The sequence below is a fragment of the Nonomuraea sp. NPDC048916 genome (assembly GCF_040649575.1).
In the GTDB taxonomy this organism is placed as follows: Bacteria; Actinomycetota; Actinomycetes; order Streptosporangiales; family Streptosporangiaceae; genus Nonomuraea.
Genome location: NZ_JBEZFS010000010.1, coordinates 1 through 114052, shown reverse-complemented (window position 1 = coordinate 114052; position 114052 = coordinate 1). Strand labels below are relative to the sequence as shown.

At 69.1% G+C, this 114052-nt stretch carries 111 protein-coding genes and 1 pseudogene (1 of these 112 cut by a window edge); 36 read left to right on the top strand and 76 right to left on the bottom strand.

Annotated features, from left to right (window positions below):
- The 6 genes in view from AB0C16_RS12460 to AB0C16_RS12435 are tightly spaced (at most 45 nt apart) and all read left to right on the top strand, a layout consistent with a single transcriptional unit that may run on beyond the window.
- A protein-coding gene (locus tag AB0C16_RS12460) for an SDR family oxidoreductase (RefSeq protein WP_357681816.1) crosses the window boundary here: on the top strand, positions 1–252 show its 3' end. Its footprint begins 474 nt before the window's first position; only the last 252 of its 726 coding nucleotides appear in the window; the start codon falls outside the window, past its left edge; it ends in the stop codon at positions 250–252.
- A gap of 2 nt (positions 253–254) precedes the next feature.
- Entirely contained in the window at positions 255–1583 is a 1329-nt protein-coding gene (locus AB0C16_RS12455) for an AMP-binding protein (protein ID WP_357681815.1), read from the top strand.
- Positions 1580–2602: an acyl-protein synthetase gene (locus AB0C16_RS12450; protein WP_357681813.1), complete on the top strand. Its 1023-nt coding sequence runs from the start codon at positions 1580–1582 to the stop codon at positions 2600–2602. The genes AB0C16_RS12455 and AB0C16_RS12450 overlap by 4 nt, the downstream gene beginning before the upstream one ends.
- The gene (locus AB0C16_RS12445; protein ID WP_357681811.1) at positions 2599–3825 is read left to right on the top strand and encodes an acyl-CoA reductase; all 1227 of its coding nucleotides are present in this window, start codon (positions 2599–2601) and stop codon (positions 3823–3825) included. The genes AB0C16_RS12450 and AB0C16_RS12445 overlap by 4 nt, the downstream gene beginning before the upstream one ends.
- A gap of 40 nt (positions 3826–3865) precedes the next feature.
- Positions 3866–4543 carry a polysaccharide deacetylase family protein gene (locus tag AB0C16_RS12440; RefSeq protein WP_357681809.1) on the top strand — a complete coding sequence of 226 codons (678 nt, stop codon included), beginning with the start codon at positions 3866–3868 and terminating at the stop codon, positions 4541–4543.
- A 45-nt stretch (positions 4544–4588) separates the two neighbouring features.
- On the top strand, positions 4589–6004 hold the full coding sequence (locus tag AB0C16_RS12435; RefSeq protein WP_357681807.1) for a hypothetical protein: 1416 nt from the start codon (positions 4589–4591) through the stop codon (positions 6002–6004).
- Positions 6005–6024: 20 nt separating this feature from the next.
- Here the strand turns inward: AB0C16_RS12435 and AB0C16_RS12430 are convergent, their stop codons facing one another.
- Positions 6025–7086 (bottom strand): SDR family oxidoreductase, encoded by a 1062-nt coding sequence (locus AB0C16_RS12430; RefSeq protein ID WP_357681805.1) that lies wholly within the window; start codon positions 7084–7086, stop codon positions 6025–6027.
- Positions 7087–7377: 291 nt separating this feature from the next.
- On the opposite strand from AB0C16_RS12430, the gene AB0C16_RS12425 reads away from it, so the two are divergent.
- Positions 7378–8271 (top strand): LysR family transcriptional regulator, encoded by an 894-nt coding sequence (locus tag AB0C16_RS12425; RefSeq protein ID WP_357681803.1) that lies wholly within the window; start codon positions 7378–7380, stop codon positions 8269–8271.
- Between the two features lie 4 nt (positions 8272–8275).
- Here AB0C16_RS12425 and AB0C16_RS12420 read toward each other — a convergent pair whose 3' ends face one another.
- A complete protein-coding gene (locus tag AB0C16_RS12420; RefSeq protein WP_357681801.1) occupies positions 8276–8698 on the bottom strand; it encodes a helix-turn-helix domain-containing protein in 423 nt (140 codons plus the stop codon).
- 80 nt (positions 8699–8778) lie between these two features.
- Here AB0C16_RS12420 and AB0C16_RS12415 point away from each other — a divergent pair, with 80 nt between their 5' ends.
- The 3 genes and pseudogenes from AB0C16_RS12415 to AB0C16_RS12405 all read left to right on the top strand — a co-directional run.
- On the top strand, positions 8779–10188 hold the full coding sequence (locus tag AB0C16_RS12415; RefSeq protein WP_357681799.1) for an MFS transporter: 1410 nt from the start codon (positions 8779–8781) through the stop codon (positions 10186–10188).
- Between the two features lie 235 nt (positions 10189–10423).
- Complete coding sequence (locus AB0C16_RS12410; RefSeq protein WP_357681798.1) at positions 10424–11815, top strand: cytochrome b N-terminal domain-containing protein; 1392 nt, start codon at positions 10424–10426, stop codon at positions 11813–11815.
- A gap of 193 nt (positions 11816–12008) precedes the next feature.
- Positions 12009–12185: pseudogene (locus tag AB0C16_RS12405) on the top strand (helix-turn-helix domain-containing protein); the annotation flags it as partial.
- Between the two features lie 260 nt (positions 12186–12445).
- Here AB0C16_RS12405 and guaA read toward each other — a convergent pair.
- From guaA to AB0C16_RS12390, 3 genes are all read right to left on the bottom strand, one after another.
- Complete coding sequence (gene guaA / locus AB0C16_RS12400) at positions 12446–13993, bottom strand: glutamine-hydrolyzing GMP synthase (RefSeq protein WP_357681796.1); 1548 nt, start codon at positions 13991–13993, stop codon at positions 12446–12448.
- Positions 13994–14066: 73 nt separating this feature from the next.
- Positions 14067–14897 carry an SDR family NAD(P)-dependent oxidoreductase gene (locus AB0C16_RS12395; protein WP_357681794.1) on the bottom strand — a complete coding sequence of 277 codons (831 nt, stop codon included), beginning with the start codon at positions 14895–14897 and terminating at the stop codon, positions 14067–14069.
- A 76-nt stretch (positions 14898–14973) separates the two neighbouring features.
- Positions 14974–16356: a pyridoxal-dependent decarboxylase gene (locus AB0C16_RS12390; RefSeq protein WP_357681793.1), complete on the bottom strand. Its 1383-nt coding sequence runs from the start codon at positions 16354–16356 to the stop codon at positions 14974–14976.
- 61 nt (positions 16357–16417) lie between these two features.
- On the opposite strand from AB0C16_RS12390, the gene AB0C16_RS12385 reads away from it, so the two are divergent.
- A complete protein-coding gene (locus AB0C16_RS12385; protein WP_357681791.1) occupies positions 16418–16894 on the top strand; it encodes an Lrp/AsnC family transcriptional regulator in 477 nt (158 codons plus the stop codon).
- A gap of 11 nt (positions 16895–16905) precedes the next feature.
- The gene (locus AB0C16_RS12380; RefSeq protein ID WP_357681789.1) at positions 16906–17649 is read left to right on the top strand and encodes an N-acetyltransferase; all 744 of its coding nucleotides are present in this window, start codon (positions 16906–16908) and stop codon (positions 17647–17649) included.
- 197 nt (positions 17650–17846) lie between these two features.
- On the opposite strand, the gene AB0C16_RS12375 is transcribed toward AB0C16_RS12380, so the two are convergent.
- Entirely contained in the window at positions 17847–18857 is a 1011-nt protein-coding gene (locus AB0C16_RS12375) for a pyridoxal-phosphate dependent enzyme (RefSeq protein ID WP_357681787.1), read from the bottom strand.
- A 186-nt stretch (positions 18858–19043) separates the two neighbouring features.
- Here AB0C16_RS12375 and AB0C16_RS12370 point away from each other — a divergent pair, with 186 nt between their 5' ends.
- Together AB0C16_RS12370 and tgmC are read left to right on the top strand one after the other, a co-directional pair.
- Positions 19044–19265 (top strand): putative ATP-grasp-modified RiPP, encoded by a 222-nt coding sequence (locus AB0C16_RS12370; protein ID WP_357681785.1) that lies wholly within the window; start codon positions 19044–19046, stop codon positions 19263–19265.
- A gap of 68 nt (positions 19266–19333) precedes the next feature.
- On the top strand, positions 19334–20479 hold the full coding sequence (gene tgmC / locus AB0C16_RS12365) for an ATP-grasp peptide maturase system methyltransferase (RefSeq protein WP_357681783.1): 1146 nt from the start codon (positions 19334–19336) through the stop codon (positions 20477–20479).
- 98 nt (positions 20480–20577) lie between these two features.
- Here tgmC and AB0C16_RS12360 read toward each other — a convergent pair whose 3' ends face one another.
- Both AB0C16_RS12360 and AB0C16_RS12355 read right to left on the bottom strand, forming a co-directional pair.
- On the bottom strand, positions 20578–22257 hold the full coding sequence (locus AB0C16_RS12360; protein ID WP_357681781.1) for a GMC family oxidoreductase: 1680 nt from the start codon (positions 22255–22257) through the stop codon (positions 20578–20580).
- A complete protein-coding gene (locus AB0C16_RS12355; RefSeq protein WP_357681779.1) occupies positions 22254–23759 on the bottom strand; it encodes a succinic semialdehyde dehydrogenase in 1506 nt (501 codons plus the stop codon). Before AB0C16_RS12355 ends, AB0C16_RS12360 begins: the two co-directional genes overlap by 4 nt.
- 73 nt (positions 23760–23832) lie before the next feature.
- Here AB0C16_RS12355 and AB0C16_RS12350 point away from each other — a divergent pair, with 73 nt between their 5' ends.
- From AB0C16_RS12350 to AB0C16_RS12335, 4 genes are all read left to right on the top strand, one after another.
- Positions 23833–25974, top strand: coding sequence for a WD40 repeat domain-containing serine/threonine protein kinase (locus tag AB0C16_RS12350; RefSeq protein ID WP_357681777.1), 2142 nt, complete (start codon positions 23833–23835; stop codon positions 25972–25974).
- 11 nt (positions 25975–25985) lie between these two features.
- On the top strand, positions 25986–27929 hold the full coding sequence (locus AB0C16_RS12345) for a beta-propeller domain-containing protein (RefSeq protein ID WP_357681775.1): 1944 nt from the start codon (positions 25986–25988) through the stop codon (positions 27927–27929).
- Positions 27930–28056: 127 nt separating this feature from the next.
- Complete coding sequence (locus AB0C16_RS12340) at positions 28057–29229, top strand: AAA family ATPase (protein WP_357681773.1); 1173 nt, start codon at positions 28057–28059, stop codon at positions 29227–29229.
- A gap of 95 nt (positions 29230–29324) precedes the next feature.
- Positions 29325–31109 carry a S8 family serine peptidase gene (locus AB0C16_RS12335; RefSeq protein WP_357681771.1) on the top strand — a complete coding sequence of 595 codons (1785 nt, stop codon included), beginning with the start codon at positions 29325–29327 and terminating at the stop codon, positions 31107–31109.
- A gap of 151 nt (positions 31110–31260) precedes the next feature.
- Here the strand turns inward: AB0C16_RS12335 and AB0C16_RS12330 are convergent, their stop codons facing one another.
- The 4 genes from AB0C16_RS12330 to AB0C16_RS12315 form a co-directional block, all read right to left on the bottom strand.
- Positions 31261–31677, bottom strand: coding sequence for an Imm7 family immunity protein (locus AB0C16_RS12330; RefSeq protein ID WP_357681769.1), 417 nt, complete (start codon positions 31675–31677; stop codon positions 31261–31263).
- Between the two features lie 44 nt (positions 31678–31721).
- Positions 31722–40142: a DNRLRE domain-containing protein gene (locus AB0C16_RS12325; RefSeq protein WP_357681767.1), complete on the bottom strand. Its 8421-nt coding sequence runs from the start codon at positions 40140–40142 to the stop codon at positions 31722–31724.
- 1225 nt (positions 40143–41367) lie between these two features.
- A complete protein-coding gene (locus tag AB0C16_RS12320) occupies positions 41368–43104 on the bottom strand; it encodes a glycerol-3-phosphate dehydrogenase/oxidase (protein ID WP_357681765.1) in 1737 nt (578 codons plus the stop codon).
- A 119-nt stretch (positions 43105–43223) separates the two neighbouring features.
- A complete protein-coding gene (locus tag AB0C16_RS12315) occupies positions 43224–43994 on the bottom strand; it encodes a DeoR/GlpR family DNA-binding transcription regulator (RefSeq protein WP_357681763.1) in 771 nt (256 codons plus the stop codon).
- A 122-nt stretch (positions 43995–44116) separates the two neighbouring features.
- Here AB0C16_RS12315 and AB0C16_RS12310 point away from each other — a divergent pair, with 122 nt between their 5' ends.
- Genes AB0C16_RS12310 through AB0C16_RS12295 form a run of 4 tightly spaced genes read left to right on the top strand, consistent with a single transcriptional unit; the run spans position 44117 to position 47889 of the window.
- On the top strand, positions 44117–44998 hold the full coding sequence (locus AB0C16_RS12310) for a sugar isomerase (RefSeq protein ID WP_357681761.1): 882 nt from the start codon (positions 44117–44119) through the stop codon (positions 44996–44998).
- Positions 44995–46137 carry an N-acetylglucosamine-6-phosphate deacetylase gene (gene nagA, locus AB0C16_RS12305; RefSeq protein ID WP_357681759.1) on the top strand — a complete coding sequence of 381 codons (1143 nt, stop codon included), beginning with the start codon at positions 44995–44997 and terminating at the stop codon, positions 46135–46137. The genes AB0C16_RS12310 and nagA overlap by 4 nt, the downstream gene beginning before the upstream one ends.
- Positions 46134–47054 (top strand): 1-phosphofructokinase family hexose kinase, encoded by a 921-nt coding sequence (locus tag AB0C16_RS12300; RefSeq protein ID WP_357681757.1) that lies wholly within the window; start codon positions 46134–46136, stop codon positions 47052–47054. The genes nagA and AB0C16_RS12300 overlap by 4 nt, the downstream gene beginning before the upstream one ends.
- 10 nt (positions 47055–47064) lie before the next feature.
- Entirely contained in the window at positions 47065–47889 is an 825-nt protein-coding gene (locus tag AB0C16_RS12295) for a class II fructose-bisphosphate aldolase (RefSeq protein ID WP_357681755.1), read from the top strand.
- Positions 47890–47964: 75 nt separating this feature from the next.
- Here AB0C16_RS12295 and AB0C16_RS12290 read toward each other — a convergent pair whose 3' ends face one another.
- The 3 genes from AB0C16_RS12290 to AB0C16_RS12280 all read right to left on the bottom strand — a co-directional run bounded on the left by AB0C16_RS12290 (position 47965) and on the right by AB0C16_RS12280 (position 49412).
- Positions 47965–48399, bottom strand: a complete 435-nt coding sequence (locus AB0C16_RS12290; RefSeq protein ID WP_357681753.1) for a GNAT family N-acetyltransferase — start codon at positions 48397–48399, stop codon at positions 47965–47967.
- Positions 48396–48695, bottom strand: coding sequence for a phosphotransferase (locus tag AB0C16_RS12285; protein ID WP_357682077.1), 300 nt, complete (start codon positions 48693–48695; stop codon positions 48396–48398). Before AB0C16_RS12285 ends, AB0C16_RS12290 begins: the two co-directional genes overlap by 4 nt.
- A 144-nt stretch (positions 48696–48839) precedes the next feature.
- Complete coding sequence (locus tag AB0C16_RS12280) at positions 48840–49412, bottom strand: TetR family transcriptional regulator (RefSeq protein WP_357681751.1); 573 nt, start codon at positions 49410–49412, stop codon at positions 48840–48842.
- 74 nt (positions 49413–49486) lie between these two features.
- Here AB0C16_RS12280 and AB0C16_RS12275 point away from each other — a divergent pair, with 74 nt between their 5' ends.
- Positions 49487–50056: a dihydrofolate reductase family protein gene (locus AB0C16_RS12275; RefSeq protein ID WP_357681749.1), complete on the top strand. Its 570-nt coding sequence runs from the start codon at positions 49487–49489 to the stop codon at positions 50054–50056.
- Positions 50057–50197: 141 nt separating this feature from the next.
- Here AB0C16_RS12275 and AB0C16_RS12270 read toward each other — a convergent pair whose 3' ends face one another.
- Positions 50198–51316: a GuaB3 family IMP dehydrogenase-related protein gene (locus tag AB0C16_RS12270; protein ID WP_357681747.1), complete on the bottom strand. Its 1119-nt coding sequence runs from the start codon at positions 51314–51316 to the stop codon at positions 50198–50200.
- Positions 51317–51319: 3 nt separating this feature from the next.
- A complete protein-coding gene (gene guaB / locus AB0C16_RS12265) occupies positions 51320–52801 on the bottom strand; it encodes an IMP dehydrogenase (RefSeq protein WP_357681745.1) in 1482 nt (493 codons plus the stop codon).
- 425 nt (positions 52802–53226) lie between these two features.
- Here guaB and AB0C16_RS12260 point away from each other — a divergent pair, with 425 nt between their 5' ends.
- Together AB0C16_RS12260 and AB0C16_RS12255 are read left to right on the top strand one after the other, a co-directional pair.
- Positions 53227–54240, top strand: a complete 1014-nt coding sequence (locus tag AB0C16_RS12260; RefSeq protein WP_357681743.1) for a LuxR C-terminal-related transcriptional regulator — start codon at positions 53227–53229, stop codon at positions 54238–54240.
- Between the two features lie 36 nt (positions 54241–54276).
- Positions 54277–54654, top strand: a complete 378-nt coding sequence (locus AB0C16_RS12255) for a DUF5319 domain-containing protein (RefSeq protein WP_357681741.1) — start codon at positions 54277–54279, stop codon at positions 54652–54654.
- On the opposite strand, the gene AB0C16_RS12250 is transcribed toward AB0C16_RS12255, so the two are convergent.
- The 4 genes from AB0C16_RS12250 to groES form a co-directional block, all read right to left on the bottom strand.
- On the bottom strand, positions 54615–54785 hold the full coding sequence (locus AB0C16_RS12250; protein ID WP_357681739.1) for a hypothetical protein: 171 nt from the start codon (positions 54783–54785) through the stop codon (positions 54615–54617). The two genes, AB0C16_RS12255 and AB0C16_RS12250, sit on opposite strands and share 40 nt — an antisense overlap.
- Positions 54782–55417, bottom strand: coding sequence for a sigma-70 family RNA polymerase sigma factor (locus tag AB0C16_RS12245; protein ID WP_357681737.1), 636 nt, complete (start codon positions 55415–55417; stop codon positions 54782–54784). Before AB0C16_RS12245 ends, AB0C16_RS12250 begins: the two co-directional genes overlap by 4 nt.
- Positions 55418–56038: 621 nt before the next feature.
- Positions 56039–57658, bottom strand: a complete 1620-nt coding sequence (groL, locus tag AB0C16_RS12240) for a chaperonin GroEL (RefSeq protein ID WP_357681735.1) — start codon at positions 57656–57658, stop codon at positions 56039–56041.
- An 87-nt stretch (positions 57659–57745) separates the two neighbouring features.
- On the bottom strand, positions 57746–58060 hold the full coding sequence (gene groES / locus AB0C16_RS12235; protein ID WP_197093639.1) for a co-chaperone GroES: 315 nt from the start codon (positions 58058–58060) through the stop codon (positions 57746–57748).
- Positions 58061–58327: 267 nt separating this feature from the next.
- Here groES and AB0C16_RS12230 point away from each other — a divergent pair, with 267 nt between their 5' ends.
- Together AB0C16_RS12230 and AB0C16_RS12225 are read left to right on the top strand one after the other, a co-directional pair.
- Complete coding sequence (locus AB0C16_RS12230) at positions 58328–59599, top strand: class I SAM-dependent methyltransferase (protein ID WP_357681733.1); 1272 nt, start codon at positions 58328–58330, stop codon at positions 59597–59599.
- A gap of 191 nt (positions 59600–59790) precedes the next feature.
- The gene (locus tag AB0C16_RS12225) at positions 59791–61887 is read left to right on the top strand and encodes a hypothetical protein (protein ID WP_357681731.1); all 2097 of its coding nucleotides are present in this window, start codon (positions 59791–59793) and stop codon (positions 61885–61887) included.
- Positions 61888–61964: 77 nt separating this feature from the next.
- Here the strand turns inward: AB0C16_RS12225 and tsaD are convergent, their stop codons facing one another.
- The 12 genes from tsaD to AB0C16_RS12165 all read right to left on the bottom strand — a co-directional run bounded on the left by tsaD (position 61965) and on the right by AB0C16_RS12165 (position 72405).
- Positions 61965–62996 carry a tRNA (adenosine(37)-N6)-threonylcarbamoyltransferase complex transferase subunit TsaD gene (gene tsaD / locus AB0C16_RS12220; protein WP_357681729.1) on the bottom strand — a complete coding sequence of 344 codons (1032 nt, stop codon included), beginning with the start codon at positions 62994–62996 and terminating at the stop codon, positions 61965–61967.
- On the bottom strand, positions 62989–63420 hold the full coding sequence (gene rimI, locus AB0C16_RS12215; protein ID WP_357682075.1) for a ribosomal protein S18-alanine N-acetyltransferase: 432 nt from the start codon (positions 63418–63420) through the stop codon (positions 62989–62991). Before rimI ends, tsaD begins: the two co-directional genes overlap by 8 nt.
- An 11-nt stretch (positions 63421–63431) precedes the next feature.
- Positions 63432–64076 (bottom strand): tRNA (adenosine(37)-N6)-threonylcarbamoyltransferase complex dimerization subunit type 1 TsaB, encoded by a 645-nt coding sequence (tsaB, locus tag AB0C16_RS12210; protein WP_357681727.1) that lies wholly within the window; start codon positions 64074–64076, stop codon positions 63432–63434.
- Between the two features lie 27 nt (positions 64077–64103).
- Positions 64104–65030, bottom strand: a complete 927-nt coding sequence (locus tag AB0C16_RS12205; RefSeq protein WP_357681725.1) for an aminoglycoside phosphotransferase family protein — start codon at positions 65028–65030, stop codon at positions 64104–64106.
- Positions 65031–65063: 33 nt separating this feature from the next.
- Positions 65064–65600, bottom strand: a complete 537-nt coding sequence (locus AB0C16_RS12200; RefSeq protein ID WP_357681723.1) for a class F sortase — start codon at positions 65598–65600, stop codon at positions 65064–65066.
- A 2-nt stretch (positions 65601–65602) separates the two neighbouring features.
- On the bottom strand, positions 65603–66253 hold the full coding sequence (locus AB0C16_RS12195) for a hypothetical protein (protein ID WP_357681722.1): 651 nt from the start codon (positions 66251–66253) through the stop codon (positions 65603–65605).
- Between the two features lie 166 nt (positions 66254–66419).
- Positions 66420–66887: a tRNA (adenosine(37)-N6)-threonylcarbamoyltransferase complex ATPase subunit type 1 TsaE gene (tsaE, locus tag AB0C16_RS12190; RefSeq protein ID WP_357681720.1), complete on the bottom strand. Its 468-nt coding sequence runs from the start codon at positions 66885–66887 to the stop codon at positions 66420–66422.
- A gap of 46 nt (positions 66888–66933) precedes the next feature.
- Positions 66934–67983 carry an alpha/beta hydrolase gene (locus AB0C16_RS12185; protein ID WP_357681718.1) on the bottom strand — a complete coding sequence of 350 codons (1050 nt, stop codon included), beginning with the start codon at positions 67981–67983 and terminating at the stop codon, positions 66934–66936.
- Positions 67980–69110: an alanine racemase gene (gene alr / locus AB0C16_RS12180; RefSeq protein WP_357682073.1), complete on the bottom strand. Its 1131-nt coding sequence runs from the start codon at positions 69108–69110 to the stop codon at positions 67980–67982. Before alr ends, AB0C16_RS12185 begins: the two co-directional genes overlap by 4 nt.
- A 36-nt stretch (positions 69111–69146) precedes the next feature.
- Entirely contained in the window at positions 69147–70607 is a 1461-nt protein-coding gene (locus AB0C16_RS12175; protein WP_357681716.1) for an NAD(P)H-hydrate dehydratase, read from the bottom strand.
- Positions 70608–70616: 9 nt separating this feature from the next.
- On the bottom strand, positions 70617–70967 hold the full coding sequence (locus AB0C16_RS12170) for a holo-ACP synthase (protein ID WP_357681714.1): 351 nt from the start codon (positions 70965–70967) through the stop codon (positions 70617–70619).
- Positions 70968–70986: 19 nt separating this feature from the next.
- Complete coding sequence (locus tag AB0C16_RS12165) at positions 70987–72405, bottom strand: alkaline phosphatase PhoX (RefSeq protein WP_357681712.1); 1419 nt, start codon at positions 72403–72405, stop codon at positions 70987–70989.
- Between the two features lie 153 nt (positions 72406–72558).
- On the opposite strand from AB0C16_RS12165, the gene coaA reads away from it, so the two are divergent.
- The gene (coaA, locus tag AB0C16_RS12160; RefSeq protein WP_357681710.1) at positions 72559–73509 is read left to right on the top strand and encodes a type I pantothenate kinase; all 951 of its coding nucleotides are present in this window, start codon (positions 72559–72561) and stop codon (positions 73507–73509) included.
- Here coaA and AB0C16_RS12155 read toward each other — a convergent pair.
- A complete protein-coding gene (locus tag AB0C16_RS12155; protein WP_357681708.1) occupies positions 73481–73615 on the bottom strand; it encodes a hypothetical protein in 135 nt (44 codons plus the stop codon). The two genes, coaA and AB0C16_RS12155, sit on opposite strands and share 29 nt — an antisense overlap.
- Before the next feature lie 62 nt (positions 73616–73677).
- Between AB0C16_RS12155 and AB0C16_RS12150 the strand changes: the two genes are divergently transcribed.
- The 5 genes from AB0C16_RS12150 to AB0C16_RS12130 all read left to right on the top strand — a co-directional run bounded on the left by AB0C16_RS12150 (position 73678) and on the right by AB0C16_RS12130 (position 78127).
- Positions 73678–74604, top strand: coding sequence for a DUF389 domain-containing protein (locus tag AB0C16_RS12150; protein WP_357681706.1), 927 nt, complete (start codon positions 73678–73680; stop codon positions 74602–74604).
- 40 nt (positions 74605–74644) lie between these two features.
- A complete protein-coding gene (locus AB0C16_RS12145) occupies positions 74645–75553 on the top strand; it encodes an ABC transporter ATP-binding protein (RefSeq protein WP_357681704.1) in 909 nt (302 codons plus the stop codon).
- Entirely contained in the window at positions 75546–76400 is an 855-nt protein-coding gene (locus AB0C16_RS12140; protein ID WP_357681702.1) for an ABC transporter permease, read from the top strand. The genes AB0C16_RS12145 and AB0C16_RS12140 overlap by 8 nt, the downstream gene beginning before the upstream one ends.
- Entirely contained in the window at positions 76397–77311 is a 915-nt protein-coding gene (locus tag AB0C16_RS12135; protein ID WP_357681700.1) for an ABC transporter ATP-binding protein, read from the top strand. The genes AB0C16_RS12140 and AB0C16_RS12135 overlap by 4 nt, the downstream gene beginning before the upstream one ends.
- A gap of 99 nt (positions 77312–77410) precedes the next feature.
- The gene (locus AB0C16_RS12130; RefSeq protein ID WP_357681698.1) at positions 77411–78127 is read left to right on the top strand and encodes an ABC transporter permease subunit; all 717 of its coding nucleotides are present in this window, start codon (positions 77411–77413) and stop codon (positions 78125–78127) included.
- Positions 78128–78223: 96 nt separating this feature from the next.
- Here the strand turns inward: AB0C16_RS12130 and glmM are convergent, their stop codons facing one another.
- From glmM to rplM, 3 genes are read right to left on the bottom strand one after another with little or no spacing between them, the layout of a single operon-like run.
- Positions 78224–79570, bottom strand: a complete 1347-nt coding sequence (glmM, locus tag AB0C16_RS12125; protein WP_357681696.1) for a phosphoglucosamine mutase — start codon at positions 79568–79570, stop codon at positions 78224–78226.
- Between the two features lies 1 nt (position 79571).
- Positions 79572–80093 (bottom strand): 30S ribosomal protein S9, encoded by a 522-nt coding sequence (gene rpsI / locus AB0C16_RS12120; RefSeq protein ID WP_357681694.1) that lies wholly within the window; start codon positions 80091–80093, stop codon positions 79572–79574.
- A gap of 26 nt (positions 80094–80119) precedes the next feature.
- Positions 80120–80563 (bottom strand): 50S ribosomal protein L13, encoded by a 444-nt coding sequence (gene rplM, locus AB0C16_RS12115; RefSeq protein ID WP_189126367.1) that lies wholly within the window; start codon positions 80561–80563, stop codon positions 80120–80122.
- Between the two features lie 309 nt (positions 80564–80872).
- On the opposite strand from rplM, the gene AB0C16_RS12110 reads away from it, so the two are divergent.
- From AB0C16_RS12110 to AB0C16_RS12100, 3 genes are all read left to right on the top strand, one after another.
- Positions 80873–81616: a CAP domain-containing protein gene (locus AB0C16_RS12110; protein ID WP_357681692.1), complete on the top strand. Its 744-nt coding sequence runs from the start codon at positions 80873–80875 to the stop codon at positions 81614–81616.
- A 24-nt stretch (positions 81617–81640) separates the two neighbouring features.
- On the top strand, positions 81641–82561 hold the full coding sequence (locus AB0C16_RS12105; RefSeq protein ID WP_357681690.1) for a hypothetical protein: 921 nt from the start codon (positions 81641–81643) through the stop codon (positions 82559–82561).
- 292 nt (positions 82562–82853) lie between these two features.
- Entirely contained in the window at positions 82854–85541 is a 2688-nt protein-coding gene (locus tag AB0C16_RS12100) for a hypothetical protein (protein WP_357681688.1), read from the top strand.
- Here AB0C16_RS12100 and truA read toward each other — a convergent pair.
- The 39 genes from truA to AB0C16_RS11905 all read right to left on the bottom strand — a co-directional run bounded on the left by truA (position 85506) and on the right by AB0C16_RS11905 (position 113876).
- A complete protein-coding gene (gene truA, locus AB0C16_RS12095) occupies positions 85506–86408 on the bottom strand; it encodes a tRNA pseudouridine(38-40) synthase TruA (RefSeq protein WP_357681686.1) in 903 nt (300 codons plus the stop codon). The two genes, AB0C16_RS12100 and truA, sit on opposite strands and share 36 nt — an antisense overlap.
- 94 nt (positions 86409–86502) lie before the next feature.
- Positions 86503–87066, bottom strand: a complete 564-nt coding sequence (gene rplQ, locus AB0C16_RS12090; protein ID WP_357681684.1) for a 50S ribosomal protein L17 — start codon at positions 87064–87066, stop codon at positions 86503–86505.
- A gap of 181 nt (positions 87067–87247) precedes the next feature.
- Positions 87248–88264 carry a DNA-directed RNA polymerase subunit alpha gene (locus AB0C16_RS12085; protein ID WP_189126373.1) on the bottom strand — a complete coding sequence of 339 codons (1017 nt, stop codon included), beginning with the start codon at positions 88262–88264 and terminating at the stop codon, positions 87248–87250.
- A 106-nt stretch (positions 88265–88370) separates the two neighbouring features.
- Positions 88371–88997 carry a 30S ribosomal protein S4 gene (rpsD, locus tag AB0C16_RS12080; protein WP_189126374.1) on the bottom strand — a complete coding sequence of 209 codons (627 nt, stop codon included), beginning with the start codon at positions 88995–88997 and terminating at the stop codon, positions 88371–88373.
- 20 nt (positions 88998–89017) lie between these two features.
- Complete coding sequence (rpsK, locus tag AB0C16_RS12075; protein WP_020542285.1) at positions 89018–89422, bottom strand: 30S ribosomal protein S11; 405 nt, start codon at positions 89420–89422, stop codon at positions 89018–89020.
- Between the two features lie 126 nt (positions 89423–89548).
- On the bottom strand, positions 89549–89929 hold the full coding sequence (gene rpsM / locus AB0C16_RS12070) for a 30S ribosomal protein S13 (protein ID WP_125644650.1): 381 nt from the start codon (positions 89927–89929) through the stop codon (positions 89549–89551).
- Between the two features lie 210 nt (positions 89930–90139).
- Positions 90140–90253, bottom strand: a complete 114-nt coding sequence (gene rpmJ / locus AB0C16_RS12065) for a 50S ribosomal protein L36 (protein ID WP_003956441.1) — start codon at positions 90251–90253, stop codon at positions 90140–90142.
- 25 nt (positions 90254–90278) lie between these two features.
- Positions 90279–90500 (bottom strand): translation initiation factor IF-1, encoded by a 222-nt coding sequence (infA, locus tag AB0C16_RS12060; protein ID WP_012887858.1) that lies wholly within the window; start codon positions 90498–90500, stop codon positions 90279–90281.
- Positions 90501–90803: 303 nt separating this feature from the next.
- Positions 90804–91229, bottom strand: a complete 426-nt coding sequence (locus AB0C16_RS12055; protein ID WP_357681681.1) for a hypothetical protein — start codon at positions 91227–91229, stop codon at positions 90804–90806.
- 100 nt (positions 91230–91329) lie between these two features.
- Positions 91330–91764, bottom strand: coding sequence for a DUF1707 domain-containing protein (locus AB0C16_RS12050; RefSeq protein ID WP_357681679.1), 435 nt, complete (start codon positions 91762–91764; stop codon positions 91330–91332).
- Between the two features lie 15 nt (positions 91765–91779).
- Positions 91780–92589: a type I methionyl aminopeptidase gene (gene map, locus AB0C16_RS12045; protein WP_357682071.1), complete on the bottom strand. Its 810-nt coding sequence runs from the start codon at positions 92587–92589 to the stop codon at positions 91780–91782.
- A gap of 109 nt (positions 92590–92698) precedes the next feature.
- Positions 92699–93349: an adenylate kinase gene (locus tag AB0C16_RS12040; protein ID WP_357681677.1), complete on the bottom strand. Its 651-nt coding sequence runs from the start codon at positions 93347–93349 to the stop codon at positions 92699–92701.
- Positions 93349–94659 (bottom strand): preprotein translocase subunit SecY, encoded by a 1311-nt coding sequence (gene secY, locus AB0C16_RS12035; protein ID WP_357681675.1) that lies wholly within the window; start codon positions 94657–94659, stop codon positions 93349–93351. Before secY ends, AB0C16_RS12040 begins: the two co-directional genes overlap by 1 nt.
- Positions 94660–94825: 166 nt before the next feature.
- The gene (rplO, locus tag AB0C16_RS12030; protein WP_357681673.1) at positions 94826–95281 is read right to left on the bottom strand and encodes a 50S ribosomal protein L15; all 456 of its coding nucleotides are present in this window, start codon (positions 95279–95281) and stop codon (positions 94826–94828) included.
- Between the two features lie 2 nt (positions 95282–95283).
- Positions 95284–95466 carry a 50S ribosomal protein L30 gene (gene rpmD / locus AB0C16_RS12025; RefSeq protein WP_080043226.1) on the bottom strand — a complete coding sequence of 61 codons (183 nt, stop codon included), beginning with the start codon at positions 95464–95466 and terminating at the stop codon, positions 95284–95286.
- Positions 95467–95468: 2 nt separating this feature from the next.
- Entirely contained in the window at positions 95469–96098 is a 630-nt protein-coding gene (gene rpsE / locus AB0C16_RS12020) for a 30S ribosomal protein S5 (protein ID WP_189126381.1), read from the bottom strand.
- Positions 96099–96147: 49 nt separating this feature from the next.
- A complete protein-coding gene (gene rplR / locus AB0C16_RS12015) occupies positions 96148–96531 on the bottom strand; it encodes a 50S ribosomal protein L18 (RefSeq protein WP_357681671.1) in 384 nt (127 codons plus the stop codon).
- 2 nt (positions 96532–96533) lie between these two features.
- Positions 96534–97076 carry a 50S ribosomal protein L6 gene (gene rplF / locus AB0C16_RS12010; RefSeq protein ID WP_357681669.1) on the bottom strand — a complete coding sequence of 181 codons (543 nt, stop codon included), beginning with the start codon at positions 97074–97076 and terminating at the stop codon, positions 96534–96536.
- Positions 97077–97092: 16 nt separating this feature from the next.
- On the bottom strand, positions 97093–97491 hold the full coding sequence (rpsH, locus tag AB0C16_RS12005; RefSeq protein ID WP_106253393.1) for a 30S ribosomal protein S8: 399 nt from the start codon (positions 97489–97491) through the stop codon (positions 97093–97095).
- Positions 97492–97670: 179 nt separating this feature from the next.
- Positions 97671–97856, bottom strand: a complete 186-nt coding sequence (locus AB0C16_RS12000; protein ID WP_357681667.1) for a type Z 30S ribosomal protein S14 — start codon at positions 97854–97856, stop codon at positions 97671–97673.
- Positions 97857–97858: 2 nt separating this feature from the next.
- Positions 97859–98434 carry a 50S ribosomal protein L5 gene (rplE, locus tag AB0C16_RS11995; RefSeq protein WP_214633183.1) on the bottom strand — a complete coding sequence of 192 codons (576 nt, stop codon included), beginning with the start codon at positions 98432–98434 and terminating at the stop codon, positions 97859–97861.
- A complete protein-coding gene (gene rplX / locus AB0C16_RS11990) occupies positions 98434–98733 on the bottom strand; it encodes a 50S ribosomal protein L24 (protein ID WP_357682069.1) in 300 nt (99 codons plus the stop codon). Before rplX ends, rplE begins: the two co-directional genes overlap by 1 nt.
- 8 nt (positions 98734–98741) lie before the next feature.
- The gene (gene rplN / locus AB0C16_RS11985) at positions 98742–99113 is read right to left on the bottom strand and encodes a 50S ribosomal protein L14 (protein WP_026214151.1); all 372 of its coding nucleotides are present in this window, start codon (positions 99111–99113) and stop codon (positions 98742–98744) included.
- A gap of 190 nt (positions 99114–99303) precedes the next feature.
- Complete coding sequence (gene rpsQ, locus AB0C16_RS11980; protein ID WP_357681665.1) at positions 99304–99597, bottom strand: 30S ribosomal protein S17; 294 nt, start codon at positions 99595–99597, stop codon at positions 99304–99306.
- The gene (rpmC, locus tag AB0C16_RS11975) at positions 99590–99826 is read right to left on the bottom strand and encodes a 50S ribosomal protein L29 (RefSeq protein ID WP_189126388.1); all 237 of its coding nucleotides are present in this window, start codon (positions 99824–99826) and stop codon (positions 99590–99592) included. The genes rpsQ and rpmC overlap by 8 nt, the downstream gene beginning before the upstream one ends.
- 82 nt (positions 99827–99908) lie before the next feature.
- The gene (rplP, locus tag AB0C16_RS11970) at positions 99909–100328 is read right to left on the bottom strand and encodes a 50S ribosomal protein L16 (RefSeq protein ID WP_189126389.1); all 420 of its coding nucleotides are present in this window, start codon (positions 100326–100328) and stop codon (positions 99909–99911) included.
- A 2-nt stretch (positions 100329–100330) separates the two neighbouring features.
- Entirely contained in the window at positions 100331–101176 is an 846-nt protein-coding gene (gene rpsC, locus AB0C16_RS11965) for a 30S ribosomal protein S3 (protein ID WP_357681662.1), read from the bottom strand.
- Complete coding sequence (rplV, locus tag AB0C16_RS11960; protein WP_350803932.1) at positions 101176–101529, bottom strand: 50S ribosomal protein L22; 354 nt, start codon at positions 101527–101529, stop codon at positions 101176–101178. Before rplV ends, rpsC begins: the two co-directional genes overlap by 1 nt.
- 29 nt (positions 101530–101558) lie before the next feature.
- Positions 101559–101837 (bottom strand): 30S ribosomal protein S19, encoded by a 279-nt coding sequence (gene rpsS / locus AB0C16_RS11955; protein ID WP_357681660.1) that lies wholly within the window; start codon positions 101835–101837, stop codon positions 101559–101561.
- A gap of 11 nt (positions 101838–101848) precedes the next feature.
- Positions 101849–102685, bottom strand: a complete 837-nt coding sequence (gene rplB / locus AB0C16_RS11950; protein ID WP_357681658.1) for a 50S ribosomal protein L2 — start codon at positions 102683–102685, stop codon at positions 101849–101851.
- A gap of 104 nt (positions 102686–102789) precedes the next feature.
- Entirely contained in the window at positions 102790–103092 is a 303-nt protein-coding gene (rplW, locus tag AB0C16_RS11945; RefSeq protein ID WP_357682067.1) for a 50S ribosomal protein L23, read from the bottom strand.
- Between the two features lie 83 nt (positions 103093–103175).
- The gene (gene rplD / locus AB0C16_RS11940) at positions 103176–103835 is read right to left on the bottom strand and encodes a 50S ribosomal protein L4 (protein ID WP_357681656.1); all 660 of its coding nucleotides are present in this window, start codon (positions 103833–103835) and stop codon (positions 103176–103178) included.
- Positions 103832–104485, bottom strand: coding sequence for a 50S ribosomal protein L3 (gene rplC / locus AB0C16_RS11935; protein ID WP_357681654.1), 654 nt, complete (start codon positions 104483–104485; stop codon positions 103832–103834). Before rplC ends, rplD begins: the two co-directional genes overlap by 4 nt.
- 14 nt (positions 104486–104499) lie before the next feature.
- A complete protein-coding gene (rpsJ, locus tag AB0C16_RS11930; protein WP_012887830.1) occupies positions 104500–104808 on the bottom strand; it encodes a 30S ribosomal protein S10 in 309 nt (102 codons plus the stop codon).
- 274 nt (positions 104809–105082) lie between these two features.
- Complete coding sequence (gene tuf / locus AB0C16_RS11925) at positions 105083–106276, bottom strand: elongation factor Tu (protein ID WP_357681652.1); 1194 nt, start codon at positions 106274–106276, stop codon at positions 105083–105085.
- A gap of 165 nt (positions 106277–106441) precedes the next feature.
- Positions 106442–108541, bottom strand: a complete 2100-nt coding sequence (fusA, locus tag AB0C16_RS11920) for an elongation factor G (protein ID WP_357681650.1) — start codon at positions 108539–108541, stop codon at positions 106442–106444.
- Positions 108542–108578: 37 nt separating this feature from the next.
- Positions 108579–109049 carry a 30S ribosomal protein S7 gene (rpsG, locus tag AB0C16_RS11915; protein WP_138670613.1) on the bottom strand — a complete coding sequence of 157 codons (471 nt, stop codon included), beginning with the start codon at positions 109047–109049 and terminating at the stop codon, positions 108579–108581.
- Between the two features lie 2 nt (positions 109050–109051).
- Positions 109052–109426 (bottom strand): 30S ribosomal protein S12, encoded by a 375-nt coding sequence (rpsL, locus tag AB0C16_RS11910; RefSeq protein WP_049572713.1) that lies wholly within the window; start codon positions 109424–109426, stop codon positions 109052–109054.
- A gap of 574 nt (positions 109427–110000) precedes the next feature.
- Positions 110001–113876 (bottom strand): DNA-directed RNA polymerase subunit beta', encoded by a 3876-nt coding sequence (locus AB0C16_RS11905; protein ID WP_357681648.1) that lies wholly within the window; start codon positions 113874–113876, stop codon positions 110001–110003.
- Positions 113877–114052 lie beyond the last annotated feature (176 nt).

The window sequence follows — 114052 nt, the reverse complement described above, 5'->3', positions numbered from 1 at the left end:
CTGACCATGGCCGCCGCCAGAGAGCTGGGCCCGGCCGGCATCCGGGTCAACGCGGTGGCTCCCGGCTACATCGACACCGGCATGCTGGCCACCCTCGACGACCGGGCCCGCGCCGCGACGGTCGCCGCGACCCCGCTCGGCCGCCTGGGCAACTCCGACGACGTGGCCACCGCCGTGGCCTTCCTGCTGTCCGGTCACGCGGGCTTCATCACCGGCCAGGTCATCGGCGTGGACGGCGGGCTGGTGCTCTGAGGATGGACGATTTCCCGCATCCCCACTTCCCGCATCCCCACGCACGGCTCGTCGTCGCCGGGGAGCCCGACGCGCTCTCCGGCGACGAGGTGGCCGCGCGGATCGAGCGCACCGCCCAGGTCCTGACCCGGCTGCCACCCGGCCCGCTGTTCTGCGGGATGCGCAACGACCTGGCGTCCGTGGTGCGCTACCTCGCCGCGTGGCGCGCCGGCCGGCCGGTCGCGCTGCTCGACCCCGACCTCTCGGCCGGCGCGCTGACCGAGCTCATCGCGCGGTTCCGGCCCGCCGGGCTGACCGGTTTCGCGCACGCGGTCGAAGGCTCGCCCCGTGGCCGCCGCCCGGACGACGAGCCGCATCCCGACCTGGCCGTGCTGCTCGCCACCTCGGGCTCGACCGGCAATCCGAGGCTCGTCCGGCTGTCGCGGGCGGCCGTGCTGGCCAACGCCCGCGCCATCGCCGCCGCTCTGTCCATCGGCCCCGACGAGGTCGCGCCGACCAGCCTCCCTCTCCACTACAGCTACGGGCTGTCGGTGCTCAACAGCCACCTCGTCGCGGGCGCGACCGTGGTGCTCACCGATGCGGGCCTGCTGGAGCGCTCGTTCTGGACCCACCTCGACGCCCACCGCTGCACCTCGCTCGCGGGCGTCCCCTATCAGTACGAAATGCTGCGCAGGCTCCGGTTCGACGCGGCCGAGCACCCCAGCCTCACCACGCTCACCCAGGCGGGCGGGCGGCTTCGGCCCGAGCTCGTGACCCGGTTCGCCGCCGTCTCCGAGCGCTTCTTCGTGATGTACGGCCAGACCGAGGCCACCGCCCGCATCGCGGTCCTGCCCCCCGAGCGGCTGCCCGACAAGCCGGGCTCGGCGGGCCAGGTCCTGCCGGGCGGGCGGCTGGCCGTCGACGACGGCGAGATCGTCTACCACGGCCCCAACGTGATGATGGGCTACGCCGAGACGTCAGCCGACCTGGCCAGGGGCGACGACCTGGGCGGCGTGCTCCGCACCGGCGACCTGGGCCACCTCGACGACGAGGGTTTCCTCTTCCTCACCGGCCGGGCCAGGCGCATCGCCAAGATCTTCGGTGTCCGGGTCAACCTCGACGACGTCGAGCGGCTGCTGCGCGACTGCGGTCCGATCGCGGTGACCAGCGGCGACGACCGGGTCACGGTCTGGGCCGAGGGGCTCGACCGCGACGGGTGCGGCCGGCTCGCCCGGCGGCTGGGCATGGAGCTGCGGCTGCACTGGAGCGGCTTCGACGTGCGCGCCGTCGACCGGCTGCCGCTGCTGGCCACGGGCAAGGTCGACTACCGCGCGCTGGAGGCCCGCGCGTGACGGTCTTCACCCTGACCGAGGCCGAGCGGGAGGCGGTGTTGCTGCCCCGGCTGGCCGTGCTGACCGCACGGCACCGCCGCGCCTGCCCGCCCTACGCGAGGATCCTGGACGCGATCGGGTCGGCGCCCCCCTACTCGAGGGTGGCCGACCTGCCGTGGCTGCCGGTGCGGCTGTTCAAGACCCACGAGCTGCGCAGCGTGCCGGAGGAGCAGGTGTTCCGGGTGCTGACCTCCAGCGGCACCACCGGGCAGTCGCCCAGCCGGATCCATCTCGACCGCGAGGCGGCGGCGGCCCAGCCACGCATGCTGGCCGCGACGCTCAAGGCCGTGCTCGGCGAGCGGCGGCTGCCCATGCTGATCGTCGACAGCCGCTCGGCGATGCGCGGCCCGGCGCTCAGCGCCCGGGGGGCGGGGGTGCTCGGCATGATGAACCTCGGCAGGCACTACACGTTCGTGCTCGACGAGGGCGGCGAGCCCGACTCGGCGGCGGTGCGAAACTTCCTGGCGCGCCACGGTGACGAGCCCTACCTGATCTTCGGGTTCACCTTCATGGTCTGGCTCCACCTGCGCGAGCTGGGCCTCGATCTGTCCCGGGGCGTCCTGATCCACTCCGGCGGCTGGAAGAGGCTGACCGAGCGGGCCGTGGACGCCGCCGTGTTCCGGAGCACGCTGGGCCGCGAGTGCGGGCTGACCCGCATCCACGACTTCTACGGGATGGTCGAGCAGATCGGCACCGTGTTCCTGGAGGGGCCGGACGGTGGCGGGCTCTACTGCCCCGACTTCGCCAATGTGCTGGTCCGCGACCCGGAGACCTGGGAAGAGGCCCCGCCGGGCGTCCCCGGGCTGATCGAGGTGGTGAGCACGTTGCCCACCTCCTATCCGGGGCACGTCCTGCTGACCGAGGACCTCGGGGTCGTCCACGGGGTCGACGACGGCGCCTGGCCGGGCAAGCGCTTCTCCATCCTCGGGCGCCTGCCACGAGCCGAGGTCCGTGGCTGCAGCGACACGGCGGCCGCATGACGTCCGCCGGGGCGCCGCTCGACGTGTTGTTCCCCTCGGCCAGGGCCGTGACGGTCGAGGCGCTGCTCGGTGAGCTGTCCGCCGGTGCGCTGCGGGCCGGGGACGAGCGGGTGCGCGACTTCCTGGCGGCGTTCGGGCGGCGGCTGCTGGCCCCCGCGCTGGCGAGGCGCCATCCCGAGCTGGCCTCGCTCGGCTTCTTCCTGCGGCCCGGCGAGCTGAAGCGCACCCTCGACGGGCTGCGCGGCGAGCATCTGCGGGTGCCGCGCGGCCTGGTCCTGCACATCCCGCCCGCGAACGTCGACACCGTCTTCGTCTACTCCTGGGCGCTGTCCGCGCTGATGGGCAACCGCAACGTCGTCCGGCTCTCGCCGCGGGCCGGCGCCGTGGCCGCGACGATCGTGCGGACACTCCAGGAGTCGCTCGCCGACGCCGACCCGGTGGTGGCCGCGACGCAGCGCATCGTCTCCTACGACCGTTCCGACACGGTCACCGCGGCGCTCTCGGCGGCCTGCGACCTGCGGGTGATCTGGGGTGGCGACCGTACGGTGGCGGAGATCCGCCGGCATCCGCTCGCCCCGCACGCGCGCGACCTCACCTTCCCCGACCGGTCGTCGTTCGCGGTCGTCCGGGCGGCGGCGTGGCTGGAGGCGCCGCCGGCCACGCGTGACGCGGTGGCCGACGCATTCGCCGTCGACTCCTACTGGTTCGACCAGGCCGCCTGCTCGTCGCCGCGCACAGTGTTCTGGGTGGGTTCGCCCGCCGAGTGCGAGGCGGCCCGGACAGAGTTCACCGCCTGCCTGGCCCGGGCGGTGGCGCGACGGGGCTGGACCGTCGACACCGCGATGGCGGTCGAGAAGCGGGTCGCCACCTACGGCCTGGCCGCCGACGGCGCCGCCGACTCGATCGGCTTCCACGGCAACACCCTGGCCAGTGTGGTGCTGAGCAGGCCGGAGGCGGCTCCCCGGTGCTGGCTGGGCGCGGGCACGTTCGCGCACACCCGGCTCGACGCCCTGGCCGAGCTGGCCGGGCTGGTGAAGCGCAAGGACCAGACGCTGACACATTTCGGCTTCGCGCGGGCCGAGCTGGAGGAGCTGGCCGAGTCGCTGGCCGGGCGGGGCGTCGACCGCATGGTGCCCATCGGCGGGGCGCTCAGCTTCCACCGCGTCTGGGACGGCGTCGACCTGCCGGCCGAGTTCACCCGCCTGGTCACCGTCACCGGATGACCCGGCACGTGCGTCCGGATTTGGGCTTAAGGTGTCACACGTGGTGGTTCACGGCTTACTGGCACTGTCACTGGCAGCGGGCGTCGTTCCCGCCGCCGACGTCCAGGCGAAGATCGACTGCTCGAAGGTCAAATGCCTGGCGCTGACCTTCGACGACGGCCCGGGCAAGCACACCGGCACCCTGCTCGACCTGCTGAAGAAGGAGAAGGTCAAGGCCACCTTCTTCGTCACGGGCAAGCATGTCGAGGAGTCGCCGTCGGTCGCCAGGCGAGTCGTCCGCGAGGGGCACGCGATCGGCAACCACACCTACTCCCACCAGTCGCTGCCTCCGCTGCTCGACTACGAGATCACCGACCAGATCCAGGTCGCCTCGGCCATCATCGAGGACAAGACGGGCAGGCGGGTGCGGATGTTCCGCCCGCCGTACGGGCACACGGACGACCGTGTGCTGGGCATCGCGGGCGAGCAGGGCCTCGCGCAGGTGCTGTGGACGGGCACGACGCTCGACTGGAGCCTCCGTGACGCCAAGAAGATCAAGGCCGCGGTGCTCCGGCTGGCCAGGCGCGACGGCGTGATCCTCATGCACGACACGGTTCCGCAGACCGTCCAGGCCATGCCCGCGATCGTCAAGGAGCTGAAGAAGCGCGGCTACCACCTGGTCACGGTGCCCGCGTTAGCAGGTGGCAAGGGGCTGGAGCCCGGAGTCGGCTACCCCTAGAGCGCGCTGCGTCCGGGGGGACCCGGCGGGCCGGGGAATGGAACCATGCAGACCGAGACCGCGAAACGTCCGCGCTGGGTGCCGATCGCCACCTTTCTCGCCATCCAGGCCGTGCTCGCCTGCTGGTGGGCGGCCTTCTATCCGGGTCTGTTCAGCCGCGACTCGGTGCTCTACCTCAGCCACACGATGGCCGGCCCGTGGGTGAGCGACCATTCGGTGGCCTACGACGGGCTGCTGTGGCTCAGCATGCGCACGACCGGCGACCTCGGCCTGGTCACGCTGCTCCAGACGACGGCCATGGCCGCGGTGCTCACCTATCTCGCGGGCGCGCTCAAGGCGCTCGGCGCGCCGCGCAGGTCCACGACGGCGGTCGCGATCCTGCTGCCGTTCCTGCCGCCGGTCGGCGCGTTCGCGGTGGCGCTGTGGAAGGACGTGCCGTTCACGCTGTGCGCCGTCGCGATCGCCGCGGTGTGCGCGGGCCTGGCGGCGAACCGCACGCTCACCGGCCCGAGGCTGGCCGCGCTCGGCGGGCTGATGACCGCTCTGGGGCTGTTCAGGGCCAACGGTTTCCTCGTCGTGGCGGTCGCCGTCGTCGTGCTGGTCGTGGTGGTCAGGACCGGGAGGTCACGGCTCGCGCTCACCGGTGCCGTGGCCGCGGCCGTGCCCCTGCTGCTGAGCAACGTGGTCCTGCCGCACGCCGGCATCGCCGCCCCGTCGAGCACGTACGTCTACCACACGGCCTTCGGCGACGTCGCCGTCCTCTACCGCGACCATCCCGAGCTGTTCACCGACCAGGACCAGACGCTCATGACCGCCGTCGCGCCCCTGTCCAGGTGGCGTGAGGGCGGCACCTGCCACACGATCAACACGCTGATCTGGCGGCGCGACTTCAGCTGGCAGCAGGCCGACAAGCACGCGAGCGAGCTGCTGGGCCTGTGGAAACGGCTGCTCCTGGAACAGCCCGGCCTGGTCGTGGAGGCCAGGCTCTGCAGGGGGCAGATCGCCTGGCGGCCGGTGCAGGACGAGTGGGCCGTCGGCGGGGAGACCTACTACTTCTCGCGCCGCCCCACCGCTGAGACGTACGTCGGCCCGGGCAAGGTGCCGGACTACCCCGAGCGGTGGGTCTTCTCGCTCCGGCCGAAGTCGCCCGACCTGCACCGGATGGCCGACGCCTGGCTGGTCGGCAGCGCGGCCTACGACTGGCTGATCTGGCGGGGCGCGCTTTGGTCCTACCTGTCGTACGCGGCCGTCGCGCTGGCGGCGTGGGCGCTGCGCAACCGCCACGTGCCGGCCGTGGCCGCGGTGGTGGCCGGGCAGCAGTTGGCGATCCTGGCCAACATCTCGGCCCAGGACTTCCGCTACATGGCCACGCCCATCTACATCGGCATGCTGCTCCTGCCGCTGCTGGTTGCCGCCGCCTGGCGCCTGGTCCGCCGCAAGCGGCCACCCGGGGACGCCTGAGCGGCCCGGACGCTCGCGGCTCAGGGGATGATCCTGCGCGTGCGGAGGTCGGCGAGGATGTCGAGGAACATCCGCTCGGTGTCGACGAACTCGTGGAACCCGAAGCGGCGCGCCTTGGAGCCGTCCGCCATGAAGTCGTAATCCCAGGAGAAGACGGCGTCGCCGAAGGCCCACGACGACACCTCCTCGTAGGAGTGCGACTCGAGCCCGTACTTCTCAGTCATCTCACGCCAGAGCGGCTCCTTGTCGGCCATGACGACGCTGAGCGACATGGGCAGCGGGGTGGCCACCTCCAGGTCGAAGAAGCGGGCGATCTTCGGCCACATCTCGTTCCAGCGGAAGAGGTCGCCGTTGTTGATGTTGAACGCCTGGTTGGCGCAGCGCGGATCCGTCGCCGCCCAGACGGTCGCCTTGGCCAGCAGGCCCGCGTCGGTCATCTCCAGCAGCTTGTCGTAGGCGCCCGGCTTGCCGGGGAAGCGCATGGGCAGGCCGAGCTCCTTGGAGATGGCCCCGTAGACGGCGATCACCATGGCCAGGTTCATCGGGTTGCCCAGGGCGAAGCCGCACACCACCGAGGGGCGGAGCGCACTCCACGTCCAGGCCGCGCCCTGCTGCCGCCGTTCCAGGAACGCCTGCTGGTCGACGTTGAACTCCGGCGGCATGTGGTGGGGGTCGGACTCGCGGGCCGGCGTCTTGAAGGGACCCAAGTGCGCGCCGTACACCTTGTAGCCCTGCATGAGGCTGACGTGGGTCAGGCCGGGCGCCACCGGCTCGATCGCGTCGACCACGTTGACCAGCATGGCCAGGTTGGGCGGCACGAGCTCGGCCCAGGTCGGGCGGTCCTGGTAGGCGGCGTAGAAGATGTGGGTCACCTCGGTGAGCTCACCGAGCCTCTTGGCGCAATCATCACGGTCGAGGAGGTCGACGGACACGTGGCGCACCCGCTCAGTGGCCTCGCCGCCGCGGCGCGAGAGCCCGATCACCTCCCAGTCGCCGAGAGCGTCGAGGTGCTCGACCAGGTTGCGGCCGATCACGCCCTGGGCGCCGACGACCAGGGCGACCTTCTGCTGGATGGTGCTCATCGGTTCTCCTGTTTCGACGCATTGGTGCGATGGATTGGTGCGATGGATGCCGACGCCGCCACTGAGGGGCGACCTTGCGTCCGGCGGCGTCAGTGGGTCGTACTACGGCGGTCACCACGAACGCGGGCGGCAGGCCGCCGAGCGGGGCAGATCATCCAGAAATGTCACTGTTTCTCGCCTTTTTTCACCGTTTCCGGCAGATGTCAGCGCTTTCACCTGTTTAGTCAGTCTGGCGTCAGGGTCCGGGATAAGTCCAACTCATAGATTTCATGCTGCTGATAGATTTTGTGCATGCTCAGCCTGCGGCAGCTCGAATACCTCGTCGCAGTCGTCGAGGAGGGCTCCTTCACCCGCGCCGCCGAGATGCTGCACGTCACGCAGCCGGCCCTGTCCCACCAGGTGCAGGCGCTGGAGCGGGCGGTCGGCGCCGTCCTGCTCGAAAGGTCACCGCGCGGCGTCAACCTCACGCCGGCCGGACGCGCCATGCTTCCCCACGCCCGCGCCGCGCTGGCCGACACGGCCGGGGCGCTGGCCGCGGTGCGCCAGGCCATCGGGCTCACCGCCGGCGAGCTGCGGCTGGCGACCGTCTACTCCGTCAGCCTCGGCGTGCTGCCCGAGGCGCTGCGGGTCTGGAGCCGACGCCATCCCGACGTGGACGTGCGGCTGTTCGAGCACCGGCATTCCGACGAGCTCGCCCAGGCGATGGCGAGCGGCCAGGCCGACCTCGCCATCGGCCCCCGCCCGCCGGCCTGGGCGGGGCCGGTGCACACCCTGGGCGTCGAGGAGTTCGTCATCGCGGTCTCGCAGGACGACCCCCTGGCCACCCGGCGAGCGACCGAGGCCGGCCTGGCCACGCTGCGCGACCACCGCTGGGTCCACTACGCGCCCGACAACGGCCTGGCGGAGGTCCTCAACCGCGCCTGCGCGGCCGCCGGATTCCAGCCGAAGATCGCCGTCCGCACCGAGCAGACGGCGTCCGCGCCGATCCTGGCCGCCGCCGGCCTCGGGCCCGCGCTGATCCCGTCGAACATCGTGCCGAGAGGGTACGAGGGCTACACCCTCAAGCCGGCCCCCCGGATAACCCGCGACCTCACCGCCTACACCCGCGCCGCCCCCGACGTCCTCGGCGGCGCCTTCCTCAACCTCCTCCTCGACACCACGAGCGAGAGACTGAGCCGACCGTAGAGCACTAAGTGGCGGCGTGGCGGGCGTCGTAGGCCTCGCGGGAGGCGGCGACGCACGCGCTGTGCCTGCGTGACCAGTTGGTGAGGGTCAGCATCGCCTCGTACAGCTCCAGAGCCATGGGGGTGGCCTGGTATTCGACCCGGGGCGGCACCGTCGGGTAGACCGTGCGCTCCAGCAGGCCGTCACGCTCCAGGTTGCGCAGGGTCAGCGTGAGCATGCGCCGGCTGATGCCGTCGATCAGCCGCTCCAGCTCGGTGAACCTGATCGGCCCGTTGGACGCCGCCACCACGATCTGGATCGGCCACTTACCGCCGATCCGGTCGAGGATGTCGCGCGGCGGGATCGGGCACACGCCCTGCTCCAGCAGAGCCTGAGCGTCGTCCAGTGTCCTGAGCTGCTCGGGTACAGCGGTGTTCCTCTGGGACATGAAAGTGCCTTCTTCCGTCAGGACTCGATGGTCACACATGATGACCACTGTTACAAATCGTTTCCTAAGGAAGTTGGGCCATGAAGAGCAAATGGGCCGCGCTCGCGCTGCTGACCACCACCCAGTTCGTCCTGATCCTGGACCTGACGATCGTGGCCATCGCGATGCCTCCCATGGGCAGGGAGCTGAACCTGACCCAGCAGGACCTGTCGTGGATGACGTCGGCGTACTCACTGGTGTTCGGCGGGGTGCTGCTGCTCGGCGGGCGGCTGGCCGACCACCTGGGCCGGCGCCGGATCTTCGTCGCCGGGATGGCGCTGTTCGCCGCCGCCTCCCTCGCCGGCAGCCTGGCCTCCTCCGGCGAGCTGCTGGTGGCCGTGCGCGCGCTGCAGGGCCTCGGCGGAGCGATGATCGCGCCCGCCGCGTTGTCGCTGGTCATGACCGTCTTCAAGGACGACCCGGCACTGACCAAGGCGCTCGGGCTGTGGGGCGCGGTCGGCGGGATCGGCGCCTCGGCGGGCGTCGTGCTGGGCGGCCTGCTGACCGACTGGTTCGGCTGGCGCTCGGTGTTCTTCGTGAACGTGCCCGTCGGCGTCGTCGTCAGCCTGCTGGCGTTCGTCCTGCTCCCGGCCGCGAGGAGCACCGAGGCCAGGCGTGGGTTCGACGTGGCGGGCGCCGTCACGTCGACCGCCGGGCTGGCCCTGCTGATGTACGCGCTGGTCGACGCCTCCGAGGCCGGCTGGGCCTCCGCCCGCACGCTCGGCGTCGGCGCGCTGGCCCTCGCCCTGATCGCCGCCTTCCTGCTCATCGAGCGGCGCTCGGCCAACCCCCTGATGCCGCTCGGCGTCTTCCGCAGGCCGCTGCTCCGGGCGGGGAACGTGCTGATGTTCCTCGTCGCCTCGGCCATGCAGCCGGTGTTCTTCATCCTGACGCTCTACACCCAGCTCGTCCTCGGTTACAGCGCCACCCAGTCGGGCCTGTCGGTGGTGGCCATCTCCGTGACGATCGCCGTCACCGCGTCCACGCTCGGCGGCCGGGCCCTCGCCAGATACGGGCTGCGCGCCACCGCCGCGACCGGCATGGCGTTCATCACCGCGGGCGCCGCCCTCTACCTGCGGATCGACGTGGGCAGCGACTTCCTGACCGTGCTGCTGCCGTCCGAACTGCTCACCGGGCTCGGGTTCGGCCTGCTCGTCGTCGCCGCCACGGTCGCCGCCACCTCCGACGCCGCGCCGTCCGAATCGGGGATGGTGTCCGGGCTGTTCAACGTGACCCAGCAGGTCGGCATCGCGATGGGGATCGCGGCCCTGGTCTCGATCGCCAGCGCCGTCACCGGCGACGCGACCGCCGCCGAATCGCTGGTGTCCGGCTACCGGGTGGCGTTCCTGATCGCCACCGCGCTGTCCGCCCTCGGGCTGGTGGCCGCCCTGGTTCTCCTCCCGCGCCGCACCGCCTCCGAGGTCCGCGAGCCCGTCACCACCTCCGCCTGACGCGTGCGTCTCCGCTGGAAGAGCCCCATCCTTTACGGCACGCCAAGGGCACGCCACCCATGCCTCGCGTCGCTGGTCGTGACCCGGGCGACCGCGTAGGGGCGGGCGTGGTCACGTCAGGCCCCCCGACAACGGACCCGATGGAGTGGCGTGAATCACCGTCACCGACGCCTCATCGTTGTCACACCCCCCAGCCCGATTCCGTCTTGTGAGTAGGCAAGATTAGGGGGCCCAAATGCATTCGTTGTTGGCCAAGCGCCGCTCGTTTCAGTTCTCCCACTGGTCGTTCATGTTCGCGGAAATCGCCATCTGGTCGTTCGTCGTTCTGGCGGTGACCGGGGCAGTGCTGATGGTGTTCTACGACCCCAGCATGTCCCAGGTGACCTATGACGGCTCGTACGGCCCGCTGCGCGGACTCTTCGTCAGCAAGGCCTTCGACTCGACCATGCATCTGAGCCTGGAGGTGCGCGGCGGCCTGCTCATCCGCCAGGTCCACCACTGGGCGGCGCTCGTCTTCATGGCGGCCGTCGTGTTGCAGCTGCTGCGTATGTTCCTCACCGGCGCATTCCGCCGCCCGCGCACCAGGCAGTGGCTGATCTGGGTGACGCTGCTGGCGCTGGGCATGGCTGCGGGCGAGACCGGCAACGCCCTGCCTGACGACATGCTGTCGGGTGGGAGCCTGTGGCTGATCATGTCGGTTGTGCAGGCCATCCCCGTGGTGGGAACCTGGGCGCTGTCGCTGCTGTTCGGCCCAGACTTTCCCGGCGACAGGGTCATTCCGGTCATGTACGGGGGGCACCTGCTGATCCCGGTCGTCATGGCCGCGCTGCTGATCGCCCGTGAACTGCTGGTGCGGCGGCACGGCCACTCCCGGTTCATCGCCTCGCTGCCGGCGCGGCGGAGCGCACGCCCGACGATGGCGCTCGCGACGATCGGCATGCTGATCATTCTCGGGTTCGGGTTCCAGATTGCCCCTATATGGCTGTACGGCCCTGCCAAGCCGACGCAGATCTCGGCGGGCTCGGTTCCCGACTGGTACATGGGGTTCCTCGACGGCGCCCTCCGGATCATGCCCGGGTGGGAACTCACCATCGGGGACTACACGCTCAGCCTCGCGGTCCTCGTCCCCACACTGGTGATACCCGGGGTCTTCTTCACCGCCCTGGCCGCCTACCCGATGGCCGAGCGCTTCCTCCTCTCGCGACGCAGCCGCCACGACGCGTTGGGCCGACCCAAGACCACGAGCCGCATGGCCCGTGAGACGCTCGCGCATGACCTGCTCGATCGGCCACGCGAGACGCCGGTGAAGACGGCCATCGCGGCCGCCGGCGTCACGTTCTACGGCCTGCTGTGGGCAGCCGCGGCCAACGACCAGATCGCCCACCAGTTCCACCTCGCCGTCGATGCTGTGACGATCTTCTTCCAGTTCACCGTGATCATCGGCCCCGTCATCGCCTTCATCATCACCCGGTGGATCTGCCTCGCACTTCAGCAGACGGATCGCCACGTGGCCGAGCACGGAGTGGAGACCGGGATCATCACGCGGTCCCCGGACGGCCGATTCCACGAACGGCTGGCACCGGCGCAGCAAGAGCGCCAGGAGCCGGCGATCGCCTCAGGAAGATGACAGGCCGAACAGGCCACAGGTTGTGATCGTCGGAGCTGGGGTCGCCGGATACCAGGCGGCGTACCCTGCCGCGCAGGGTGAAAGACGGCCCGCGCGTGACCTGCCTGAACTCGGTTCGACTTGAGCGTGGTCGGGGTGTGGTCAACGATCAGGGCAGTCGTACAGGGCGATCGCCCTAGTTGGGGGGTGAATGATGGTCTCCCCAGCCGCCGAGCGCGGGCGCGCGGTTCGGGAACGGCTACTGAACGCGGCGGCGGAGCTCATCCCTGAACGCGGCTGGGCGGCGGTGAGCACCCGGATCCTCGCCGAGCGCGCCGGGGTGACGCCGAGCGTGGTGCACTACCACTTCCCATCGCTGTCGAGCGATCTCAGGTGAGGTGTCGTGGGCAGCCGTCGGACGAGGAAACCGTCCGTTCCACCGCTCGGACGGTAAAGAAGGCGGCGTATCGGCGGCGGGCCACGTGCCGGTCAGCGGGCGTATCCCTGAAGGTCCAGAGCCCCGTACGGCGCGCGGCGTGCTCTTGGCGTGCCGTACAGAATGAAGGCTTTCACCAGGGAACGCCTCGCACAGCCCGGACGGTCACGCACGCACGGCGTGCAAGAGGAGGATGAGAGCGACTCAGCCGCCCGTTACTCCCACTCGATGGTGCCCGGGGGCTTGCTGGTGATGTCGACGACGACGCGGTTGACGTCGGGGACCTCGTTGGTGATGCGGGTGGAGATGCGGGAGAGCACGTCGTAGGGGACGCGGGACCAGTCGGCCGTCATGGCGTCCTCGGAGGTCACCGGGCGCAGCACCACCGGGTGGCCGTAGGTGCGGCCGTCACCCTGGACGCCGACGGAGCGCACGTCGGCGAGGAGCACCACCGGGCACTGCCAGATCTCGCGGTCGAGCCCGGCCCGCGACAACTCCTCGCGGGCGATGGCGTCGGCCTCGCGCAGCAGGTCGAGCCGGTCGCGGGTGACCTCGCCGATGATGCGGATGCCGAGGCCGGGGCCGGGGAACGGCTGGCGCCACACCATGGCGGTCGGCAGGCCGAGCTCCTCACCGGCCCGCCGGACCTCGTCCTTGAACAGCGTGCGCAGCGGCTCGACCAGGGTGAACTGGAGGTCTTCGGGCAGGCCGCCGACGTTGTGGTGGGACTTGATGTTGGCGGTGCCCGTGCCGCCGCCCGACTCGACCACGTCGGGGTAGAGGGTGCCCTGGACGAGGAAGTCGACCGGACCGTCGGCCATGATCGCGCGCTGCTCGTCCTCGAAGACGCGGATGAACTCACGCCCGATGATCTTGCGCTTCTCCTCCGGTTCGGTCACCCCGTCGAGCGCCTTCAGGAAGCGGTCGGCGGCGTCGACGACCCGGAGCTTGACGCCCGTGGCGGCCACGAAGTCGCGTTCGACCTGCTCGGCCTCGCCCTTGCGCAGCAGCCCGTGGTCGACGAAGACGCAGGTCAGCCGGTCGCCGATGGCGCGCTGCACGATCGCGGCGGCCACGGCGGAGTCGACGCCGCCGGACAGCGCGCAGATCGCCCGGCCGTCGCCGACCTGCCGGCGCACGGCCTCGACGGACTCTTCGACGATGTTGAGCATGGTCCAGGTGGGACGGCAGCCCGCCGCGTCGAGGAAGTGCTTGAGCACCGCCTGACCGTGCTCGGAGTGGAGCACCTCGGGGTGGAACTGCACGCCGTAGAGGCCGCGCTGAGGGTGCTCGAAGGCGGCGACCGGCGTCTCGCGGGTCGAGGCGGTCACCGCGAAGCCCTCGGGGGCGGCGGCGACGCTGTCGCCGTGGGACATCCAGACCTTCTGCGCCGCGGGCAGCCCGGCGAAGATCACGCCCTCGTGGAGCACGTCGAGCTCGGTGCCGCCGTATTCGGCGACGCCGGTGCGGGCCACCTCGCCGCCCAGCGCCTGGGCCATCGCCTGGAAGCCGTAGCAGATGCCGAACGTGGGCACCCCGGTCTCGAACAGGCCGGCGGGGACGACGGGGGCGTTGTCGGCGTAGACGGAGGACGGGCCGCCGGACAGGATGATCGCCCTGGGCCGCTTGGCCAGCATCTCCTCGACCGGCATCGTCGAGGGCACGATCTCGGAGTAGACGTGGCATTCGCGCACCCGTCTGGCGATCAACTGCGCGTACTGCGCGCCGAAGTCGACCACGAGCACTGTGTCGAACTCAGACACCGAGAGATACCCCCAAAAAGGCGAATGCGGTACCTCCAGTGTATCGGCAGCACCCGTTCCACCTGGACATGTCTCATTCGAAGGCGGGCAGCGGTGGGAGCCCGCCCGTGAGCAGGACGTCGGTCTGCCTGCGCAGGCCCGTGCCGTAGTCGGGGTGGGTCAGCAGCAGGAAGCGTTCCTCGTGGATGGCCTCGACGACCAGGTCGGCGACCTGCCCCGGCTCGATGCCCCGCTCGACGGCGGTGTCGAGCCGTTCCTGCGCCTCCGGGTCGTCGGAGCCGCGTGCGATGGACAGCCCCGCCGGGCGGACCTGCTCGGAGTGGTTGATCCGGGTGCGCACCCCGCCCGGGCACAGGGCGGTGACGCGGAGTTTGGACCCGACGGCGGCGAGATCCTGGGCGAGCGACTGCGTGGCCGCGAACGCCGCGTACTTGCTGACCGTGTAGCCGCCCGCCGACGGCGCGCCGAGCAGGCCGGCCACGGACACGGTGTTGACGATGTGGCCCTCGGTGTCCTGCTCGATCATGCGCGGGACGAACGCCTGGATGCCGTGGAGCACTCCCCACAGGTTGACGCCCAGCAGCCAGGTGAAGTCCTCGGGGGTGCGGGTCCAGATGTGCCCGGCCTGGAAGACGCCCGCGTTGTTGCAGAGCACGTGGACCGCGCCGAGCTCGCCGAAGGCCCGGTCGGCCAGGTGGTGCACGGACGCCTCGTCGGAGACGTCGGTGATCTGGGTGAGCGCCTTGCCGTTGCCCGCCAGCTCGGCGGTCTCGGCCAGCCCTCCCGGATCCACGTCGGCGAGCATCAGCGACATGCCCTCGGCGGCGAGGCGCACGGCCAGTGCCCTCCCGATGCCGCTCGCCGCCCCCGTCACCACCGCGACCTTGCCGGACAGTTCTCGCACCGGAACCCTCCCTAGCGCTCGTCTCGCACGCTACAGGATCGGGCAGATCCGTCCAGAAGGTCGGCAAAATCCGGATTCAGGATGTCGCGACGGCGGCGATCTCGTCGAGGAGGGCCTCCAGCGTCTTGTCGTCCGTCGCGGGGGCCATGACCGTGACGCGGAGATGGCGGGCTCCGTGGAGCTCGGTGGAGGTGAGGTGGAAGGAGCCGTCGCGCAGGAGGCGCTCGCGGATGGCGGCCTGGTCCGCGTCGCCGTACCGGAAGCAGACGATGTTGCTCTCGGGCTCGTACGGCAGTTCGAAGCCGGGGCGGCGGGCGGCGAGCTCCCAGAAGCGGTGGGCCGTGGCGTACTGGCGGGCCACGTAGTCGCCGAGGCCGCGCTCGCCGCGCCAGGCGAGGTTCAGGAAGACCTTGAGACCGAGCTCGGCCTTCGTGCACTCGACGGTCCTGCCGATCAGGTCGAAGCCCTGGTCTCCGTAGAAGAGGTAGCTGGCCTCCTGCTTGAAGGCGGCGTCCAGGTCGCCCTCCTCGCGCACGAGCACGGCGGCGGCCAGGGAGGAGGTGCGGAGCATCTTGTGGGCGTCCCAGATGACCGAGTCGGCCAGGTCGATGCCGTCGAGCAGGTGTTCGTGCCGGTCGCTGAGGAGGGCCGAGGCGCCGTGCGCGCCGTCCACGTGGAACCAGACGCCGCGCTCGCGGCACCACTCGCCGATGGTCCGCAGGTCGTCGTAGAGCCCGGTGCCCGTGGCGCAGGCGGACGCGACCAGCGCCATCACCCTTTTCCCCGAAATTTCCTCCGAAATCCCCCCCGAAATCTCGGGCAGGCGGCTGACGTCGATCCGGCCCAGCGCGTCCGTCTCCAGCGGCACCAGCGCGCTTTGCCCCAGCCCCAGGATCGACGCCGCGCGTGACACCGAGTAGTGCGCCGAGGGCGGCGTGAGGATCACCAGGTCGCCCGGCACGCCGTGCTCCCACGCGTCGGGCACCGCCCGGGCCCGCGCGGCCAGCAGCGCCGTCAGGTTCGCCAGCGACCCGCCGTGTGTCAGCACGCCCCCGCCGGCCGGGAAGCCCACCTTGGCCAGCATCCACCTGAGCACCTCGAACTCCACCGTGGCCGCCGACGCGCCCATCTCGTAGATGGCCATCGGGTTGTTCGTGGCGCCGTGGATGAAATCGGCCAGGGCAGCCGGGAAGTCCGGCGACGCGGTCTGGTGTCCCACGTAGGCCGGATGGTGCAGCCTCGTGCCCTCCGCGAGGAACGTCCGCAGAAACTCCTGGTACGTCCCGGGGGTCATCCCGCCCTTCCGGATCAGGTCCCGCAGCCCGAGCCGCTCGGCCAGCTCCCGCGGCGGCTCGCGCCTGATCACGGGCACGGCGCCCCGCTGGCTCTCGTCCACGTACGCCGCCAGCTCACGGACCGTGATGCCGGCCGCCTCGGTGAACTCCTCGATGTTCCACATACCTCGAAATGGTGGTCACTTCCTCAAGGCACGGCTAGCGTGACCGAAGGAAAGGGTGATAATGCCGCATAACACCGAACTGGATTCGATCGACCTGGCCATTCTGGCCGAGTTGCAGAACGACGCCCGGCTGCCCAACAAGGATCTCGCCGACCGCCTCGGTGTGGCGCCCTCGACGGCCCTGGAACGCGTCCGTTCGTTGCGCCGCCGGGGCATCATCACGGGGTTCCGCGCCTGGGTCGACACGGCCAAGCTCGGCCGCCCGCTGCAGGCGCTGCTCGCCCTGCGGGTGCGCCCGCACACCAGCCAACTCGTGGACCCGCTGCGGGCGTTCGTGCTCGCCCTGCCGGAGACGATCACCCTGTTCCACGTCGCCGGGACCGAGGACTTCCTGGTGCACGTGGCCGTGGCCGACGCCGATCACCTGCACCGGCTGGCGCTGGAGAAGTTCCTGGTCCGGCCGGAGATCGTCCACCTGCAGACCACGCTGATCTTCAGGACCGAGAATCAGCCGATCCAGCGGCCATGCGAAATGTAACAATGATCCACATGTCCCTCCGGATCACGACGCTCGCCGAGCGCCCCGAACTCGCCGCCTCGCTGTGGGAGATGGACCACGCGTGGCCCGAGTTCATGCTCAACGACCCCATCGCCGACCTCTTCTACGCGATCGCCGAATCGGCCTACGCCGACTATGTCCTGGTGGCCGACGACGACGCCGAGCCGGGGCGGCTGGTGGCGCGCGCCTGCATGATCCCGTACTCGCCGAAGGGCTCCGAGCTGCCCGACGACGGCTGGGACGCGGTGATCCGCCGGGGCTGGCTGGCCCGCGAGACGGCCGCCGAGACCTCCGCCGTCTCCGCCCTGGAGATCACCGTCAGGCGCGACCTGATCGGGTCCGGGGTCTCCCCCCGGATGGTGGCCGCGATGCGCGACCACGCGGCCGCGATGGGGTTCGCCGAACTGGTGGCACCCGTCCGGCCCAACCAGAAGCACCTCGAACCACACACCCCCATGACCGAGTACGCCTTCCGCACGCGAGCGGACGGCCTGCCGTACGACGCCTGGCTGCGCGTGCATGTGCGGGCCGGCGCGAAGATCGTCAAGGTGGCGCCCCGATCGATGGTGGTCGCGGGCACGCTCGACGAGTGGCGCGCGTGGACCGGCCTGCCGTTCGATCGCACCGGCATGATCGAGGTGCCGGGAGCGCTCAGCCCGGTGCACTGCGACGTGGCCCACGACCACGCGGTCTACGTCGAGCCGAACGTCTGGGTCAGCCACCCACTGCGCTGACCGCCCGCCGGGGCACGTTAGGCCGACCGGCCTGCGGGCAAGCGCCCTGGTATGCCGGAAGAACCGAACACCGCACCGCCCGGACAGAGCCAGCCGTACCCGGGACGAAGCGGTGAGATGGCGCCCGACTACACCGGCGAGGTCCTCGCCCCCATCGGCGGCGAGACCCTTCCGGGGTGAACGCCGTATCCGGTTGATCAGCTCGTACGGCGGAACAGCTCCTGCTCGTGGGCCCGCACGTCGAGCCCTTTCGCGATGCTCCACGTGTCATCGTGATAAGTCGTGAGATGTCGTGGATGTGCGTCGCCGATCACGGACACCACGGTGCCGCCACGGCCCTCGGCGCGCATCCTCTCGACCAGCTCCAGCGCGGCCCAGAGCGCGGTGCCCGACGAGCCGCCCACGGGCAGCCCGGTGACCTCGCGGACGCGCCGGACTGCGGCGGCGGAGGCCGCGTCGGGCACGGGTATCACCAGGTCGACCAGGTCCGGACGGAAGCCGGGCTCCATGCGCGGTCTGCCGATCCCTTCGATGCGTGACGGCATGCCCGTCGCGTAGTCGGACACGTCCAGGGTCCATCCGGGGAAGTACGCGGAGTTCTCGGGATCGGCCACCGCCACCCGCGTCCGCCCCGCGCTGTCCAGGTGCGAGTTTGCGCCCCGAGGGGCGACGAGGGCGCGGGCCCGGCGGCCGAGGGTTGCCGAGGTGGCGCCGGTGCCGGCTCCTACGACCACCCAGTCCGGGCGTACCTGCGCGAACAGCTCGTCGGCGAGGTCGTGCTCGGCCGCACGCCCGAACTGGTCGAGAAAGTGCCCTTCGACCTTCCGTGCCGCGTCGTAGATCGCCAGCGGCGGGGTCACGAACCTGCACTCGCCGCCCAGCTCCTCCACCGGCCGCGCCCGCTCCTCACCGCGCGCGCCCGGCATGACCACGATGTACGGCAGGCCGAGCCGCCTGGCGAACCACGCCTGGGCCACGGCGGCGTTGCCACCGGTGGCCTCGACCACGGTCGTCCCCTCGGTGACCAGCCCGTCGAGAACGGCCCGCCGGAACAGCGCCCTGGCATGCCGGTGCCGCAGGCTCCCGGTCGGATGCGCGGACTCGTCCTTCAGCAACAGCCTGACGCCGGGCGCCGCCACGGGGAACTCGACCAGCGGCGTCGGCGCCCCCGACCGCAGCAGGTCCAGCGCGTCCACGTCCCACCCCATCCGATCACCCTTTCACGCCTCGCAAGGGCATCCACCCCGGACGTATGTGCCGCAAGCCAGACATGCCTGCGTCTTGAGATTCTCACGCGGCCACGTCACGCGGTGAGCCATCCTGTCGATCAACCAGAAGAAGGGAACACCAGGCTATGAGCAACCCGATGCTGGAACCGTGGGGAGTCACCCCGCGTGACCGCCTTCGCCCCATCCGCCCGCGTGGAAGTCCCTTACGTCGAACTGGACCCAGTGACCCAGACCAGCCGCTACTTCGCCCCGTCCGGCCAACCGATCGAGGCGGGCAGGCACGGCACCGACAAGGAGACCAACAAGAACACGACGACCAGCGGCTCTGACAGCGCGAGGCCCGCTAAGGACCACGACAACACCATCGACTACGCCGACGACTGTTGATGATGGATGCTCTGTCCTCGTGATCAACAGCGTGCGCTCTCGCCAACCTCTCTAGGGAAAGGACGTACATGACCGACCGGATGGCTGGACTGGCCGAGCGACTCGTTTCGAGCGGTTGTCTGCACGATCCGCAGTGGAGGGCCGCGGTCGAGCATGTATCCCGCGAGTTCTTTCTCGGTGACGCGGTCTTCCGGCGCGTGAACGGTTCGTACTGCACGCTGTGGGAGCCGGTGCGTCGCCACGACGTGGGCGACGAGGAGTGGCGGCGGATGGCCGACTCCGACGAGTCCTGGGTCACCCAGGTGGACGGTGTCATGGCCACGGCCGCGACCGACACGATGGGCGGGAGCCCGACGTGCTCCTCCACGATGCCCAGCCTGGTGGTGCGGATGCTGGAGGTCGCGGAGATCATGGACATCGACTCGGTGCTGGAGATCGGCACGGGGACCGGCTACTCCACCGCTCTCCTGTGCCACCGGCTCGGCGAAGCTCGCGTGACCTCGGTTGAGTACGACCGTACCGTGGCGGACGGCGCGCGGGCCGCCCTCTCGCGGCACGGCTACTCTCCCACCCTCGTGGTGGGCGACGGCCTCGGCGGCCATCCGGAGAACGCCGAGTACGACCATCTGATCGCCACCTGTTCGGTGCGTTACATCCCCGCGCCCTGGTTGTGGCAGGTGCGTGACGGCGGCACCATCACCGCTCCACTGACGGGCTGGATGCACGGGTCGGCGTTCGCGCACCTCAGGCTCGGCAACGACGGCACCGCCACCGGCAGGTTCCGCGCCGACGACCTCTCGTTCATGCCCGCCCGCCCGCATCAGCCCCCGCCGCGCTCGTCGTTCTACCGGACGGGCCTCGGGGAGCCGCGCGCGAGCCGGATCGATCCGAAGCTGCTCGACGACTCGACCGGCGTGTTCGTCGCCCAGCTCGGCGCGCCTTCGGCCGAGAGGATCGGCGGCGGAGACGAGGTGTTCCTGGTGGACGTGGCCACCGGGTCCCAGGCCACCACGAAACCGGCCCCGGACGGTGGCTGGAGTGTGCGCCAGCACGGGCCGCTCCGGCTGTGGGACGCGGTCGAGGACGCCATCCTCACGTGGCAGCGAGCGGGGTCTCCACACCAGTCGGCCTTCGGTCTCACCGTGATGCACGACGGGCGGCAGCGGGTCTGGCTCGGCGACTCTGACGGGCCGCGCTGGAATCTCCCTGTCTGACCGATCCGCGGCGGCGCCCTGCGCGAAGCCGCCCCAGCGGGCACCCGAACCCGGTCAGATCTCGACGCCGTACGTGCTCAAGACGACGCCGTACGCGGTCAGGGCGGCGTCGTACGTGGCGTGAGTGTCAGGCGGAGGGCTCCGGGAGCGGCGGCGGGGACCACCGGGGTGCGCGGGGCGACCGGCGGGAGCCGGTCGTAGGCCGAGCCGAGGGGCGGACGCGGATCCGCCTCGCCCGCGTTCGGCCAGAACGACATGGCCCGCTCGGCCTGGGCGGTGATGGTCAGCGACGGGTTGACGCCGAGGTTGGCCGAGACGGCCGAGCCGTCCACGACGTGCAGCCCGTCGTAGCCGTAGAGGCGGTGGTAGGGGTCGATCACGCCGGTGTCCGGGGAGTCGCCGATCGCGCAGCCGCCGAGGAAGTGCGCCGTCGCCGGGATGTCGAACAGGTCCAGCCACGACCCGCCCGGCATCCCGCCGATCTCCTCGGCGGCGTGCCGTACCGCCTCGTGACCGGCCGGGATCCAGGTGGGATTGGGCTCGCCGTGGCCCCGCGACGCGCGCAGCCCCCAGCGGGTGCCGCGTACCGTGATCGAGTTGTCCTTGGCCTGCATGACCAGCGCGATGACGGTCCGCTCCGACCAGCGCCGCAGGTTGAGCAGGCGCAGCGCCCGCAGCGGGTGCGCCGCCGCCTCGCGGGCGAACGCGCGCCACCGGGCCTGGCCGCCGTCGATGAGCAGGGTGCGCAGCAGGCCCATGGCGTTGGAGCCGTCGCCGTACCGGACGGGCTCGATGTGCGTGTGGGCGTCGGGGTGGATCGAGGAGGTGATGGCGACGCCGGAGTTGAGCTTCTCGCCGTCGGCCGACAGCCGTTCGAAGCCCAGCAGCGCCTCGGAGTTGGTCCTGGTCAGCATGCCCAGCCGGGCCGAGACGCGGGGCAGCGTGCCGTCGGCGCGCAGCCGGTGCAGTAACCGCTGGGTGCCGTAGGTGCCGGCGGCGAAGACGACCTGCTTCGCGGTGAACGTACGGCGCAGCCGCGCGGACCCGGTCTTGCGGACGTGCACCCGGTAGCCGCCGAAGGGCAGCGGGCGCACCGAGGTGACGGTGCACTCGGCGTAGACCCGGGCGCCCGCCCGTTCGGCGAGGTAGAGATAGTTCTTGGTGAGCATGTTCTTGGCGCCGTGGCGGCAGCCGGTCATGCACTCGCCGCACTGCGTGCACCCGCGCCGTTCGGGGCCGGCGCCGCCGAAGTAGGGATCGACGCCGTCCTCGCCGAAGTAGACGCCCACGGGCGCGAGGTGGAAGGTGGCGGCCACGCCCATCCGGTCGGCGACCTTCAGCATGATCTCGTCGGCCCGGGTGACCGTGGGGTTGGTCACCACGCCCAGCATGCGTTTGGCCTGGTCGTAGTGGGGTGCCAGCTCGGCCTTCCAGTCGGTGATCGACGCCCACTGCGGGTCCTGGAAGAAGGGGTCGAGCGGCTCGTACAGGGTGTTGGCGTAGTTGAGCGATCCGCCGCCCACGCCGGCTCCGGCCAGCACCATGACCTTGCTGCCGCGCTCGCCGCGCAGCACGTGGATGCGCTGGATGCCCTTCAGCCCGAGCCAGGGCGCCCACAGGAAGTCACGCGCCTGCCAGGAGGTGGCCGGCAGCGTGGACTCGTCGAAGCGCCGGCCCGCCTCCAGCACACCGACCTTGTAGCCCTTCTCGGTCAGCCGGAGCGCCGAGACGCTGCCGCCGAACCCGGACCCGATGACGAGCACGTCGAAGTCGCTCATTTGAGCCGGAGCCTCCGCATCGTCTTGAGCGCGGTGCTCAGGACGCCGGCCCACGTCTCGTAGGACAGGTCGAACGGCGGCTCGAACCCCATCCAGCCCGCCTGGGAGGCCACAGTCTGCGACTCGGTGTAGCGGAGCAGGCCCTCCGAGCCGTGCCTGCGGCCGAGGCCGGACGCCTTCATGCCGCCCATCGGGGCGTCGTAGGAGGCGTAGGCGGAGCCGTACCCCTCGTTGATGTTGACCGAGCCGGCCTTGACGCGGGCGGCGAGCGCGCGGCCGCGGGCGAGGTCGGAGGTCCAGACGGAGGCGTTGAGCCCGTAGATGGTGTCGTTGGCCAGCGCGACGGCCTCGTCGTCGGTGGCGAACGGGTGCAGGGCGACCACCGGGCCGAATGTCTCGTTGCGGCAGAGCTCCATGTCCTCGGTGACGCCGGTCAGGACCGTGGGCTCGTAGAACAGCGGGCCGAGGTCGGGCCTGGCCTTGCCTCCGGTCAGCAACGTGGCGCCCTTGGCCAGCGCGTCGTCCACGTGCGCGGTGACCGCGTCGAGCTGGCGGCGGGAGGTGAGCGAGCCCATCTGGACCGACCAGTCGTGGCCCGCGCCCAGCCTCAGGTTGCGCACCTGCCTGGTGAAGCGCTCGGCGAAGGCGTCGAACACGCTCGCGTGCACGTACAGCCGCTCGATCGACAGGCAGAGCTGGCCGGCGTTGGTGAAGCAGGCGCGGATCGCGCCCTGGACGGCGAGGTCGAGGTCGGCGTCGTCGAGCACCACCATCGGGTTCTTGCCGCCGAGCTCCAGGGAGCAGCCGACGAGCCGCTTGGCCGCCTCCTCGGCGATCTTCCGGCCGCCGCGGGTGGAACCGGTGAAGGCCACGTAGTCGGCGCCGTCGAGCAGCGCGTCGCCGATCTCGGCGGGCTCGCCCAGCACGACCTGCCAGATCTCGCGAGGCATGCCCAGCTCGGCCAGCAGGTCGATCGTCCACAGCGTGGACAGCGCGGTCTGCGTGTCGGGTTTGTGGACGAGCGCGTTGCCGGCCATGAGCGCGGGCACCGCGTCGGTGACGCCGAGGGAGAGCGGGTAGTTCCACGGCGAGATGAGCGCGACCACGCCCTTGGGCCGGCGCAGCTCGCTCACCCGGGTGGCCACCGGGAAGACGCCCTGGCGCCTGCGCGGGGCGAGCAGGCCGGGGGCGCGGCGGGCGTAGTAGAGACTGCAGCCGGCGACGTCCAGCACCTCCTCGAAGGCGTGCTTGCGGGCCTTGCCGGTCTCGTTCTGGACGATGTCGAGGATCTCGTCGCGCCGGTCGAGCAGCGCGTCGTGGAGCAGCAGGAACGGCCGCACCCGTTCGGCGGCCGGCAGGGCGGCCCACGCCTCCTGCGCCACCCTGGCTTTCAGGTAGGCCCCGCTGACGTCGTCGGCGGTGGAAACGGGCAGTTGGGCCAGGGGTTCGCCGGTGAACGGCGCGGTGATCTCCCGGGTTTCGCCGCTGGACGTCACGTGCATGACAGAAGGATATTCCGGACAGGCTACCCGCCGGTAGTTTTCGCCGGGCGCGGCATGGGGTGAGAATCCCCTCATGCCTTCCTTCGCGCCGCTCAGACCCGGAGATCCACCCCGCCTGGCCGGCCTGGATCTCCTCGGCAGGCTCGGCGAAGGCGGGCAGGGGGTCGTCTACCTCGCCAGAGACCCCTCCGGCGAGCACGTGGCCGTCAAGTGGCTGCGGCCCGACCTGGCGGCCGACGAGGTGAGCGTCGGGCGGTTCCTGCGTGAGGTGCAGGTGGCCCAGCAGGTTGCGCCGTTCTGCACCGCGGCCGTCCTCGGCACGGGCATCGAACACGACCGGCCCTACATCGTCAGCGAGTTCATCGACGGCCCGTCCCTGCAGCAGGTCGTGCTGCAGGAAGGTCCGCGCACCGGCTCCTCACTGCAGCGCCTGGCCGTCGGCACGGCCACCGCGCTGGCCGCGATCCACCAGGCCGGCATCGTGCACCGTGACTTCAAGCCGGCCAACGTGATCCTCGGCGCCGACGGCCCGCGAGTGATCGACTTCGGCATCGCCCGCGCGCTCGACGCCACCTCGACGATCAGCGGCATGCCGGTCGGCACACCCTCGTACATGCCGCCCGAGCAGATCATGGGGCACACCGTCGGGCCGGCGGCCGACCTGTTCTCGTGGGCCGGGACGATGGTGTTCGCCGCGTCCAGCCGGGCGCCGTTCGGCAGCGACACGATGCCCGCGGTGCTCCACCGGGTGCTCAGCCAGGATCCCGACGTGGGCGTGCTCGACGGGCCGCTGCGCGACGTGGTGCTCGCCTGCCTGGCCAAGGATCCGGCCCGGCGGCCGACGGCCGAGCAGGTGATCATGCGCTTACTCCAGCGCGCCTCGCCCAACCCGGGCATCCTCGCGCAGGCGGCCGCGGTCGCGACCCCCTCGCCGCCCCCGGCGTTCCCGCCACCCGGTGCTTCCCCGATGGACTCGCCGCCCCCGCCGGTGGCCCCGGCGTCCGCGGCATTCCCAACTTCTCAGCCGCCCTTTCCCCCGTCTCTCTCCGGCCCCCATCCCCCTGTCCCGCTCCATTCCGCCCCATACTCCTCCGGGCCGCACCAACCTGGCCCGCATCAGCCGGGTTTCCAGCCGCGACCGCCGCGCAAGGGGAAGGGGGCCGTCATCATCGGCGTGACGGTGGCCGTCGCCGTGCTCATGCTGGCGGCGGTGGCGGTGGCAGTCTCGCGGCAGCAGCCGCAGCTCGCGGCGCCGTCGGCCACACCCACCACCAGGGTGCCGCAGCGGACCACACCCACGCCCGTGCCGGCAAACCCGGTCAAGCGGAAGCTGCCCGGCGGCGCGATCACGCTCTACGAGCACCCCTCCGACGCGATCATCCTCACCTCGTACGAGATCTACGACAAGAAGTCCGACGAATGGCAGGACTACGCCAGGAAGTCGCTGCGCGGCACGTTCACCAAGTACGCCGCCAACTGGGAGTCGCTCGTCTCTCCCGACGGCCACCGGCTGGCCAGCAGGGGCCGCAACTACACCTCCGACAGCTACGACTCGGTCATCATCACCGACCGGCGCACGGGCGCCAGGTCCACGGTGAAGACCGTGCGCGACCCGCTGATCAGCAGCCTGCGCTCCTGGTCCAAGGACGGCTCGAAGCTCCTGCTCAACATCGAGCGGAAGAAGGGCGACGACTGGGTCTACCTGGGATTCGTCATCGTCGACGTGGCCGGCGCCGACGCGACCGTGGTCAACGTGGCCGACGGCTCGATCCGGGGCACCGCGTTCGGCTGGGACGGCGACGAGGAGGGCGTGGTCAACGTCTACGGCAAGGACGAGGGGCTGCGCTTCTTCGACGCCGCCGGCAAGGCCGTCCGCGACGCGCCCGGGGTCGGCACACTGGCCTCGGGCACGCAGGACATCTTCTCGCCCTCCGGCAAACTGTTCGTGACCAACTGCCCGAAGGGCGGCGACGGCGACCACTGCCTCTGGGACTCCGCCACCGGCGAGCAGGTCCGGACGTTCTCCTCCGGCTGCGACAAGATCCTCGGCTGGTACGACGAGACCCACCTGTTCTGCTGGGAGCAGGACGACGCCACCAACGACGAGATCCAGGTCGTGGACTTCGGCGGCAAGCTGGTGCGCAAGCTTCTGGAGATCCCCGGCGAGCTGGACTTCAGCCCTGTCTTCACCGTCAACCCGGCCAGGGGTTCCTGAACCACCCGGCCATGGCATCCGTCAATGTGGTCATGAAGCCGCCGATCCGTACGGCACTGGTCGCCATGGCCCTCGCGACCGCCGCCGCCTGCACCTCTTCCGCCCCGCCGCCACCGAAGCAGCGGCTGGAGGCCGTACGCCTCGTCTCCTACACCAGTTGCGACGAGTTGCTGGCCGGGCTGCGCGAGCGGGCGGCGGAGAACGTCGGCGCGTGGGGCTTCGGCGGCCCCATGGTGAAGTACCTGGCGCGCGACACCGCGATGGCCGTGCCCGAGTCCAAGATCGCCGACACCCCCGAGCACTCCACCACGAACGTGCACGAGGCGGGAGTGGACGAGCCCGACCTGGTCAAGACCGACGGAAACCGGGTCATCACGGCCACCGGAGGCGTGCTGCGGATCACCGACACGGCGACCAGGAAGGTCACCGCCTCGCTGGACCTGACCGGCGGCGACCAGCCCGGCTACCAGCCCGCCGAGTTGCTCGTCTCGGGCGACCGGGCGCTGGTGCTGATGCGGGGCGGCGGGATGGTGTTCGACGCCATCGCGCCGATGGGCGAGACCAGATATCTGCTCGTGGACCTGTCCGGGCAGCCCAGGGTGCTCAGCACGATCAAGCCGGAGGGCGAGTACGTCGACGCCAGGATGGTCGGCTCGACCGTCCGGCTGGTCACCCGCAGCCAGCCCGGCATCACGTTCCCCCGGCCCGCCGACGCCACCTCCGAGGCCGAGCGCACGAAGATCAACCAGGCCACGGTGCGGCGGGCGCCGCTGGAGGCGTGGCTGCCCGAGGTGGAGATCACCGACGCGTCGGGCGCCACCAGGAAGCACTCGGTCCCCTGCGAGCGGGTCAGCCACCCCGCCGACTACACCGGCACCTCGCTGCTCACCCTGCACACGATCGACCTGGCCCAGGGCGTCACGGCGGCCGGCACCGACCCGATCAGCCTGGCGGCCGACGGCGACATCGTCTACGGCACCGGCCAGAGCCTGTACGTGGCCAGCAACCCTCGCTGGTGGTGGCCCGTCCAGCCGCCGGCCGTGGAGGACGCCCCCCAGGCCCCGGTCACCGAGCCGACCCCGTCGGAGCCCACCCCGAAGACCCCGGCCACCGAGGAACCGCAGGAGGAGACCGAGGTGCACCGGTTCGACATCGGCAAGCCCGGCGCCCCCGCCTACGTGGCCTCAGGCAAGGTACCCGGGCGGCTGCTGAACCAGTACTCCCTGTCGGAGCACGACGGCCACCTCCGCATCGCCACCACCCTCACCTCCACCGACCAGCGGACCAGCTCCAGCAGCGTCTACGTGCTGGAGGCCGCCGGCATGCGCAAGGTGGGCGAGGTCGGCGGGCTGGGCAAGGGCGAGCGCATCTACTCGGTCCGGTTTCTCGGCCCGGTCGGCTACTGCGTGACGTTCAAGCAGGTGGACCCGCTCTACACGATCGACCTGCGCGACCCGGCCGAGCCCCGGGTGACGGGCGAGCTGAAGATCACCGGCTACTCCGCCTACCTGCACCCGGCGGGCGAGGGGCGGCTGATCGGCATCGGCCAGGAGGCCGGCCAGCAGGGACGGACACTCGGTAGCCAGGTGTCGCTGTTCGACGTGAGCGACCCGGCCGGCCCGCGCAGGCTGTCGCAGCTGTTCCAGAAGGACTCGGGCTCCGCGGCCGAGTGGGACCCGCACGCGTTCCTCTACTGGCCGAAGACGGGCCTGTCGGTCATCCCGCTCAGCAGCCACACCGACGGGCGCGAGGGCGCCATGGTGCTGCAGATCGACGACTCCTCGGTCACCAGGCGTGGCCTGATCGAGCACCCCCGGCAGCGGGCGGACGGCTACCAGCCCGGCATCCAGCGCTCGATGGTCATCGGTGACTCCATCTGGACCGTCTCCCACGGCGGCGTCCAGGTGAACGACACCACGTCACTGGCCCGGCAGGCGTGGATCCCGCTGCACTGACCCGTCTCCCATCTGGAAGGGCGTCGTTCCCCTGGATCGGCGCCCTTTCGTATGGACACGATCTCACAAATAATGAAAAATCCACTGACACTTTGTAGTCCGGGCCGGGCGGTGCGGCATGCCTTTCGTGGGACGACAGCGCGAGCTCCGCCGGTTGGCGACGGCTCTCGGCCGCCCACCGGTCGTCGTCCTGATCGAGGGAGAGGCGGGGGTCGGCAAGACCCGCCTCCTGCACGAGCTGGCCGGACACCCCATGCTGATCGGCCGCTGCCACCCGATGCGCTTCCCGTACGGCCCGATCGTCGAGGCGCTGCGGGACACCTGCCCACCCCGCGACCTCAACCCGGTGACCGGCGCGTTACGCCCTTTGTTACCCGAGTTCGCCCAGCTACTGCCGCCCGCCCCGCCTCCGCTCCCGGACCCGCAGGTCGAGCGGCATCGTCTGTTCAGGGCGGTGCTGTCGCTGCTCGGCTCGCTGCAGCCGATCACGCTGGTGGTCGAGGACGTGCACTGGGTGGACTCCGACACCAGGGAACTGCTCGCCTTCCTCGCCCGGTGCCTGCCCGAGGCGGTCAACCTGGTGCTCACCTACCGGGCCGAGGACCTGTGCCATCCGGTGGCCGAGCTGCTCGCGCACCTGCCACCACACATCGACCACGCCGAGCTCGCGCTGGCCCCGCTCGACGCCGGGGAGACCGAGCTGCTGGCCAGGCACCTGCTCCCCGAACCCCGTGACCTGTGGCCGCTCACCAGGGGCGTCCCGTTCGCCATCGAGGAGTTGGCCCGCATGCTCGCCGAGGGCGGGGAGCCGGGCACGCCGCCCGCGCTGCGCGACGCCGTACTCCTCAAGCTCGGCTCGCTGCCGCTCGCCGCGCGCAGGCTCGTGCAGGCGGCGGCGGTGCTGCCGGAGCCGGCCGGCGAGCAGGCGCTGGCCGCCGTCGCGGGCGTGCCGCCCGAACAGGGCGAGCGCGGGCTGGCCGAAGCGCTACGGCGCGGCCTGCTGTGGGAGTCCCCACCCGGCAGGTACGGCCTGCGCCAGCCGCTGACCAGGAAGGCCCTGTACGACTCGATCACTCCGGCGGTCCGGCGCAGGCTGAACCGCCGGATCGACGCCCCTGCCCAGCCGCAGGGCACCCTGTCACCCAGGGAGGAGCAGGTCATCAGGCTGGCCGCCGACGGGCTCACGAACCGGGAGATCGCCGAGGACCTGTTCCTGTCGCCCCGGACGGTCGAGGTGCACGTGGCCAACGCGCTGCGCAAGCTCGGCCTGAGCTCACGCAGGCAGCTACGGACTACGTAGTCGCAATACGTGTGCTTTACGTATGGCCTGGAGCCTGATTTGGGCTCATGTTTCAGTGGTCCCCATCCGCCACCCCAGGAAGGGCTCACGCTGCCATGCGACGACGCACCCCCCTGCTCGCGTTACTCGTCAGCGCGCTGGCGTTACTCATGACGCCGATCCCGGTCCACGCCTCCGTCCCGGCCTCGGCCGAGGAGGGCTCGTACATCGTCCAGCTCAACCCGAGCAAGCTGCGGGCGGCGCCACGAGCGATCGCCGAGGACCAGGTGAACCAGCTGGACGGCAAGCTCGTCGGCGTCTACGAGCACGCCTTCAAGGGCTACACCGCCCGCCTGACCCCGGCCGCCGCCGAGGCGCTCAAGAAGAACCCGAACGTGCTCACCGTCGAGCCGGACGCCGAGGTCGTGGCGTTCCCGCAGACCACGCCGACCGGCGTCCGGCGGGTCTTCGGCCCCGACAACCCCAACCTGGACATCGACGGCGTCGACGACGTCCGCATCGACGTGGACGTGGCCGTCGTCGACACGGGGGTGGACTTCGACCACCCCGACCTGAACGTGGTCGCCAGGGCCAACTGCACGACCGGCTCGTGCGTGAACAACTCCGGTGACGACGACAACGGTCACGGCTCGCACGTCGCGGGCATCGTCGGCGCCGTCGACAACACGATCGGCCCGGTCGGCATCGCGCCCGGCGCCCGCATCCACGGCGTCAAGGTGCTCAACTCGGCCGGCTCCGGCACCCTCGCGGCCATCGCCGCCGGGATCGACTGGGTGGTCGCCCGCGCCTCGACCATCGAGGTCATCAACCTGAGCCTCGGCTGCAGCGGTTGCTCCAGCAGCGCGATCAGCACCGCGATCACGAACGCCGTCAACGCCGGCGTGGTCGTGGTCGTCGCGGCCGGCAACAGCAGCGCGAACGCGTCCTCCTTCTTCCCGGCCAACCACGCCGACGTGGTCACCGTCTCGGCGCTGACCGACATCGACGGCCTGCCCGGCGGCCAGGGCGGCAGCACGCTGCCGTGCCGCACCGAGACCGACCAGGACGACACGCTGGCGTTCTACTCCAACTACGGCGCGACCGTGGAGATCGCCGCGCCCGGCACCTGCATCTACTCCACGTGGATGAACGGCGGCTACAACACCATCAGCGGCACCTCGATGGCCAGCCCGCACGTCGCGGGCGCCGCGGGCATCCTCACCTCGGGCGCCAACAAGCCGACGACCAGGGCGGGCGCGCTGGCCGTACGGAGCGAGCTGATCGCGACCGGCAACGCGAACTGGACCGACGACTCCCCCGACGGGGTCAAGGAGCCGCTGCTCGACGTGCACGACGCGACCAGGTACCCGCCGGGGACCGGCGGCAACCGGCCGCCGACGGCGTCGTTCACCTCATCCTGCGTCCAGTTGGCCTGCTCGTTCGACGGCTCCGGCTCCGCCGACTCCGACGGCACGATCGCCTCGTACGCCTGGAACTTCGGCGACGGCTCGACGGGCACCGGCGCGACGGCGAGCCACACGTACGGCACGGCGGGCACCTACACGGTCACCCTCACCGTGACCGACAACGCGGGCGCCACCGGCTCCACCACCAGGCAGGTCACGGCGGGCACCCCGGCGAACCAGCCACCGGTGGCCAACTTCACGCAGACCTGCCAGGTGATCTTCATCTGGCGCTACTGCAACTTCAACGGCTCGTCCTCGTCCGACCCCGACGGCACGATCGCCTCGTACGCCTGGAACTTCGGCGACGGCTCGACGGGCACCGGCGCGACCGTCCAGCATTTCTACAGCTCGGCCGGCGCGAAGAGCGTCACTCTCACCGTGACCGACAACCTGGGCGCCACCGGCACGATCACCAAGACCGTGACGGTTCCCTGACCTTCGCGGATCGGGCGGCCCGTCGTCACCGGCGCGGGCCGCCCGTCAAGAGTGTTCGGGGATCGCGACGGGCACGATCGGGGCGCCGCCCCCAGACGGTGCCTTCGCAGGCCCCTCTTTGTAAGGTTGCGAAGATTCTATTGCCTCGCGCCTAACCTCCGTGGTCAGGGTAATCAGGCTCGATCACTGCTTCGGTTGGGGAAAGGAATGGATCTCCCCGTTCGGTTATTTCTCCGTTCGCGAGCACGATCGCCTTGAAGGCATTGCCTCCCGGCCATGATTGGGCCTCGTCGTCCCATTCGTAGACCAAGCCATATGACTCTGGCGCCGCGCTGGCGACCGAACGGAGGAGGTCTGCCACGTCGAGGGCTTCCTGGCCTCGATGGTTCGTGTTGGCGACGAGCGACAGGAAGTATTCTCCGTTGACCGCTCGCAAATCGAGCGTCCCGGCCTGCCAGGCATATGAATCGATGAGGCGCTGAACTTCGCGCACGCTTTCCCTGATCTGGTCGAGCTCATCCTCGGTCTCGGGATGCCGTATTACCAGCCACCCGGTAGCCTGATACACCCTTTACTCCTTGCCCTCGATGCCGATGCCGTTTTCCGGACCTACTATAGCGGCCGCGTATCGATGACGGGCTTGACACCGTAGCGGTCGCCGTATTTCTGCAACGCCTTCAACACATCGGGATGTGGTGCGCCGTCGAAGTGGAAGTACGGTCTGCGGCCAGTTTTTATTGCCATCTCGAAAGTCGCCTTGGCCTGGGCTCGGAACTTCTTGTTGAGTACGAAGTTGGCGGGTTTGGACTGCGCCACGTAGTCGGGCGACACGGCATCGAATTCACGACCGCTGGAATCGTTCTCGAAACGTACCCTGGACTTTCCGCCCAGCCGTCTGCCGAGAGCGTCTGCCGCCGGGTCTGGTTTGTTGACGGTTATAAGCCGACCCATGCCCCTGTTAGGCACTCTACGAACTATGTCAGCGATTCTCTTGAACAACCGCGTGGCCGATGATCTGACGCTTCTTGAGAGACTGCGAGCGGCTGCCTGCAGACCCTTTGTCACGGCTCTGCCAAGACTCTTGAAGAGGCCACTGCCTCCCGTAAGGATCCCCAAGAGGCCTTCCGTGCCCCAAAAACCAGCTGCTCCAGAGTTGGAGTCAGGGTCGTAGCCTTGCTCCTTCATCCACGTCCTGAGCGGTTTCTTCAGCAGATCGCGAGTCGACGGGAGGCCGCTGATCGCGCTCCGCCAGTCGTCCCTGGAGATCTGTCCATGCAGCAGGGCCATATCGAGCGCGTCGATCGCCTGATCGACGGCATTGTCGAGCGCTCCCGCCATCACATCTTCCCAATCGGTACTGATGTGACCGTCGAGTTCGACATTTGATATGGGGTTACCGCCGGTGAAGGCGTAGCGGTTGGCGGTCCAAGGATCCAGGGAGAGGGACAGGTCGTCGAGGGCGTCGTTATAGGTGTCGAGGTTGAGGAAGCGGTTGAGGCCGGGGTTGTAGTCGCGGAACCCCATGTCGTACATGCCGGTGGAGTTGTCCCAGCGCTTGCTGTTGAAGCGGTAGGGGTTGTACTCCTCTTTGGCGGTGGGGTCGACGGGATCGGGTTTGTCGACGCCGGTGAAGAGTTTGTCGTCGTTCCTGCCGTAGGCGGTGTAGCCGTAGGTGGCGCGGGTGTCACCGGTCTCTGAGGTGATCTGCTCGACGTCGGTGTGGACGTTGTAGCCGTAGTAGGAGGATTCCTCCCGGTCGTCGTCGGTGAATTTCACCTGCGACAGGCGCTCACCCCAGGGCGAATATTGGAAGGACCTGACCAGTTTGCCGGCCACCTCCTCATCCAGGACCTCAGAGGACAGGCCGAGGTAGGAGTAGGTGGTGGTCTTGGCTGAGGCGGTGCCTTCCTTCTCGGTCTTGGTGGTGGTGCGATCGAGCGGGTCGTAGGTGTAGCTGGTGACCGTGCTGGTGGCGCCGTCGCTGCCGAGTTTCTCGTGTTTGGTGACGTGGTCGAAGCCGTCGTAGGTGTATTTCTCCTGGGTTTTGCCGCCGCTTTGGATGGTGCGCAGCCGGCCGTAGGGGTCGTAGGTGTAGGTGCTGGTGGCTCCGGCGGTGACCGACGTCATGAGGCGGTCGCGGTCGTAGGTGAAGGTGGTCTGCTCGCCGAGGACCTCTTCTTGCCAGACGTTGCTGTTGGCGTCGTGGGAGTAGGTTTCGGTCTCGGCCGCGCCGCCGCCGATGGGGGTCTTGGTGACCTTGGCGATGCGGTCGCGGGGGTCGTAGGTGTAGGCGTATTCGTGTTCGAGGTAGGCGCCTGGGGTGTCGGCGTTCTGGATTTTGGCCGTGTCGCGGGCGCGGTGCAGGTTGCCCTGGTAGCCGAGGGTGTGTTCGGCCACCACTGTCGTGTTCGGCTTCTTCTCGAGCGAGTGGCGCAGGACGCCGGACAGGAAGTAGTCGTAGGTGACGGTGTTGCCGTTGGCCTTGGTCTCGCTCAGGCGTTCGGCGCGGGGGGTGTAGGTGTAGCTGGTGGTCTTCGGCGCCGTGTCGGTGGCGTTCTTCTTGTTGACGACCTGGTCGACCAGGTCGCGGATGTCGTAGCGGTAGGTGGCGAGGGTTTTGTCGTGGGTGCGCTGGGTGACGGCGCTGTTTTCGTTGTAGGCGTAGGTGGTGGTGTTCTTCAGGGCGCCGTTGAGCTTTTCGAGGATCTGGTCGATCTGGTTGAGGTTGGTGTAGGTGATGTCCCACAGGTCGATCTTGGCGGTGGGTGAGCTGTCGGTGATCTGGATGAGGTTGGCGTTGGGGTCGTAGGTGTAGGCGAAGTCCTTGGCCTCGGTGTCGGTTTCGCCGCTGTTGTCGCGCACCAGTTTGACGGCGTCGGCAACGACACTGCCGTTGGCGTCGTCGGTCAGGGTGACCGAACCGGTGGTGCCGGCGGTGAAGGCGTAGCTGCCGAGTTCGACCCAGTCGCCGGCGTTCTGGGTTTGGTCGATGGTGGTGTTGGCGGTGCCGCCGTCGTGGTTGATCGTGTACTTGGCGTTAGTGGCGGTGGCGCCGGGCGGGTATTGGGCGTAGAGGGTGTAGCTGCCCGCGGTGGGGGTGGTCAGGTTCCAGGTGAAGCTGCTGGAGCCGGTGCCGGCGGGGGCGGTGGCGTAGTCGTAGCCGACGAATCCGTCGGTGGCGGTCACCGTGGTCTGGGGGCCGACGATGTTGGAGGCGGGGGTGCCGCCGCTGGTGGTGGTCCACGAGCCGGTCGTGGTGACCTGGCCGGTGTCGGAGTTGTCGCCCATCACCACGTCGAGGCCGAGCGGGGTGCCGTCGTCGGAGTGGGTCTTGAGTTTGCCGTCGGGGTAGTAGGTCCAGTCCAGTGCGCGCTGGCTGGAGCCGCCGGCGCTGGTGACGGTGCGATTGGTCTGCAGGCCGAGCTGGTTGTAGTCGTAGGTGGTCTTGATGTCCCACGGGTCGGTGGTGGTCTTGGACCAGCCGTTGTCCCAGTAGGACATGGTGGAGACGTTGCGCACGCTCTGGCCGTGCGAGGGCGGGTGGGAGATCTCCTTCAGCCGGGAGACCGCGTCATAGGCGTATGAGACTTTGTCGGGGGTGTTGTAGACCGCATCGTCGGGGTCGAAGGGGTAGATCTGCTCGATCGGCCGGTTCAGCTCGTCGTAGACGGTCTCGTTGACGAAGTCGGCCGGGTCGTCTGTGGTTTCCACGCCGCGCGGGGTGATGGTCTTGGTCTGGTTGCCGACCTGGTCGTAGGCGTACTGGGTGGTGACGTACTTGATCACGCCGCCGGTTTCGGAGTGCGGGACCTTGGTCTCGATGACATCGCCGCGCTCGTTGTAGTCGGTGTAGGCGGTGTTGTTCTCCTGGTCGGTCTGGGAGACGACCAGGCCGTCCAGGTCGAAGGCGACGCTCGTGGTATATCCGGCCGCGTCGGTGGTCTGGGTGACGCGGTGGTTGCGGTCGTAGGTGTGGATCGCGGTGTGGTCGCCGGTGTCGGCGGTGGCGTTCTTGCGCGGGTCGACGACCTTGACGGTGTTGCCGACGTTGTCGTAGGTGTAGCTGATCTTGTGCTGGTCGGCGTTGAGGACGTCGGTCAGCTGGTAGATCGGGTCGTACTCGTAGGTGGTGGTGAACTGGGCCGCGTCGGCACCGGGCAGGTTGCCCTTGGGCTCGATCTGGGTTTTCAGGTTGCCGGCCAGGTCCCAGGTGAAGCTGGCCTTACGCTCGTCGCCGCCTTGGCTGTCCTTGGGCAGGGTCGACTCGCGTAACTGGTCGGCCGCGTCGTAGTCGGCGGTGGAGACGGCGCCGTTGGGGGCGGTCGTCGTGGTGATGTTGTCGTTGCGGTCGTATTCGGGTGCCGGGGTGGTGATGAACACGCCGGCGTCCTGGTCCTTGGGGACCTTCGACTCGAGTGGACGTTTGAAGATGTCGTAGGTCTGGGTGGTGGTCTTGCCCAGGGCGTCGGTGACCGACAGCACGTTGCCGCGCGCGTCGTAGGCGGTGATCGTGTCGTTCAGTTCGGCGTCGGTGATCTTCTTCGGGTAGCCGGAGGGGTGGTAGTCGCCGAATCCGGTGGCGTTGCCGTTGGCGTCGGTGGCCGTGGTCAGCTGGCCGAGCGGGTCGTAGGCGTAGGAGGTGGTGTAGTCACCAGTGGCCGCCGAGGCCACGCCCAAGGGGTCGGTGACCGTGGTGAGGTTGCCGTTGGCGTCGTAGCCGAACCGCCACCTGCGGCCTTCCGGTGAGGTCTTCTCCACCAGGTCGGCGACGTAGCCGTTCAACCCGGTCTGGTAGGCCAGCACGGTGGGGGCGGTGCTGTTGTGGTTGGCCTCGGCGTCCTTCAATTCGAGGGGGTAGCCGGTCTTCTGGTCGTAGGTCCAGGTGGCGTAGGCGCCGTTGGCCTCGGTCAGCCGCTCCACGCTGTGATCTGGGGTCCACTGCAGGGTGGTGGTCTCGTTCTTGGCGTTGGTGATCGTGGATGGCCGGCCGTAGGCGTCCAGTACGTACGCCGTCTGATGCGTCAGCGGGTCGGTGACGGTGGCGTGCATGACGCCGCCCTGCGGCCCGTCCGGATCCACGTAGTCGAACTTGGTGACGCCGTCGAGCCGGTCCGTGAGGGTCTCGACCTTCCACTTGTCCTTCGGGTCGACCGGCGCCTCGTAGTAGGCCAGATCGGTGGTGTTACCACGCGGATCGGTGACCGCGACGAGTTTGACGTTCTTATTGCCCTGGGTGGCCTTGTAGGTGAAGGCGAACGTCTTCGCCTCTGGGGCGCCGGCGCCGTCGACCATCTTGGCCATCAGGCCCTTGTCGGTGTAGGCGAAGGTCACCTTGCGGCCGGCGATGTCGGTGATCGACTCGACGTTGTCGATGATGTGCGGGTTGGTCAGCTTCGTAGCCGGCACCTCGTCGCCGTCGTCGTCGATGTAGGTGTAGTCCTGGCCCTTGGCGTAGTAGTCCAAGGTCAGTGTTCTGCGGCCGGCGGCGTCGGTGAGGTACTGCAGGAACTTGGTCGGCTTGTTGTTGGACTTGCGTCGTTCGTAGGTGAACGACATGGTGTTGCCGTTCTTGTCGACGATCGCCGACTGGAAGCCTTCGGTGTCGAAGAAGAACTGGGTGCGGTCCGGCTTGGTGAACACCCAGGCGCGCTGGGCGGCGAGCTCCCGGTCGTTGGGCTGGCCCTCGAAGCCGGCCGGGTCGACCTGCTGCAGGTACAGGTGCACGCCGCGCGGGTGCTTGTAGGCACAGGTGGTGTAGGTGCAGTCGGTCTTGCCGGGAGGGTCGAGCGTCCACACGTGCGCGGTGCCGTCGCCATCGGTCAACCGAACCTGGTCTGGCCAGGTCTGGCCGGGCGGGTGGAACTGCAGCTGCGAGCCGAGTTTGGCCAGGGTGGAGGTCTGCAGGCTCCAGCCGTAGCCGAGCGAGGCGGCGCTGGTGTCCAGGCTGTTGTAGGTCATCCGGGCGAACGTCTGCGCTCCCCGCGACGGGTTGGAGAAGGCGTTGTAGCCCCACACCACGTTGCCGGCGTACAGGTTCGTCAGCGCGGTCGTCCCGGCACCGGTGTTCTTACCGGTGTAGCCGTAGAACTTCTCCAGCCCGAGCAGGTCGGAGGTCGGGGAGTCGACGCGGATCTGCTGCGGCAGAGTCGGCAGCTGGTGGGAGGCCGACTTCCAGTTGTTGGTGACCGTGTCCTGAACGTCCCACACCAGCTGCGTGCCCTCGGCCAGGTTCGTGCTGGTCGTGCTGATAGTGGGGGCCTTGACGTCGGTGTAGACCGTCGCCGATTCGCCGGGGGCCAGGCTGTAGGGCAGCTGCTTTTTGAGCTGGTTGTCGGGGGTGGAGATATCGGTGCCGTCGGGCAGTTTCCAGTGGTAGCCGACCGCGGTCTTAGCGGCGTCCCAGGTCTCGTTGGTGGTGTTGGTGACCACGACCGGGATCCGCCGGGTCGCGCCGGCATCCAGCCGTTCGGGAGTGCCGGGGACGTAGAAGGTGGAGGATCCGGCGGCTTTCTCCTTGTAGGTCACGCGCAGTCTGGGCCGCAACACGCTCTCGTCGGCCTCACCGGACAGGAAGGAGACCGACTGCTTGGCGGTGCCGGCCTCGTTTGCGACCTTGACCAACAGTGCCTTGGTGGCGGCAGGGTCGGCCAGCCAGGCCTTGGCCGCGTCGGTGACCGTCCACTGGCGCCAGCCCGGTGTGGCGTTCACTCCAGATATCGTGTTCAGGGCGGTGGCGTCGATGTCGCCGCCGGGACTGGTCCACGGGCTGGTCCAGGTGGCTGATTCGTCGAAGCCCCTGGTCAGCTTGTGCGCGGCCAAGCTCGCCCCGGTGCCGTTGGCGTTGGCTCCCCACAGCGACAGCGTGGCCTGGCTGATCTCGGCGTCCGCCGGCAGTCGTGCGGCGAAGTCGTCGAATTTCACCACCGCGCGGGTGTTACCGAGAGTGGTGGTGGTGTTGCCGACCTGCAGCCGTTTCTGCCCGCTGACCTCGTCGTGACCACTGGATGGTTCGCCGGAGGACAGCGTGGTGTCGGCATCGGCGTACAGGACCGTGGTGATCTCCCCCGGCCTGGGCAGGATCACTTGCAGACTCTGAGACGGTGAGGTCTGTCCGTTGGCCAGCACCGCCTCCACCCAGTAGCTGGCCTCGTGAATGTAGGACGGGTCGGCCACCGCGTCGGGCTCGCCGCCGCTGGCCGTGTCGGTGTAGGAGGTGACATCGGCCGGCAGCGTGGTGACCAGGGTGTCGTAGCCGTCGGAGAAGCCGCCGCCGATCTGGCACCCGGACGGGCAGGTGCGGTGCAGCTCGTAGCCGGCCAGGTCGTCGGAGGCGTCGCCGGGCGTGGGGTCGGCATAGGCGGTCCACGACAGGGAGGCGCCCACCGAGGTGGCCGTGGTGACCGGCTTGAGGGTCACGCTGGGCAGGCCGTAGGTGACCACCAGCTTGGGTGTGTTGACCTGCTCGACCTGCATGCCGTCGCCGCCGTAGGCGGTCTCGGAGGCTGCCTCGTACACCGGGCCGCCGACCGGGGCCGTCGCCGACTCATCGGCCGCCTTCAACATCAGCCCGTTGGTCCAATACGGTTGCGACAGCCAGCCCTGCACGACGTTGGTGACGTTGAACGCATGCCAGCGCGACAGCTCGCCCGGCTGCCGGGTCACCGTCGCGGCCGCGGTGGCGTTGAAACTGGGCTGCCCGTTCCAGTTCACATCGAACGACGACCAGTCCGAGGTGATCTCGTGCGCGCCCACCGTCACCGGCCCGGCTTCGCCGAGCGCCTGGTCGAAATACACCTCCAGACGGGCGTCGTCGACCAGCACGTTCTCATCCGGCAGCTCGTCCACCACCTGGATGTTGATCAGGGAACGGTTGATCGCGCCCGCGCTGGTCTTGCCCACCGGCAGCCGCCAGTTGTCGGTGTAGTTGGCGTTCGGGGCCGCCGAGTTGACGTAGGTGTCCTCGGCACCGGCCCAGTTCGGCTGCAACCGGATCGTCGGGTCGATCACCACCGGCCACTTACGCTCCGGCGCGGCCAGCCAGGCCGCGTCCGGCTTCAGCGTGATCGTCGCCTCCGCCCCCTGCTGGCTGACCTCTTGTGTGACCGCCTCGGAGTAGCGGCTGCCATAGGGCGAGGCCGGATCCTTCTCGGCATCGAACATGAACGGCTTCGGGATGGCGAACGCCGCCGTGCCGTCCTGACCGATGAACGCGATCGATCCATCCGGACGGGCCTCGGCCCGCAGCCCGCCCGTTTTGACGGTGAACGTCAGCGACGTGCCCGCCGCCGGGGCCTTGGTCAAGACCAGATACTCCTTCACCCCTTCCGAGGTGACCTGGTAGACCAGATCGACGCCGTCCCACACCCCCGGATAGGTGACGGTGGAGCCGTTCACCTTCGGCGTCAGCTGCCGCCCATCGCCGGCCACACCCAAGATGAGCTGCCCCGAACCGGCCTTGACCTGCACCAGCTTGTCGGACCTCTCGCCGAACCGGGTAGTGAATCCGGCCTTGTCGTTACCGTGGACGAACCCGTCCTGCGAGGCTGTCTCGATCCGGGTATCGATCGGCTGCCAATCACCCTTGCCGTCCCGGTAGTGCAGCGGCAGGGTCGATACCTCGGCCTGCAACCGGCCGTCCTCCAACTCGTACACGCCGGCGAACCGGGAACGCTTGCCTGGCAACTCCTTGACCCGCTTGCCCGGCGGTGCGGCCACCCGCCTCCGCTGCGCCGGACCGGCGTTGCGGCCCGGCAGGGTGATCTTCTGACCGCTGGGGCGCATCTCCCCCTTCGGCTCCTCGGCGAACCAGCCCGCGACCTGGCCCGACAGCCAGGTCGCCACCCGATCGAGCACCCCGGGCCCACCCGAGACCACCCTGCCACCCTGAGCCAGCGCGGGCGGCACCGGCGCCAGCGAGAACACCAGCGTGAGCGTGACCGATAACGCGATCAACCGCCGCAGGCGGGCACGGAAGCGGCGAACAGAAGAGACGGGCAGGGGATCGGCAGACTGTTTGCGGGATCGCAACGACACGAGGCGCTCCTCAGGCATGGGTCACCAGGGGGTAAGCGAGATGGATAAAGAGAACCTAAAGATCTCGACGAACAAAACACCCGAATTACGCCATGACACGCAGACACGGTCAATAGTCACGGAATGCGACTTACCGGACTTTCGAACATACGAGCCCAGCACAGCGTGAAGGCATCCTCCGCTGCGACAATCTCCACGAAGACGACTTTCACCACGACAAACAGCCAGTGTCACTGTCCGTAATAACCGCAGATCGCGTCCGCGGCGCCAACGGCGGCGTGATCAGACTCACAGCAAGCTCACAGCAAACCGCCCCCGCGCGGACACTACGAAGTCCCGCCGACTGACCTGCCCAAACCCGCCGTCGTCCTGACCGGCGTCTTGACGAGCTCTGCCATCCGTGTCTAGATCAAACGGTTTCCATCAGATCAGACGGGGAGATCATCATGGCGTCGAAACGGCGATCCTGACTGTGACAGCCCAGCCGTCCTCACCAGCCCGCGACCACCACTACCGCACGCCGATCCTGAGGATCGTCCTCACCCTCTCAGGCCTGCTGCACCTGGCCCTCGCCGCCATCCTGATCAGCCTCCCCGGCTTCCCCCACTCACTCGACTGGTTCGACACCCCCGACGATCACACCACCAGCACACCCCCCGCCGCACTCCTCATCCGTCACACCACCGGATCAGCCGCCCCCACACCTCGCAGCCGGCCCGCCATCACACCAGCATCGTCGGCACCATCCAGTCGCCCATTCAACACACTGACGTCACCGTCACCGATCCTCACGAAAACCACCTCCCACCCGACTCCGACCAGAACCAAACGCACCCCCGTAATAGCGACGATCGCGAACCCACAAGCCGCCATCACACGTGAGACAAGCACCCGCCCCACCACACCGCCGAGCGCCCCGCCCGAACACGCGCCGCCAGGCCAGACCAGACAACCCCCCGGCCAAGCAGCCGACCGAACACCTCCCGGCCAGGCCGCCACCAAGGATCACGGGCCGGCGAACAAGCCACCCGACCACCACTCCGGCGGACCGCACGGAAACCTCAACAAGCCCCAGCACGCCAACGACCCACCGGCACGGTGACCAGCCGACATACGAATCGCACACCGATCCTCAGGACCGCTCCCAGCATTGCGGGGTACCGCACCTGGTCCGCGCCGTGCGCCCTGGCCTTCGAGGAACCGCGCCACCGGCGCGGGCCGCCCGTCAAGAGTGTTCGGGGATCGTGACGGGCTCGATCTCGGGGGCGCCGAGCCTGATCGCGTCGGCCTCCTGGTCGGTGTCCTGCTCCTGGGAGAGCCGCTCGGCCTCCACCCGCTTGGTGAAGTACTCGACCTCCCTCTTGACCTGCTCGGTGTCCCAGTCGAGCGGCTCGGCCATCAGCTCGGCCGCCTCCTGCGCCACGGCCAGGCCGCGGTGGAAGGTCTCGATCGAGATGTGCGTGCGGCGGGTCAGCACGTCGTTGAGGTGCCGGGCGCCCTCGTGGGTGGCGGCGTAGACGACCTCCGCGCGCAGGTAGTCGTCGGCCCCGCTGAGCGGCCGGGCCAGCGTCGGGTCGCGGTCGATCAGCTCCAGCACCTCGTCGATCATCGAGCCGTACCTCTGCAGCAGGTGCTCGATGCGGGCCACGTGCAGCCCGGAATTGTGCGCGAGCCGGTACCTGGAGTTCCACAGCGCCTGGTAGCCCTCGGCGCCCACCAGCGGGATCCGGTCGGTGCACGAACGCGGCACCCGCTGGTCCAGCCCGTGGGCCACGGCGTCGACCGCGTCCTTGGCCATGACCCGGTAGGTCGTGTACTTTCCGCCCGCGATCATGACCAGCCCCGGCACCGGGTGCGCCACCACGTGCTCGCGCGACAGCTTCGAGGTCTCGTCGGACTCCCCCGACAGCAACGGCCGCAGCCCCGCGTAGACGCCCTCGACGTCGTCGCGCGTCAACGGCACCGACAGCACGGCGTTGACGTGGTCGAGCAGGTAGTCGATGTCGGCCCGGGACGCGGCGGGATGCGCCTTGTCGAGGGTCCACTCGGTGTCGGTGGTGCCGATGATCCAGTGCCGCCCCCACGGGATCACGAAAAGAACCGATTTTTCGGTACGAAGGATGATCCCGGTGAGTGAGTGGATCCGGTCCCGGGGCACCACCAGGTGGATCCCCTTGGACGCCCGGACATGGATCTGCCCCCGGCCGCCCACGAGCTCCTGGATGTCGTCGGTCCACACGCCGGTGGCGTTGACCACCTGCTGCGCCCGAACCTCCAGCTCGCCGCCGCTCTCCAGGTCGCGCACCCGCACCCCGGTGACCCGCTCCCCCTCACGCAGGAACCCCACGACCTGGGCCCGGGGCGCGATGTCCGCCCCGTAGGTGGCGGCGGTACGCAGCATGGTCATCACGTAGCGGGCGTCGTCCACCTGCGCGTCCCAGTACTGGACGGCTCCGGTGAACGCCGACTTCTTCAGCGCGGGAGCCAGCCGCAACGCCCTGCTCCGGGACAGGTGCCGGTGTCCCGGCACCCCCCGCGTCACCCCGGTGGCGAACCCGAGCGTGTCGTAGAGCGCCACCCCGGCCCCTACATAGGGGCGTTCCCATCCGAAGTGGGTCATCGGAAACAGAAAAGGCACCGGCCGCACCAGGTGGGGCGCGATCCGTTGCAGCAGCAGGGCCCGCTCCTGCAACGCCTCGCGTACGAGCTCGAAGTTGAGCTGTTCGAGATAACGCAGGCCGCCGTGGATCAGCTTCGACGATCTCGACGACGTGCCGGACGCGAAGTCACGCGCCTCGACCAGGCCCACGTCCAGCCCGCGCGTGGCGGCGTCGAGCGCGATGCCCGCGCCCACCACCCCGCCACCGACCACGACCACGTCCAGCTCCTGGGCGCCCATCCTGGTCAGTGCCGCCGCCCGCTCGGCGGGCCCGAGCCGCGCCACGCCCCTTCCCGCCGCCATAAACTCCCCCTGATATACGGCTTTGTCGCCTTGCGCTCCATACCTACCCGCTTGGGTAGCACGATGTAACGCTCGTCCGGAGTGGTCCCACGCACCATCGTGCCCCAGGCCGTGATCCATCAGGCGCGGATCACCTTGACACCCGCGTCCGTCAGGCGGGTCGCGAGCTCGTCGGAGAGCCGGGCGTCGGTGACCAGGGTGTCGATCTGGCCGATCGGGCAGATCCGGGAGAACGCCCGTTTGCCGATCTTGGAGGCGTCGGCCACCACCACCACCTGCTCGGCCCGGCTGATCAGCAGATGGTTGACGTCGGCCTCGCCCTCGTGGTGGGCGGAGGCCCCGAGCTCGATGTCGAGCCCGTCGACCCCGAGGAACGCCACGTCCAGCGTCACCTGCTCCAGCACGCCCGAGGCCAGCGGCCCGATCAGCTCGTAGGACTGCGGGCGGGCCACGCCGCCCGTCACGACGATCTTGACGTGCTGCCGGACCGTCAGCTCCGCGGCGATGTTGAGGGCGTTGGTGACGACCGTGAAGCCCGACTCCAGCGTCGAGCGGGTGGCCAGGGCGCGGGCCAGCTCCGAGGTGGTGGTGCCGCCGTTGAGCCCGACGACGACGCCCGGCGCGACCAGCTCCGCGGCGGCGGCGGCGATGCGGTGCTTCTCGTCGGCGTGCCGGGCGGTCTTGTAGCGCAACGGCAGGTCGTAGCTGACGCTCTGGGCGACCGCGCCGCCCCGGGTGCGCATGAGCATCTGCTGCTGGGCGAGCTGGTCGAAGTCGCGGCGGATCGTGGCGGTGGAGACGTCGAGCGCCTGGGCGGCCTCCTCGACGGACAGGCGGCCCTCCTGAGCGAGCAGCTCAAGAATCGCATTCCACCGGTCATATCGGGACACGAGTGCCTCCTTGGCGATCCAACAGCTGCAAGCGTGACATACCCCTGACCCCAGGGCCACTAGTGCACAATCTTGCTGCCTTTTGGTATAAATAGTGCAGAAACAATCACGTACGGGAGGTAATGGTGGCCACTCACACCGAGGCCGAGATCGCCTCTCAGCCGGACTGCTGGCGCCGCGCCGTCGAGAACGTGCCCGTCGACGCGCTGCCGCGGCCGGGCGAGCGGGTCGCCGTCGTCGGCTGCGGCACCTCGTGGTTCATCGCGATGGCCTACGCCGCCCTCCGCGAGCGGGCGGGGCAGGGCGAGACGGACGCGTTCGCCGCCTCGGAGGCCCCGGTGGGGCGGCGCTACGACCGCGTGCTGGCGCTCAGCCGCTCGGGCACCACGACCGAGGTGCTGAAACTCCTCGGCGACACAGGCCCCGGCACCAGCACCACCGCCATCACCGCCGACCCGGACACCCCGATCATGGGCGTCGCCGGCCAGGTCATCGTGCTCGACTACGCCGACGAGCGGTCGGTGGTGCAGACCAGGTTCGCCACCACCCAGCTGGCGATGCTGCGCGCCAGCCTCGGCGAGGACCTCACCCAGGCGATCGCCGATGCCGAGCGGGCCGTCTCGGCGCCCATCGCGGGCGAGCTCGTCGAGGCGGAGCAGTTCAGCTTCCTCGGCGCGGGCTGGTCGGTGGGCCTGGCCCAGGAGGCCGCGCTGAAGATGCGCGAGGCGTCACGTTCCTGGACCGAGGCCTACCCGGCGATGGAATACCGCCACGGCCCGATCAGCATCGCCGGGCCCGGTCGCGTCACCTGGATGCTCGGCGAGGCCCCCGAGGGCCTGCGCGAGCAGGTCGAGGCCACCGGCGGCACGTTCCTGCAGAGCGGGCTCGACCCGATGGCCGAGCTGATCATGGCGCAACGGGTCGCGGTTGCCAGGGCCTTCGCCCGCGGCCTCAACCCCGACGAGCCCCTGCACCTCACGCGATCTGTGATCCTTTCCCCATGAGCCTCACACTCGCCGACGCCCGCATCGTGACCTCCGAGGGAGTTCACGACGGGTGGCTGACCATCGAAGACGGCCGCATCACGCACGTCGGCCGCGGATCCGCCCCCCGCGCGGGCCACAGCCTGGGCGGCCGGCACGTCGTGCCTGGCTTCGTCGACATGCACAACCACGGCGGAGCGGGCGGGTCCTTCCCGACCGGCGATCACGACGGGGCTCGTGACGCGGTGGCGCTGCACGAGCGCCACGGCACCACGACGATGGTGGCCAGCCTGGTCACGGGCACGATCGACGACCTGATCGCCGCGGCGTCGTCGCTCGCCGACCTCTGCGACGACGGGCTCTTCGCGGGCCTGCACTTCGAGGGGCCCTACCTCTCCGCGGCCCGCTGCGGCGCCCACAACCCGGCGCTGCTGCGCGAGCCGTCACCGCAGGAGTTCGCGCGGCTGGCCGAGGCGGGGCGGGGGCACGTGCGCATGCTCACGCTGGCCCCCGAGCTGCCGGGCGCCCTCGACACGATCCGCGCGGCCACGGCCGACGGCGTGATCGCCGCGCTCGGTCACACCAGCGCCACCTACGAGCAGACCCTGGCGGGCATCGAGGCCGGCGCCACGGTCGCGACCCACCTCTACAACGCGATGGCGCAGCTCGGCCACCGCGCTCCCGGGCCCATCGCCGCGCTGCTGGAGGACGAGCGGGTCACCGTCGAGCTGATCAACGACGGCGTGCACGTGCACCCGGCGATGCTGCGCCTGGCCCACGACGTGGCGGGGGCCGGCCGCACCGCGCTGGTCACCGACGCGATGGCCGCCACCGGCATGGGCGACGGCGACTACGTGCTCGGCTCGATGCGGGTCAACGTGGCCGGCGGCGTCGCCCGGCTGGCCGACGGCGGCTCGATCGCGGGCAGCACGCTCACCATGGACGTCGCCTTCCGGCGCGCCGTCCGGGAGGTGGGCCTGTCGCTGCCCGAGGCCGTGGAGATCACCTCGCGCACCCCCGCCCGGGTGCTGGGGATCGACGACCGCGTCGGCTCGATCGCCGCGGGCAAGTCCGCCGACCTGGTGGTGCTCACCGACGAGCTGGAGGTGGCCGGGGTGATGAAGCGCGGGGCCTGGGTCCCCTCGGTGGAGCCCGCATGATCCTCACGGTGACGCTCAACGCCGCCCTCGACGTCACCTACCAGGTGCCCGACGTCGACTGGGACGGGGTCAACCGGGTGCGGACCGTGCACCGGCGGGCCGGCGGCAAGGGCGTCAACGTGGCCCGCGTGCTCCAGGCCCTCGGCCAGGAGGTGCTGGTCACCGGCCTCGCGGGCGGGCCCACCGGCCAGGCCATCGAGGCCGACCTGCGGGCCGCCGGGCTGCCCAGCGCGCTGGTCGAGGTCGCCGCCGACGCGCGCACGACGCTCGTGGTCTCGGAGACCTCCAGTGAGTACGGCCCGCGCCGCGCGGCCCTGTTCAACGAGCCCGGCCCCAAGGTCACGGAGCACGAGCTCCGAAATTTCGTGAAAAAGTACGAAGCCCTGCTGGCCCAGGCCCGAGCGGTCGTGCTCTCCGGCAGCCTGCCCAAGGGGCTGCCCAGCGACACCTACGCGACGCTGGCCGCCCTCGCCGCCGAGCACGGGGTGCCCGCGATCGTCGACGCCGACGGCGACCCGCTCCGGCACGCGCCCAAAGGCCGGCCCGCGATCGTCAAGCCCAACGCCGAGGAGCTGGCCCGCGCGGTGCCCGACGGCACACCCGCCGAGGCGGCCGCCCGGCTGAGAGCCCAGGGCGCGGGCTCCGTGGTCGTCTCCATGGGCGCCGAGGGCCTGCTGGCCGTCACGCCCGAGGGAACGTTCCGGGCCCGCATGCCGTACCGGGTGGAAGGCAACCCGACGGGCGCCGGAGACTCGCTCGTCGCCGGGCTGGCGCTGGGGCTGGTGGAGAGCGCCACGTGGCCCGACCGGCTCAGGCGGGCGGCGGCGCTGGGCGCGGCCGCGGTCGCCGCGCCGGTGGCCGGCGAGTTCGACCGCGACGTCTACGCCGACACGCACGCCCAGATCGTCATCACCTGAGGAGCCCGTCATGCCCCTGGCCGCAATCGGCGACATCGTCCGCGAGTCCCCCGCTGGGGTGGGCGCGTTCAACGTGATCCAGCTGGAGCACGCCACCGCGATCGTGGCCGGCGCCGAGGCGCTGGGCCTGCCGGTGGTGCTGCAGATCAGCGAGAACTGCGTGCGCTACCACGGCGCGCTGGAGCCGATCGCGCTGGCGTCGCTCGCCGTCGCCCGGCGGGCCGCGGTGCCGGTCGCGGTCCACCTCGACCATGCCACCGACCGCGCCCTGGTCGAAGAGGCGGTGCTGCTGGGGCTGGGTTCGGTGATGTTCGACGCCTCGGCGCTGCCCGACGAGGAGAACGTCGCCACGACCGCCGCCGTGGCCGCCTGGTGCCACGGGCGCGGCGTGTGGGTGGAGGCCGAGCTGGGCGAGGTCGGGGGCAAGGACGGCGTGCACGCCGCCGGCGCGCGCACCAAGCCGCACGAGGCCGTCGACTACGTGACGCGCACCGGCGTCGACGCGCTGGCCGTCGCCGTGGGCAGCTCGCACGCGATGACCACCAAGGACGCCGTGCTCGACCTGGCGCTGATCGCCGAGCTGCACGCCGCCGTGCCGGTGCCCCTGGTGTTGCACGGCTCCTCCGGGGTGCCCGACGCCACCCTCCGCCAGGCCGTACGGCACGGCATGAAGAAGATCAACATCGCCACTCACCTGAACAAGGCGTTCACCGGCGCCATCCGCGACTACCTGGGCGGCGACGCGAAGGTGGTCGACTCGCGCAAGTACCTGAAGGCCGGCCGCGAGGCGGTGACCCGCGAGGTCACCCACCTCCTCGGCGTGCTCACGGCGTGAGCTCCCTCAGCTGTTGACGCGTGAGCTGTTAAACGCATGAGCTGTTAAACGCATGAGCTGTTAACGCGTGAGCTGTTAACGCGTGAGCTCCTTGCGCATGAGCACGGCCGACCGGCCCTCGATCCCCTGGCGGCCGGTCACCACGTAGCCCAGCGACTCGTACAGAGCGATGTTGGAGGCCATCTTCGCGTTGGTGTAGAGGCGCAGGGCGGGCAGCCCGAGCCTGCGCGCCTCCTGCTCCGCGAAGGCCAGCAGGGTCCTGCCGACGCCCCTGCCCTGCCGCTCGGGTTGTACGGCGACGTTCTCGACCAGCAGCACGCCGGGCTCGGGCACCAGCACGATGAGCCCATCGAGCGGATCGGTCACGTGCACGCGGCCCGCGGCGATGAGCGCGTCGTAGTCGGCCTCCATCGGCAGCGGACGCATGCCGACGACCTCCACCCACGGCTCGTAGGCGTCGTGCACAAGTTTCTCGACGGCCGCCAGATCGGCGGCCACAGCCGGTCTCATGCGGACAATCTTCGCAGCACTCGGTCCACCTGCCGCCCAAACGTCCCCGGCGGATTACGCGGCCCCTCCTCCGACAGCAGGAACAACCAGGTGAGCGCCTGCAACCGCCGGCACCCGAGCAGCCGCCGCTCCTCCGCCGGGGAGAGCTCGGCCCAGGCCGGCACGTCCACCTCGCCGTCGACCCACATGGACACGTGCTCGGCCATCTCGGCCAGCTCGAACACCCGGTCGCTGCGCCCCGAGTCCTCGAAGTCCACGATCCGCACCCGCGTGCCGTCCCACAGGAAGTTCGCCAGGTTGCCGTCGCCGGCCCCGAACGCCGGAGCTCAGCGCCCGCCACTCCCGTTCGGCCGCTTCGGGCCAGTGCACGACGTAACGCTTGGTCACGACGTCGCCTCGTACCTCGACGGCATGGGTGCTGCGCGGATCGGCCACATGGGCTAGGGGATCACACGTTCCACGGCGGCGGCCACCAGTCCGTGGATCTCCTCCTCGGTGAACACGTCGGGAAGGGTGAGCCGCTCGACGATCAGCCAGTTCAGGGCGAGGTAAAGCAGGAGCACGCTCGTGGCATCGCCGGGCAGGCCCGACTCGAGGTGCCCGGCGACGTTCGCGTCGACGTCGGCCCGGATGCGCTCGGTCAGCACGGCTCGCAGCTCGGGCCGTCGGGTGGCCTCCAGCCGGAGCTCCAGCAGGGCCAGGTAGCCCGAGCGGAAGGCGGAGATCCGGTCCACCAGCGCGCGCATGAGCGTGAGCACCCGCTCGCGGTCGCGGGCTCCCTCCTGGAGCAACCTCATCGTGGCCGCGTCGGGCCGGAGCCGCTCGTAGATCCGGCCTCCGGCCTGGGTCAGCAGGTCGTCGCGGTTGGCGAAGTAGTTGGACGCCGTGCCGGTCGGCACTCCGGCCTGCGCGTCCACGGCCCTGAACGTCAGCCCGCGCGCGCCTTCCTGGGCGAGTACCTCGATCGCCGCGTCGACGAGCGCCGCCCGCCTGGCCAGGTTCTGTCGCGCCATCTTGACACCACTCCATCCGTAGTACTACGTTCAAAGCACTACAAAAATAGTACTACAACTGGAGTGATCAAGTCTTGCGAAAGCTCACCTACTACGTCGGGGTCTCCATCGACGGCTACATCGCCGGCCCCGGCGGCGAGTTCGACTTCTACCCGCTGAGCAAGGAGATGGCCGGGTTCCTCAACACGGAGCACCCGGAGACGATCCCCACCCACGTCCGGCGGCAACTCGCCCTCGACGTGCCCAACAAGCGCTTCGACACCGTCATCATGGGCCGCGGCACCTACCAGCCCGCCCTGGACGTCGGAGTCACCAGCCCCTACGCCCATCTGCGCCAGTTCGTGATCTCCAGCGGCATCCCGGAGATCGCCGACCCAGCGGTCGAACTGGTCTCCGGTGACCCGCTCGGCCTGGTCCGCCGGCTCAAGCAGGAGGACGGCCTGGACATCTGGCTCTGCGGCGGCGGCAAACTGGCCGGCTCCGTGCTCCCGGAGATCGACGAACTGATCGTCAAGTGCTACCCGGTGATCGCGGGCGCCGGGGTGCCGGTCTTCGACGGAGAGTTCCGGCCGACCGCCTTCAACCTCACCGGTACCCGCACATTCGGCAACGGCGCCCTGGTCAACACCTACGCCCGGGGTTGACCGCCGCCCGGCTCCGTCCAGACGGCCGGCAAGACGTCGTCACGGCGGCCGACGCCGTGCGGGTCAGCGGCCGTCTCCCTGGAGGCCCTCAACCACGTGCGGCGGGTGGCCCCTCCTTGGCTGTGCCGTAAAAGATGGTGATCATTGAGTTGGGGCTACGACCACCTCGACGCGCTGGAACTCCTTGATGTCGGAGTAGCCGGTGGAGGCCATGGTGCGCTTGAGCGCGCCCATCAGGTTCATCGAGCCGTTGGCGACGCTCGACGGGCCGTGCAGGATCTGCTCCAGCGAGCCGACCGTGCCGAACTCCACGCGACGGCCGCGCGGCAGGTCGGGGTGGTGGGCCTCGGAGCCCCAGTGGAAGCCGTGCCCCGGCGCCTCGGAGGCGCGAGCCAGCGGGGAGCCGACCATGACGGCGTCGGCGCCGCAGGCGATGGCCTTGGCGATGTCGCCGGAGGTGCCCATGCCGCCGTCGGCGATCACGTGCACGTAGCGGCCGCCGGACTCGTCCATGTAGTCGCGCCGGGCCGCGGCCACGTCGGAGATCGCGGTGGCCATCGGCACCGCGACGCCGAGGACGTTGCGCGTGGTGTGGGAGGCGCCACCGCCGAACCCGACCAGCACGCCGGCGGCGCCGGTGCGCATCAGGTGCAGCGCGGCCGTGTGGGTGGCGCACCCGCCCACGATGACCGGCACGTCGAGCTCGTAGATGAACTGCTTGAGGTTGAGCGGCTCGGCGCGGCCCGAGACGTGCTCGGCCGAGACCGTGGTGCCGCGGATGACGAAGATGTCGATGCCCGCGTCGATGACCGCCTTGTGGTATTGGACCGTACGCTGCGGCGACAGCCGGACCGCGGTGGTCACCCCGGAGGCGCGGATCTCCTCGATGCGGCGGCCGATCAGCTCTTCCTTGATCGGCGCCGTGTAGATCTCCTGCAGTCTCCTGGTCGCGGCCTCGGCGTCGAGCGAGGCGCACTCCTCCAGCAGCGGTGACGGGTCTTCGTAACGAGTCCACAGCCCTTCGAGGTCGAGGGGGGCCAGCCCGCCGAGGCGGCCGATCTCGATCGCGGTGGCGGGTGACACGACGCTGTCCATGGGAGCGACCACGACGGGCAGCTCGAACCGGTAGGCGTCGATCTGCCAGGCGATCGAGACCTCTTCGGGGTCACGGGTGCGCCGCGAGGGCACGAGGCCGATCTCGTCGAGCGAGTAGGCACGCCGGCCCGTCTTTCCCCGGCCGATCTCCACCTGCTGAGTCATGGATTACCTTCTGTGATAGTTCGGAGCTTCCACGGTCATCTGGATGTCGTGGGGGTGGCTCTCCTTGAGGCCCGCCGACGTGATCGGCATCAGCTCGCAGTCGGAGTGCATCTGCGGGATCGTGCGGCAGCCGGCGTACCACATGCCCTGGCGCAGCCCGCCGATCAGCTGGTGGGCGACCGCCGCGACCGGGCCGCGGTAGGGGACCTGACCCTCGATGCCCTCGGGAATGTACTTGTCCTCGCCGCCGACCTCGGCCTGCGCGTAGCGGTCCTTGCTGAACGAGGTGCCGCCGCGCTCGCGGTTGCGCACCGCGCCGAGCGAGCCCATGCCCCGGTAGGACTTGAACTGCTTGCCGTTGATGAAGATCAGCTCGCCGGGCGACTCCTCGCAGCCCGCCAGCAACGAGCCGAGCATGACCGTGTCGGCGCCCGCGGCGATGGCCTTGACGATGTCTCCTGAATACTGCAGGCCGCCGTCGCCGATGACCGGCACCCCCGCGGGCCCGCACGCCAGCGACGCCTCGTAGATGGCGGTCACCTGCGGCGCGCCCACCCCGGCCACCACCCGGGTGGTGCAGATCGAGCCGGGGCCCACGCCCACCTTGACCGCGTCGGCGCCCGCGTCGACCAGCATCTGGGCGCCGGCCCTGGTCGCGATGTTGCCGCCGATCACGTCGACCTTGCTGTTGGCCTTGACCTTGGCGATCATTTCGGCCAGGCCCCTGGAGTGACCGTGGGCGACGTCCACGACGATCACGTCGACGCCCGCCTCGATCAGCGCCTTGGCCCGCAGCTCGGCGTCGCCGCCGACGCCCACGGCGGCCCCCACCACCAGGCGGCCGTCGGAGTCTTTGGTGGAAAGCGGATATTGCTCGCTCTTGGTGAAGTCTTTAACCGTGATCAGGCCACGCAGCCTGCCGTCGGGGTCGACCAGCGGCAGCTTCTCGATCTTGTTCTTCCTGAGCAGCGTGAACGCGTCGTCACGCGAGACGCCGACCGGGGCGGTGACCAGCGGCATCGGCGTCATGACCTCGCGCACCCGGCGCGAATGGTCGCTCTCGAAGCGCATGTCGCGGTTGGTCACGATCCCGACGAGGATGCCGCCGGTGTCGGTGACCGGGACCCCGGAGATCCGGTAGGTGGCGCACAACCGCTCGACCTCGGCCAGCGTGTCGTCGGGGGTGCAGGTCACCGGGTTGGTGACCATCCCGGCCTCGGACCGCTTGACCAGGTCGACCTGCTGGGCCTGCTCCTCGACCGACAGGTTGCGGTGCAGCACGCCGATGCCGCCCTGCCGGGCCATCGCCACCGCCATGCGGGCCTCGGTGACCGTGTCCATCGCCGCCGAGACCAGCGGGATGGACAGCGTGATCCCGCGCGACAGGCGTGACCGGGTGTCCGCGTCGCCGGGTTGGAGGTCGGAATAGCCGGGCACGAGCAGCACGTCGTCGAAGGTCAGACCTGGTGCGGTGAACTTGGACATGCTGCGGCCCCCTCCTGCCGTTGCGCGTGATGCTGCAAGTCTAGGGCCTGGGACCAAACAGCATGGCTGCCGGGAGGACGATGACCCCCACGGCCCGTCGTACTCCCGGCATGCGCAAAGAAGGGGGATGGGACGGTCGGTGATCCGTCCCATCCCCCAGCTACCGGCACCCGGGCGGAGCGCGCGTCACGCCACCGGACCCCCCTCCGCGCCCTGGTGACTGGCACAGCCTGTGCCTGGCGGGTTGCCGACTGTGGGTTAAGCCTGCGTTACTCATCGGCACATCGCAATGTGAAAACGTGCAATTGCACGAAGCTGCACGTACCGGGGAGTAGCGGGGGGTAGTCGGCGTAAGGAGCGGACAGGGGCCCCAGGCCGGGTTATCCTCGCGGCACGCCCGTGTCTCCCCAACGGAGCTCTCCGCCATGCGCAACGCCTCGCCCGCCGCGTCCGACCCGCTGGAGACGCTCGGGCTCGACCCTGCCCAGTCCGCCCTCTACACCGCGGTGCTGCGCCTGCACAGGGCCACGGTGACGGAGGTGGCGCAGGCCATGGACGGCCCGATCGACAGGGTGAGCAGACAGCTCGACGAGCTCGTCAGGCTAGGGGTGGTGGACGAGCAGTCGGGCGAGTACCTCGCCCGGCACCCCGCCGGCGCGCTCGGGCGGCTGATCGCCGAGCGCCTCGACCGGCTGGCCGAGGAGAGCCGCCGCATCGACTCGGCGCTCGGCTCGATCCGGGGCCTCATCCACGACTACGACGCCGGGCGCGACTACCAGAGCGGGCCGTTCCCGGTCGAGCTGGTCAGCGGGGCGGACGTGCTCTACGAGAGCGTGGTCGGCATGGCCGTGCAGTCGCCGCCGATGGAGTTGCTGACCGCGATCCCCGACGAACGCACCATGACCGACTTCGTGCGCAAGTTCGCGGATCCGTGGATCGACGCGCAGGAGCGTGGCCTGCTGCGCGTGCACATGATCATCCCGGTCGACACGTTGTCGCTGCCCGGCGTGCGCGAGCAGCTCACCCGGCTGCTCGAGGCCGGCGGCCAGGCCCGCACCCTGGATCGGGTGCCCAGTTGGTTCATGACCGCGGGCCCCGACGCCGCCGGGCTGCCCGCCCTGTGGGGCGGCAACCTGCCCGACCACGCCTACAACTTCTACCTGCTCCGCACGCCGATCGTGGTGGGCCTGCTGCGCTCGCTGTTCGAGGAGCTGTGGGCCAGGGCCGTGCCGCTGCCCTGGGGCGGCGGGATCGACGGCGTGGTGCAGGTGCTCAGGCTGGCGGCGCAGGGCATGTGCGACGACTCGATCGCCCGCCAGCTCGGCCTGTCGGTGCGCACGGTGCGGGCCAGGTTCGCCGACGCCATGAGCGAATTGGGAGCCCAATCACGCTTCCACGCAGGGGTGGAAGCCTCACGCCGTGGATGGCTGGGCCAATAGCCACCGCTGCGACCGCATCGGTCATATGGTGGGAAGGTGCTGGAAGACGTTCCCCGCGACCCGTTCGCGGACGACCCGAATGATCCTTCCGCCGCGCTGGGCGAGCTCGACGACGCGGAGCCACTGACCGCGGCCGAGCGCGACGAGGCCATCACCGACCTCGCCGACGTGGAGGTCTTCCACTCCCTGCTCGAACCTCAGGGGGTGCTCGGCCTCGTGCTCGACTGTCCCGAATGCGGGGAGCAGCACTTCTTCGACTGGGAGCTGTTGCGCGGCAACCTTCGCCAGATGATCGACAAGGGACGGCCCCAGGTGCACGAACCCGCCTTTCACCCCGACCCCGCCGACTACGTCAGCTGGGAGTACGCGAGAGGCTACGTGGACGGCGTCATCGACACGGAGGAACGCCGCTGACCGAGCTCCACGAGCTCGGTCACGTCCTCCAGCAGGACGGCGAGCAACCGGGCGGCGGGGTCGTCGCATCCGGGTGGCTCACCACGAGCGAGCGCGTCGAGTAGCGCGTCGCTCTCCTCCTCCGGCGTCAAGCCGACTCCAGCTCGGCCATCTGCCGCAACCTCGCCAGCGCCCGATGCTGGGCGACCCGGACCGCACCTGGTGACATGCCGAGTACATTACCGGTCTCCTCGGCGGACAGCCCTGACACCACTCGCATCAGCAGCAACTCGCGTTGGTTCTCGGGCAGCCGGGCGAGCAGCCTGCGGGCGTGCTCGACCTCGATGTAGCGGACGACGGTCTCCTCGGGCCCCGGCCCGTCGTCGGGCCCGTCGGGCAGATCCTGGGTGGGCACGGCGGAGCGGACCGAGCTCCGCAACGCGTCGGCCACCTTGTGCGAGGCGATCCCGAAGACGAATGAGGCGAACGGCCGACCCATGTCGCGGTATCGAGGCAGCGCGGACAGGACCGCGATGCACACCTCCTGGGCGACGTCATCGGCAATGTGATATTGCCCCGTCACCCTGCCCAGCCTGGCGCGGCAATAGCGCACCACTCTCGGACGCAACTCGCCGAGCAGGGATTCGATCGCACCGCGATCTCCCTGTACGGCGAGGCTCGTCAGTTCCCTAAGGTCGGAGTCATCCGTCCGTGCCGGAAGTCTCGACGCGAGCCTTACCCCAATTTTGGCGTCGGCGACGCTTCCCTCGCTCACGATAGGCATGATGCCCGCACTGATCGGGCCTGTCGTCATCGCGAACGGCTACGGATTGGTCACATTGAAGAGACGATAACCGTTAGTAATCAATTGGCGACACTAAGCCTTTCGGGGCGGCGGAATATTTCACCTCATAACCCGAAATGCGCGACATTTGTCAGACGCCTAGACGCTTTGCGCCCGTGTTGGGTTTACTCGAATAAGTCACCTTTCCCCATCACCCGGCCAAACCGCCATCTCGGCCGTGTTTCGCCGGGTACTACGTCACACGCCATATATACGCCTTCCGGTGATCATTGGAAACATGTTCGGGAAGGAAGGCTCCGGCGCCACAAGACGCGCCGTCACAACGGCCCGCCCCGTACGGGTCCGCGGACGTCCCCCTGCCCCGTACGGGTCCGCGGACGTCCCCCTTGAAGGCCCTAGCCGCACGCGGGTCCGCGGACGTCCCCTGAAGGCCCCCACCACGTACGGGTCCGCAAGCACCCTCTGGAGGCCCCTCCGCATGCGGGGAGTGGGGCCTCGTCGGCTATGCCGTACGAGATGGAGTGGCCGGTACGGAAGCCGGGTGGCCACGACGGCCCGCACCCCGCGAATGCGGGGGCGGGCCGGACTGCGTGAGGCGGATCAGTGGCCGTGGCCGTGACCGTGGCCTCCGGCGGCCGAGGCCGCCTCTTCCTCGGGCTTGTCGACCACGAGGACCTCGGTGGTGAGGAGCATGCCCGCGATCGAGGCCGCGTTCTGCACCGCCGAGCGGGTGACCTTGACCGGGTCGATGACGCCCTGCGCGAGCAGGTCGGCGTATTCGCCCGTCGCGGCGTTGAGGCCGTGACCGGCCGGCAGCTCGGCGATCTTGTGGGTGACCACGTAGCCCTCGAGACCGGCGTTCTCGGCGATCCAGCGGGCCGGCTCGACCAGCGCGCGGCGCACGACGTTGACGCCCGTGGCCTCGTCGCCCGTCAGACCCAGGTCGTCGAGCTCGCCGGCGACGTGGATCAGCGCGGAGCCACCGCCGGAGACGATGCCCTCCTCGATCGCGGCCCGCGTAGCGGAGATCGCGTCCTCGAGGCGGTGCTTCTTCTCCTTGAGCTCCACCTCGGTGGCGGCGCCGACGCGCAGCACGCACACACCGCCCGCGAGCTTGGCCAGACGCTCCTGCAGCTTCTCGCGGTCCCAGTCGGAGTCGGACTGCTCGATGGCAATCTTGATCTCCTTGACGCGGTCCTCGATGGCCTGCGCGTCACCGGCGCCGTCGACGACGGTCGTGGCGTCCTTGGTGACCACGATGCGGCGAGCCTGACCGAGCACCTCGAGACCGACGTTCTCGAGCTTGAGGCCGACCTCCTCGCTGACGACCTGGCCGCCGGTGAGGATGGCCATGTCCTGCAGCATCGCCTTGCGGCGGTCGCCGAAGCCGGGCGCCTTGACGGCGACCGAGGTGAACGTGCCGCGGATCTTGTTGGTGACGAGCACCGCCAGGGCCTCGCCCTCGACGTCCTCGGCGACCACGAGCAGCGGCTTCTTGGTCTGGGCGACCTTCTCGAGCAGCGGCAGGAAGTCGGCGATCGAGGCGATCTTGCCCTGCGTGAGCAGGATGTAGGCATCCTCGAGGACGGCCTCCATCCGCTCGGGGTCGGTCACCATGTAGGCCGACAGGTAGCCCTTGTCGAACTGGAGGCCCTCGGTGAACTCGAGCTCCATGCCCATGGCGTTGGACTCTTCGACGGTGAGCACACCGTCCTTGCCCACCTTGTCGAACGCCTCGGCGATCAGGTCGCCGATCTTGGCGTCCTGTGCGGAGATCGTCGCCACATTGGCGATCTCCTTCTTGTCCTCGACCGGGCGGGCGCTGGCGAGCAGCTTGTCGCTGATCTCCTTGGCCGCCTTGTCGATGCCGCGCTTGAGCGACAGCGGCGAGGCGCCGGCCGCCACGTTGCGCAGGCCCTCACGGACCATGGCCTGGGCCAGGACGGTCGCGGTGGTGGTGCCGTCACCAGCGATGTCGTTGGTCTTGGTGGCCACTTCCTTGGCGAGCTGGGCGCCGAGGTTCTCGTAGCGCTCCTCCAGCTCGATCTCACGAGCGATGGTCACGCCGTCGTTCGTGATCGTCGGAGCACCGAACTTCTTGTCGATGACGACGTTGCGGCCACGTGGGCCGAGGGTAACCTTCACGGCATCCGCGAGGGCGTTGACGCCACGCTCAAGCGCGCGCCGGGCGTCCTCGTCGAACTCCAGGATCTTCGCCATGTTGCTGAAAGTCCTCTCCTGGTGTCGAAGGCCCCGGCCGCCACGTGTCTGATCAACAGCGTGCGCCCGGGGCCCGACACGACCGGCTTACTTCTCGATGATCGCGAGAACGTCGCGGGCGGAGAGCACGAGGTACTCCTCGCCGCCGTACTTGACCTCGGTGCCGCCGTACTTGCTGTAGAGGACGATGTCGCCCTCGCTGACGTCAAGCGGAATCCGCTTGTCGCCGTCCTCATCCCAGTTGCCCGGGCCCACCGCGAGGACCTTGCCCTCCTGCGGCTTCTCCTTGGCGGTGTCAGGGATGACCAGGCCGGAAGCGGTGGTCTGCTCGGCCTCAAGCGGCTGCACCACAATGCGGTCGCCGAGCGGCTTAACGGGAACCTTGGTGGCGGTCGTCACGATCGGACCTCCCCTTCAGATTTGAATGATCTAGAAGAGGCGACCAGCGGGGCCTGCCGTCGCGGGTGTCAGACCTGCCTCGTCGCACATTGGCACTCTCAAGGGGAGAGTGCCAACTGGAAACATATGCAAGAGGGGCTTGACAGTCAACACGAACTCGTCTGCTCAGAGCGATCAGGCGCAAACCTTGACGTCCACATCGACCAGGACGCCACGGCCGTGGCACCGCACCGACCCGGCGCCGGCGCCGAGGCGCTAACGTCGTTGAACGTGGACCTCGACGCCTTCAACGAGCTGCTGACGCCGCGCGGCATCCGCGCGCTGGCCGAGGCCGAGGAGCTGCGGAGTGCCGGGCCGGTGGCCGCCGCGACGAGGCTCCGCAGGTCCTACGACGCCGCGCTCACCTCGGCCGCGCTCACCCAGGCCGAGTTGCGGGAGCGGGCCCGGGAGAAGTTCGGCCCCGACGCGGGGGTCATGTATTTCACACCGCACGGCCTGGAGCAGGCCACCCGCACCGAGGTCGCCCGTCATCGCGCCCGCCGCCTCACCGCGCGGGAGCCCGGCGCGCCCCGGGTGCTCGACGTCTGCTGCGGCATCGGGGGCGACACCATCGCGCTGGCCCGCGCCGGCTGCGTCGTCGACGCGGTGGACGTCGACCCCCTGACCGTCGCCGTGGCCCGTGCCAACGTCGAGGCGCTCGGGCTCGGCGTCAGGGTGACGGTCAGGCTCGCCGACGCCGCCACGGTGTCGCCAGAGGGCTACGACGTGCTGTTCGCCGACCCGGCGCGCCGCACGTCCCGGGGCCGCACGTTCGACCCCATGGCCTACTCCCCTCCCTGGCCCGTCGTGCTCGACCTCGTCTCCAGGTCCGCACGCGCCTGCCTCAAGGTCGCTCCCGGCATCCCGTACGAGTTCATCCCGCCGGACGCCGAGGCCGAGTGGGTGTCCTTCAAGGGCGAGGTGAAGGAGGCCTCGCTCTGGACGGGCGGCCCCTGGCCCGACGCCGAGGGCACGGAGCCGGAGGAGCGGCCGGAGCCCGGCCCGGCGGACGGCGGGGCGGGCGGCGGGGCGGAGGGCCCGACAGGCGGCCCGCGCGTGCGGCGGGCCACGCTGCTCCCCGGCGGGCAGAGCCTGACCGCCACCGGCGCGCGCGCCCTCACCGGCCCCGTCGGCCGCTACCTCTACGAGCCCGACGGCGCCGCGATCCGCGCGCACCTCGTCGGCGAGGTGGCCGAGTTGGTCGCGGGACGACTGCCCGACCCGATGATCGCCTACATCACGGGTGACGTCCCGATCGACACCCCCTGGGCGGCGAGGTACGAGGTCCAGGACGTGCTGGCGTTCTCGCTGAAACGCCTCCGCTCCATCCTTCGTGAGCGGCAAATCGGAAATGTCACTATCAAAAAGCGCGCCTCGGCTCTCGATATCGAGCGCCTCCGGGCTGATTTGCGCCTTTCGGGAGACAAGTCAGCGGTAATCATCCTGACCCGAATCATGGATAAGCCGTCGGTCCTCATTTGCCACCCCTCACCACCTGCGTAAATGACATACAAGGGCGATCCGCCGATAACCGCGACGTTTCACTTCGCCCCTGACGGACCTTGATCGAAAGGCTAAGGTGGGCGGGCGGGAGTTCTCCCCTTTAGCGGTTTACCGCGTTCTCCTTCTTTCATCTGCAAACCGGACCTACCCACCGCTGCGCGGCAGACCGTCGGCGAGCGAAGGAGCTTTCGGTGGATCATTCCAACCACACCACCCTTCTGCAGGCAGGCGGCCATACCCCCATCTCCGACCGGATGCGGGAGCTGCTGGCACGCGCCGCCCAGGATCACGTATACGAACAGCGCACCCAGGGCGCGGTTCTGGACGAGATCCGCCAGCGGCTCGAAGGCATGGAGTGGCTGCTGCGCGAGGTGCGCGAGCGGGAGCTCGGGGGGCTGAGCGGCACGCTGGAGACCGTCAGCGGGCGGCTCGACGACATCACGGCCAAGCCGCCGATGTGGGCCGAGGGCCTCGCCCAGCACGTCGAGGCGGTGCGTGACCACGTCGACGCGGTGGGCGAGCAGGTGGGGTCGGTCGACGCCCGCGTCGAGTCGGTCAGCCAGCGCGTCGCCCCGGTGAGCGAGCTGCCCGGCCTCTGGGCCGACCTGGGCACCATCGGCGTGGGGGTCGAGGAGGCGCTCAAGCGGCTCCAGTCGGTGCTCGACCGGGGCGACGGCATCGTCAGCCGGATGGGCGACTTCGCCGGCAAGCTGAGCCAGCTCAACTCCAGCATGGAGATCGCCGCCAACCGCTTCACGCGGCTGGACAAGTCACTCGCCGACCTGGCCGCGCGCACCGACCGCATCGAGGGCGCGGTGACCGATCTGTCCGAGTGCCTCGACGACAAGCTCGCCGCCGTCGCCGCCCCCCTCAACACCAAGATCGACACGGTCGCCGGCCGGCTGGCCGCCTCCGAGCAGCACGTCACCGGCCGGCTCGCCGCGGCCGAGCAGCACGTCACCGGCCTCCTCGAGGACACGGAGCAGCAGCTCACGACCCGCCTCGACGACTGCGAGCAGCGCCTGTCCATACGTCTCGACGGCGTCGACGGCCGGGTCGCCGCGGCCGGCGAGCAGGTGGGCGTCGTCGACGGCCGGCTGGGCCGCCATGACGACCGCTTCGACGCCCTCGACCGGCTGGTCACCACGCTCGACGGGCGGGTGGCCGCCGTCGACCAGCACCTCACCGAGACCGCGACGCGCAACGAGGGCCGTTTCAACCACGTCGACAACCACCTCGAGTCGCTCGACGAGCGCCTCAACGAGGTCGAGGAGCACCTGACGACCCGCTTCGACACCGTCGACAGCACCGTCGCCGGCCGCTTCAACACGGTCGACTCCAAGCTGGCCGCCGGCTTCGAGGGCGTCACCGACCGCTTCGACACCGTCGACGGCGCGGTGGCCGCCCGGTTCGAGGCCGTCGACATCCACCTGGCCGCCCGCATCGACTCCGTCGACTCGACCGTCGCGGCCCGGCTCGACACGGTCGACACCAAACTGGCGGCGCGGCTCGACACCGTCGACTCCGACCTGGCCGCCCGCATCGACACCGTGGCCAACCGGCTCAACAAGGTCGACACCCATCTGGCCGCCCGGCTCGACACCGCCGACACCAACCTGGCCGCCCGCATCGACACCGTGGCCGCCCAGCTCGACACGGTCGACGCCAGGCTGACCTCGCGCATCGACACCGTCGACGCCGACCTCGCCGCCCGCCTCGACACGGTCGACACCAACGTGGCCGCGCGGCTCGACACGGTCGACACCCACCTGGCCGCCCGCATCGACAGCGTCGACAACGGCGTCGCGGCCCGCTTCGACACCGCCGACTCCAACCTCGCGGCCCGGCTCAACAAGGTCGACACCCATCTGGCCGCCCGCCTTGACACCGCCGACACCCGCCTCCATACGCGCTTCGACGGCGTCGACGGGCGCCTGATCGACCTCGCCGCCCGGGCCGAGCAGGCCGGAGAGCAGCTCGAGACCGTCGACGACCGCGTGGAGGCCGTCAACCAGCGGGTGCAGCGGCTGCCGGCCACATCCGACATCGGTGAGCGGGTCAGCCAGCTCCTCGCCACCGAGGCGACCGCTCAGGTCGAGCGCCTCGCCATCGCGGCGGCGACGCTCACCGAGATCGTCCAGGCCCGCCCCGACCGTGACGAGCTCACCCAGACCGTCACCGGCATCGTCGAGCCGGCCACCACCGACCTCACCAAGCGCCTCGGCGCCCTGGAGGAGACGATGCTGGCCCTCGCCGAGGCCCTGCTCCGCCCGACCCGCAAGGAGTGACCCAGGCGTGAGGTCCCGCTCCGCACAGCGGGGCCTCACCCCCCCTTTTCACCCCGTACGGCACCGCGCCGAGCCGGTCACACGTGGACGGTCGTGATGGGCAGCGAGGAGTCGGCCGGGATGTCCAGGAGCGACGGTGTGATCCCGGCCGCCACCAGGTCGGAGCCCAGGGCGGCGACCATGGCGCCGTTGTCGGTGCACAGCCCGGGCCGGGGCACGCGCAGTCGCACGCCCGCGGCGTCGCATCGTTCCTGAGCCAGCGCGCGCAGCCTCGAGTTGGCCGCCACGCCCCCACCGATCAGCAGGTCGTGCACGTCGTATTTACGGCACGCCTGCAGCGCCTTGCGGGTCAGCACGTCGACCACGGCCTCCTGGAACGAGGCGGCCACGTCGGGCACGTGGATGGTCTCGCCGGCCGCCTGGCGCGCCTCCACCCAGCGGGCCACGGCGGTCTTGAGGCCGGAGAAGGAGAAGTCGAGCGTGCCGTCGTCCAGCTTGCCCCTGGGGAAGGCGACAGCGGTGCCGGAGCCCGACGTGGCGGCCCGGTCGATGTGGGGGCCGCCGGGGAACGGCAGCCCGAGCACCCGCGCGACCTTGTCGAAGGCCTCGCCGGCCGCGTCGTCGACCGTGGAGCCGAGCGAGATCACGTCGTGGGCCACGTCGGGCACCAGCAGCAGCGACGAGTGGCCGCCCGACACCAGCATCGCGATGCACGGCTTGGGCAGCGGGCCGTGTTCGAGCTGGTCGACGGCGACGTGCGCGGCCAGGTGGTTGACGCCGTAGAGCGGCACACCGAGGCCGAGTGAGTAGGCCTTGGCCGCGGCGACGCCGACGAGCAGCGCCCCGGCGAGGCCCGGCCCCGCGGTCACGGCGATCGCGTCGATGTCGGAGAAGTCGACCCCCGCCTTCGCCAGCGCCGCCTCGACGGTCGGCGTCATCGCCTCCAGGTGGGCCCGTGAGGCCACCTCCGGCACCACGCCGCCGAAGCGGGCGTGCTCGTCCATGCTGGAGGCGATCGTGTCGGCCAGCAGGGTGTGGCCTCTGACGATGCCGATGCCGGTCTCGTCGCAGGAGGTCTCGATGCCCAGGACCAGAGGTGCGTCAGCCATCCAGCTTCCTTCTCATCATGATCGCGTCGGTGCCGTCGTCGTAGTAGCGGCGGCGCACGCCGATCTCCTCGAACCCGAAGTGTTCGTACACGCCGCGAGCCTGCGGGTTGTCGGAGCGGACCTCCAGGAAGATCTCCCGTGCTCCCCGCCTGCGGGCCTCGGCCAGCAGCTCGGCCAGCATGGCGCCGCCGATGCCGGTGCGCTGGTGGGTCTCCAGCACCGCGATGGTCTGCACGTCGGCCTGGTCGGCGGCGGCGGCCAGGCCCGCGTAGCCGACGATCAAGCCGTCGATCACGGCCACCACGTAGTGGCGGGTGCGCGGCTGGTCGTCCAGCTCGCCCCGCATCATGCCCTCACTCCACGCGTCGAGCGGGAAGGTGGCCCGTTCGATCGACATGACCGCAGGCAGGTCGGCCTCGGTCATCTGCCGGAGCTTCACGCGGTCACCCTCTTGGGCGCGCCCGGCACCACCGCGTCGGGCCGGCGCAGGTAGATCGGGCGCGGCCGGTCGAGGGGAGTGCCCGCCTCGATGCGCTCGGCCGCCAGCGCGGCCAGCGAGCCCGCGTAGGGGTAGGGCGGGCCGCTGGACTCGCCCAGCACCTCCGGGTAGAGGTCGGCGCCGGCCCCCACCACCGGCATCCCCTGCACGGGGACGTCGGCGGGACGGTCGACGAACGGCCCGTCGAGCCGGGTGCGCCGGTCGGAGTAGCGGGCCCAGAACACCTCCTTGCGCCGCGCGTCGGTGGCGGCCAGGAACGGCTCGGACAGCCCGCTGCCATAGGCGACGGCGTCGAGGGTGCAGATGCCGTACGCCGGGACTCCGAGCGTGACGGCCAGCCCTTGCGCGGTCATCAACCCCACGCGCAGGCCGGTGTAGGGGCCGGGACCGCTGCCCGCGACGATGGCCGTGACGTCGCCGAGCGATGCTCCCGCCTCGCGGAGGACGATCTCGATGGTGGGCGCGAGCAGCTCACCGTGGCGCCGAGCGTCGATCGTCGTCGACTCGGCGAGCACCTGACGGCCGTCGTGGAGCGCGGCGGTGACGGCGGGAGTCGCGGTATCAAAAGCCAGGACCAGCACGACTGCTTAGCCTACCCGCCGGGCGGGTCACGCCCAGCCGGTGCGCCGTTTCAGCCACTCGACCGCCACCACGCCCTGGGCCCGCTGGAACGCCCTGACCGTCGGCAGCCCCGGCGGATCGGGCCGGCGTCCCTGGCGCACCAGGTAGCCCGCCAACGCGGCGACCACCGCGGTGACGGCGGGATCGGGGTCGGGCAGGAGCTCGTGCGGCGGCGGGCCGCCCTGCATGCCGACCGAGGGCAGCAGGCACGCCCGGTCGAGCCAGGCCACGCCGACGCACGCCCACGGCCAGTCGACGACATAGACGCGGTCGGCCGTGAGCAGCACGTTGTCGGCGCGCAGGTCGGTGTGGACCAGGGTGTCGCCGGCCGCCGCGCCGGCCCATCCGGACTCCAGCTCGGCCAGGGCGGCGAGGTGACGCAGCGCCCACGGGTCGAGGCCGGTGGTGTCGTCGGTGAGCAGGTCGCGCCAGCCGTGGAAGGCAGCGGCGTATCGCTCGGTTATGGGCGGGGCGGCGATCGGAGCCGGGGTGAGCGCGGCGGACATCCGCTCGACGGCGCCGAGCACCCGGTCCAGCTCGTCGCGCCGCCACGGCATGGCCGGGTGGTGGCCATCGATGTCCTCGAAGACCAGGGTCACCCAGCCCTCGATCTCGAAGCTCGTCAGCAGCCGCGGAGCCGGCACGGAGGCGGGCAGGGCGGCGGCGATCTCGGCCTCGGAGCGGTAGATGCGGACGGAGTCGGCGTTGGGCTCGGGCCCGACGGCCTTGACGAAGGCGCGCCGCCCGCCGGCGGTGCGCAGACGTACCGCCGCGGCGGGCGAGAAGCCGCTCGTCTGGGTGACCGCCTCGGCCACGCTGCCGCCGAGGAACTCCCCGACCGCCTCGCGGACGGCCGGATGGACCTCTGACCAGGGAACCCGCACGCCGGACGCGGGCGGATCGGAATCGCTCATGCCATCCATCGTGCTGGTGGTGGCAAGCGATTTTCAGGCCCTGGACGCGTAGACGATGACATTGTCGAGATATTCGCCCTTGGCGTAGTCGAACGTGCCGCCGCAGGTGACCAGTTTGAGCCCATCGTCGACGTACACCCGTTTGAGCGGGAAGTTGTCCTTGTGCACCTGCTGGACGGAGTCGACCTTGTACGTGGCGATCTTGCCGTCGCTGCGCTTCACCTTGACGATCTCGCCCTTGCGCACCCGCTTGAGCTTGTAGAAGACGGCGGGGGCGGTCTTGGTGTCGACGTGGCCCACGATCACCGAGGCGCCCTTCTCGCCGGGCACCACGCTGCCGGTGAACCAGCCGGCCATCGCGGGTTTCTCGTACGGGGGCAGCTCGACCTCGCCGTCCTCGCTCAGCCCGAGCTTCATCAGCGGCGCCTCGACGTCGATCGACGGGATGTCGATGCTCCTGGGCACCACGTTCGCGGCGGGCTCGGTGCCGATCTGGAGGTTGTTGCCGAACACGACGAGCAACAGCCCCGTGGCGGCCCCCGCGAGGACCACCTGTCCCTTCCGGGCCATGGCTAGCCCCGGCTGCGGCGCTTGATCGCCAGCCCGGCGCCGACGGCCAGGACGAGGGCGAGCGCCACGCCCATCGGCCCGAGCGGCAGCGTCGACTCCTCCTCGGCCTCCTTGCCGAACATGCCGCCGCCACCCGCCCTGGGCGCCTTGGTGGGCACGCCGGTGGGCACGTCGGCCCTGACCACCCGGAGCGTGGCCTTGCCGGTGTCGTTGGTGCCGTCGCACTTGACGTCGACCGTGTAGGAGCCGCGCTTGACGGTGCCGGAGACCTGTGCCTCGCCGCGCACCCACGGCCCGGTGGCCTGACGGCCGGTCGCGGCGGGCGTGGCCAGCGCGTCGGTGGTGGGGTTGAGGGTGACGCCGTTGATGAACGCCTTGGAGGTCGCGGTGCCGGTGTGGGCGGGGCCGCCGGTGGGGACGGGGCAGTTGGCCAGGATCCACACCTTCGAGGTCTCGCCCGCGGTGACTCTGTCGGGGTTGAGCTGCACGTTGATGGCCGGTCTGGTGACCGTGGAGGTCGGGGTCGCGGTGGCCGTCGACGTGGGGGTGGCCGTGGGGGTGGGGGTCGGTGTCGTCTGCGCCTCCGCCGAACAGCCCATCGCGCCGATCACGAGGATGGCACCCGCGTACGCGACTCGCCTTGCCCTGAGCACCAGCGCACCCCACTTCGCCGTCCTGCACCAAGCATCCACCAAATTTGCGGACGCTGCCCCTCCTGATACCCAGAAATTCTGGGCGAATCCATGACCAACGATCATGATTGATTTGATTGGCCCGGTACGTCAAGGGTGACAGCATTGCCCGGCGTTGGCCCGGGTTTTACTCTTCGGGGCGATCAGACGGCGTGTCGGACCAGCGGGGGCCGACGCCGCGCAGCGTCACGGTGCGCGCCTCGTCGCCGGTCTCGCGGTCGATGTGGATCTCGAGCCGGTCGTCGGAGAGGCCTTCGACCAGCCCTTCGCCCCATTCGACGACGGTCACCGACTCCTCCAGCGAGGCGTCGAGGTCGAGGTCGTCGACCTCGAGGTCACCGCCGAGCCGGTAGGCGTCGGCGTGGACGAGCGGCGGGCCCTGGCGCAGCGACGGGTGGACCCGGGCGATCACGAACGTGGGCGAGGTGATCGGGCCGCGTACTTTGAGGCCCTCGGCGATGCCCTGCACCAGGGTGGTCTTGCCGGCGCCGAGCGGGCCCGACAGGACGACCAGGTCGCCGGGGCGCAGCCGGGCGGCCAGGCGCGCGCCGTAGGAGCGCATGTCCTCGGCGGTCGCGAGCCGCTCCGCGGTCACCGCGCCCCCCTCCTCAGGACAAGAATCCGCAGCGCCGGTCCGTTCATCACAGCTCCACCCGCTTGATCAGGTCGCGCAGCGCGTCGTTGACCGCGCCGGGACGTTCCAGCTGGATCAGGTGGGAGGTGTCGGGCACCTCGGTCAGCTGGGCCCTGGGCAGCGCGGCCGCGATGGCCCTGCTGTGCTCGGGCGGGGTCAGCCAGTCTTTGGCCCCGACCATGATCGCGGTGGGCACCGGGTCGAGGACGTGCAGCGCCGACAGCTTGTCATGGTTCATCAGCGCGGGGTAGAAGTCGGCGACCACCTCGGTCGGGGTCGCCCTGATCATCGTCTCGGCGAAGTCGACCAGGGTCGGGCTGACGTTGCGCGAGTCGCCGAAGCCCATGTGGCGGGTGACGAGGAAGGCGATGTCGCTGCCCGCGTGGCGGGTGCGGTCGACCAGCGAGCCTCTCTTGCCGAGCATGGAGACCGTCGTCGGCGCGACCCGGTGCACGACCTTCGACACCAGCGCCGGCAGGCCCAGGGTGATCTCGGCCAGCTTGCCCGCCGAGGTCGCGATCAGCGCCACGCCGCGGATCCGGTCGCCGAACAGCTCGGGATGGCGGTCGGCCAGCGCCATGATCGTCATGCCGCCCATGGAGTGGCCGACCAGCACGCACGGGCCGGGCACGAACTCCTTGATCACCTCGGCCAGGTCGTCGCCCAGCCGGTCGATCGTGCTGTCCGCGGCGCCCGCGCGCTGCGAGCGGCCGTGGGACCGCTGGTCCCACAGCACCATGCGGTGCGTGTCGCGCAGGTGCCGGCGCTGGTAGTGCCAGGATTCGAGGCTGAGACAGTAGCCGTGGCAGAACACGATCGTCAGCGGCGGGTCGTCGGGTCCGTCGATCTCGACGTGCAGGGCCACTCCGTCGGAGGTGGTGAGCGTGTGCTCCCTGCCGCGCAACTCGCCGAACGGCTCGCTGGCCTCCAGGTCGGGCCGCAGCCTGATCTGGCCCACCGCGAGGCGTTTGGCCAGCGCAGCCGCCGCGACACCCGCCGATGCGGCGCCGACGATCGCGCCGGCGATCCCGACCCTCCGCCGTGTTGTCGTCGTCATGTCCCCGACTCCTTGTACACCCGCGGCACCCGCGCACCGATCCTGGTCACGATCTCATGGGTGATCGTGCCGAGGCTATCCGCCCACTCCTGAGCGGTGGGCTCTCCGTCCCCACCGGGGCCGAAGAGGATGACCTCGTCACCTGGAGCCAGCGGGTCGTCGCCCATATCGATCATGAACTGGTCCATGCAGACCCGTCCGGCGACCGTCCTGCGGCGACCCCCCGCCAGCACCTCGGCGCGTCCGGTGGCATGCCGGAGGATACCGTCGGCGTAGCCGAGCGGCACCAGGCCGAGCGTGGTCTCCCGATCGGTGACATAAAGATGTCCGTAGGACACTCCGGACCCCTCCGGCACCCGCTTGGCCAGCGCGACGCGTGCCGCGAGCGTCATCGCCTGCCGGAGACCGAAGTCGCCCAACTCGGGAATCGGGCTGAGCCCGTACATCGCGATGCCCGATCTGACCATGTCGTAGTGGACCCGCGGCAGCGTCACGATCGCGGCGGAGTTGGCCATGTGCCTGATGACGTGGGACCCTCCGGCGCCCGCCTGGTCGGCCAGCTTGAGCGCCGTCTCGAACGCGTCGATCTGCAGGTCGATGGAGGGATGGCCGGGAATGTCGGCGCAGGCGAAGTGGGTCCAGAGCCCGACGATCTCGATGGCGCCCTCGGCCTGCAGCGCCAGCGCCCTGGCCAGCAGCCCGGGCCAGGCGGCCAGCGGCGAGCCGCCCCTGCTCATGCCGGTGTCGGCCTCCAGATGCATCCGGGCGGTGCGCCCGGTGCGCCGGGCGGCGGCGGCGATCTCGTCGAGCAGCGGCTCGTCGGACGCGGACAGCTCGATGTCGGCCCGCAGCGCCTCGTCGACCGGCTCACCCGGGGTGATGATCCACGACAGCAGCGGCGCGGTGACTCCGCCCTCGCGCAGGGCGAGCGCCTCCCTGATGTAGGCGGTGCCGAGCCGGTCCACGCCGGCGTCGAGAGCGGCCTTGGAGGTGGGCACCAGCCCGTGCCCGTAGGCGTCGGCCTTGACGGCGGCCATCAACTCCGCGCCGCCCGCGTGATTCTTGAGCAACGCCACGTTGTGCCTGATCGCGGCCAGGTCGACCCGCGCCTCCGCGGGCGTCGCCATCGGGTGGTACACCATCTCTCCAGTCTGGCAGCTACCTCACGTGGTCGAGCGCGGTTCGTCCTTCACCGCGCGAATCGCCGAGGGGATCGCGTCCGCCACCTCCGCCGCGGTCAACGGCGCTCCGTCGGCGGCGATCCGGCCCGCCAGCCCGTGCAGATAGGCGCCGCACGAGCCGGCCTCGTAGCAGCCGAGCCCCTGGGCGAGCAGCGCCCCGGCGACGCCGGAGAGCACGTCGCCCGTGCCTCCCGTGGCCAGCCACGAGGTGCCGGTGCCGTTGACGCGGGTCGGCCTGTCCTGCTCGGCGACGACCGTGGTCGACCCCTTGAGCAGCACGGTCACGCCCAGCTCCGCCGCGGCCCGGCGGGCGTGCTCCAGCCTGGCGGCCTCGATCTGGTCGCGGTCGGCCCGCGTCAGCCGCGCCAGCTCGCCCGCGTGCGGGGTGATCAGGACCGGCGCCGTACGGCGGAGCAACGTCCGGTCCCTGGCCACCAGGGTCAGCGCGTCGGCGTCGATCAGCACCGGCACGTCGCTGTCGAGCACGCTCCTGGCCAGCTCGTGCGCCCAGTCACCGGTGCCGAGACCGGGACCGAGCACCCACGCCTGCACCCTGCCGACCTCGCGGATCGAGGGCCGGTCCAGCTCCGTGATCACCGCCTCGGGCCAGCGCGCCCGGACCTGGGCGACCGGCGCCCCAGAGCCGGCGTAGCGCACCATGCCCGCGCCGGCCCGCAGCGCCCCGCCGACGGCCAGCACGGCGGCCCCTGTGTACTGATCGCTGCCGGCGGCGACGCCGAGCACACCCCGGCGGTATTTGTCGGACTCCTTCGACGGGCGCGGCAGCAGGTCCTCCATGTCCTCGTGGGTGAGCAGCGCCACGTCCGGGTCGGGCAGGTAGGGGCCGAGCCCGATGTCGACCAGCTCGATCGCCCCCGCGTGGGCCGCGCCGGGATCGACGAGCAGCCCCGCCTTGTAGGCGCCCATCGTGACGGTCACCTGAGCCTCGACCGCCACGCCCTGCACCCGGCCGCTGCTCGCGTCGACCCCGCTGGGCACGTCGACCGCGACCACGGGGGCGGGCGCGGCGTTGACGGCCCGGGCGAGGCCGGCGTAGGGCTCGCGCAGCGCCCCGGCCACCCCGATGCCGACGAGCCCGTCGAGGATCAGCTCGGCCCGGTCCACCGCCTCGACGCCGACGATCCGTCCACCGGCCAGCCGGAACGCCTCCAGCCCGGCCTCGTGTGTCCGGGTGCCGGCCAGGATCGCCTCCACCCTGGCGCCGCGCCCGGCCAGGAGCATTCCCGCGTAGAGGGCGTCGCCGCCGTTGTCGCCGCTTCCCACGAGCAGCAGGACGCGGGCGCCGTACACCTTGGGGAGCAGGGCGGCGCAGACGGCGGCGAGCCCGGAGGCGGCGCGCCGCATGAGCGAGCCCTCGGGCAGCCGCGCCATGAGCACGTGTTCGGCTGCTCTGATCTGGTCAGCGGTGTAGGCGGTGCGCATGATCCGAAGCTATCCCTCGGCGATCACGTAGGCCACGGCGACGCCCGCGTCGTGGCTCAGCGAAATGTGCCACCGCTTGATCCCGAGACCGTCGGCGACGTCGGCGGCCTTACCTGTGACCCTGATCTCCGGTTTGCCGGTCTCGTCGCAGCGCACCTCGGCCTCCAGGTGCCCGACCCCCCTCGGCCCGCCGAGCGCCTTGGCCACGGCCTCCTTGGCGGCGAACCTGGCGGCCAGGGATTGCACGGGGAGCGGCCGCTCCACCTCGGTGAACAACCGCTCGCGCAGAGTGGGTGTCCGCTCCAGCGCCGCCTCGAACCGCGCGATGTCGACGATGTCCACCCCGATGCCCAGGATCATCCCCCCAGGCTAACGTCGCTCAGAACGCGCCCCGGTGCCATGGACCCCAGATCGCGAACGACATGCCATGACGGGACTGGATGTTCACGTAAAGGGTGTGGCCGCCCGGGCCGAAGGTGGACCCCGCGAACTCCGCGCCGGGATCGCCGGCGATGGGCGCCAGCCGGCAGAAGTCGAAGATCTCGCCCTGCCGGGAGAGCCCGCGCAGGTAGTTGTCGCCGTCGCCGTCCTCGCAGAGCACCAGCGTGCCCCGCGGGCTGGCCGTCACGTTGTCCGGCAGGTCGAGCACCGACGACCGGGGCGACTCGTAGGCGAGCTTGAGCCGGCCGCTCCACGTCTCGTACGCCCACACCTGGCCGTGGCCCTTGCCGAACCCGTCGGGCACCGGGGCGTCGGGCACGGGGGCGCCGCCCTGGGTGGAGACGAAGTAGACGGTGCCCTGGTGGTGGATCGCGCCCTCCAGCCGGGAGAAGATCGCGGCCCCCTTGGCCCGCCCCTGCCTGCCCACCGCCTGGACGGCCTCCTCGTTCGACGGCCTGCCGGTGAAGGTGGGGTCGGGGTCGTCGATGTCCACCCAACTGGTCGAGTAGACGGCTCCCGGCCGCTGCCCCGCGGACAGGTCCTCGCGCGGCGAGCCCTTGACGGCGAGCATCTGCAGCCGGCCGCCGTCGAGGATGCGGCCGGCCTTGACCGGGTTCTCCGGCGGCAGGTAGCGGTAGAAGCCCGAGGCGAACCCGAAGCAGTCTTCGGTCAGATAGAGCGCCCCCGACGTGGGGTCGAAGGCGGCCGACTCGTGCGCGAACCGGCCCGCCGACCTGATCGGCTTGGCCGTCGCGGCGCCGAGGACCGGCACCTCGAAGATGTAACCGTGCTTGCGGGTGAGCTGGGAGTTGTCGCCGCCGGAGAAGTCGTCGCGCACGTCGGGCCCGTTGACCGTCTCCTCGCAGCTCACCCAGGCCTTCCACGGCATGGGGCCGCCGGAGCAGTTCATCATGGTGCCGGTGAGCGACGGGCCGCTGCGCATCACCTCGCCGTAGCGGGTGACGCGCAGCGTCGAGGTGCCGCCGCCGGCCATCCTGTCGTAGGCCTTGTCCTGGTCGCCGAACGCTCCGACGGGGCCGTTGACCTCGTGGTTGCGCACGAGGTAGGCGGTGCCGCGCGGCGCGGCGAACGCCGCCATCCCGTCGTGCCTGCCGGGCACGGCCGAGCCGTCGGAGAACTTCTGGCCCGCCGCGCTGAACGACCGGTAGCCGAACCCGTCGGGCAGGTGCAGCCTGACCTTGCCGTCACGCAGGTCGGCCACGGGGCGCAACGGCCCGTAGCCGCGCACCGGCTTGGCCCCGCCCCTCTCGCCCGCGCAGGCGACCCCGGCGAACGGTCCGGCGATGCCGGCGGCCATCGCCACGGTTGCTCTGGCGAGAAAGCGACGACGGTCCACGGGGGCCTCCCAGGCGCTGCTTGCCCAGAACAGTAATGCCCCAGAACTCGCCACATGACCGGTTCGGCGAGGATCACGGGACGACGGTTTCCGAACTGAGTCTCGGTTTACCCACATGTTCATCCACAGCCTGTGGACGACCACCCGGCTGACATGCGGTCAGAACGGCGTCGCTACGCTGCCAAGGTGAACAACGGCTACGTTGAACTGAGCAGGGAGCAGTGGAGCGAACTCCGCAAGAACACGCCCTTGACTCTCACGGCGCAAGAGCTCGAAGAGTTGCGCGGCGTCGAAGACCCCATCGACCTCACCGAGGTCACCGACATCTATCTCCCACTGACGAGGCTGCTCAACCTGCACTTCACCGGGTCCAAGCAGCGCAGCAGCGTGCTGAGCGCCTTCCTGGGCCACCACGAGCAGAGCGTCCCGTACATCCTGGGCATCGCGGGCAGCGTCGCGGTCGGCAAGTCGACCACGGCGCGGCTGCTGCACACGCTGCTGGCCCGCTGGCCCGAGCATCCGCACGTGGAGCTGGTCACCACCGACAGCTTCCTCTTCCCCAACGCGGTGCTGGAGGCCAAGGGCATCATGCACCGCAAAGGCTTCCCCGAGAGCTATGACCGCAGGGCCCTGGTCAGGTTCGTGGCCGAGGTGAAGGCCGGGTCGCCGGAGGTCAGGACACCGGTCTACAGCCACCTTGAGTACGACATCGTGCCCGGTGCACACCAGGTCGTGAAAAATCCGGATATCTTGATCATCGAGGGCCTCAACGTCCTCCAGCCCGCCCCGCCCACCTCGCTCGCGGTCAACGACTACTTCGACTTCTCCATCTACGTCGACGCCAAGGTGGAGGACATCCGAGACTGGTACGTGGAACGCTTCCACAAGCTCCGCCGCACCGCCTTCGAGGACCCGAAATCCTACTTCCGCTACATCGCCGAGCTCTCCTACGGGGAGGCCACGGACTTCGCGGTCAAGGTCTGGCGCGACATCAACGAGCGCAACCTGATCGAGAACATCGCCCCCACCCGCGGGCGCGCCGACCTGGTGCTGAAGAAGGGCCCCGACCACGCGGTCAGGCGGGTACGGCTTCGCCGAACCTGAAGACCTCCTCGTACACGTAGACCGCGAACCTGCCCCCGCACCCCAGATCGTCGACGTCGGCGAACCAGCAGTCCGTATCGTGATCATGGCACCAGAACGTCATCATGCGGACAGGTTCGCCGACACCTGTCAATGGAACGTCAACGTCCGATCGACGACAATGACCCGATGCTCCATCTGCGACTGATCACCCCGCCCGCCCGCACCGGTGAGGTGACGGCGGTGCTAGAGCGGTGCGCGGGCACCACCAACCTCGTCGTCATCCCCGGCGCGGCCCGCACGCCAGAGGGCGACCTGATCTTCTGCGACGTGGCCCGCGAGTCGGCCAACGAGGTGATCAGCAGGCTCGAATGGCTGAAGGAGGAGGGGTCGATCGCCGTCGAGCAGGTGGACCTCGCGCTCTCCAGAGTGGCCGAGGAAGCCGTCAAGGAGGCGCCCGGCGAGCCCGAGGACGCGGTGGTCTGGGCGGAACTGGCGCAGAAGGTCGAGGGTGATTCCCGGGTCACCTGGGCCTACCTCGTGTTCCTGATGATCGCCACCCTGCTGGCCGCCATCGGCGTGCTGCAGAACTCCCCCATCCTGATCGTCGGCGCGATGGTCCTCGGACCCGAGTTCGGCGCGATCGCGGCCATCTGCTTCGGGCTGCTCGGCCGCAGGTGGCGGCTGATCGTCGACTCCCTGCGGACCCTGGTCATCGGGTTCGCGCTCGCGATCGCGGTGACGTTCGCCTTCGGGCTCGTCATGCACTGGCTCGGCTGGATCGGCGTGCGCAACCTGCTGTCCAACGAGGAGGTCCAGTTCATCGTCAAACCCGACCAGTGGTCGTTCATCGTGGCGCTGCTCGCCGGCGTGGCCGGAGTGCTGTCGATCACCGCGGGCAAGTCGTCGGCCCTGATCGGCGTGTTCATCTCGGTCACCACGGTCCCGGCGGCCGGATACGCCGCCGTGGCGCTCGCCCTCGGCGACTGGCCCGAGGTCGCCGGCTCGGTCTCGCAGCTCACGCTGAACATCGCCGGCATGCTCATCGCGGGCACCGCCACGCTCACGGTCCAGCGGAAATTCTGGCCTCAAGTAGGACGCGGCTCATCCGTGTGACCGATGCGGGGCCCTGAAGACGGCGGGTAGGGTCCGGATCATGCACATCCTCGCCACCGAGGGGCTGACCAAACGCTTCCCCACCGTCACGGCGCTCGACCAGCTGACGGTCACCACCGGCCCCGGCGTCACCGGCCTGGTGGGAGCGAACGGCGCGGGCAAGTCGACACTGATCAAGATCATGCTGGGCCTGCTCCCACCCACCGCCGGCAGCGCGCGGGTGCTCGACCTCGACGTCACGACACAGGGCGCGGAGATCCGCAGGCTGGTCGGATACATGCCCGAGCACGACTGCCTCCCGCCCGACGTCTCCGCCACCGAGTTGGTCGTCCACCTCGCCCAGATGTCCGGGCTGCCGCGCACGGCCGCCCGCGAGCGCGCCGCCGACGTGCTGCGCCACGTCGGCCTGGCCGAGGAACGCTACCGAGCCGTCGGCGGCTACTCCACCGGCATGAAGCAGCGCGTCAAGCTCGCCCAGGCGCTGGTGCACGACCCCAGGCTCATCTTCCTCGACGAGCCCACCAACGGGCTCGACCCGCGGGGCCGTGACGAGATGCTGACGCTGATCAGGCGCATCGGCACCGAGTTCGGCATCAGCGTGCTCGTCACCTCACATCTGCTCGGCGAGCTCGAACGCATCTGCGACCACGTGATCGTCATCGACGCCGGCCGGCTGCTGCGGTCCTCCGCGATCGCCGAGTTCACCCAGGCCACCCAGAGCGTCACGGTCGAGGTGGAGGAGGGCACGGGGCCGCTCGCCGAACGGCTGACCGAGCTCGGCCACACGGTCACCCCGCACGGCCGCCTGCTGCTGGTGAAGGTCACCGGTCCCGAGACGTTCGACGCGATCCGTGACGCCGCCGTCGACCTCGACCTCTGCCTGATCCGGCTGGAACAGGGCCGCCACCGCATCGAGGACATCTTCAGAGAGGAGGTCGCCGGTGTCTGAGATCTACGACATCGGTTACCGCCACTACGACGGGCCACGGCTCGGCCGCGCCCACTCGACGCGCGCGCTCGCCGTCCACAGCCTGCGTGGCGTCTTCGGGCTCGGCCGCACCGCCCGCAGCAAGATCATGCCGTTCGCGCTGGCCGTCATCATGTTGCTGCCCGCGGTCGTGTCGATCGCGATGATGGCCCTGATCGGGCAGCGCGGCGTGAGCTACAGCGCCTACGCGGTCATCATGCAGGCGGTGCTCGCCATCTTCCTGGCCTCACAGGGCCCCGCGATCGTCGCCCCCGACCTGCGGTTCCGGGTGCTGCCGCTCTACCTGTCACGGCCCATCTCGATCGGTGACTACGTGAGCGCCAAGCTCGCCGCGATGACCTTCGCGCTCTTCCTGATGGTCGCCGTGCCGCTGACGCTGATGTACCTGGGCGAGCTGCTCATCGACCTCGAAGGGCCGCCACAGACCAAGGAATACCTCGGCGCCCTGGCCATGGCCCTGGTCCTGGCGGTGCTGCTGTCCGCCTTCGGCCTGGCCATCGCCTCGCTCACGCCCCGGCGCGGGCTGGGAGTCGCCTCGGTCATCGCCGTCTACCTGCTGGTCTCGGCCTCGGTCCCGGTGCTCTACGGCACCCTGGAGTCCACCGGCAACGAGGCGGCGGCCCGGTGGTCGTGGCTGGTCAATCCGTTCTGGCTGGTCGACGCCGTGCAGGTGTGGTTGTTCGGCACCACGCCCAACTCCGAGGGCGGCTACCCGCCGGGGCCCGCCCCTGCCGTCATCGTGGTCGCGCTGATCGCCGTCGCCGTCGCGGTCCTCGCGCTCCGCTACCGGAAGGCGGCCTCTCGATGAAGATCGACCTCTCCCAGGTCTCGCGCTGGTACGGCAACGTCGTCGCGGTCAACGACGTGACGATGACGATCGGGCCGGGGGTCACCGGTCTGCTGGGGCCCAACGGCGCGGGCAAGTCGACGCTCCTGCACATGATGGCCGGCTTCCTGGCCCCGTCAGGCGGATCGGTCACGCTGGACGGTACGCAGATCTGGAAAAACCACCACATTTATCGAAATATCGGGCTCGTTCCTGAGCGAGAGGGTGTGTACGGCTTCCTGACCGGCTGGCAGTTCGTCCTGTCGGCCGCCAGGCTGCACGGCCTGTCCGACCCCGTCCAGGCCGCCCGCAAGGCCCTGGCCACGGTCGAGATGGAGGAGCCCAAGGACCGCCGCGTCGAGACCTACTCCAAGGGCATGCGCCAGCGCGTGAAGGTCGCCGCGGCGCTCGTCCACGACCCCCCGGTGCTCCTGCTCGACGAACCGTTCAACGGCATGGACCCACGTCAGCGATTGCACCTGATGGACCTGATCCGGTCCATGGGCGTGGCGGGCAAGACCATCCTGTTCAGCTCCCACATCCTGGAAGAGGTCGAGCGGGTCGCCCAGCACATCGAGGTGCTGGTCGCCGGCCGGCACGCCGCCTCGGGCAACTTCCGCGAGATCCGCCGGCTGATGACCGACCGGCCCCACCTGTTCAGGATCCGCTCCAGCGACGACCGCAAACTGGCCGCCGCCCTCATGCTCGACACCTCGGCCGGCGGTGTGACCCTCGGCCCCGACGGGCTGGAGGTGCAGGCCATCGAGTTCCGCCGATTCGCCTGGCTCCTCCCCCGCGTCGCCCGTACCGAGGGCATCCGCCTCCACCAGGTCTCCCCTGCCGACGAGGACCTGGAAAGCGTCTTCTCCTACCTGATCACCCGGAGCACCTGATGACCCCGCACGTGGTCCCAGCGACCGAACCGCCCAACGGAGTGAGGCCGTGAACCCGCGCCGGATCCCAGCGACCGAGCCGCCGAACGGAGTGAGGCCGTGAACACCGTGGTCGCCGGCATCACCTACCGGGCGCTGCTGGGCAGGCGCCGGATCATCCTGCTGGCGCTGCTCCCGCTGGCCCTGATCGGGCTGGCCCTGCTGCTGCACCTGGTCGACGGCGGCGGCCAGCGCTCGGCCGTGCTGCTGATGGAGAAGTTCGCCATCGGCACCATGCTCCCGCTGCTCGGCCTCATAGCGGGCACCGGTGTGATCGCCCCGGAGATCGACGACGGCACGATCATCCACCTGATGTCCAAGCCGATCTCCCGCCCGGTCATCGCCCAGACCAAGTTCGTGGTGGCCGCCTCGCTGGTGGGGCTGTTCGCCGCGATCCCGACCTACGCCTCGGCCTGGCTCCTGGTGGGCCACGAGGACGGCATCGCCCTCGGCTTCGCGGTGGGGGCGCTGGTGGCGGGCATCGCGTACGCCGCGATCTTCCTGCTGCTCGGCGTCGTCACGCGCCACGCGGTGACGATCGGCATCATCTACGCCCTGGTCTGGGAGACCCTGATCGGCGGTTTCGTCCCGGGCGCCCGGAAGTTCTCGGTGCAGCAGTGGGCCGAGTCGGTCGCGAGCCAGATCTCCACCTCCCCCTACCTGACGCCCGACGTGACGCTCGGCTTCGCCGTGCCGGCTCTGATCGTCGTGACGGTGGTCGGCGTCTTCTGGACAGGTCGCAGGCTGCGGGTCTTCTCCCTCACGGGCGACGAGTAGCCGCTCTGACCTGCCCGCGCGGCATGACACCCGACTGCCGGACCCGAACATGACGAAGGGGTACGACACCAGCGTGTCGTACCCCTTCGAACAGCGTCAGACGCAGGCGGCCCGCACGACGCCGGCGAGCCGATCGGCGACCTTGGTGGCGTGCTCCTCCGAAGAGGCCTCCACCATCACCCGGATCATCGGTTCGGTGCCGCTCGGCCTGATCAGCACCCTGCCCGACTCGCCCAGCTCCGCCTCGGCCTCGGCCACGGCGGCGGTGAGCTCGGGCACCGCGGCCTTGCCCCGGTCGACGTCCTTGACGTTGATCAGGATCTGCGGCAGCGGGGTCATGATCGCGGCCAGCTCCTTGAGCGGCCGGCCGGTGGCCGCCATCACCGACAGCAGGTGCAGCGAGGTCAGCAGCCCGTCTCCCGTGGTGGCGTGGTCGAGCATGATGACGTGCCCCGACTGCTCACCGCCCAGGTTGTAGCCGTCGGCCTTCATCCGCTCCAGCACGTAGCGGTCGCCCACCGCGGTCTCCACCACGTGGATGCCCGCGTCGCGCATGGCCAGCTTGAAGCCCAGGTTGGACATCACGGTCGCGACCACGGTGTCCTTGGCCAACGCGCCCTCGGCGTGCATGGCGCCCGCCAGGATCGCCATGATCTGGTCACCGTCGACGATCGCGCCCGTGTGGTCGACCGCCAGGCAGCGGTCGGCGTCGCCGTCGTAGGCGATGCCGACATCGGCGCCGCGCGAGATGACGATCTGCTGGAGCTTGTCCATGTGGGTGGAGCCGTGGGCGGCGTTGATGTTGAGGCCGTCGGGCCTCGCCCCGATCGCCTCGACCGTGGCACCGGCACGCAGCAACGCCTCGGGCGCGACCATGTGGGCGGCACCGTGGGCGCAGTCGACGACGACGTGCAGGCCGTCGAGCCTGCCCCGCGTCGTGGCCAGCACGTGGGTGATGTAGCGGTCGGCCTCGCCGTACGCGTCACGCACCCGCCCCACGGCGGAGCCGACGGGAAAGCTCCAGCCTTCGCCCAGCCGTCGCTCGATCTCGTCCTCGACCGCGTCGGACAGCTTGAAGCCGCCACGGGCGAGGAACTTGATGCCGTTGTCGGGGGCCGCGTTGTGCGACGCCGACAGCATGACGCCGAGATCCGCGCCGAGCGCGGCCGTGAGATGGGCGACGGCCGGGGTGGGCAGCACGCCGAGGCGCAGCACATCCACTCCGGAAGCCGCGAGGCCGGCGACCACGGCGGCCTCGAGAAACTCTCCCGAGGCACGCGGGTCCCGGCCTACGACCGCTATCGGACGACGTCCGGTAGCGGCGAACGCGCCTGCATCGCCGAGGACGTGAGCCGCCGCGACCGAAAGGTCCATGGCAAGCTCCGCCGTGAGGTCGCGTCCAGCGACCCCACGCACCCCGTCGGTGCCGAAAAGACGCGCCAACTCAGCGCTTGCTGTACTGCGGAGCCTTACGGGCCTTCTTGAGGCCGTACTTCTTCCGCTCCGTGGCGCGGGCGTCACGGGTGAGGAAGCCGGCCTTCTTCAGCGGCGGGCGGTTGACGTCGACGTCCAGGATCGCCAGCGCGCGGGACAGACCCATGCGGAGCGCGCCGGCCTGGCCGGTCACGCCGCCACCGTCGATGCGCGCGATGACGTCGAACGCGTCCTCGGCGCCGAGCACCACGAAGGGCTCGTTGACGATCTGCTGGTGGACCTTGTTGGGGAAGTAGACATCCAGCGAACGACCGTTGATCGTCCACTTGCCGGTGCCGGGGACGATGCGCACGCGGGCGATCGCCTCCTTACGGCGACCGGTGCCGTACGAGTTGCCCGTGGTGACGGGCTTGCGCACGGGAGCGTCAGCGCTGGCGGTGGATTCGGTGGTGTATTCGGAAGGGAACTCCTCGCCGGAGAAGTCCTCCACCTCGGCCTCTACGACCGTCTCGACACCGGTGGGCTCAGCCACGGTTCTCCTCTAACTCTTTCGGACTTCTACTGGGCGATCTGGGTGATCTCGAACGGCACCGGCTGCTGGGCCTGGTGCGGGTGCTCGGAGCCCGCGTAGACCTTCAGCTTCTTGGCCATCTTCCGGCCGAGGGAGTTCTTGGGCAGCATGCCCTTGACGGCCTTCTCGACGGCCTTGTCGGGCCGCTTCTCCATGAGCTCGCCATAGCTCACGGAACGCAGACCACCCGGGTAGCCCGAGTGGCGGTAGGCCTTCTTCTGCTCCAGCTTGTTGCCGGTGAGCGCGATCTTGTCCGCGTTGATGACGATGACGAAGTCACCGGTGTCGACGTGGTTGGCGAAGATCGGCTTGTGCTTGCCGCGGAGCAGGATCGCGACGTGGCTGGCCAGCCGGCCCAGCACGACATCGGTCGCGTCGATGACGTACCACTGACGCTGGACGTCGGCGGGCTTCGGTGAGTACGTGCGCACGGTCGTAGCCTTCTTATGCTCGCGTCTTCGGCGCGCTGCCGGATGCGGCAGCGCTGGGGTCGGTCGGTGCGGGCACACGACGGCCCGGACCTTCCGTCTCCACAGAGATGGGAGATGACGCCGGACGCGCCGCGCATCGGTCTCGCTGGACCTATGCACACAACGAACGTTCAGGTTACCCACCTTCGCAGGCGCTGGTCAAAAGACCGGTAACCCTGGTCGAGTCTACCCGACCACAGAACGGTTCTATTTCAGTTCCCCCCATTCCCTTCATCACCAGTACCTCACATCTCTATCGTTGACTGCGGTATGTGGCAGACCTCTCACACCCGGCACACCCAGCGGAGCGCACGGCGCCGGAGTCATCTGGGTGTGCTCGCCTGCCTCATGGCCGCCCTCTTCCTCATGGGCGTGCTGTTCGGACGGATGAGCGACGACGTCGAACCCGCCGGCCACATCTACCTCCAAGAGACCGCCCCGTCCGCCGTCGCCACCCCCACCCCGTCGCCCAAGGCGGCGCAGCCGTACGCGGGCCGCATCCCCAGGCAGACCACCGCCGCGGTCGCGCCCAGCAGGATCAAGGCCAAGCCCACCACGTCACCGACCGACCTGGTCGACGGCTACACCGCCGACGACCCCACCCGCGTGCTGGGCGAGGAGACGCTCCAGGTGTCGTCGTCCCTGGCCGCCAGGGTCGTCTCCCTCACCAACGCCGCCCGCGCCAAGCACGGATGCGGGCCGCTCAGGGTCGACGGCAGGCTGACCCGCGCCGCCCGGGCCCACTCGCTGGAGATGGCCAGGAGCGGCCGGTTCGCCCACGACTCCCCCGACGGCCGCTCACCGTGGGACCGGATGGAGAGCGCCGGATACCGAGCGGGCGCCGCCGAGAACATCGGCCGCGGCTACTCCAGCGCCGAAGAGGCGGTCCGCGGCTGGCTCGACAGCCGTGACCACCGGCAGAACATCCTCAACTGCCGCATAACCGCCATCGGCGTCGGCGTGGTGGCCGGTCCCGGCGGTCCCTGGTGGACTCAGGACTTCGGATATTCCTGACACCTTCGCGATAGTCTCGCCCGCATGGGTTTTCCCGAGGACCGTGAGAGCAGCACGGAGAGCACCCCCCGCCGGTTCCGGAAGAAGCGCGAGGACGACACCGAAAGCGTGTTCCGTCCCCGCAAGAGCCCCGGCGATCGCGAGGAGGGCGTGCCGGGCGCCGAGACCACCGGCGACGCGAAGCCGGCGGACCCCGCGCCGCGCAGCGAGATGTGGAGCCCCTACGACGAGGGCAACCGCTCGCGCGGACCTTTGTGGTTCGTCCTCGGCGGCGTCGCGGTGCTGGGCCTTCTCGGCACCGGCCTCGCGGTGATGATGAACGCCGGGCCCGCCGACCCCGCCGGCACGGCGCAGGCCCGCCGCACGTCCGCGCCGCTCCCGTCGGCTCCGCCCGGCAAGTACAGCTACGCGGCCGAACGCACCACGGACCCCGAGCCGCTGACGGTCAAGGAGCTCTTCCCCAAGAAGAAGTTCACCGTCTCGGGCCGCTCCTACGAGATGACGGTCACCAGCAAGCTCAAGAAGTGCGCCGACGGGGCCGTGGGCGACAAGATGCTGAAGGCGCTCAAGAGCGGCAAGTGCACCCAGCTCATCCGGGCCAGCTTCCGCGACAAGAGCGGCAAGGTGATCGGCACGGTCGGCGTGGCCAACCTCAGGTCGAGCAAGACCGCCACCAAGGCGGCCTCCGTCGGCGACGACGCCAACTACGTCAAGCCGCTCGCCGGCAAGGACGAGATCACCAAGTTCGTCGGCTCGGGCAGCGGCGGCACCAAGGTGTGGATGCACGGCCACTACGCGGTCATGATCTGGTTTCAGAACAAGGACGGCAGCAAACCCGACTCCAAGGGCTCCAAGGTGATCTTCCAGGCGGCCACCGACATCTCCAAGGCGACCGTCTTCAAGGCTCTCGACGCCCGAACGTTGACCGGTTTTCCGGCGACCTGAAACCACGTTTTCGGCGCGTTAAGATCGTAAACAGGGCGTCCGATCCGGCCGGGAACGCCCATACCGGCATGACGATCTCGTGTCTCTCGCTAGGCTCGCCCTTATGCGTGGCCAGGAACCTGGGTCTGAGCACGATCGTAGGGAAGCCGACGGCTCGGCAGCGCCGGGGACGCCACCTCCGAGCTTCGGCCAGCCCTCCGAGCAGCCCCCACCTCCACCCTCGGTGGCGGCGAGCGGGCCATCGCCCCACGCGTTCCCGCCGGACCAGCCACCGGCCACCCCGGAGTCCGGGGTGACCTCTCCCGGAAACCGGCCCCCGCTCACACCGGGCCCCGGCGACGGCGTCCCCTGGGCCCCGCCCATCCTGCGGTCCAGCGCGGACCCTTCCCAGGACCGCGTCCCACCCCTCCGTGAGCCCGTCGCGGACGCGTCCTGGACACCCCCCATCCTGCGGTCCAACGCGACCTCCCCCGGAGACCGGACACCGTCCACGCCGGAGACCGGTGCGGGTCCTCTCCAGGACCGGCCCTCCGAAGCCGGCGCGGGCATCCCGCACGCACCGTCCGTCCCGGAGCCCGGCGCGAGCCGTCATCAGGGCTGGGCGCCGTCCGGCTCCGAGCCCCGGCCGGTGACGCCGGCCCACGACACGGAGACCACGGCGGAGGCCCGGCTCCCCGGCCGTCCAGGAGTGCCGTCGCCCTCGTCCCGTCCGCCCGAGCGCGCCGAGCGGGGCGACAGCGACCTGCCCGCGCTACCCGCCTTCCCCGGCGCGCAGCCTTGGGAGGTGCCCGAAGACGACACCGCCCCGTACGACTGGTTCGCGGGCGCCACCGATCCCGAGCACCGCGCCCGCGAGGCCGCCCCTGACGACGTCATGTCCTGGGCGGAGGAGCCGCCCGTGCCCTACGCGACCGAGGAGCAGGTGCCCTGGGAGAGCGACCCCAAGCCGCCCACCTGGGAGCCGCCGCCCGGCTTCACGGCGGCCGCGGCCGGCATGCAGGTGTGGCCCGCTCCCGTCTCCGACCCTCCGTTGATGCCCCCGTGGCCGGCCGCCACGGGCGAGCCGCTGCCCGGCCTCGACGGTGACGAAGCGGAGGCGGGTTCGCCGGATCTCGCCCGGCCAGGCCACCCGGCCGCCACCACCACCGACCCCGACGCCACCGCCCCCCACGCCTTCGATCCGAACGCGACCTCCCCAGACCCCGTCGCGAGCACACCACCCAGGCACCCCACCGGAAGCAACGCACTACCCGGACAGCCCACCACCGCAAGCAGCACACCCGGACACCCCACCACCGCAAGCAGCACACCCGGACACCCCACCACCGCAAGCAGCACACCACCCGGGCAGCCCACCACGGGAAGCAACGCACCGGCCGGGCGGTCGTCCACGCCGAAGGGCGGCACCCCCTTCAACCCGCAGGTCACCGCCCCTGACGGCCCGCATCCCCCGGAGCCCGGCGACATCCCCGTCTGGCCGCCCGCCCCCAAGCCCTCGCGCCAGGCCGACACCGGCCCCATGCCGGTGACCGACGCCCTATCACCCCCACCGCCCACGACTCCCCCGGCGACCTCCCGGTCCGAGACCTGGCCACCTCCACCCCATTCCAAGGGCCCGGCATCGGCGGCGCGGCCGGTCACACCCCAGGCCCCGCCGCCGGCTCCGCCGCCCGAAGCCCGCCCCGCCGCGTCACCGTCGGAGGCCCCCGGATCCGGCATCCGACCCGACGGCCCGGCACCCCTGCCCGTGACCAGGCCGAGCACGTCCCCGGCCAAGCCCTCCGGGGCCCGAATCCAGCCAACCGAGTCCGAGACTCGCGCGCCCCGGCCGGAGATCCCCGGAGCCGGGAGCGATGCCTCCGGCCCCCTTCCCCCCGCGTCTCCGTCCGGGTCCCGCCCTTCGGTGGCCCGGTCCGAGCTCCGCTCCGCCGCCTCCCGATCCGAGACCCAGGCCCCCGGACAACACTCCGAGGCCACGGGGGCCGACACCCAGCCCTCCGTGGTGAGGGCCGGCTCCTGGCCCCCGGCGCCGCAGACCGAGGAGCAACGTCAGGAGGAGCAACTCCCCGAGCTCCCTTTCAGCCCCGAGGTGTGGGGCCAGAAGCCCGTCCCGGCTCGCGGGCCGGTCCCCCTGCAGTCCGCCTCGTACGATCTGCCCACCCCGCCGCACGGCGCCACCGCCTACCCGCAGGGCGCGTACAAGCAGCCGGCGCCGCCTGCCCAGCCGACAGCCATCAAGGAGCCGGGCAAGAGCAAGCAGGCGCTGTTCGCCACGCTGGGTGTGCTGGTTCTGGCAGGCGTCGCCACCGGCGGTTTCTTCGCCTACAAGTCGCTGAGCACGCCGCCGCCCCCCGTCGCGACGGCCACCCAGCAGCCGGCCCCGACCGTGTCGGCCACCTCCGCCACCTCCGCCCCGACCACCACGGCCGAGCCCAGCGCACCCGCGGCCGCCATGCTCAACTCCGAAGACACCGATCCGCGGAAGCTCTCGCTGTCCGAGGCGTTCCCGAAGAAGAAGGTGGCGGCCGGCGGGGCCGACTTCGCCCGGGTCAAGACGAACCTGGAGCCCGACTGTGAGAAGGCCGCCGCGGGCCCGTTCGCGGACGCGCTGAAGGCGCAGAAGTGCAACCGGGTGCTGCGTGCCACGTACGTCGACGCCAAGCGCCGCTACGCGGTGACGACCGGCATCGCCGTGCTCCCCACCAGGGACGCCGCCCTGCGCGCCGACGAGACCAAGAACCTCTCCCGCAACCTGTGGTTCCGCGCCCTCCCGGGGCCCGCGGGCACGGGCGGCGAGCGCGTGCACATCGCGGGCGGCTACGCGGCGGGCCTCGTCTGGGGCCGCTACATCGTGTTCAGCTACGCCACCTACGCCGACGGCCACACTCCCGCGGCCAAGGACAAAACGCTCGGCAAGGTGAGCGACGCCTTCCGCGACCAGATGTCACTCGTGCTCGAGCGGCGCATCGCCAACGGCTGACGCGGTGCGCACCCGGCGCGTCGCGGCGGCGCGCGCCGCCAGCCGCTCCTCGGGGGGGTAACTCACCTCTTCCAGGCACAGCCCGTGCGCGGGCGCCACATGCACCCCGGAGTCTCGTACGGCCCGCGCCAGCACCTGACCGGGCCACTCCACCGGCCGGCGGCCGTCACCCGCGGCCAGCAGCGACCCCACCAGCGCCCGCACCATCGAGTGACAGAACGCGTCGGCCACCACGGTGGCGACCAGCAAGCCGTCGTCCTGCCGCACCCAGTCGAGCCGCTGCAGCTCCCTGATCGTGGTGGCCCCTTCCCGCTTCTTGCAGAACGCCGCGAAGTCGTGCTCGCCCCGCAGGCGCACGGCGGCGAGGTTCATCGCGTCGGCGTCGAGCGGCCGGTTGTGCCAGACGATCTCGTGGCGGCGCAGTGGGTCACCTCCGCCGGGGGCATCGGACACCCGGTAGGAGTAGCGACGGGACATGGCCGAGAAACGCGCATCAAAGCCCTCAGGAGCCACCGAGACGCGATGAACCCGTACATCCTGCGCCAATACCCCGGCCAGCCGCCGGACGAGCGCAGCGAGCCGCTCATCCACGCCGCGAGGCGCGCCCTCCACGTCGGGACCCGCCGAACCACGCCGGTCGAGTTCGGCCAGCGCCTCCACCGGGAGGTCCACGTGCGCCACCTGCCCCCGCGCGTGCACACCGGCGTCCGTCCGCCCCGCCACGGTCAGCGAGGGCGGCTCACCCAGCCGCAGGATCCTGCCGAGCGCCTGTTCGATCTCGCCCTGAACGGTACGACGCCCGGGCTGCCGGGCCCAACCGGAGAAGTCGGTGCCGTCGTACCCGAGGTCGAGGCGGAGCCGTACCACGAACTTCCTCCAGAAACTGTGCTCGGCCGATCAACGAGAAACGGGCCCGGAACCCCGCGATGGGGTCCGGACCCGGTTCAGCCTGCCTGACGGATCAGGCTTCGTCCTTCTTCGCCTCGGCCGAAGCCTCAGCGGGAGCCTCGCCGGCCTCGGCGGCGGGCGCCTCCGCGGTCTCGGCAGCCGGGGCCTCAGTGGCCTCGGCGGCCGGCGCTTCGGTCTCCTCGGCCTTGGCGGCCGGGGCGGCGCTCTCGTCGGCCTTGGCCGCCGGAGCCTCGGTGCTCGACACGCTGACGGTCTTCAGCGGCTCGGTCACCAGCTCGATGACGGCCATCGGGGCGTTGTCGCCCTTACGCGCACCCACCTTGGTGATGCGGGTGTAGCCGCCGGGACGCTCGGCGAACGTCGTCGCGATCTCGGTGAAGAGGTGGTGCACGACGCCCTTGTCCTTGACGACGGTGAGCACCTGGCGACGGTTGTGGATGTCGCCCTTCTTCGCCTTGGTGATCAGACGCTCCGCCAGCGGCCGAAGGCGCTTGGCCTTGGTGACCGTGGTGCGGATCCGGCCGTGGCGGAACAGGTCGGTGGCGAGGTTCGCCAGGATCAGCCGCTCGTGCGCCGGGCTGCCGCCGAGACGCGCGCCCTTGGTGGGCTTGGGCATTTCTCTCTCCTTGGAGTTAACCCGCTCCGGCCGTGTCAGGTACCGGAGTCGGGGACGGGAACCGCTCGCGCGGTTCCTGTCACATCAACCAGTCCGTAGGGCTAGGCCCTCGCGGGTCAATCAATTCCCGGCGGTGCCGAAGCCCTCCGGGGACTCGCGGGGGACGGCGCCCCCGCGGGTTCTAGTACTGCTCCGTCTCGACGTACGCGCTGTCGTCGTCGTCGTAACCGGCACCGGCTACGGCGCTCGGGTCGAATCCAGGCGGAGAGTCTTTGAGCGCGAGCGACATCTCGTGCAGCTTCTGCTTGACCTCCTCTATCGACTTCGCACCGAAGTTACGAATGTCGAGAAGGTCCTGCTCGCTGCGGGCGACGAGCTCACCCACGGTGTGGATGCCCTCGCGCTTGAGGCAGTTGTACGAGCGGACGGTGAGGTTGAGCTCCTCGATCGGCAGCGCCAGGTCGGCGGCCAGAGCGGCGTCGGTCGGCGACGGGCCGATGTCGATGCCCTCGGCTTCGACGTTGAGCTCGCGGGCCAGGCCGAACAGCTCGACGAGGGTCTTACCGGCGGAGGCCACCGCGTCGCGGGGCTTCATGGCCGGCTTCGTCTCGACATCGAGGATGAGGCGGTCGAAGTCGGTGCGCTGCTCGACTCGGGTGGCCTCGACCTTGTAGGTGACCTTGAGCACCGGGGAGTAGATCGAGTCGATCGGAATGCGACCGATCTCCTGGCCGGGCTGCTTGTTCTGGGCCGCGGAGACGTAGCCGCGACCGCGTTCGACGGTCAGCTCCATCTCCAGCTTCGCCTTGCCGTTGAGCGTGGCGATGCGCAGCTCGGGGTTGTGCACCTCGACACCGGCCGGAGGCGCGATGTCGGCGGCGGTGACCTCACCCGGGCCCTGCTTGCGGAGGTACATCACGACCGGCTCGTCGTGCTCGGACGAGACGACCAGCTCCTTGAGGTTGAGGATGATGTCGGTGACATCCTCCTTGACCCCCGGAACGGTCGAGAACTCGTGCAGCACGCCCTCGATCCGGATGCTCGTCACGGCCGCGCCCGGAATGGACGACAGCAGCGTGCGGCGGAGCGAGTTGCCGATGGTGTAGCCGAAGCCCGGCTCCAGCGGCTCGATGACGAACCGGGACCGGGTGTCGTCGATCGACTCTTCGAGAAGAGTCGGGCGCTGAGCGATCAGCATCTGCGGGTTCTCCCCTTTTTCGTGTGGCGCCCGCTATATGACGCCACTCCGATGAACAACCCTGGTCCGCGTACGGTCTCCCGCACGCGAACCAGTGGGCGAGTGACTACTTCGAGTAGTACTCGACGATGAGCTGCTCCTGGACCTGGGTGTCGATCTGCTGGCGAACCGGCAGCTGGTGAACCAGGACACGGAGCTTCTCGGGCACGACGCCGAGCCAGGCCGGGACCGTGCGGTCGCCGGCGGTGGCGCGGGCCACCTCGTAGGGCAGCAGGTTGCGCTTGGTCTCGCGGACCTCGATGATGTCGTGCTCGCGCACACGGTACGACGGAATGTCGACCTTCTTGCCGTTGACGGTGATGTGACCGTGACGGACCTGCTGGCGAGCGGCATCACGCGACTGGGCGAACCCCGCGCGGTAGACGACGTTGTCGAGGCGGCTCTCCAGGATCTGGAGGAGAACCTCACCCGACTTGCCGCTCTTGCCCGCGGCTTCCTCGTAGTAGTTGCGGAACTGCTTCTCGAGGACGCCGTAGATGCGGCGGGTCTTCTGCTTCTCGCGAAGCTGAAGCTGGTATTCGGACTCCTTGGGACGTCCGCGGCCGTGCTCACCCGGCGGGTAAGGACGGATCTCGATGGGGCATTTGGCGGACTCGCACTTGCTGCCCTTGAGGAAGAGCTTGGTCTTCTCGCGACGGCAGAGCTTGCAGTCCGCGCCCGTGTAACGAGCCATTTCTCAATATCTCCTGGGAATCAAACGCGGCGGCGCTTCGGCGGACGGCAGCCGTTGTGCGGGACCGGCGTGACGTCCTGGATCGAACCCACCTCGAGGCCGGTGGCCTGGAGGGAGCGGATCGCGGTCTCGCGGCCGGAACCCGGGCCCTTGACGAAGACGTCGACCTTACGCATGCCGTGCTCCATGGCACGACGGGCGGCATTCTCGGCGGCCATCTGAGCGGCGAACGGGGTGGACTTGCGGGAGCCCTTGAAACCCACGTGGCCGGCGCTGGCCCAGGAGATCACGTTTCCGTTGGGATCGGTGATCGAAACAATCGTGTTGTTGAACGTGCTCTTGATGTGGGCGTGCCCGTGAGCGACGTTCTTCTTTTCCTTGCGGCGCACCTTCTTCGGTGCACCCTGACGGCTCTTAGGAGGCATCCTTTGCCTTCACTCCTGAGGTCTTCGGTCCTGCGGCTGTTTAGAACGGTCGCGCTCACTCGGCCCTCGCTGGTCACGCGAGCTGCCACTCTCGGGCCTGAGCGTTCGCCGCTCCGGAGCGGACTACTACTTCTTGCCGGGCTTCTTCTTACCGGCCACGGTCTTCTTCTTGCCCTTGCGGGTGCGCGCGTTGGTCTGGGTGCGCTGGCCGTGGACGGGCAGGCCCTTGCGGTGCCGGATGCCCTGGTAGCAACCGATCTCGATCTTGCGACGAATGTCGGCCTGGACCTCGCGGCGCAGGTCACCCTCGATCTTGAAGTTCGCCTCGATGTAGTCACGCATCGGGACGAGCTCGGTGTCGGAGAGCTGGTGCACGCGAAGGTCGCCGCTGACACCGGTGGCCTGGAGGATCTCCTGGGCGCGGGTGCGGCCGATTCCGTAGATGTAGGTAAGAGCGATCTCCAGCCGCTTTTCGCGGGGGAGGTCGACGCCAACCAGGCGAGCCATGGTCGGGCATTCTCCTTCGTTGTGGCGGAGGTCTTGCGCCTCACTACCCCTCCCCATGCCCGGGGTGAGGGCCCCGGCCTCCGACCGGGGGTCTCCTGAACGGTTCGGCTCGCACCGCCTGCTCAGGTGTGACGCGCGATTGCTGACTCAGGCTCCTCATGCGTCGAGCCCGCTCCCGTCTGGGGCGGACTCGGAGAAGCCTTGCGGCGACTAACCCTGACGCTGCTTGTGGCGCAGGTTGTCGCAGATCACCATGACGCGACCGTGCCGGCGAATCACCTTGCACTTGTCGCAGATCTTCTTAACGCTCGGCTTTACCTTCATTGTCCTTCGTGTTCCTCAGACGCTCTTACTTGTATCGGTAGACGATCCGCCCACGACTCAGGTCGTAGGGGCTCAGTTCCACGACTACCCGGTCGTCGGGCAGGATCCGGATGTAGTGCATCCGCATCCGTCCGCTGATGTGGGCCAGGACCTTATGGCCGTTGTCGAGCTGCACCCGGAACATGGCGTTCGGGAGCGACTCAACCACAGTGCCCTCGATCTCGATGGCGCCGTCTTTCTTGGCCAAAATCCCTCGCGTTTCACTGATCGGTCGTCTGAGGCTCCGGTTCACTAAGCAGCCGCGACCCCACGCTTCGAAGAGAGCGGCGATCGGCAAAGACCGCCGACGCGTGATAGTCATAGTGAGCCGACTAAGGAGTGTACGACACCTGAGCCAAGAACGCGAAACGCGTGCCAGGTGTCCTGACACAACCACGGATCAGTTTACCCCAAGCCACCGCGCCCGTAAGCCAATCGTCCCTAACCCAATCGCTCGGCACCCATGCGGAAGGCCCGCCGGCGAGCCGGCGGGCCTTCCTGGATCAGCGGCCTAGTAGATGCGGTGCGATGAGCCGCAGTACTTGGTGGGGCTGCTCCAGCAGGTGTAGGTGTAGACCTTCTTGATGCCACCGCGGGACCAGGTCTCGCTGTGGGACCCGTCCCACTTCTTGTAGAACTTGTGCCAGCTGCCGTTCGAGTAGTACTTGAACCAGACGTAGCCGAACTCGCTGGTCGACTCCTTGCCATACCACTTCGTGTAGACCTTGCCGTTCGACTTCCAGGTGTGGCCGTAGCTGTAGGCCTGGTGGTTCGAGGAGTAGTACTTGCCCCACTTGTTGACCGGCGCCGACTGCGCGGCGGCAGGGGCGGCGAGGGTGGCCGTGACGGTCGCGGTGGCGGCCTGGGCGGGAGCGGCGAGGGCCAGTCCGGTGGTGATCGAACCGGCGAGGGCGGCGGCTGCAAGGACCTTGCGCATGTGTTCCTCCGGTGAGTCGGTGCTTCTCGACACCCCTCACGTTAGGAAGATTCGCAGGTCCGTTCTGTGGACGAATGCACACAGTGCACTAGTGCACACTTCACCGCTTCCGCGAGTTGTTCCCGGCTCCGAAGATGCTGCTCATCAGCAGCACAGCGCCCCACGGGCCCATCACCCACAGCGGCCAGGGATAGATCAGATCCCCTGACGTGACGCTCACGATCAGCCAGATCACCCAGTTGATCGAGCTCGCCATGGCCCACGCGGCCCAGGCGGCCCGCATGCCCGAGTGCATCCCCGGCTTGGTCGCGGGGGTGTCCGACACCTTGGCGACCTGGCGGTGGCGCATGTCGACGTCGGGCAGGTCCGCGGTCAACCGGGCGAGCTCACCGTACGTCTTGCTCTGGTAGAGCTGTTCCAGCCGTTCGTTGAACTCGTCCATCGTGATGCGGCCCTGCGCGGTGTGCTCGCGGAGCACGGCGGCTACCCGGTCGCGGTCGACGTCGGAGGCACGCATCTCGGGGCTCTGCGCCATACCCACCACTCCTGGTTAGTTTTGCAGCTGCGCCAAGCGCTCTTTGCCCCCATCGAGGGCGGTTAGCACCCAAGGACCATTATGGGTCACGGCGACGCTGTGTTCGAAGTGTGCGGACTGCTTCCCGTCGATCGTCACGACGGTCCAGTCGTCCGCCAGCACCCGTGTCCGGTCCGTGCCGAGGTTGACCATGGGCTCGATGGCCAGGCACATGCCCGCCTCCAGCACCGGGCCCTTGCCGGGCCTGCCGTGGTTGGCGATCCACGGGTCCATGTGCATCTCGGTGCCGATGCCGTGGCCGCCGTACTCCTGCGGGATGCCGAAACGTCCCTGCGACCTGACGAACTTCTCGATCTCGTAGCCGATGTCCGAGAGCCGGCGGCCGACCTCCAGCGCGGCGATGCCCCGCCACATCGACTCCTCGGTGATCCGCATCAGCTCCGAGAGCTCGGGATCGACCTCGCCGACGGCCACCGTGACGGCGGAGTCGCCGTGCCAGCCGTCGAGGATCGCGCCGCAGTCGATCGAGATGATGTCGCCGTCACGCAGCTTGCGGACGCTGGTCGGGATCCCGTGCACGACCTCGTCGTTGACCGAGGCGCAGATCGTCGCGGGAAAACCCTGGTAACCCTTGAACGAGGGAATCGCGCCTTCGTCCCTGATCGCCTTCTCGGCGATGACGTCGAGGTCGAGCGGCGTCATGCCCGGCTCGACCGTGCGCTTCAGCAGCTCCAGCGTGCGCCCGACGACCAACCCGGCCGCGCGCATCTTGTCCAGTTGTTCGACCGTCTTGATCTGAATTCCATGCTTGTTCTTCTTGAACACGTTCGGCAACCCCCAGGGTTTCAACAGGCAGACGTGGGAGTCCAATTCCCCCACAATAGCCGCGAGGTGGCACGGAATTCCGTGCCACCTCCGCAGTCGGTCATCAGAGCTATCCCATGAACGGGCGAATCGCCTCCATGGCTCGCTGGGTGACCTCCTCGACCGGGCCCGTCGCGTCGACCCCGACGAGGATGCCCTCGTCGGCGTAGTAGGCGATGAGCGGTGACGTCTGCTCCTGATAGACCTCCAGGCGATGCCTGACGGTGTCCTCTTTGTCATCGTCACGCTGGAACAGGGTGCCGCCGCAGGCGTCACATCTGTCGTCCTGCTTGTCGTCGAACTCCACATGCCAGATGCGGCCACACTGGCTGCACGTGCGACGCCCGGCGAGGCGCCTGACCACCTCGTCGTCGTCGACGACCAACTCGAGCACCAGGTCGAGCGCCTGGCCCCAGTCTTTGAGCATGTCGCGCAGGATCTCGGCCTGTACCACGTTGCGCGGAAAGCCGTCGAGCAGGAAACCGTCCTGCGCGTCGTCCTCCGACAGGCGATCACGGACCATGGCGATGGTGACCTCATCGGGCACCAGATCACCACGGTCCATGTAGGTCTTGGCGAGCTTGCCGAGCTCCGTGCCACCCGAGACGTTGGCACGGAATATGTCACCTGTCGAAATCTTCGGGATAGACAGGTTGGATGCGATGTACTGGGCCTGTGTCCCCTTTCCCGCTCCGGGGGGCCCGACCAGAACGAGACGCACTACCGCAGGAAACCTTCGTAATTACGCTGCTGAAGCTGACTCTCGATCTGCTTGACAGTGTCCAGGCCGACACCAACCATGATCAGAATGCTCGTCCCTCCGAACGGGAAGTTCTGGCTAGCTCCGGCCACCGCGAGCGCGACGATCGGGACCATGGAGATCAGACCCAGATAGAGCGCGCCGGGCGCGGTCAGACGGTTGAGCACGAAGCTCAGGTATTCAGCCGTCGGCCGGCCCGGGCGGATGCCCGGAATGAACCCACCGTACTTCTTCATGTTGTCAGCCACTTCAGCGGGGTTGAAGGTGATGGACACGTAGAAGTACGTGAAGAAGACGATCAGGAGGAAGAACGTGATCATGTAGATGGCCGTGTCGCCCGTGGCAAGGTTCTGCGAGATCCACTGCACGACCACATTGGGGTTTTCCGCGTTGGCGAACAACGAGGTCACCAGCTGCGGCAGGTAGAGCAGTGACGAGGCGAAGATGACCGGGATGATGCCGGCCTGGTTGACCTTCAACGGGATGTAGGTGGACGTGCCGCCGTACATGCGCCGCCCGACCATCCGCTTGGCGTACTGCACGGGAATGCGGCGCTGCGCCTGCTCGACGAAGACCACGGCGGCGATCATGAAGATACCGACCACCATGACGACCGCGAAGGTGAACTTGTTCGCCTGGAAGATGTTGGCGAGCTCGGACGGGAAGACCGAGATGACAGAGGTGAAGATCAAGATGGACATGCCGTTGCCGACGCCGCGGTCGGTGATGAGCTCACCCAGCCACATGATCACAGAGGTGCCGGCGGTCATGATGACGACCATCGTGATGACGGAGAAGACGTCGTCGGGCGCGATCAGCACGTTCTGCTGACAGTTGGGGAAGAGCTGGCCCGAACGCGCCAGCGCGATGAAAGCCGTCGACTGCAGGACACCGAGACCGATGGTCAGATAACGCGTGTACTGCGTGATCTTGGTCTGACCGGACTGCCCTTCCTTCTTGAGCGCCTCAAGACGGGGGATCACGACGACCAGTAGCTGGAGAATGATGCTCGCGGTGATGTACGGCATGATGCCGAGCGCGAACACGGAAAGCTTCAGGAGGGCGCCGCCGCTGAACAGCTGCACCATCCCGTAGATGTTGCCGGTGTCGCCAGTGCGAGCCTGATCGAAACAGGCCGCCAGATTCTCGACGTGAACGCCGGGAGTCGGCAGAACCGAGCCAAGACGGAACAGCGCGATGATGCCCAGGGTGAAGAGCAACTTCTTGCGCAGGTCCGGGGTCCGGAACGCCCGGGTAAACGCGGTCAGCACGGTCCCTCCTGCGCGCCTAAAAGGCGGTGTGAGTATGCGATGTGCGGGGATCTGCGATCTGAAGTCTCAGGTCAACGAGCCGAACAGAAGCCAGTCGTCTCGCGAACTCTAACGCACTACGGGCGTGGGAGCCCATTGACGGAACCCCCACGCCTCGTAATAGCTCTTACAGCTCGGTAACGGAGCCACCGGCGGCGGCGATCTTCTCCTTCGCGGCGGCCGAGAAGGCGTGAGCCCGCACGTTCACCGCGACCGAGATCTCACCCGTGCCGAGCACCTTCACCAGTTGGTTCTTGCGGACGGCGCCCCTGGCCACCAGCGTCTCGACGGTGACCTCACCACCCTCGGGGAAGAGCTCACCGAGTCTGTCCAGGTTGACGACCTGGTAGGTCGTCTTGAACAGCGCGTTGGAGAAGCCCTTGAGCTTGGGCAGACGCCTCTGCAGCGGCACCTGGCCACCCTCGAAGCCGAGGGGAACCGTGGTGCGGGCGTGACTGCCCTTGGTGCCGCGACCGGCGGTCTTGCCCTTGGACGCCTCGCCACGACCCTTGCGGACCTTGGCCTTGTTGGCGCCGGGAGCCGGACGCAGATCGTGAATCTTGAGCGGAGCCTTGTCAGTCATGACTAGTCGACCTCTTCCACCTCGACGAGGTGCGTCACCACGGAGACCATCCCGCGAATCTCGGGGCGGTCCTCCTTGACGACGACGTCGCCGATTCGCTTCAGGCCAAGCGAACGCAGCGAGTCACGCTGGTTCTGCTTGCCACCGATCTTCGAGCGAACCTGAGTGATCTTCAGGCGTGCCATGACTAGCTCACCGCCTTCGCGGCTGCGGCCTCGGCCATGCCCTCGCGCTGAGCCTTGAGCATCCTCGCGGGAGCGACGTCCTCGATCGGCAGCCCACGGCGAGCCGCGATCTCCTCGGGCCGTGAGAGGCCCTTCAGAGCCGCCACGGTGGCGTGCACGATGTTGATCGGGTTGTCCGAGCCGAGCGACTTGGACAGCACGTCATGGATGCCGGCGCACTCCAGCACGGCGCGCACCGGGCCACCGGCGATGACGCCGGTACCGGCGGAGGCCGGACGGAGGAAGACGACACCGGCCGCCTCCTCACCCTGCACGGTGTGCGGGATGGTGCCCTGGATCCGCGGCACCTTGAAGAAGTGCTTCTTGGCCTCTTCGACGCCCTTGGCGATGGCCGCGGGAACTTCCTTGGCCTTGCCGTAGCCGACGCCGACCAGGCCATTGCCGTCACCCACGACGACCAGGGCGGTGAAGCTGAAGCGTCGACCACCCTTCACGACCTTGGCCACTCGGTTGATCTTAACTACGCGCTCGATGTACGAGACGCCCTTGTCAGCGGCGCCACCGCGGCGATCGTCACGACGGTCCCGCCGCTCGCCACCGGTGCCGCCACCGCGACGCGGAGCTGCAGCCATCAGTGGTTCCTCATCTCAGTTGCCATCAGTTGTGATCCCCGGGCCCGCATCAGAACTCGAGCCCGCTCTCACGGGCGCTGTCCGCCAGAGCCGCGATGCGGCCGGCGTAGCGGTTGCCACCGCGGTCGAAGACCACGGCGGTGATCCCGGCTTCCTTGGCCCGCTGAGCGAGGAGCTCGCCGACCTTCTTGGCCTTCTCGGTCTTGTCCGCCTCCAGCGTGCGCAGCGAGGCGTCCATGGTGGACGCGCTCACCAGCGTGTGGCCGACGCTGTCGTCCACGATCTGCACGAACAGGTGACGGGTCGAACGGTTGACGACCAGGCGCGGACGCTGGGCCGTACCGACGACGTTCTTGCGGACGCGGCGGTGACGGCGGGCCCGCGAGACGGTGCGGGCAGCCGTGTGCTTGCCGAACGCAGTCTTCGGAGCCATGCCTACTTACCAGCCTTTCCGACCTTGCGGCGGATTTGTTCGCCCTGGTAACGCACACCCTTGCCCTTGTAGGGGTCGGGCTTGCGCAACTTACGGATGTTGGCCGCGACCTCGCCGACCTTCTGCTTGTCGATGCCGTCCACGTGGAACAGGGTCGGCTTGTCGACGCGGAAGGTGACGCCGTCGGGGGCGTCGACGATGACCGGGTGACTGAAGCCCAGTGCGAACTCCAGCTGCGTCGGGCCCTTGGCCTGGACGCGGTAACCGACGCCGACGATCTCCAGGGTCTTGGAGTAACCCTGCGTGACGCCCTGCACCATGTTGGCGATCAACGTCCGGGACAGGCCGTGCAGCGCACGGACCTTGTTCTCGTCGTTGGGCCGGGTCACGGCGATCGCGCCGTCGTCATCGCGAGCCACGGTGATGGGCTCGGCGACCGTGTGAGAAAGCGTGCCCTTCGGGCCCTTGACCTGGACATCGCGGCCGTCGATCGTGATGTCTACGCCACTCGGCACAGGGATGGGCAGCCGTCCGATTCGTGACATGCTGTGTTCCTCCCCTCTACCAGACGTAGGCGAGGACTTCCCCGCCCACACCACGCTTGCCGGCCTGCTTGTCGGTCATGAGCCCGGCCGAGGTCGAGATGATCGCGACGCCCAGCCCTCCCAGAACTCGAGGCAGGTTGTCCTTCTTCGCATAAACCCGCAGTCCGGGCTTCGACACCCGGCGCAGGCCCGCGAGCGACCGCTCACGGGTCGGGCCGAACTTGAGCTCCACCACGAGGTTCTTGCCAACCTTGGCGTCTTCGACGGTCCAAGCCTGGATGTAACCCTCCTGCTGGAGGATCTCGGCGATATGCGCCTTGATCTTCGAGTACGGCATCGACACGCTTTCGTGGTACGCCGAATTCGCATTACGCAGACGTGTGAGCATGTCTGCGATGGGGTCGGTCATCGTCATGGCCAGTGGCCTTCCTCGCCGCGGTTTCCAGTCGGCCAAGCGCGATGCTCTGCCGGTGGACCTTCGGCGTGGTCATGGGCACTCTCGTCGAGAGCACCCGGAATCTGATTTCTGAATATGTACGGCTGGCGCACCGTCGGGGACGGCCCTGCGCGAACGCAGCCCGTCCCCAAGGGTAACTACCAGCTGGACTTGGTGATGCCAGGCAGCTCGCCCCGGTGCGCCATCTCGCGGAAGCACACACGGCAGAGCCCGAACTTCCTGTAGACGGCGCGGGGCCGGCCACAGCGGGTGCACCGGGTGTAGGCCCGGACGTCGAACTTCGGCTTACGCTTTGCCTTGGCGATCAGCGACTTCTTCGCCATGATCAGGCCTCCTTGAAGGGGAACCCGAGGAGCTTCAGCAGCGCCCGGCCCTGGTCGTCGTTCTTCGCGGTGGTCACGACCGTGATGTCCATGCCTCGCGGCCGGTCGACCTTGTCCTGGTCGACCTCGTGGAACATGACCTGCTCGGTCAGGCCGAACGTGTAGTTGCCGTTGCCGTCGAACTGCTTGGGCGACAGGCCGCGGAAGTCCCTGATGCGGGGCAGCGCCAGCGACAGCAGCCTGTCGAGGAACTCCCACATCCGGTCGCCCCGGAGCGTGACGTGCGCGCCGATCGGCATGCCCTCGCGCAGCTTGAACTGGGCGATGGACTTGCGGGCCCGGACGACGGCCGGCTTCTGGCCGGTGATCACCGTGAGGTCACGGACAGCGCCCTCGATGAGCTTCGAGTCGCGAGCCGCCTCGCCGACACCCATGTTGACCTTGATCTTCACCAGGCCGGGGATCTGCATGACGTTCTCGATGCCGAAGTCCTCGCGAAGCTTGGCCGCGATCTCCTCGCGGTACTTCGTCTTGAGGCGCGGCGTCGGACGCTCGGTCTCAGTGGTGGTGGCAGTCATCAGCTGTCCTCACCCGTCTCGTCGGCCTTGTCGGCCTTCTTGTCGGCGGGCTTGTCCGCGGGCTTGTCGTCCTTGAGCTTCTTCACGTTGCTCACGTGGATGGAAGCCTCCATGGTCTGCACGCCGCCGGTCTTGGCGCCGCGCGGACCCTGGTGGGTCTCCTTGGTGTGCTTCTTGATCATGTTGACGCCCTCGACCACCACGCGGTCCTCGCGCGGGAAGGTGGCGATCACATGCCCCTTGGCACCCTTGTCCTTGCCGGCGATGACCTGGACGAGGTCACCCTTCTTCACATGCAGCTTCGGCATTACAGCACCTCCGGCGCGAGCGAAATGATGCGCATGAACTTCTTGTCGCGCAGCTCACGGCCGACCGGGCCGAAGATACGGGTGCCGCGAGGGTCGCCGCTGTCCTTGATGATGACGGCGGCGTTCTCGTCGAAGCGGATGTAGGAGCCGTCAGGCCGGCGGCGCTCCTTGACCGTGCGGACGATGACGGCCTTGACCACATCGCCCTTCTTGACGCCCGTGCTGCCGGGCAGCGCGTCCTTGACAGTGGCGACGATCACGTCGCCGATACCGGCGTAGCGTCGGCCCGAGCCACCGAGAACGCGGATGCAAAGGATCTCCTTGGCACCCGTGTTGTCGGCGACCTTGAGCCGCGACTCCTGCTGGATCACGTTCACTCCTGTTAGTCGCGCCGGTTCTCATTTCTGAGCCTGGCGGAACCTGATGTTGTCTTGTTCCTCCGGCCACAGCCCCGGAGGGCCGCACCGCAGGCGACGCGAGCCGTGTGGGCCTCGCGTCCTTGGACACCGTCATGGGGGGTGTCTCCACCCCCCACGAGGCGCGGTATATATCCGGGAAGGCTTACTTGGCCTTCTCGAGGATCTCGACGACCCGCCACCGCTTGGTGGCGGAGAGCGGACGAGTCTCCATCAGGAGCACGCGGTCGCCCACGCCACAGGCGTTGGCCTCGTCGTGCGCCTTGTACTTGGTCGTACGGCGGATGACCTTGCCGTACAGACGGTGCTTGACGCGGTCCTCGACGGCGACGACGACGGTCTTGTCCATCTTGTCGCTGACGACCAGGCCCTCACGGACCTTGCGGAAGTTCCGCGCGTCGTTCGTCTCGGTGGTCTCGGTGATCTCGGTCTCAGCCATCGCTCGTCTCCTTCTCGACCGTGATGATGCCAAGCTCGCGCTCGCGCATCACGGTGTAGATACGGGCGATCTCGCGGCGGACGGCACGCAGCCGCCCGTGGCTCTCCAACTGTCCGGTCGCTGCCTGGAAGCGGAGGTTGAACAGCTCCTCCTTGGCTTCCTTGAGCTTCTGGACCAGGGTGTCCTGGTCCTCCACCCGCAGCTCGCCGGCGGTCAGGCTCTTAGCCATCACGCCTCACCCACTTCACGCTTAACGATCCTGCTGGTTTCATCGGCGCTGCATGGGGAGCTTGTGGTTCGCGCAGCGAACATCAGGCGTCACCAACTTCACGCTTAACGATCTTGCACTTCATGGGGAGCTTGTGGATGGCGCGAGTGAGTGCCTCACGGGCAATCGGCTCGGCGACACCAGAAAGCTCGAACATGACGCGCCCCGGCTTGACGTTGGCGATCCACCACTCGGGCGAACCCTTACCGGAGCCCATGCGGGTCTCGGCCGGCTTCTTGGTCAGCGGGCGGTCGGGGTAGATGTTGATCCACACCTTTCCACCACGCTTGATGTGACGGGTCATCGCAATACGAGCCGACTCGATCTGGCGGTTGGTCACGTAGGAGTGCTCAATCGCCTGGATGCCGAACTCGCCGAACACGACCCTGGTGCCGCCCTTGGCGGCGCCACTGCGGTCGGGCCGGTGCTGCTTGCGGTGCTTGACCCTGCGCGGGATCAGCATGGTCAGCTCCCTTCAGCACCCGGCTGCGCAGCCGGGCCGGTCTCAGGGGCGGCCTGCGCGGCCGCCTCGGTCCTGGGGGCGCGCTCGGTGCGGCCACCGCCACGGCGAGCGCCACCGGCGCCACCGCGACGGGGACGCTCGCCGCCGCCACCCCTACGGTCGTCACGCTCGCGACGCTGGCCGGCACGAGCACCGGCGGCAGCCGCCTCGCGCTCGGCGCGGCTCGTCGGAGCCTCACCCTTGTAGATCCACACCTTCACGCCGATGCGGCCGAAGGTGGTGCGGGCCTCGTAGAAGCCGTAGTCGATGTCCGCGCGAAGCGTGTGCAGCGGCACACGACCCTCGCGGTAGAACTCCGACCTCGACATCTCGGCGCCGCCAAGACGACCCGAGCACTGGACCCGGATGCCCTTGGCACCGCTCTTCATGGCCGACTGCATCGCCTTGCGCATGGCGCGGCGGAACGAGACACGGCTGGAGAGCTGCTCGGCGACACCCTGCGCGACGAGCTGGGCGTCGATCTCGGGGTTCTTCACCTCGAGAATGTTGAGCTGGACCTGCTTCTTGGTCAGCTTCTCCAGGTCGCCGCGGATGCGGTCGGCCTCGGCGCCGCGGCGGCCGATGACGATGCCCGGACGCGCGGTGTGGATGTCGACCTGGACGCGGTCGGTCGTACGCTCGATCTCCACCTTGGAGATGCCGGCCCGCTCCATGCCCTTCTGCAGCATGCGACGGATCGCCACGTCCTCGGCGACGTACGACTTGTACAGCTTGTCGGCGTACCACCGGCTCTTGAAGTCGGTCGTGATGCCGAGGCGGAACCCGTGCGGGTTAACCTTCTGGCCCACTATCGGGTCCTTCCCTTCGGCTCGCGGGACTCCACGATCACGGTGATGTGGCTCGTCCGCTTGTTGATCCGATAGGCACGACCCTGGGCACGCGGACGGAACCGCTTCAGCGTCGGGCCCTCATCGACCCACGCGCGGCTCACGACGAGCGACTGAGGGTCGAGATCGAAATTGTGCTCTGCGTTCGCCATGGCGCTGGAGAGCACCTTGTAGATCGGCTCGCTCGCCGACTGGGGAGCGAACTGCAGCACGGCCTGCGCCTCCGAAGCGGGCAGCCCGCGAATAAGGTCCACCACGCGGCGGGCCTTCTGGGGCGTGACGCGGACGAACCGCGCCTGAGCCCTGGCTTCCATCGCTTACTCCTCTTACTTCTGAAGGCTGTTTATCGCCGGCTGCGGCGGTCTTCCTTGACGTGGCTGCGGAAGGTGCGCGTCGGGGCGAACTCTCCCAGCTTGTGGCCGATCATCGACTCGGTGACGAACACCGGGACGTGCTTGCGGCCGTCGTGCACGGCGATCGTGTGCCCGAGCATGTCAGGCACGATCATGGAGCGCCGCGACCACGTCTTGATGACGTTCTTGGTGCCCTTCTCGTTCTGGGCGTCCACCTTCTTAGCCAGGTGGTCGTCCACGAAGGGACCCTTCTTAAGGCTACGTGGCATTTCGGCTGCTCCTACCGCTTCTTCCTCTTGCTACGACGACGGATGATCAGCCGGTCGCTGGACTTGTTGGCCTGGCGGGTGCGGCCCTCGGGCTTGCCCTTCGGGTTCACCGGGTGGCGACCACCGGAGGTCTTGCCCTCACCACCACCGTGCGGGTGGTCGACGGGGTTCATCGCGACACCGCGGACGGTCGGGCGCTTGCCCTTCCACCGCATGCGGCCGGCCTTGCCCCAGTTGATGTTGGCCTGCTCGGCGTTGCCGACCTGGCCGACCGCGGCCCGGCAGCGCACGTCGACCATGCGCATCTCACCGGACGGCATACGCAGCGTGGCGTACTGGCCTTCCTTCGCGAGCAGCTGGATCTGGGCGCCCGCGGAGCGACCGAGCTTGGCGCCGCCGCCCGGACGGAGCTCCACCGCGTGGATGAAGGTACCGGTCGGGATGTTGCGCAGCGGCAGGCAGTTGCCCGGCTTGATGTCGGCCGCGGGGCCGTTCTCGATACGGTCGCCCTGCTTGAGGCCCGTCGGCGCGATGATGTAGCGCTTCTCGCCGTCGGCGTAGTGGAGCAGAGCGATGTTGGCGGTGCGGTTGGGGTCGTACTCGATGTGAGCGACCTTCGCCGGAATGCCGTCCTTGTCATGCCTCCGGAAGTCGATGATCCGGTAGGCGCGCTTGTGACCGCCGCCCTGGTGGCGTGCGGTGACCCGGCCGTGTACGTTGCGGCCGCCCTTGCCGTGAAGGGGCGCAAGCAACGACTTCTCGGGCGTGCTGCGGGTGATCTCGGAGAAGTCCGAGACACTCGAGCCGCGGCGACCCGGGGTCGTCGGCTTGTACTTACGGATGCCCATCTTTTTCGTTCATCCTTCGTCGGTTACATGGGTGAGCCCGCCGCACCGAGATGCGGCGGTCTCTGCCCTTACGGACCGTGTGGTCCGCTCAACTTCTATGGCTGCTAGCCGATCTGACCGAAGATGTCGATCCGATCGTCCCCACCCAGGCTCACGATCGCGCGCTTGGTGTCGGGTCGCTTGCCGAAACCGGTGCGGGTCCGCTTGCGCTTACCCTGCCGGTTGATCGTGTTCACGCTGGTGACCTTGACCCCGAAGATCTGCTCAACCGCGATCTTGATCTGGGTCTTGTTCGCGGACTTCCTCACCAGGAACGTGTACTTGTTGTTCTCGTCGATCAGGCCGTAGCTCTTCTCAGAGACGACCGGCTTGATGATGACGTCGCGCGGGTCGGAGACCCTGACCAGCCGGCCCTTGGGCTTCCCGGGCTCGGCGGGCTCGACAGCGATCTGCTGCTGGTCGACGTCCTGCTGGTCGATGTTGTCCTCCATCAGGCGTCTTCCTTCCCGCCCTGGCTCAGCCGCGCCACGACCTGGTCGTACGCCTCCTGGGTGAAGACCACGTCGTCGTGGCAGAGCACGTCGTAGGTGTTGAGCTGCCCGGCGTCCAGCAGGTGGACCTCGGGAGCGTTGCGCAGGCTCAGCCAGGTCATCTCGTCCGCCTCGTCGACCACGACGAGGACGGTCCTGGACTGGGTGATCTTGCGGAGCGCCTGCAGCGCCGACTTGGTCTTCGGCGTCTCGCCGGTGACCAGGCCGCTCACCACGTGCACGCGACCGCCGGCCGCCCTGTCGGACAGGGCGCCGCGCAGGGCGGCGACCTTCATCTTCTTGGGCGTCCGCTGCGAGTAGTCACGCGGGACCGGGCCGTGGACGACGCCACCACCGGCGAACTGCGGTGCGCGGGTCGAACCCTGACGGGCGCGGCCGGTGCCCTTCTGGCGGTACGGCTTCTTGCCGCCGCCCCTGACCTCACCACGGGTCTTGGTCTTGTGGGTGCCCTGCCGGCGAGCGGCGAGCTGGGCCACGACCACCTGGTGGATCAGCGGCACGTTGACCTTGGCGCCGAAAATCTCTTCGGGCAGGTCGACGGTGCCGGTCTTGGCGCCGCTGGCGTCGAGGACGTCAATGCTGTTTCCAACGCTGGTCACTTGGCAGCCCCCTTCTTGGCAGCGGTGCGGACGAGGACCAGGCTGCCGTTGGCACCGGGGATCGCACCCTTGATCAGGATGAGGCCCTTCTCGGCGTCGACGGCGTGAACCTTCAGGCTCTGCACGGTGGTGCGGACGTTACCCATCCGACCAGCCATGCGCAGCCCCTTGAATACGCGGCCCGGGGTGGCGCAGCCACCGATGGAACCCGGCGAGCGGTGCTTGCGCTGCGTACCGTGCGACGCGCCCAGACCCTTGAAGCCGTGACGCTTCATGACACCGGCGAAGCCCTTGCCCTTGCTCTTGCCCGTCACGTCGACGAACTGGCCGGCCTCGAAGGTGTCGGCCAGCAGCTCCTGGCCCAGGGTGTAGTCGCTCGCGTCGTCGGTGCGGATCTCCGCGAAGTAACGGCGCGGGGTGATGTCGTGCTTACGCAGGTAGTCGCCGAGCGGCTTGTTGACCTTCCGGGGGTCGACCTGCCCGAAGCCGAGCTGGACGGCGGAGTAGCCGTCCTTGTCGGCCGTGCGGACCCGGGTCACCACACACGGACCGGCCTCGACCACGGTGACCGGGACCATCCGGTTGTCCGCGTCGAAGACCTGGGTCATGCCGAGCTTCTTGCCCAGGACGCCCTTGATCGTCTTAGCCATGTCAGTGTGTTCCCTCAGAGCTTGATCGAAATGTCGACGCCCGCGGGGAGGTCGAGCCGCATGAGCGAGTCAACCGTCTTGGGCGTCGGGTCGATGATGTCAATCAGCCGCTTGTGCGTGCGCATCTCGAAGTGCTCGCGGCTGTCCTTGTACTTGTGCGGCGAGCGGATGACGCAGTACACGTTCTTCTCGGTCGGCAGCGGCACCGGGCCCGCGACCTTCGCGCCAGTCCGCGTCACCGTCTCGACGATCTTCTTGGCCGAGCTATCGATGACCTCGTGGTCATAGGCCTTAAGCCGGATGCGGATCTTCTGTCCCGCCATAATGGCCTCGGTGTCCTTCGCTGTCGTCTGAAAAAGTATCGTGCGGCCTGTTGCCGCTGTTCATGCGGGTCGAAGCCCGCACGACCCCACGTGACAGACGTCTTGGATCTGTCGTGTCTTCCGTGATCCGGCAGTCACTTCGGCCACTTGCCGAAGCCACTGCGAGATCACGGCTTTCTCGTGGAGCCAGGTGGCGGGAGCCGTGCCGGCTCCCGCCCTCCGTGGTGTGGCGGTCGGTCCCGATGCCGGAGCCGACCGCCACTCCGCGATCGAACTACTTGATGATCTTTACGACCCGGCCGGCGCCGACGGTGCGGCCACCCTCACGGATCGCGAACTTCAGGCCTTCCTCCATGGCGATGGGCTGGATCAGCTCAACGCGCATTTCGGTGTTGTCGCCCGGCATGACCATCTCGGTGCCCTCGGGGAGGTTCACCACACCGGTCACGTCAGTCGTACGGAAGTAGAACTGAGGACGGTAGTTGTTGAAGAACGGCGTGTGACGGCCGCCCTCGTCCTTGGACAGGATGTAGACCTGACCCTCGAACTCGGTGTGCGGGGTCGTCGTGCCCGGCTTGATGATGCACTGGCCGCGCTCGACGTCGTCGCGCTTGATGCCGCGGAGCAGCAGGGCGGCGTTGTCGCCCGCGTGACCCTCGTCGAGCATCTTGTTGAACATCTCGATGCTGGTGACGGTGGTCGTCGTCTTCTCCGGCTTGATGCCGATGATGTCGACCTGCTCGTTGACCTTGACGATGCCGCGCTCGATACGGCCGGTGACGACCGTGCCGCGACCGGTGATCGAGAAGACGTCCTCGACCGGCATGAGGAACGGCTTCTCCGTCTCACGGGGCGGCTCGGGCACGTTCTCGTCGACGGCGTTCATCAGCTCGATGATGCTGTCGGCCCACTTCTGGTCGCCCTCGAGCGCCTTGAGCGCCGAGACGCGCACGACCGGCAGGTCGTCGCCGGGGAACTCCTGAGCGGACAGGAGCTCACGAACCTCGAGCTCGACGAGCTCCAGGATCTCCTCGTCGTCGACCATGTCGGACTTGTTGAGGGCCACGACGATGTAGGGGACGCCGACCTGGCGGGCCAGGAGGACGTGCTCCTTCGTCTGCGGCATCGGGCCGTCGGTGGCGGCGACCACGAGGATCGCGCCGTCCATCTGGGCGGCACCGGTGATCATGTTCTTCACGTAGTCGGCGTGACCGGGGCAGTCCACGTGAGCGTAGTGGCGCTTGTCGGTCTGGTACTCGACGTGCGAGATGGAGATCGTAATACCGCGGGCCTTCTCCTCCGGCGCCTTGTCGATCTTGTCGAACGGCGTAGCCGCGTTCAGCTCGGGGTAACGGTCGTGGAGCACCTTGGTGATCGCCGCGGTCAGCGTGGTCTTACCGTGGTCGATATGCCCAATGGTGCCGATGTTCATGTGCGGCTTGTTCCGCTCGAACTTGGCCTTGCCCACTGGTTCTCTCCTTGAGAATCTGACTGACTTTCGTCTGCACACTCGGGCCCGGGTGTTCCCGAACCCCTCGGCGGCGGGGCGACCAGAGGTCGCCCTGCCAGGGGCCGAGGCCCCTTTGACGGCCGGGCGCCGATCACTCGGCGCCCCTCCGTTGGGGTCCCGGGACTATTCGCCCCGGGCCTTCGCGACGATCTCCTTGGCGATGCCCGGAGGCACCTCCGCGTAGGAGTCGAACTGCATGCTGTAGCTCGCGCGCCCCTGCGTCTTGCTACGCAGGTCACCCACGTAGCCGAACATCTCAGACAGCGGCACGAGCGCCTGGACGACTCGGGCTCCGGCCCGCTCGTCCATCGCCTGGATCTGCCCGCGGCGACCGTTGAGGTCTCCGATGACATCACCCATGTAATCCTCAGGCGTGGTGACCTCGACGGCCATCATCGGTTCGAGGAGAACAGCGTCAGCCTTGCGCGCGGCCTCCTTGAAGGCCATCGAGCCGGCGATCTTGAAGGCCATTTCCGAGGAGTCGACGTCGTGCGCGGCACCGTCGGTCAGCGTCACCTTCACGCCCACCATCGGGTAACCGGCCAGCACACCGAACTCGGCGGCCTCCTGGGCGCCCGCGTCGACCGAGGGGATGTACTCCCTCGGGACACGGCCACCCGTGACCTTGTTCTCGAACTCGTAGCCGTCGTTGCCTTCGCCCAGAGGTTCGAGGTTGATGATCACCCGCGCGAACTGGCCGGAACCACCGGTCTGCTTCTTGTGGGTGTAGTCGACCTTCTCCACCTTGCGGCGGATGGTCTCACGATAGGCGACCTGGGGACGGCCGACGTTGGCCTCGACCTTGAACTCGCGACGCATGCGGTCGACGAGGATCTCAAGGTGAAGCTCGCCCATGCCCCAGATGACCGTCTGGCCGGTCTCCTCGTCACGACGGACCTGGAAGGACGGGTCCTCTTCGGCCAGCCGCTGGATCGCGGTCGACAGCTTCTCCTGGTCGCCCTTGGTCTTGGGCTCGATGGCCACGTTGATGACCGGAGCCGGGAACGTCATCGACTCGAGCACGACCTGGTCGGCCGGGTCGGACAGGGTGTCACCGGTGGTGGTGTCCTTCAGACCCATGACCGCGACGATCTGACCGGCATGCGCGCTCGAGCGCTCTTCGCGCTTGTTGGCGTGCATCTGGTAGATCTTGCCGATCCGCTCCTTCTTCCCCTTCACGGAGTTGACGACGGCGGAACCGGCCTCGAGGGTGCCCGAGTAGACGCGGATGTAGGTGAGCCGGCCAAGGTGCTGGTCACTCATGATCTTGAATGCCAGCGCGGCGAACGGCTCGGTCGGGTCCGCGTGACGCTCGACGACCTTCTCCTCGTTGCCGACCGCGTGGCCCTTGAAAGCCGGGATGTCGGTCGGCGCGGGGAGGTAGGCGACGATCGCGTCGAGCAGGGGCTGGACGCCCTTGTTCTTGAACGCGGTGCCGGTGAGAACCGGGTTGACGCTGCCGGCCACCGTCGCGCGCCGGAGGGCCGCGACCAGCTGATCCTCGGTGGGCTCGGTGCCCTCGAGGTAGAGCTCCATCAGCTCGTCGTCGTTCTCGGCCACCGTCTCGACCAGCTTGTCGCGCCACTCGCGAGCGGACTCGGCGTGGTCGGCCGGGATGTCGACGACGTCGTACATCTCGCCCTTGGCGGCCTCTTCGCTCCAGAGCAGGCCCTTCATCTTCACGAGGTCGATGACGCCTCTGAAGTTGGCCTCGACACCCCACGGAAGCTGAACGACGGCCGGAGTGGCACCCAAGCGGGTGATCATCATGTCGACGCAGCGGTGGAATTCCGCGCCGACCCGGTCCATCTTGTTCACGAAGCAGATGCGGGGCACGTTGTAACGGTCGGCCTGACGCCACACCGTCTCCGACTGCGGCTCGACACCGGCGACGCCGTCGAAGACTGCAACAGCGCCGTCGAGGACGCGAAGCGAGCGCTCCACCTCAATGGTGAAGTCGACGTGCCCGGGAGTGTCGATGATGTTGATGGTGTGACCGAGCCACTCGCACGTCGTCGCGGCAGACGTGATGGTGATGCCGCGCTCCTGCTCCTGCTCCATCCAGTCCATGGTGGCAGCGCCCTCATGGGTTTCACCGAGCTTGTAGTTGATGCCGGTGTAGAACAGGATGCGCTCGGTGGTGGTGGTCTTGCCCGCGTCGATGTGGGCCATGATCCCGATGTTGCGGACCTTGGCCAGGTCTAGTGCGGTCGTGGTGGCCACTTCTCTCGCGTCCTCGTCGTCTCGTCGAACCGCCGGATTACCAGCGGTAGTGGGCGAAGGCCTTGTTGGACTCGGCCATCTTGTGGGTGTCCTCACGCTTCTTGACAGACGCCCCGAGACCGTTGCTGGCGTCGAGGAGCTCGTTCATGAGGCGCTCGGTCATGGTCTTCTCGCGGCGGGCGCGGGAGTACTGCACCAGCCAGCGCAGGGCCAGGGTGGTGCTGCGCGCCGCGCGCACCTCGACCGGCACCTGGTAGGTCGCGCCACCGACGCGACGGCTGCGGACCTCGAGGGTCGGCTTGACGTTGTCAAGCGCGCGCTTCAGGGTGACGACCGGGTCGTTGCCCGTCTTGTCCCTGCAGCCCTCGAGGGCGCCGTAGACGATCGACTGCGCGATGGAGCGCTTGCCGTCCAGAAGCACCTTGTTGATCAGGGCGGTGACCAGCGGCGAACTGTAGACCGGGTCAGACATGAGCTGACGACGGCCAGGAGAACCCTTGCGAGGCATTGTTAGCTCTTCTCCCTCTTCGCGCCGTAACGGCTGCGGGCCTGCTTGCGGTTGCGGACACCCTGGGTGTCCAGCGAGCCACGGATGATCTTGTAGCGAACACCCGGCAGGTCCTTCACACGACCGCCACGCACGAGCACGATGGAGTGCTCCTGCAGGTTGTGGCCCACACCGGGGATGTAGGCCGTGACCTCGATGCCGTTGGTGAGCCGCACTCGGGCGACCTTGCGGAGCGCCGAGTTGGGCTTCTTCGGGGTAGTGGTGTAGACGCGCTGGCACACACCGCGCCGCTGCGGACTCCCCTTGAGGGCAGGAGTCTTGGTCTTTGAGACCTTGTCCTGCCGGCCCTTGCGGACCAACTGCTGAATAGTGGGCACTGCCACTCCGTTTCGTGCCTTGGCCGGTGTTACGTCATTCTTCAATTCGCAGGTTCTGCCGGTGTCATGACCTGCGATTTGTCCTTGCTTCCGCGCCCCCGCGCTCGGGCGTGTCGCGCTGTCAGCACAGACACATCCACGAGGACCACGAGCCAGGAAGCCGACCTGCGCCACCGTAATGAGCGCACGATCGAGAGCCCGCAAGAACGGGCACGATGGTCTAGGCTACCAGGCTCGCGCGACACGTCAAAACGGCGCGGCAAGGCTACCAGCCTTCCCGCTCCCAGTCCGCGCGGCCCATCCCATCAAGGCCCGGCTACTGCTCCTCGGACATGATATAGGCACGTCCACCGTCCTGCGGCCCATCCGGCAGAACAAGGACCTCCAGGACGTGCCCGCACCTGGTGAAAGTACCCGGCCATCCACAGCGGCCAGAGTTCGCTCCCCCGCCGGAACCGTACTGAGACGCCCCCGGACACGCCGAGAAGCGCCTGGCCTCCGCACAGACGCGACGCGCCCGGGCCCCTCCGAAATGAGGCCCGGGCGCGCGCACCACAGGATGGTTACCGAGTTTTCATCGGTTGTACTGGCCGAAGTCGTACTCCTCCAGCGGCACGGCCTCGCCGCTGCCGGTGCCGAAGGTGTAGTCGGCCGCGGAGCCGTCGTAGCCGCCCACGGTGTACATGGCGGCCTTGGCCTCCTCGGTCGGCTCGACCCGGATGTTGCGGTACTGGGGCATGCCCGTGCCGGCCGGGATGAGCTTGCCGATGATGACGTTCTCCTTCAGGCCCAGGAGCGAGTCGGACTTGGCGTGGATCGCCGCGTCCGTCAGGACCCTGGTCGTCTCCTGGAAGGAGGCCGCCGACAGCCACGACTCGGTGGCGAGCGACGCCTTCGTGATGCCCATGAGGACCGGGCGACCGGCGGCCGGGGAGCCGCCTTCCGCCACCGTCTCGCGGTTCATCTGCTCGAAGCGCGGGCGCTCGACGAGCTCGCCGGGCAGCAGGTCGGTCTCACCGGACTCGAGCACGTTCACGCGCTTGAGCATCTGCCGCACGATGATCTCGATGTGCTTGTCGTGGATCGACACACCCTGCGACCGGTAGACCTGCTGGACCTCCGCCACCAGGTGCAGCTGCACGGCCCGCGGGCCGAGGATGCGCAGCACCTCGTTGGGGTTGACCGCACCGGCGACCAGCTGCTGGCCGACGGAGACCCGCTGGCCCTCCGAGACGAGCAGGCGCGAACGCATCGAGACCGGGTAGGCGATCTCCTCGGACCCGTCGTCCGGGGTGATGACGATCTTCCTGGCCTTGTCGGTCTCGTCGATCCGGACCCGGCCCTCCGCCTCGGAGATCGGGGCGACACCCTTGGGGATGCGCGCCTCGAAGAGCTCCTGGACTCGGGGCAGACCGTGGGTGATGTCGGCGCCCGCCACACCACCGGTGTGGAAGGTACGCATCGTCAGCTGCGTGCCCGGCTCACCGATCGACTGGGCGGCGATGATGCCGACCGCCTCGCCGACGTCCACGAGCTTGCCGGTGGCCAGCGAGCGGCCGTAGCAGGTCGCGCAGACACCGATCTTGGCTTCGCAGACCAGAGCGCTGCGGGTGCGGACCGTCTCGACGCCGGCCTCGACCAGCTTGGTGACGTGGATGTCGTTGATGTCCACGCCGGCCGGGACGACGACCTTGCCATCGACCTCGACGTCCTCGGCCAGGATGCGGCCGTGCACGTTGGACTCGGCGTTCTCGGCCTTGACCAGGTTGCCCGACGCGTCACGGTCGCCGACGTTGAGCGGGACCGCGCGGTCGGTGCCGCAGTCGATCTCGCGCACGATGACGTCCTGCGCCACGTCCACCAGACGACGGGTCAGGTAACCCGAGTCGGCGGTGCGCAGCGCGGTGTCGGCCAGACCCTTCCGCTGTCCGTGGGTCGAGATGAAGTACTCGAGCACCGACAGACCCTCACGGAACGAGGCCTTGATCGGGCGCGGGATCGTCTCACCCTTGGTGTTGGACACCAGGCCACGGATGCCGGCGATCTGACGCACCTGCATCTTGTTGCCTCGGGCACCGGAGTTGACCATCATCCAGACCGGGTTGGTCGCCGGGAAGGCGTTGACCATGTCGGTCTCGACGTCGGCCGTCGCGTGGGTCCAGATCTCGATGAGCTCCTGACGGCGCTCCTCGTCGGTGATCAGACCACGCTCGTACTCGCGCTGGACCTTGTCGGCCCGGCGCTCGTAGTTTTCCATGATCTCGGCCTTGTTCGGCGGCGCGACCACGTCGTCGATCGAGATCGTGACACCGGAACGGGTCGCCCAGCGGAAGCCCGCGTCCTTGAGCGCGTCGAGCGAGTTGGCGACCTCGACCTTGGGATAGGTCTCGGCCAGCTCGTTCACGATCGTGGACAGCTGCTTCTTGCCGACCTGGAAGTTGACGAACGGGTAGCTCAGGGGCAGCGTCTGGTTGAACAGGCACCGCCCGAACGTCGTCTCCAGACGGATCGGGTCGCCCTGCTCCCAGCCCTCCGGCGCGACCCAGTCACGGGGCGGCAGGACGTCCTTGAGCCGGATCTGGATCTTCGCCTGGATGTCCAGCTCGTTGCGGTCGAACGCCATGTGGGCCTCGGCGATCGAGCCGAAGACCCGGCCCTCTCCCGTGGCGCCGTCCTTCTGGGTGGTCAGCCAGTAGAGGCCGATGACCATGTCCTGGGTGGGCATCGTCACGGGCTTGCCGTCGGCCGGCTTGAGGATGTTGTTGGTCGAGAGCATCAGGATGCGAGCCTCGGCCTGGGCCTCAGCCGACAGCGGCAGGTGCACGGCCATCTGGTCGCCGTCGAAGTCGGCGTTGAACGCGGTGCAGACCAGCGGGTGGATCTGGATGGCCTTGCCCTCGACCAGCTGCGGCTCGAAGGCCTGGATGCCCAGACGGTGGAGCGTCGGAGCGCGGTTGAGCAGCACCGGGTGCTCGGTGATGACCTCTTCGAGCACGTCCCACACGACGGGACGGGCCCGCTCGACCATCCGCTTGGCCGACTTGATGTTCTGGGCGTGGTTGAGATCGACCAGCCTCTTCATCACGAACGGCTTGAACAGCTCCAGCGCCATCTGCTTGGGCAGGCCGCACTGGTGGAGCTTGAGCTGCGGGCCGACGACGATGACCGAACGGCCGGAGTAGTCGACTCGCTTGCCCAGGAGGTTCTGGCGGAACCGACCCTGCTTGCCCTTCAGCATGTCGCTGAGGGACTTGAGCGGGCGGTTGCCGGGACCGGTGACCGGGCGACCGCGGCGGCCGTTGTCGAACAGCGCGTCGACGGCCTCCTGGAGCATCCGCTTCTCGTTGTTCACGATGATCTCGGGCGCGCCGAGGTCGAGCAGACGCTTGAGACGGTTGTTGCGGTTGATGACCCGGCGGTAGAGGTCGTTGAGGTCGGACGTCGCGAACCGGCCACCGTCGAGCTGCACCATGGGGCGCAGGTCCGGTGGGATGACCGGGATGCAGTCGAGCACCATGCCGCGCGGCGAGTTGGTCGTGTTGAGGAACGCCGACACGACCTTGAGCCGCTTGAGCGCGCGGGCCTTCTTCTGGCCCTTGCCGCTGCGGATGGTCTCGCGCAGGTTTTCGGCCTCGGCGTCGAGGTCGAAGCTGATCAGGCGGTCCTGGATCGCCTGCGCGCCCATGCCGCCCTTGAAGTAGCGGCCGAAGCGGTCACGCATCTCGCGGTAGAGCAGCTCGTCGCCCTCGAGGTCCTGGACCTTGAGGTTCTTGAAGCGGCTCCAGACCTCCTCGAGCCGGTCCAGCTCACGCTGGGCCCGGTCGCGGAGCTGGCGCATCTCACGCTCGGCGCCCTCACGCACCTTGCGGCGCTGGTCGCCCTTGGCGCCGGCGGCCTCGAGCTCGGCCAGGTCGGCCTCGAGCTTCTTCTGCCGGGCCTCGACGTCGGCGTCGCGGCGCTGCTCGATGTGCTGCCGCTCGACGGAGATCTTGGCCTCCAGCGAGGGCAGGTCACGCTCACGCATCTCGGTGTCGACATGCGTGATCATGTACGCCGCGAAGTAGATGACCTTCTCCAGGTCCTTCGGGGCCAGGTCGAGCAGGTAGCCGAGGCGCGACGGGACGCCCTTGAAGTACCAGATGTGCGTGACCGGCGCGGCCAGCTCGATGTGGCCCATCCGCTCACGACGCACCTTGGCGCGAGTCACCTCGACGCCACAGCGCTCACAGATGATGCCCTTGAACCGGACGCGCTTGTACTTGCCGCAGTAGCACTCCCAGTCGCGGGTCGGGCCGAAGATCTTCTCGCAGAAGAGCCCGTCCTTTTCCGGCTTGAGAGTCCGGTAGTTGATGGTCTCCGGCTTCTTCACCTCGCCGTGGGACCACTGGCGGATGTCGTCGGCCGTAGCGAGGCCGATCCTGAGCTCGTCGAAGAAGTTGACGTCTAGCATGTGTGCGATCTCCCCCTCAGACTTCTTCCACGCTGCTCGGCTCACGCCGGGACAGATCGATGCCGAGCTCCTCCGCCGCGCGGAAGACGTCCTCGTCGGTGTCTCTCATCTCGATGGACATGCCGTCGCTGGAGAGCACCTCGACGTTGAGGCAGAGCGACTGCATCTCCTTGATG

Coding starts and splice junctions, on each gene's coding strand:
- AB0C16_RS12110 (WP_357681692.1), top strand. CDS start 80,873: ATGTGGCAGACCTCTCACACCCGGCACACCCAGCGGAGCGCACGGCGC.
- AB0C16_RS12085 (WP_189126373.1), bottom strand. CDS start 88,264: ATGCTGATCGCTCAGCGCCCGACTCTTCTCGAAGAGTCGATCGACGAC.
- AB0C16_RS12425 (WP_357681803.1), top strand. CDS start 7,378: ATGCTCAGCCTGCGGCAGCTCGAATACCTCGTCGCAGTCGTCGAGGAG.
- rplB (WP_357681658.1), bottom strand. CDS start 102,685: ATGGGCATCCGTAAGTACAAGCCGACGACCCCGGGTCGCCGCGGCTCG.
- AB0C16_RS12375 (WP_357681787.1), bottom strand. CDS start 18,857: ATGGGGTGGGACGTGGACGCGCTGGACCTGCTGCGGTCGGGGGCGCCG.
- rpsS (WP_357681660.1), bottom strand. CDS start 101,837: ATGCCACGTAGCCTTAAGAAGGGTCCCTTCGTGGACGACCACCTGGCT.
- rplP (WP_189126389.1), bottom strand. CDS start 100,328: ATGCTGATCCCGCGCAGGGTCAAGCACCGCAAGCAGCACCGGCCCGAC.
- AB0C16_RS12050 (WP_357681679.1), bottom strand. CDS start 91,764: ATGGCGCAGAGCCCCGAGATGCGTGCCTCCGACGTCGACCGCGACCGG.
- AB0C16_RS12245 (WP_357681737.1), bottom strand. CDS start 55,417: ATGCCTATCGTGAGCGAGGGAAGCGTCGCCGACGCCAAAATTGGGGTA.
- AB0C16_RS12270 (WP_357681747.1), bottom strand. CDS start 51,316: ATGACTCAGCAGGTGGAGATCGGCCGGGGAAAGACGGGCCGGCGTGCC.
- rpsE (WP_189126381.1), bottom strand. CDS start 96,098: ATGGCTGCAGCTCCGCGTCGCGGTGGCGGCACCGGTGGCGAGCGGCGG.
- guaB (WP_357681745.1), bottom strand. CDS start 52,801: ATGTCCAAGTTCACCGCACCAGGTCTGACCTTCGACGACGTGCTGCTC.
- rplO (WP_357681673.1), bottom strand. CDS start 95,281: ATGACTGACAAGGCTCCGCTCAAGATTCACGATCTGCGTCCGGCTCCC.
- rplQ (WP_357681684.1), bottom strand. CDS start 87,066: ATGCCCAAGCCCACCAAGGGCGCGCGTCTCGGCGGCAGCCCGGCGCAC.
- rplE (WP_214633183.1), bottom strand. CDS start 98,434: ATGACTGCCACCACCACTGAGACCGAGCGTCCGACGCCGCGCCTCAAG.
- AB0C16_RS12000 (WP_357681667.1), bottom strand. CDS start 97,856: ATGGCGAAGAAGTCGCTGATCGCCAAGGCAAAGCGTAAGCCGAAGTTC.
- AB0C16_RS12420 (WP_357681801.1), bottom strand. CDS start 8,698: ATGTCCCAGAGGAACACCGCTGTACCCGAGCAGCTCAGGACACTGGAC.
- AB0C16_RS12360 (WP_357681781.1), bottom strand. CDS start 22,257: ATGAGCGACTTCGACGTGCTCGTCATCGGGTCCGGGTTCGGCGGCAGC.
- rpmD (WP_080043226.1), bottom strand. CDS start 95,466: ATGGCACGCCTGAAGATCACTCAGGTTCGCTCGAAGATCGGTGGCAAG.
- AB0C16_RS12345 (WP_357681775.1), top strand. CDS start 25,986: ATGGCATCCGTCAATGTGGTCATGAAGCCGCCGATCCGTACGGCACTG.
- AB0C16_RS12105 (WP_357681690.1), top strand. CDS start 81,641: ATGGGTTTTCCCGAGGACCGTGAGAGCAGCACGGAGAGCACCCCCCGC.
- groL (WP_357681735.1), bottom strand. CDS start 57,658: ATGGCGAAGATCCTGGAGTTCGACGAGGACGCCCGGCGCGCGCTTGAG.
- AB0C16_RS12260 (WP_357681743.1), top strand. CDS start 53,227: ATGCGCAACGCCTCGCCCGCCGCGTCCGACCCGCTGGAGACGCTCGGG.
- rpsQ (WP_357681665.1), bottom strand. CDS start 99,597: ATGGCTGAGACCGAGATCACCGAGACCACCGAGACGAACGACGCGCGG.
- rimI (WP_357682075.1), bottom strand. CDS start 63,420: ATGACCGAGGCCGACCTGCCTGCGGTCATGTCGATCGAACGGGCCACC.
- AB0C16_RS12175 (WP_357681716.1), bottom strand. CDS start 70,607: ATGCGCACCGCCTACACCGCTGACCAGATCAGAGCAGCCGAACACGTG.
- AB0C16_RS12350 (WP_357681777.1), top strand. CDS start 23,833: ATGCCTTCCTTCGCGCCGCTCAGACCCGGAGATCCACCCCGCCTGGCC.
- rplF (WP_357681669.1), bottom strand. CDS start 97,076: ATGTCACGAATCGGACGGCTGCCCATCCCTGTGCCGAGTGGCGTAGAC.
- AB0C16_RS12300 (WP_357681757.1), top strand. CDS start 46,134: ATGATCCTCACGGTGACGCTCAACGCCGCCCTCGACGTCACCTACCAG.
- AB0C16_RS12055 (WP_357681681.1), bottom strand. CDS start 91,229: ATGCGCAAGGTCCTTGCAGCCGCCGCCCTCGCCGGTTCGATCACCACC.
- AB0C16_RS12200 (WP_357681723.1), bottom strand. CDS start 65,600: ATGGCCCGGAAGGGACAGGTGGTCCTCGCGGGGGCCGCCACGGGGCTG.
- coaA (WP_357681710.1), top strand. CDS start 72,559: ATGCGGTCAGAACGGCGTCGCTACGCTGCCAAGGTGAACAACGGCTAC.
- AB0C16_RS12290 (WP_357681753.1), bottom strand. CDS start 48,399: ATGAGACCGGCTGTGGCCGCCGATCTGGCGGCCGTCGAGAAACTTGTG.
- AB0C16_RS12185 (WP_357681718.1), bottom strand. CDS start 67,983: ATGACGACGACAACACGGCGGAGGGTCGGGATCGCCGGCGCGATCGTC.
- rpsM (WP_125644650.1), bottom strand. CDS start 89,929: ATGGCTCGCCTGGTTGGCGTCGACCTCCCCCGCGAAAAGCGGCTGGAG.
- nagA (WP_357681759.1), top strand. CDS start 44,995: ATGAGCCTCACACTCGCCGACGCCCGCATCGTGACCTCCGAGGGAGTT.
- AB0C16_RS12335 (WP_357681771.1), top strand. CDS start 29,325: ATGCGACGACGCACCCCCCTGCTCGCGTTACTCGTCAGCGCGCTGGCG.
- rplC (WP_357681654.1), bottom strand. CDS start 104,485: ATGGCTAAGACGATCAAGGGCGTCCTGGGCAAGAAGCTCGGCATGACC.
- AB0C16_RS12170 (WP_357681714.1), bottom strand. CDS start 70,967: ATGATCCTGGGCATCGGGGTGGACATCGTCGACATCGCGCGGTTCGAG.
- rpsD (WP_189126374.1), bottom strand. CDS start 88,997: ATGGCTCGTTACACGGGCGCGGACTGCAAGCTCTGCCGTCGCGAGAAG.
- AB0C16_RS12320 (WP_357681765.1), bottom strand. CDS start 43,104: ATGGCGGCGGGAAGGGGCGTGGCGCGGCTCGGGCCCGCCGAGCGGGCG.
- rpsK (WP_020542285.1), bottom strand. CDS start 89,422: ATGCCTCCTAAGAGCCGTCAGGGTGCACCGAAGAAGGTGCGCCGCAAG.
- AB0C16_RS12295 (WP_357681755.1), top strand. CDS start 47,065: ATGCCCCTGGCCGCAATCGGCGACATCGTCCGCGAGTCCCCCGCTGGG.
- rpsH (WP_106253393.1), bottom strand. CDS start 97,491: ATGACGATGACCGACCCCATCGCAGACATGCTCACACGTCTGCGTAAT.
- rpmC (WP_189126388.1), bottom strand. CDS start 99,826: ATGGCTAAGAGCCTGACCGCCGGCGAGCTGCGGGTGGAGGACCAGGAC.
- rpmJ (WP_003956441.1), bottom strand. CDS start 90,253: ATGAAGGTAAAGCCGAGCGTTAAGAAGATCTGCGACAAGTGCAAGGTG.
- AB0C16_RS11905 (WP_357681648.1), bottom strand. CDS start 113,876: ATGCTAGACGTCAACTTCTTCGACGAGCTCAGGATCGGCCTCGCTACG.
- rpsG (WP_138670613.1), bottom strand. CDS start 109,049: ATGCCTCGCAAGGGTTCTCCTGGCCGTCGTCAGCTCATGTCTGACCCG.
- AB0C16_RS12390 (WP_357681793.1), bottom strand. CDS start 16,356: ATGTGGAACATCGAGGAGTTCACCGAGGCGGCCGGCATCACGGTCCGT.
- AB0C16_RS12430 (WP_357681805.1), bottom strand. CDS start 7,086: ATGAGCACCATCCAGCAGAAGGTCGCCCTGGTCGTCGGCGCCCAGGGC.
- AB0C16_RS12435 (WP_357681807.1), top strand. CDS start 4,589: ATGCAGACCGAGACCGCGAAACGTCCGCGCTGGGTGCCGATCGCCACC.
- AB0C16_RS12310 (WP_357681761.1), top strand. CDS start 44,117: ATGGTGGCCACTCACACCGAGGCCGAGATCGCCTCTCAGCCGGACTGC.
- AB0C16_RS12145 (WP_357681704.1), top strand. CDS start 74,645: ATGCACATCCTCGCCACCGAGGGGCTGACCAAACGCTTCCCCACCGTC.
- AB0C16_RS12410 (WP_357681798.1), top strand. CDS start 10,424: ATGCATTCGTTGTTGGCCAAGCGCCGCTCGTTTCAGTTCTCCCACTGG.
- AB0C16_RS12135 (WP_357681700.1), top strand. CDS start 76,397: ATGAAGATCGACCTCTCCCAGGTCTCGCGCTGGTACGGCAACGTCGTC.
- rplR (WP_357681671.1), bottom strand. CDS start 96,531: ATGGCTCCGAAGACTGCGTTCGGCAAGCACACGGCTGCCCGCACCGTC.
- AB0C16_RS12205 (WP_357681725.1), bottom strand. CDS start 65,030: ATGAGCGATTCCGATCCGCCCGCGTCCGGCGTGCGGGTTCCCTGGTCA.
- rplV (WP_350803932.1), bottom strand. CDS start 101,529: ATGGAAGCCAGGGCTCAGGCGCGGTTCGTCCGCGTCACGCCCCAGAAG.
- AB0C16_RS12455 (WP_357681815.1), top strand. CDS start 255: ATGGACGATTTCCCGCATCCCCACTTCCCGCATCCCCACGCACGGCTC.
- tgmC (WP_357681783.1), top strand. CDS start 19,334: ATGACCGACCGGATGGCTGGACTGGCCGAGCGACTCGTTTCGAGCGGT.
- AB0C16_RS12380 (WP_357681789.1), top strand. CDS start 16,906: ATGTCCCTCCGGATCACGACGCTCGCCGAGCGCCCCGAACTCGCCGCC.
- AB0C16_RS12155 (WP_357681708.1), bottom strand. CDS start 73,615: ATGATGACGTTCTGGTGCCATGATCACGATACGGACTGCTGGTTCGCC.
- AB0C16_RS12280 (WP_357681751.1), bottom strand. CDS start 49,412: ATGGCGCGACAGAACCTGGCCAGGCGGGCGGCGCTCGTCGACGCGGCG.
- AB0C16_RS12385 (WP_357681791.1), top strand. CDS start 16,418: ATGCCGCATAACACCGAACTGGATTCGATCGACCTGGCCATTCTGGCC.
- tsaD (WP_357681729.1), bottom strand. CDS start 62,996: ATGGCTGACGCACCTCTGGTCCTGGGCATCGAGACCTCCTGCGACGAG.
- AB0C16_RS12150 (WP_357681706.1), top strand. CDS start 73,678: ATGCTCCATCTGCGACTGATCACCCCGCCCGCCCGCACCGGTGAGGTG.
- AB0C16_RS12445 (WP_357681811.1), top strand. CDS start 2,599: ATGACGTCCGCCGGGGCGCCGCTCGACGTGTTGTTCCCCTCGGCCAGG.
- AB0C16_RS12415 (WP_357681799.1), top strand. CDS start 8,779: ATGAAGAGCAAATGGGCCGCGCTCGCGCTGCTGACCACCACCCAGTTC.
- alr (WP_357682073.1), bottom strand. CDS start 69,110: ATGGCGACGCCCGCGGAGGCGCGGGTCGACCTGGCCGCGATCAGGCAC.
- rpsJ (WP_012887830.1), bottom strand. CDS start 104,808: ATGGCGGGACAGAAGATCCGCATCCGGCTTAAGGCCTATGACCACGAG.
- AB0C16_RS12355 (WP_357681779.1), bottom strand. CDS start 23,759: ATGCACGTGACGTCCAGCGGCGAAACCCGGGAGATCACCGCGCCGTTC.